The 111,464-nt window shown below is 73.2% G+C and carries 108 protein-coding genes and 1 tRNA gene (1 of these 109 running past the window's edge); 62 read left to right on the top strand and 47 right to left on the bottom strand.

All coding sequences use genetic code 11. The annotated features are described in order from the left end of the window. Positions 1-960, bottom strand: partial view of an LLM class flavin-dependent oxidoreductase gene (locus AB0H71_RS32975; RefSeq protein ID WP_357029167.1) — the 5' portion only. It extends 186 nt beyond the left edge of the window; the window shows 960 of its 1,146 coding nt (coding positions 1-960); the start codon lies at positions 958-960; its stop codon lies off the left edge, out of view. Between the two features lie 150 nt (positions 961-1,110). On the opposite strand from AB0H71_RS32975, the gene AB0H71_RS32970 reads away from it, so the two are divergent. The 6 genes from AB0H71_RS32970 to AB0H71_RS32945 all read left to right on the top strand — a co-directional run bounded on the left by AB0H71_RS32970 (position 1,111) and on the right by AB0H71_RS32945 (position 10,057). Beyond that, positions 1,111-2,604, top strand: coding sequence for an NAD(P)/FAD-dependent oxidoreductase (locus AB0H71_RS32970; protein ID WP_357029164.1), 1,494 nt, complete (start codon positions 1,111-1,113; stop codon positions 2,602-2,604). 63 nt (positions 2,605-2,667) lie between these two features. Then, a complete protein-coding gene (locus tag AB0H71_RS32965) occupies positions 2,668-5,859 on the top strand; it encodes a carboxyl transferase domain-containing protein (RefSeq protein ID WP_357029161.1) in 3,192 nt (1,063 codons plus the stop codon). Positions 5,860-6,055: 196 nt separating this feature from the next. Further along, positions 6,056-6,457 carry a YciI family protein gene (locus AB0H71_RS32960; RefSeq protein WP_357029287.1) on the top strand — a complete coding sequence of 134 codons (402 nt, stop codon included), beginning with the start codon at positions 6,056-6,058 and terminating at the stop codon, positions 6,455-6,457. Continuing rightward, positions 6,457-7,677, top strand: coding sequence for a sigma-70 family RNA polymerase sigma factor (locus tag AB0H71_RS32955; RefSeq protein WP_357029159.1), 1,221 nt, complete (start codon positions 6,457-6,459; stop codon positions 7,675-7,677). Before AB0H71_RS32960 ends, AB0H71_RS32955 begins: the two co-directional genes overlap by 1 nt. A 158-nt stretch (positions 7,678-7,835) precedes the next feature. Beyond that, a complete protein-coding gene (locus AB0H71_RS32950; protein WP_357029156.1) occupies positions 7,836-8,876 on the top strand; it encodes an AraC family transcriptional regulator in 1,041 nt (346 codons plus the stop codon). A gap of 158 nt (positions 8,877-9,034) precedes the next feature. Then, complete coding sequence (locus tag AB0H71_RS32945) at positions 9,035-10,057, top strand: protein phosphatase 2C domain-containing protein (protein WP_357029154.1); 1,023 nt, start codon at positions 9,035-9,037, stop codon at positions 10,055-10,057. Between the two features lie 36 nt (positions 10,058-10,093). Here AB0H71_RS32945 and AB0H71_RS32940 read toward each other — a convergent pair whose 3' ends face one another. Further along, the gene (locus AB0H71_RS32940) at positions 10,094-11,608 is read right to left on the bottom strand and encodes an FAD-dependent oxidoreductase (RefSeq protein ID WP_357029151.1); all 1,515 of its coding nucleotides are present in this window, start codon (positions 11,606-11,608) and stop codon (positions 10,094-10,096) included. A gap of 111 nt (positions 11,609-11,719) precedes the next feature. On the opposite strand from AB0H71_RS32940, the gene AB0H71_RS32935 reads away from it, so the two are divergent. Then, a complete protein-coding gene (locus AB0H71_RS32935; RefSeq protein ID WP_357029148.1) occupies positions 11,720-11,965 on the top strand; it encodes a CsbD family protein in 246 nt (81 codons plus the stop codon). Between the two features lie 163 nt (positions 11,966-12,128). On the opposite strand, the gene AB0H71_RS32930 is transcribed toward AB0H71_RS32935, so the two are convergent. Genes AB0H71_RS32930 through AB0H71_RS32915 form a run of 4 tightly spaced genes read right to left on the bottom strand, consistent with a single transcriptional unit; the run spans position 12,129 to position 15,187 of the window. Next, the gene (locus AB0H71_RS32930; protein WP_357029145.1) at positions 12,129-13,052 is read right to left on the bottom strand and encodes a glycosyltransferase family 9 protein; all 924 of its coding nucleotides are present in this window, start codon (positions 13,050-13,052) and stop codon (positions 12,129-12,131) included. Between the two features lies 1 nt (position 13,053). After that, complete coding sequence (locus AB0H71_RS32925; protein WP_357029142.1) at positions 13,054-14,007, bottom strand: PfkB family carbohydrate kinase; 954 nt, start codon at positions 14,005-14,007, stop codon at positions 13,054-13,056. Then, positions 14,004-14,600 (bottom strand): SIS domain-containing protein, encoded by a 597-nt coding sequence (locus AB0H71_RS32920; RefSeq protein WP_357029139.1) that lies wholly within the window; start codon positions 14,598-14,600, stop codon positions 14,004-14,006. The genes AB0H71_RS32925 and AB0H71_RS32920 overlap by 4 nt, the downstream gene beginning before the upstream one ends. Further along, a complete protein-coding gene (locus AB0H71_RS32915) occupies positions 14,597-15,187 on the bottom strand; it encodes an HAD-IIIA family hydrolase (protein WP_357029136.1) in 591 nt (196 codons plus the stop codon). The genes AB0H71_RS32920 and AB0H71_RS32915 overlap by 4 nt, the downstream gene beginning before the upstream one ends. Before the next feature lie 220 nt (positions 15,188-15,407). On the opposite strand from AB0H71_RS32915, the gene AB0H71_RS32910 reads away from it, so the two are divergent. After that, positions 15,408-17,201, top strand: a complete 1,794-nt coding sequence (locus AB0H71_RS32910) for a thiamine pyrophosphate-requiring protein (RefSeq protein ID WP_357029133.1) — start codon at positions 15,408-15,410, stop codon at positions 17,199-17,201. 99 nt (positions 17,202-17,300) lie between these two features. Here the strand turns inward: AB0H71_RS32910 and AB0H71_RS32905 are convergent, their stop codons facing one another. From AB0H71_RS32905 to AB0H71_RS32870, 8 genes are all read right to left on the bottom strand, one after another. Beyond that, positions 17,301-17,633: a hypothetical protein gene (locus tag AB0H71_RS32905; RefSeq protein WP_357029130.1), complete on the bottom strand. Its 333-nt coding sequence runs from the start codon at positions 17,631-17,633 to the stop codon at positions 17,301-17,303. Between the two features lie 16 nt (positions 17,634-17,649). Beyond that, the gene (locus AB0H71_RS32900) at positions 17,650-18,099 is read right to left on the bottom strand and encodes a hypothetical protein (protein ID WP_357029127.1); all 450 of its coding nucleotides are present in this window, start codon (positions 18,097-18,099) and stop codon (positions 17,650-17,652) included. Between the two features lie 13 nt (positions 18,100-18,112). After that, positions 18,113-18,439 (bottom strand): hypothetical protein, encoded by a 327-nt coding sequence (locus AB0H71_RS32895; protein WP_357029124.1) that lies wholly within the window; start codon positions 18,437-18,439, stop codon positions 18,113-18,115. Beyond that, positions 18,436-19,500: a glycosyltransferase family 9 protein gene (locus AB0H71_RS32890; protein ID WP_357029121.1), complete on the bottom strand. Its 1,065-nt coding sequence runs from the start codon at positions 19,498-19,500 to the stop codon at positions 18,436-18,438. Before AB0H71_RS32890 ends, AB0H71_RS32895 begins: the two co-directional genes overlap by 4 nt. Continuing rightward, positions 19,497-20,438: a glycosyltransferase gene (locus tag AB0H71_RS32885; protein ID WP_357029284.1), complete on the bottom strand. Its 942-nt coding sequence runs from the start codon at positions 20,436-20,438 to the stop codon at positions 19,497-19,499. Before AB0H71_RS32885 ends, AB0H71_RS32890 begins: the two co-directional genes overlap by 4 nt. Before the next feature lie 180 nt (positions 20,439-20,618). Next, entirely contained in the window at positions 20,619-21,386 is a 768-nt protein-coding gene (locus AB0H71_RS32880; protein WP_357029118.1) for a metallophosphoesterase, read from the bottom strand. A gap of 5 nt (positions 21,387-21,391) precedes the next feature. Beyond that, on the bottom strand, positions 21,392-21,655 hold the full coding sequence (locus AB0H71_RS32875) for a BON domain-containing protein (RefSeq protein ID WP_357029116.1): 264 nt from the start codon (positions 21,653-21,655) through the stop codon (positions 21,392-21,394). 1 nt (position 21,656) lies between these two features. Then, positions 21,657-22,220: a hypothetical protein gene (locus AB0H71_RS32870; RefSeq protein WP_357029113.1), complete on the bottom strand. Its 564-nt coding sequence runs from the start codon at positions 22,218-22,220 to the stop codon at positions 21,657-21,659. 79 nt (positions 22,221-22,299) lie between these two features. On the opposite strand from AB0H71_RS32870, the gene AB0H71_RS32865 reads away from it, so the two are divergent. Further along, entirely contained in the window at positions 22,300-22,725 is a 426-nt protein-coding gene (locus AB0H71_RS32865; protein ID WP_357029110.1) for a ChaB family protein, read from the top strand. Between the two features lie 18 nt (positions 22,726-22,743). Here AB0H71_RS32865 and AB0H71_RS32860 read toward each other — a convergent pair whose 3' ends face one another. The 3 genes from AB0H71_RS32860 to AB0H71_RS32850 all read right to left on the bottom strand — a co-directional run bounded on the left by AB0H71_RS32860 (position 22,744) and on the right by AB0H71_RS32850 (position 24,994). Next, positions 22,744-23,451: an SDR family oxidoreductase gene (locus AB0H71_RS32860; RefSeq protein WP_357029107.1), complete on the bottom strand. Its 708-nt coding sequence runs from the start codon at positions 23,449-23,451 to the stop codon at positions 22,744-22,746. Between the two features lie 23 nt (positions 23,452-23,474). Next, a complete protein-coding gene (locus AB0H71_RS32855; protein ID WP_357029104.1) occupies positions 23,475-24,686 on the bottom strand; it encodes a glycosyltransferase in 1,212 nt (403 codons plus the stop codon). A 77-nt stretch (positions 24,687-24,763) separates the two neighbouring features. After that, positions 24,764-24,994, bottom strand: a complete 231-nt coding sequence (locus AB0H71_RS32850) for a DUF6480 family protein (protein ID WP_357029101.1) — start codon at positions 24,992-24,994, stop codon at positions 24,764-24,766. Between the two features lie 324 nt (positions 24,995-25,318). Between AB0H71_RS32850 and AB0H71_RS32845 the strand changes: the two genes are divergently transcribed. The 5 genes from AB0H71_RS32845 (at position 25,319) to AB0H71_RS32825 (ending at position 29,090) form a co-directional block, all read left to right on the top strand. Continuing rightward, on the top strand, positions 25,319-25,627 hold the full coding sequence (locus tag AB0H71_RS32845) for an STAS domain-containing protein (protein WP_357029098.1): 309 nt from the start codon (positions 25,319-25,321) through the stop codon (positions 25,625-25,627). Between the two features lie 270 nt (positions 25,628-25,897). Beyond that, on the top strand, positions 25,898-26,326 hold the full coding sequence (locus AB0H71_RS32840; protein ID WP_357029095.1) for an anti-sigma factor: 429 nt from the start codon (positions 25,898-25,900) through the stop codon (positions 26,324-26,326). Then, positions 26,316-27,116 (top strand): RNA polymerase sigma factor SigF, encoded by an 801-nt coding sequence (locus AB0H71_RS32835; RefSeq protein WP_357029092.1) that lies wholly within the window; start codon positions 26,316-26,318, stop codon positions 27,114-27,116. The genes AB0H71_RS32840 and AB0H71_RS32835 overlap by 11 nt, the downstream gene beginning before the upstream one ends. 490 nt (positions 27,117-27,606) lie before the next feature. Next, entirely contained in the window at positions 27,607-27,996 is a 390-nt protein-coding gene (locus AB0H71_RS32830; protein ID WP_357029089.1) for a hypothetical protein, read from the top strand. Beyond that, entirely contained in the window at positions 27,993-29,090 is a 1,098-nt protein-coding gene (locus AB0H71_RS32825; RefSeq protein ID WP_357029087.1) for a glycosyltransferase family 9 protein, read from the top strand. Before AB0H71_RS32830 ends, AB0H71_RS32825 begins: the two co-directional genes overlap by 4 nt. On the opposite strand, the gene rfaE2 is transcribed toward AB0H71_RS32825, so the two are convergent. After that, complete coding sequence (rfaE2, locus tag AB0H71_RS32820; protein WP_357029084.1) at positions 29,053-30,552, bottom strand: D-glycero-beta-D-manno-heptose 1-phosphate adenylyltransferase; 1,500 nt, start codon at positions 30,550-30,552, stop codon at positions 29,053-29,055. The two genes, AB0H71_RS32825 and rfaE2, sit on opposite strands and share 38 nt — an antisense overlap. Positions 30,553-30,627: 75 nt before the next feature. Next, positions 30,628-35,184, bottom strand: a complete 4,557-nt coding sequence (locus AB0H71_RS32815; RefSeq protein WP_357029081.1) for a cation-translocating P-type ATPase — start codon at positions 35,182-35,184, stop codon at positions 30,628-30,630. 471 nt (positions 35,185-35,655) lie between these two features. Here AB0H71_RS32815 and AB0H71_RS32810 point away from each other — a divergent pair, with 471 nt between their 5' ends. From AB0H71_RS32810 to thpD, 5 genes are all read left to right on the top strand, one after another. Beyond that, positions 35,656-36,366: a response regulator transcription factor gene (locus AB0H71_RS32810; RefSeq protein WP_357029078.1), complete on the top strand. Its 711-nt coding sequence runs from the start codon at positions 35,656-35,658 to the stop codon at positions 36,364-36,366. A gap of 146 nt (positions 36,367-36,512) precedes the next feature. Then, a complete protein-coding gene (gene ectA, locus AB0H71_RS32805; protein ID WP_357029075.1) occupies positions 36,513-37,055 on the top strand; it encodes a diaminobutyrate acetyltransferase in 543 nt (180 codons plus the stop codon). Further along, positions 37,052-38,314: a diaminobutyrate--2-oxoglutarate transaminase gene (ectB, locus tag AB0H71_RS32800; RefSeq protein WP_357029072.1), complete on the top strand. Its 1,263-nt coding sequence runs from the start codon at positions 37,052-37,054 to the stop codon at positions 38,312-38,314. Before ectA ends, ectB begins: the two co-directional genes overlap by 4 nt. 2 nt (positions 38,315-38,316) lie before the next feature. Continuing rightward, a complete protein-coding gene (locus tag AB0H71_RS32795; protein WP_357029069.1) occupies positions 38,317-38,709 on the top strand; it encodes an ectoine synthase in 393 nt (130 codons plus the stop codon). Positions 38,710-38,721: 12 nt separating this feature from the next. Continuing rightward, positions 38,722-39,612, top strand: a complete 891-nt coding sequence (gene thpD, locus AB0H71_RS32790; protein ID WP_357029066.1) for an ectoine hydroxylase — start codon at positions 38,722-38,724, stop codon at positions 39,610-39,612. On the opposite strand, the gene erm is transcribed toward thpD, so the two are convergent. Together erm and AB0H71_RS32780 are read right to left on the bottom strand one after the other, a co-directional pair. After that, positions 39,599-40,384 (bottom strand): 23S ribosomal RNA methyltransferase Erm, encoded by a 786-nt coding sequence (gene erm, locus AB0H71_RS32785; protein WP_357029063.1) that lies wholly within the window; start codon positions 40,382-40,384, stop codon positions 39,599-39,601. The genes thpD and erm overlap by 14 nt on opposite strands. 232 nt (positions 40,385-40,616) lie before the next feature. Beyond that, positions 40,617-45,242: a hypothetical protein gene (locus tag AB0H71_RS32780; protein ID WP_357029060.1), complete on the bottom strand. Its 4,626-nt coding sequence runs from the start codon at positions 45,240-45,242 to the stop codon at positions 40,617-40,619. A gap of 133 nt (positions 45,243-45,375) precedes the next feature. Here AB0H71_RS32780 and AB0H71_RS32775 point away from each other — a divergent pair, with 133 nt between their 5' ends. Further along, positions 45,376-46,749, top strand: a complete 1,374-nt coding sequence (locus tag AB0H71_RS32775) for an FAD-dependent oxidoreductase (protein ID WP_357029058.1) — start codon at positions 45,376-45,378, stop codon at positions 46,747-46,749. 95 nt (positions 46,750-46,844) lie between these two features. On the opposite strand, the gene AB0H71_RS32770 is transcribed toward AB0H71_RS32775, so the two are convergent. Together AB0H71_RS32770 and AB0H71_RS32765 are read right to left on the bottom strand one after the other, a co-directional pair. Beyond that, entirely contained in the window at positions 46,845-47,231 is a 387-nt protein-coding gene (locus tag AB0H71_RS32770) for an ankyrin repeat domain-containing protein (RefSeq protein WP_357029055.1), read from the bottom strand. A 4-nt stretch (positions 47,232-47,235) separates the two neighbouring features. Next, positions 47,236-47,871, bottom strand: coding sequence for a UdgX family uracil-DNA binding protein (locus tag AB0H71_RS32765; RefSeq protein WP_357029052.1), 636 nt, complete (start codon positions 47,869-47,871; stop codon positions 47,236-47,238). A gap of 117 nt (positions 47,872-47,988) precedes the next feature. Here AB0H71_RS32765 and AB0H71_RS32760 point away from each other — a divergent pair, with 117 nt between their 5' ends. After that, positions 47,989-49,014: a DNA topoisomerase IB gene (locus AB0H71_RS32760; RefSeq protein WP_357029049.1), complete on the top strand. Its 1,026-nt coding sequence runs from the start codon at positions 47,989-47,991 to the stop codon at positions 49,012-49,014. A gap of 9 nt (positions 49,015-49,023) precedes the next feature. Here the strand turns inward: AB0H71_RS32760 and AB0H71_RS32755 are convergent, their stop codons facing one another. Beyond that, positions 49,024-51,576 carry a LuxR C-terminal-related transcriptional regulator gene (locus AB0H71_RS32755; protein ID WP_357029046.1) on the bottom strand — a complete coding sequence of 851 codons (2,553 nt, stop codon included), beginning with the start codon at positions 51,574-51,576 and terminating at the stop codon, positions 49,024-49,026. Between the two features lie 175 nt (positions 51,577-51,751). Between AB0H71_RS32755 and AB0H71_RS32750 the strand changes: the two genes are divergently transcribed. The 5 genes from AB0H71_RS32750 (at position 51,752) to AB0H71_RS32730 (ending at position 54,069) form a co-directional block, all read left to right on the top strand. After that, a complete protein-coding gene (locus AB0H71_RS32750; RefSeq protein WP_357029043.1) occupies positions 51,752-52,162 on the top strand; it encodes a hypothetical protein in 411 nt (136 codons plus the stop codon). 140 nt (positions 52,163-52,302) lie between these two features. Next, on the top strand, positions 52,303-53,070 hold the full coding sequence (locus AB0H71_RS32745) for a DUF6328 family protein (protein ID WP_357029040.1): 768 nt from the start codon (positions 52,303-52,305) through the stop codon (positions 53,068-53,070). 29 nt (positions 53,071-53,099) lie between these two features. Next, complete coding sequence (locus AB0H71_RS32740) at positions 53,100-53,591, top strand: anti-sigma factor (protein ID WP_357029037.1); 492 nt, start codon at positions 53,100-53,102, stop codon at positions 53,589-53,591. Positions 53,592-53,677: 86 nt separating this feature from the next. Beyond that, complete coding sequence (locus AB0H71_RS32735; protein WP_357029034.1) at positions 53,678-53,839, top strand: hypothetical protein; 162 nt, start codon at positions 53,678-53,680, stop codon at positions 53,837-53,839. Continuing rightward, on the top strand, positions 53,839-54,069 hold the full coding sequence (locus AB0H71_RS32730; RefSeq protein WP_357029032.1) for a cold shock domain-containing protein: 231 nt from the start codon (positions 53,839-53,841) through the stop codon (positions 54,067-54,069). Before AB0H71_RS32735 ends, AB0H71_RS32730 begins: the two co-directional genes overlap by 1 nt. A gap of 3 nt (positions 54,070-54,072) precedes the next feature. On the opposite strand, the gene AB0H71_RS32725 is transcribed toward AB0H71_RS32730, so the two are convergent. Further along, a complete protein-coding gene (locus AB0H71_RS32725) occupies positions 54,073-55,101 on the bottom strand; it encodes an alpha/beta hydrolase family protein (RefSeq protein WP_357029029.1) in 1,029 nt (342 codons plus the stop codon). A gap of 161 nt (positions 55,102-55,262) precedes the next feature. Here AB0H71_RS32725 and AB0H71_RS32720 point away from each other — a divergent pair, with 161 nt between their 5' ends. Next, entirely contained in the window at positions 55,263-56,258 is a 996-nt protein-coding gene (locus tag AB0H71_RS32720) for a nitronate monooxygenase family protein (RefSeq protein WP_357029026.1), read from the top strand. On the opposite strand, the gene AB0H71_RS32715 is transcribed toward AB0H71_RS32720, so the two are convergent. Then, positions 56,224-57,450, bottom strand: a complete 1,227-nt coding sequence (locus AB0H71_RS32715) for a TMEM143 family protein (protein ID WP_357029023.1) — start codon at positions 57,448-57,450, stop codon at positions 56,224-56,226. The two genes, AB0H71_RS32720 and AB0H71_RS32715, sit on opposite strands and share 35 nt — an antisense overlap. Before the next feature lie 121 nt (positions 57,451-57,571). Between AB0H71_RS32715 and AB0H71_RS32710 the strand changes: the two genes are divergently transcribed. After that, positions 57,572-58,861, top strand: a complete 1,290-nt coding sequence (locus tag AB0H71_RS32710) for a cytosine permease (RefSeq protein WP_357029020.1) — start codon at positions 57,572-57,574, stop codon at positions 58,859-58,861. Beyond that, positions 58,858-59,541 carry an isochorismatase family cysteine hydrolase gene (locus tag AB0H71_RS32705; RefSeq protein ID WP_357029017.1) on the top strand — a complete coding sequence of 228 codons (684 nt, stop codon included), beginning with the start codon at positions 58,858-58,860 and terminating at the stop codon, positions 59,539-59,541. Before AB0H71_RS32710 ends, AB0H71_RS32705 begins: the two co-directional genes overlap by 4 nt. 4 nt (positions 59,542-59,545) lie before the next feature. Here AB0H71_RS32705 and AB0H71_RS32700 read toward each other — a convergent pair whose 3' ends face one another. Further along, positions 59,546-59,956 (bottom strand): Ltp family lipoprotein, encoded by a 411-nt coding sequence (locus AB0H71_RS32700; protein WP_357029014.1) that lies wholly within the window; start codon positions 59,954-59,956, stop codon positions 59,546-59,548. Between the two features lie 199 nt (positions 59,957-60,155). Between AB0H71_RS32700 and AB0H71_RS32695 the strand changes: the two genes are divergently transcribed. The 6 genes from AB0H71_RS32695 to AB0H71_RS32670 all read left to right on the top strand — a co-directional run bounded on the left by AB0H71_RS32695 (position 60,156) and on the right by AB0H71_RS32670 (position 63,485). Then, positions 60,156-60,791: a DUF2510 domain-containing protein gene (locus AB0H71_RS32695; RefSeq protein WP_357029012.1), complete on the top strand. Its 636-nt coding sequence runs from the start codon at positions 60,156-60,158 to the stop codon at positions 60,789-60,791. Further along, positions 60,788-61,285, top strand: coding sequence for a PASTA domain-containing protein (locus AB0H71_RS32690; RefSeq protein ID WP_357029009.1), 498 nt, complete (start codon positions 60,788-60,790; stop codon positions 61,283-61,285). The genes AB0H71_RS32695 and AB0H71_RS32690 overlap by 4 nt, the downstream gene beginning before the upstream one ends. A gap of 247 nt (positions 61,286-61,532) precedes the next feature. After that, the gene (locus AB0H71_RS32685) at positions 61,533-61,928 is read left to right on the top strand and encodes a hypothetical protein (protein WP_357029006.1); all 396 of its coding nucleotides are present in this window, start codon (positions 61,533-61,535) and stop codon (positions 61,926-61,928) included. A 25-nt stretch (positions 61,929-61,953) separates the two neighbouring features. After that, positions 61,954-62,316: a hypothetical protein gene (locus AB0H71_RS32680; protein WP_357029004.1), complete on the top strand. Its 363-nt coding sequence runs from the start codon at positions 61,954-61,956 to the stop codon at positions 62,314-62,316. A gap of 1 nt (position 62,317) precedes the next feature. Continuing rightward, on the top strand, positions 62,318-62,842 hold the full coding sequence (locus AB0H71_RS32675; RefSeq protein ID WP_357029001.1) for a M23 family metallopeptidase: 525 nt from the start codon (positions 62,318-62,320) through the stop codon (positions 62,840-62,842). A 43-nt stretch (positions 62,843-62,885) separates the two neighbouring features. Next, positions 62,886-63,485 (top strand): hypothetical protein, encoded by a 600-nt coding sequence (locus AB0H71_RS32670; RefSeq protein WP_357028998.1) that lies wholly within the window; start codon positions 62,886-62,888, stop codon positions 63,483-63,485. On the opposite strand, the gene AB0H71_RS32665 is transcribed toward AB0H71_RS32670, so the two are convergent. After that, entirely contained in the window at positions 63,454-64,407 is a 954-nt protein-coding gene (locus tag AB0H71_RS32665; RefSeq protein ID WP_357028995.1) for an NAD-dependent epimerase/dehydratase family protein, read from the bottom strand. The genes AB0H71_RS32670 and AB0H71_RS32665 overlap by 32 nt on opposite strands. Before the next feature lie 89 nt (positions 64,408-64,496). Here AB0H71_RS32665 and AB0H71_RS32660 point away from each other — a divergent pair, with 89 nt between their 5' ends. The 5 genes from AB0H71_RS32660 (at position 64,497) to AB0H71_RS32640 (ending at position 70,126) form a co-directional block, all read left to right on the top strand. Further along, on the top strand, positions 64,497-65,072 hold the full coding sequence (locus tag AB0H71_RS32660; protein WP_357028992.1) for a TetR/AcrR family transcriptional regulator: 576 nt from the start codon (positions 64,497-64,499) through the stop codon (positions 65,070-65,072). 95 nt (positions 65,073-65,167) lie between these two features. Beyond that, on the top strand, positions 65,168-66,097 hold the full coding sequence (locus AB0H71_RS32655; RefSeq protein ID WP_357028989.1) for an acetoacetate decarboxylase family protein: 930 nt from the start codon (positions 65,168-65,170) through the stop codon (positions 66,095-66,097). A gap of 6 nt (positions 66,098-66,103) precedes the next feature. Beyond that, positions 66,104-67,414, top strand: a complete 1,311-nt coding sequence (locus AB0H71_RS32650; RefSeq protein WP_357028986.1) for a succinic semialdehyde dehydrogenase — start codon at positions 66,104-66,106, stop codon at positions 67,412-67,414. 26 nt (positions 67,415-67,440) lie between these two features. Next, positions 67,441-68,145: a type 1 glutamine amidotransferase domain-containing protein gene (locus AB0H71_RS32645; protein ID WP_357028983.1), complete on the top strand. Its 705-nt coding sequence runs from the start codon at positions 67,441-67,443 to the stop codon at positions 68,143-68,145. A gap of 310 nt (positions 68,146-68,455) precedes the next feature. Beyond that, a complete protein-coding gene (locus AB0H71_RS32640; protein WP_357028980.1) occupies positions 68,456-70,126 on the top strand; it encodes an SMI1/KNR4 family protein in 1,671 nt (556 codons plus the stop codon). A gap of 838 nt (positions 70,127-70,964) precedes the next feature. Here AB0H71_RS32640 and AB0H71_RS32635 read toward each other — a convergent pair. After that, entirely contained in the window at positions 70,965-71,315 is a 351-nt protein-coding gene (locus AB0H71_RS32635; RefSeq protein ID WP_357028977.1) for a hypothetical protein, read from the bottom strand. 308 nt (positions 71,316-71,623) lie between these two features. Between AB0H71_RS32635 and AB0H71_RS32630 the strand changes: the two genes are divergently transcribed. Beyond that, a complete protein-coding gene (locus AB0H71_RS32630) occupies positions 71,624-72,184 on the top strand; it encodes a helix-turn-helix domain-containing protein (protein WP_357028974.1) in 561 nt (186 codons plus the stop codon). Between the two features lie 27 nt (positions 72,185-72,211). Here AB0H71_RS32630 and AB0H71_RS32625 read toward each other — a convergent pair whose 3' ends face one another. Further along, entirely contained in the window at positions 72,212-73,357 is a 1,146-nt protein-coding gene (locus AB0H71_RS32625) for an alpha/beta fold hydrolase (protein ID WP_357028971.1), read from the bottom strand. Positions 73,358-73,494: 137 nt separating this feature from the next. Here AB0H71_RS32625 and AB0H71_RS32620 point away from each other — a divergent pair, with 137 nt between their 5' ends. From AB0H71_RS32620 to AB0H71_RS32605, 4 genes are all read left to right on the top strand, one after another. Then, the gene (locus AB0H71_RS32620; RefSeq protein WP_357028968.1) at positions 73,495-74,049 is read left to right on the top strand and encodes a hypothetical protein; all 555 of its coding nucleotides are present in this window, start codon (positions 73,495-73,497) and stop codon (positions 74,047-74,049) included. Positions 74,050-74,066: 17 nt separating this feature from the next. Beyond that, positions 74,067-74,864 carry an SDR family oxidoreductase gene (locus AB0H71_RS32615; protein WP_357028965.1) on the top strand — a complete coding sequence of 266 codons (798 nt, stop codon included), beginning with the start codon at positions 74,067-74,069 and terminating at the stop codon, positions 74,862-74,864. 272 nt (positions 74,865-75,136) lie between these two features. Next, on the top strand, positions 75,137-76,354 hold the full coding sequence (locus AB0H71_RS32610) for a helix-turn-helix domain-containing protein (protein WP_357028962.1): 1,218 nt from the start codon (positions 75,137-75,139) through the stop codon (positions 76,352-76,354). 351 nt (positions 76,355-76,705) lie between these two features. Next, on the top strand, positions 76,706-77,455 hold the full coding sequence (locus tag AB0H71_RS32605; protein WP_357028959.1) for a ZIP family zinc transporter: 750 nt from the start codon (positions 76,706-76,708) through the stop codon (positions 77,453-77,455). Between the two features lie 77 nt (positions 77,456-77,532). On the opposite strand, the gene AB0H71_RS32600 is transcribed toward AB0H71_RS32605, so the two are convergent. The 3 genes from AB0H71_RS32600 to AB0H71_RS32590 form a co-directional block, all read right to left on the bottom strand. Beyond that, a complete protein-coding gene (locus AB0H71_RS32600) occupies positions 77,533-77,817 on the bottom strand; it encodes an ANTAR domain-containing protein (RefSeq protein ID WP_357028956.1) in 285 nt (94 codons plus the stop codon). 8 nt (positions 77,818-77,825) lie between these two features. Further along, positions 77,826-78,038: a hypothetical protein gene (locus AB0H71_RS32595; protein ID WP_357028953.1), complete on the bottom strand. Its 213-nt coding sequence runs from the start codon at positions 78,036-78,038 to the stop codon at positions 77,826-77,828. Between the two features lie 123 nt (positions 78,039-78,161). Next, a tRNA-Leu gene (locus tag AB0H71_RS32590) sits at positions 78,162-78,245 on the bottom strand. A 258-nt stretch (positions 78,246-78,503) separates the two neighbouring features. On the opposite strand from AB0H71_RS32590, the gene AB0H71_RS32585 reads away from it, so the two are divergent. From AB0H71_RS32585 to AB0H71_RS32555, 7 genes are all read left to right on the top strand, one after another. Then, on the top strand, positions 78,504-79,751 hold the full coding sequence (locus AB0H71_RS32585) for an ABC transporter substrate-binding protein (protein WP_357028950.1): 1,248 nt from the start codon (positions 78,504-78,506) through the stop codon (positions 79,749-79,751). Then, positions 79,748-80,515, top strand: coding sequence for an ABC transporter ATP-binding protein (locus tag AB0H71_RS32580; protein ID WP_357028947.1), 768 nt, complete (start codon positions 79,748-79,750; stop codon positions 80,513-80,515). Before AB0H71_RS32585 ends, AB0H71_RS32580 begins: the two co-directional genes overlap by 4 nt. Then, the gene (locus AB0H71_RS32575) at positions 80,512-81,219 is read left to right on the top strand and encodes an ABC transporter ATP-binding protein (protein WP_357028944.1); all 708 of its coding nucleotides are present in this window, start codon (positions 80,512-80,514) and stop codon (positions 81,217-81,219) included. The genes AB0H71_RS32580 and AB0H71_RS32575 overlap by 4 nt, the downstream gene beginning before the upstream one ends. 19 nt (positions 81,220-81,238) lie before the next feature. After that, positions 81,239-82,123: a branched-chain amino acid ABC transporter permease gene (locus tag AB0H71_RS32570; RefSeq protein ID WP_357028941.1), complete on the top strand. Its 885-nt coding sequence runs from the start codon at positions 81,239-81,241 to the stop codon at positions 82,121-82,123. Beyond that, positions 82,120-83,172 carry a branched-chain amino acid ABC transporter permease gene (locus AB0H71_RS32565; protein WP_357028938.1) on the top strand — a complete coding sequence of 351 codons (1,053 nt, stop codon included), beginning with the start codon at positions 82,120-82,122 and terminating at the stop codon, positions 83,170-83,172. The genes AB0H71_RS32570 and AB0H71_RS32565 overlap by 4 nt, the downstream gene beginning before the upstream one ends. Before the next feature lie 105 nt (positions 83,173-83,277). Beyond that, positions 83,278-83,982, top strand: a complete 705-nt coding sequence (locus tag AB0H71_RS32560; RefSeq protein WP_357029281.1) for a hypothetical protein — start codon at positions 83,278-83,280, stop codon at positions 83,980-83,982. Positions 83,983-84,190: 208 nt separating this feature from the next. Further along, positions 84,191-84,766, top strand: coding sequence for a TerD family protein (locus tag AB0H71_RS32555; RefSeq protein WP_357028935.1), 576 nt, complete (start codon positions 84,191-84,193; stop codon positions 84,764-84,766). On the opposite strand, the gene AB0H71_RS32550 is transcribed toward AB0H71_RS32555, so the two are convergent. Together AB0H71_RS32550 and AB0H71_RS32545 are read right to left on the bottom strand one after the other, a co-directional pair. Continuing rightward, a complete protein-coding gene (locus AB0H71_RS32550; protein ID WP_357029278.1) occupies positions 84,756-85,967 on the bottom strand; it encodes an APC family permease in 1,212 nt (403 codons plus the stop codon). The genes AB0H71_RS32555 and AB0H71_RS32550 overlap by 11 nt on opposite strands. Before the next feature lies 1 nt (position 85,968). After that, positions 85,969-86,775: an SAM-dependent methyltransferase gene (locus AB0H71_RS32545; RefSeq protein ID WP_357028932.1), complete on the bottom strand. Its 807-nt coding sequence runs from the start codon at positions 86,773-86,775 to the stop codon at positions 85,969-85,971. A gap of 171 nt (positions 86,776-86,946) precedes the next feature. Between AB0H71_RS32545 and AB0H71_RS32540 the strand changes: the two genes are divergently transcribed. Next, positions 86,947-87,582, top strand: coding sequence for a hemerythrin domain-containing protein (locus tag AB0H71_RS32540; protein ID WP_357028929.1), 636 nt, complete (start codon positions 86,947-86,949; stop codon positions 87,580-87,582). Here the strand turns inward: AB0H71_RS32540 and AB0H71_RS32535 are convergent. After that, complete coding sequence (locus AB0H71_RS32535; protein ID WP_357028926.1) at positions 87,521-90,793, bottom strand: BTAD domain-containing putative transcriptional regulator; 3,273 nt, start codon at positions 90,791-90,793, stop codon at positions 87,521-87,523. The genes AB0H71_RS32540 and AB0H71_RS32535 overlap by 62 nt on opposite strands. 171 nt (positions 90,794-90,964) lie before the next feature. Between AB0H71_RS32535 and AB0H71_RS32530 the strand changes: the two genes are divergently transcribed. Continuing rightward, the gene (locus tag AB0H71_RS32530) at positions 90,965-91,570 is read left to right on the top strand and encodes a TetR/AcrR family transcriptional regulator (protein WP_357028923.1); all 606 of its coding nucleotides are present in this window, start codon (positions 90,965-90,967) and stop codon (positions 91,568-91,570) included. 207 nt (positions 91,571-91,777) lie between these two features. Here the strand turns inward: AB0H71_RS32530 and AB0H71_RS32525 are convergent, their stop codons facing one another. Next, complete coding sequence (locus AB0H71_RS32525) at positions 91,778-92,020, bottom strand: hypothetical protein (protein WP_357028920.1); 243 nt, start codon at positions 92,018-92,020, stop codon at positions 91,778-91,780. 312 nt (positions 92,021-92,332) lie between these two features. On the opposite strand from AB0H71_RS32525, the gene AB0H71_RS32520 reads away from it, so the two are divergent. Together AB0H71_RS32520 and AB0H71_RS32515 are read left to right on the top strand one after the other, a co-directional pair. Next, positions 92,333-92,725 carry a hypothetical protein gene (locus AB0H71_RS32520; protein ID WP_357028917.1) on the top strand — a complete coding sequence of 131 codons (393 nt, stop codon included), beginning with the start codon at positions 92,333-92,335 and terminating at the stop codon, positions 92,723-92,725. A gap of 10 nt (positions 92,726-92,735) precedes the next feature. Continuing rightward, a complete protein-coding gene (locus AB0H71_RS32515) occupies positions 92,736-93,188 on the top strand; it encodes a hypothetical protein (protein ID WP_357028914.1) in 453 nt (150 codons plus the stop codon). Positions 93,189-93,223: 35 nt separating this feature from the next. Here AB0H71_RS32515 and AB0H71_RS32510 read toward each other — a convergent pair whose 3' ends face one another. Continuing rightward, positions 93,224-94,435, bottom strand: coding sequence for a Glu/Leu/Phe/Val dehydrogenase dimerization domain-containing protein (locus AB0H71_RS32510; RefSeq protein ID WP_357029275.1), 1,212 nt, complete (start codon positions 94,433-94,435; stop codon positions 93,224-93,226). Between the two features lie 242 nt (positions 94,436-94,677). On the opposite strand from AB0H71_RS32510, the gene AB0H71_RS32505 reads away from it, so the two are divergent. Further along, on the top strand, positions 94,678-95,649 hold the full coding sequence (locus AB0H71_RS32505) for a LysR substrate-binding domain-containing protein (RefSeq protein WP_357028911.1): 972 nt from the start codon (positions 94,678-94,680) through the stop codon (positions 95,647-95,649). Positions 95,650-95,717: 68 nt separating this feature from the next. On the opposite strand, the gene AB0H71_RS32500 is transcribed toward AB0H71_RS32505, so the two are convergent. Beyond that, a complete protein-coding gene (locus AB0H71_RS32500; protein WP_357028908.1) occupies positions 95,718-97,199 on the bottom strand; it encodes an FAD-dependent monooxygenase in 1,482 nt (493 codons plus the stop codon). A 73-nt stretch (positions 97,200-97,272) separates the two neighbouring features. On the opposite strand from AB0H71_RS32500, the gene AB0H71_RS32495 reads away from it, so the two are divergent. Both AB0H71_RS32495 and AB0H71_RS32490 read left to right on the top strand, forming a co-directional pair. Continuing rightward, on the top strand, positions 97,273-97,875 hold the full coding sequence (locus AB0H71_RS32495) for a TetR/AcrR family transcriptional regulator (protein ID WP_357028905.1): 603 nt from the start codon (positions 97,273-97,275) through the stop codon (positions 97,873-97,875). A gap of 185 nt (positions 97,876-98,060) precedes the next feature. Then, positions 98,061-99,647: an ATP-binding cassette domain-containing protein gene (locus AB0H71_RS32490; protein ID WP_357028902.1), complete on the top strand. Its 1,587-nt coding sequence runs from the start codon at positions 98,061-98,063 to the stop codon at positions 99,645-99,647. On the opposite strand, the gene AB0H71_RS32485 is transcribed toward AB0H71_RS32490, so the two are convergent. The 3 genes from AB0H71_RS32485 to AB0H71_RS32475 form a co-directional block, all read right to left on the bottom strand. Next, positions 99,648-102,242 (bottom strand): LuxR C-terminal-related transcriptional regulator, encoded by a 2,595-nt coding sequence (locus tag AB0H71_RS32485; RefSeq protein WP_357028899.1) that lies wholly within the window; start codon positions 102,240-102,242, stop codon positions 99,648-99,650. Positions 102,243-102,343: 101 nt separating this feature from the next. Continuing rightward, positions 102,344-103,456: a catalase family protein gene (locus tag AB0H71_RS32480; RefSeq protein ID WP_357028896.1), complete on the bottom strand. Its 1,113-nt coding sequence runs from the start codon at positions 103,454-103,456 to the stop codon at positions 102,344-102,346. Next, a complete protein-coding gene (locus AB0H71_RS32475; protein ID WP_357028893.1) occupies positions 103,453-105,255 on the bottom strand; it encodes a peroxidase family protein in 1,803 nt (600 codons plus the stop codon). Before AB0H71_RS32475 ends, AB0H71_RS32480 begins: the two co-directional genes overlap by 4 nt. Positions 105,256-105,508: 253 nt before the next feature. Between AB0H71_RS32475 and AB0H71_RS32470 the strand changes: the two genes are divergently transcribed. Further along, positions 105,509-106,258 carry a hypothetical protein gene (locus AB0H71_RS32470; RefSeq protein ID WP_357028890.1) on the top strand — a complete coding sequence of 250 codons (750 nt, stop codon included), beginning with the start codon at positions 105,509-105,511 and terminating at the stop codon, positions 106,256-106,258. 41 nt (positions 106,259-106,299) lie between these two features. Here the strand turns inward: AB0H71_RS32470 and AB0H71_RS32465 are convergent, their stop codons facing one another. Further along, on the bottom strand, positions 106,300-107,424 hold the full coding sequence (locus AB0H71_RS32465; RefSeq protein WP_357028887.1) for an epoxide hydrolase: 1,125 nt from the start codon (positions 107,422-107,424) through the stop codon (positions 106,300-106,302). A gap of 116 nt (positions 107,425-107,540) precedes the next feature. On the opposite strand from AB0H71_RS32465, the gene AB0H71_RS32460 reads away from it, so the two are divergent. Together AB0H71_RS32460 and AB0H71_RS32455 are read left to right on the top strand one after the other, a co-directional pair. Beyond that, on the top strand, positions 107,541-108,461 hold the full coding sequence (locus AB0H71_RS32460; protein ID WP_357028884.1) for a fatty acid desaturase: 921 nt from the start codon (positions 107,541-107,543) through the stop codon (positions 108,459-108,461). A gap of 41 nt (positions 108,462-108,502) precedes the next feature. Next, entirely contained in the window at positions 108,503-109,075 is a 573-nt protein-coding gene (locus AB0H71_RS32455; RefSeq protein ID WP_357028881.1) for a hypothetical protein, read from the top strand. A 7-nt stretch (positions 109,076-109,082) separates the two neighbouring features. Here the strand turns inward: AB0H71_RS32455 and AB0H71_RS32450 are convergent, their stop codons facing one another. The 4 genes from AB0H71_RS32450 to AB0H71_RS32435 are packed head-to-tail and all read right to left on the bottom strand — an operon-like array spanning position 109,083 to position 111,245. Continuing rightward, complete coding sequence (locus tag AB0H71_RS32450) at positions 109,083-109,682, bottom strand: hypothetical protein (RefSeq protein ID WP_357028878.1); 600 nt, start codon at positions 109,680-109,682, stop codon at positions 109,083-109,085. Then, positions 109,679-110,020 carry a PEP-utilizing enzyme gene (locus AB0H71_RS32445; protein WP_357028876.1) on the bottom strand — a complete coding sequence of 114 codons (342 nt, stop codon included), beginning with the start codon at positions 110,018-110,020 and terminating at the stop codon, positions 109,679-109,681. Before AB0H71_RS32445 ends, AB0H71_RS32450 begins: the two co-directional genes overlap by 4 nt. A gap of 31 nt (positions 110,021-110,051) precedes the next feature. Beyond that, positions 110,052-110,612: a DUF1109 domain-containing protein gene (locus AB0H71_RS32440; RefSeq protein ID WP_357028873.1), complete on the bottom strand. Its 561-nt coding sequence runs from the start codon at positions 110,610-110,612 to the stop codon at positions 110,052-110,054. A 48-nt stretch (positions 110,613-110,660) separates the two neighbouring features. Then, entirely contained in the window at positions 110,661-111,245 is a 585-nt protein-coding gene (locus AB0H71_RS32435; protein ID WP_357028870.1) for a TerD family protein, read from the bottom strand. Positions 111,246-111,464 lie beyond the last annotated feature (219 nt).

Below are 111,464 nucleotides of genomic sequence, written 5' to 3'. Positions count from 1 at the left end.
CCGCTCGGCCACCTCCTCGTGCGAGCCGACGAGCGCCGTGCCCGCGCCGCCGCGGACCAGCCCGACCCCGGCCCAGAGGTTAGGTGCGATCTCCAGCCGGTCGCTGTTCCCGCCGTGCAGCTCGAGCATGCGCCGCTGCCCCTCGGACTCGCTGCGGCGCAGGTTCGCCTGGACGCGCTCGATATCGGCGGGGTCGATCCCGGCGAGCAGCCGGGCGGCCTCGGCCCAGGCGGCTTCGGCGGTGTCGCGGCTGATGACGTGAATGCGGAGGCCGAACTCGAGCACGCGGTTCTCGGCGGCGGCCAGCCCGCGGATCCAGTCGAGTTTGGCGCCCACCGCCGCGACCGGCTCACCCCAGGTCAGGTAGGTGTCGGAGTGGCGGGCGGCGATGGGCCCGGCGGGCTGGGAGGAGCCGCCGAAGAAGACCGGCGGTAGCGGATCGGGGCGGTTGGCGAGCAGCGCGTTCTCGACGCGGAGGTGCTCGCCGGTGAAGGTGAACGGGTCGGTGGCGGTCCAGAGCGAGCGCACGATGTGCAGGAACTCGCCGGTGCGGGCGTAGCGCTGCTCCTTGTCCAGGAAGTCGCCGTAGGCGCGCTGCTCGTGCTGCTCCCCACCGGTGACCACATTGAGCAGCAGCCTGCCCGCGGAGTGCCGCTGGAAGGTCGCCGACATCTGCGCGGCCAGCGTCGGGCTCACCAGCCCGGGGCGGAAGGCGACCAGGAATTTCAGCGTGCGGGTGGTCTCCACCAGCATGGCGGTGGTGAGCCAGGCGTCCTCGCACCAGGCGCCGGTGGGGGTGAGCACCGCCTCGAAGCCGTTGTCCTCGGCGGCGGCCCCGATCTGGTTCAGGTAGCGCAGGCTGGCGGGGCGATCACCCGACATGAAGGTGCCGTGGCCGCCGGCGACGAGGCCGCGGGAGTCGCCGTAGGTCGGCAGGAACCAGTGGAAGGACAGGCTCATGGGTGCAGTCTCGCCGGACGCGCGGCGCGGGCGCACCGGTTGTGCTCAGCGGGGTTTTTTCGAGCCGTAGCTAGACGTAACTTGCGGTAGCACGTACCCTCGGTCACCAGCACCCGGCCGAGGGAGTTCGGGGCGGATGGAGCGGAACGCATGACGCGACATGTCGATGTCCTGATCGTCGGCGCCGGGCTCTCCGGCATCGGGATGGCGAGCCACCTGGTGCGCGAGGGCGCCGGCCGCAGCTTCCTGATCCTGGAGCGGCGCGCCGCCATCGGCGGCACCTGGGACCTCTTCCGGTACCCGGGCATCCGCTCGGACTCGGACATGTACACCTTCGGCTACGGCTTCCGCCCCTGGAACGGCACCAAGGTGCTGGCCGACGGCCCGCATATCCGTCGCTACATCGAGGAGACGGCGCGCGAGCACGGCATCACCGAGCACATCCGATTCGGCCGGCGGATGACGGCGGCGCGCTGGTCGAGCGCGGAGGCACGCTGGACGGTCGAGGCGGTGGACGAGGCGACCGGCGCGGTCGAGACCGTCACCGCGAACTTCCTGGCCGGCGCCACCGGCTACTACGACTACGACCGCGGCCACCGCCCGAGCTTCACCGGCGAGGAGCGGTTCGGCGGCCGCTTCGTGCATCCCCAGCACTGGCCGGAGGAGCTCGACGTCGCGGGCAAGCGGGTGGTGGTGATCGGCAGCGGCGCCACCGCCATCACGCTGGTGCCCGCGCTCGCCGCGCTCGGCGCCACGGTGACCATGCTGCAGCGCTCGCCCACCTACATCACCGCGCTGCCCGGCGACGACCCGGTGGCGGTCGCGCTGAAGCGGGCGCGGGTGCCGGACCGGGTCGCCTACCGGGCCGGGCGGGCCCGCAATATCGCGCTGCAGCGGGCCAGCTACCGGCTCTCCCGCCGCAGCCCGGCGCTGGCGAAGAAACTGCTGCTCGCGGCGGTGCGCGCGCAGGTCGGCGGTGACCTGGACATGCGGCACTTCACCCCCAGCTACGACCCGTGGGACCAGCGGCTCTGCGTGGTCCCGAACGGCGACCTCTTCCGGGTGCTGCGCAGCGGCGAAGCGGAGATCGTCACCGACCGGATCGAGACCTTCACCCCGACCGGCATCCGGCTCGGCTCCGGCCGCGAGCTCGACGCCGACATCGTGGTCACCGCGACCGGGCTCACCGTGCAGATGCTCGGCGGCGCCGAGCTCGAGGTGGACGGCGCGCCGGTGGTGGTGCGCGACCGCGTGGTCTACAAGGGCGCCATGCTGGACGGGGTGCCGAACTTCGTCATGGTGCTCGGCTACACCAATGCCTCCTGGACGCTCAAGGCCGACCTGGCCGCCGAGTACTTCTGCCGGGTGCTCGCGCACATGGACGAGCACGGCTACCGGACCGTGGTGCCGGTGGCTCGGGAGGGCGACCGCTCGCCGCACTCCATCATGGGCGCCGCGCTGACCTCCGGGTACATCGCCCGCGGCGACGCGGTGATGCCGCGGCAGGGCACCCGGGGGCCGTGGAAGGTGATCAACGACTACTTCCGGGATCGGGCGTTCCTGCGCACCGGGCCGGTGGACGACGGGGTGCTGGAGTTCAGCCGGGTGCCCGCGGTGCGCCGCGCGAAGGCGCCGGTGAGCTGACCCGGCCCCGCGCCGGCGAGGGGTCGGTGCGGGCGCCGGAGCCTCGCGGGACACACTGTCCCCATGCGCGTGGTGGTGGCGAACAGGGGCGAGGTGGCGGTCCGGATCCTGCGGACCGCGCGGGACCGGGGCTACGAGACCGTGGTGCTGCACACCGCGGCCGAGCGCGGCGGGCTCCCGGTGCGGCTGGCGGACCGCGCCGTCGAGCTGCCGGGGAGCGGGGCCGCGGCTTACCTGGACATCGCGGCGGTGACGAGCGCCGCGGCCACCGCAGGTCCGGGGGCGCTGGTGCATCCCGGCTACGGCTTCCTCAGTGAGAACGCCGAGTTCGCGGCCGCCTGCGCGGCGGCGGGGCTGACCTTCGTCGGCCCGGCGCCGGCCGCGCTGCGCACCTTCGGGGCCAAGCCGGCGGCGCGGGCGGCGGCCGCGGCGGCCGGGGTTCCGGTGCTGCCCGCCACCGCGGCGGGCGCCGATGTGGACGAGGTGGCGCGGTTCCTGGCCGGGCAGCCCGGCGGCGTCATGCTCAAGGCGGTCGCGGGTGGCGGCGGGCGCGGCATGCGGGTGGTGCGCGCCGCGGACGAGATCGCCGACGCCTACGCGCGGTGCGCGGCCGAGGCGGCGGCGGGGTTCGGCGACGGCACGCTGTACGCGGAGGCGCTGCAGGCCGCGGTGCGGCACATCGAGGTGCAGGTGGCCGGGGACGGGACGCGGGCGGTCGCGCTGGGGGAGCGGGACTGCTCGGTGCAGCGGAACCGGCAGAAGCTGGTGGAGCTGGCGCCCGCGGTGCTGCCCGACGAACTGCGTGCGCGGCTGCACGCCGACGCGGTGCGGGTGGCCGGCGGGTGCCGCGGCGTGCTCACCGTGGAGTTCCTGGTGGCGGGGGCGGAGCACTACTTCCTCGAGGTGAATCCGCGGTTGCAGGTGGAGCACACCGTGACCGAGGAGGTGTTCGGGATCGACCTGGTCGGGGTGCAGTTCGACCTGGCGCTCGGGGCGGAGCTGGACGAGCTCGAGCTGCCGGAGCGGGCGCGCGGGTTCGCGGTGCAGGCGCGGGTCAATGCCGAGCGGATCACCGCCGATGGGGCGGTGCTGCCCGGCGCCGGGGTACTCGGCCAGTTCGCGCCGCCGACCGGCGCCGGGGTCCGGGTGGATACCGCCGCCGGGCCGGGGCAGCGGGTGCAGACCGCCTTCGACCCGCTGCTCGCCAAGGTGATCGCGCGCGGGGCCAGCAGGGACGCCGCGCTGCGGCGCTGCGCCGACGCGCTCGGCGAGACGGTGATCGACGGGCCGGACACGAACCTCGCGCTGCTCCGCGCCGTCCTCGCCCGGCTCGCCGGGGAGGAGCCCGTCGACACCGGGTGGTTCGAGCGCAACCTCACCGACCTGCTCGCCGCCGCGGAGCAGCTCGCGGGGCCTGCGGAAGGTGGTGCCGAGACCGAGGACGGTGCACCCGCCGACGGCGCGGCGGAGGCGGCGGCTTCGGCACCCGGCGCCGGAACCCCGACCCTCCGCTCCCCGATGGGCGGCACCCTCGTCTCCCTCCCGGACCCGGGCACGATCCTCGCGCCGGGCGCGGAACTCGCGGTCCTCGAGGCCATGAAGATGCAGCACGTCCTGCGCGCCGAGACCGCCCTGCGGGTCACGGCGGTGCTGACCGCACCGGGTACGGTCGTCGACCCCGGCACCCCGCTCCTCACCTGGACCCCCGAAGCCGACCTCGACCACCACACCGAGACCACCGAACTCGACCTGGACGAGATCCGCCCCGACCTGGCCGAGGTGCACGCGCGCCAGCACCGCACCACCGACGCCGCCCGCCCCGAGGCCGTCGCCAAGCGCCGGAAACTGAACCGCCGCACCGCCCGCGAGAACATCGCCGACCTGGTCGACCCGGAGAGCTTCGTGGAGTACGGCGCCCTCGCCGTCGCCGCCCAGCGCCTCCGCCGCGGCGCCGACGACCTCATCGCCAACACCCCGGCCGACGGCCTGATCGCCGGCCTCGCCACCGTCAACGCCGACCGCTACGGCCCGGACCGCACCGCCGCCGTCGTGCTCTCCTACGACTACACCGTGCTCGCCGGCACCCAGGGCATGCGCAACCACGCCAAGACCGACCGCATGCTGCACCTGGCCGCCGAGCGGAACCTGCCGGTGGTCTTCTTCACCGAGGGCGGCGGCGGCAGACCGGGCGACACCGACCACGGCGGCATCTCCGGCCTCGATGTCACCACCTTCCACGCCATGGGCGCGCTCTCCGGAAAGGTGCCGCTGATCGGCATCGTCTCCGGCCGCTGCTTCGCGGGCAATGCCGCGCTGCTCGGCATGTGCGACGTGGTGATCGCGACCCCGGACGCCAATATCGGCATGGGCGGCCCGGCCATGATCGAGGGCGGCGGGCTCGGCACCGTCACCCCGGAGGAGATCGGCCCGGTCGAGGTGCAGCGCCGCAACGGGGTGGTGCACCTGGTCGCCGCGGACGAGGCCGACGCGGTGCGGCTGGCCCGCCGCTACCTGGCCTACTTCCAGGGCGCCGACGCCGCGTGGGAGGCGCCGGACCCGCGGCTCGCCCGGCACGTGGTGCCGGAGAACCGGCTGCGCGCCTTCGATATCCGCGCGGCGCTGGATTCGATCGCCGATCTCGGCTCGGTGCTGGAGCTGCGCCGGGACTGGGCGCCGGGCGTGCTGACCGCGCTGGCCCGGTTCGACGGCGTCCCCTTCGGCGTGATCGCCAACGACTGCACCCACCTGGGCGGCGCCATCGACGCGCCGGAGGCGGACAAGCTCTCGATGTTCCTGCGGCTGTGCCAGGCGCACCGGCTGCCGATCGTCTCGCTCTGCGACACGCCCGGGTTCATGGTCGGGCCGGAGGCGGAGAAGCAGGCGACGGTCAGCCGGTTCAGCCGGCTGTTCGTGGACGCCGCCGCGCTCACCGTCCCCTTCGGCACCGTGATCGTGCGCAAGGGGTACGGGCTGGGGGCGCAGGCGATGGCGGCGGGGTCGTTCCGCTCGCCGCGGTTCGTCGTCGCCTGGCCGACCGGTGAGATCGGCGGCATGGGGCTGGAGGGGGCGGTGCGGCTCGGCTTCGCCAAGGAGCTGGCCGCGCTCGACGATCCCGAGCAGCGGCGCCAGGCGTACGAGAATCTCGTGGCCGCCGCCTACGAGCACGGGAAGGCGCTCACCGCCGCCACGGTCCTCGAACTGGACGACGTCATCGACCCGGCCGACACCCGCCGCTGGATCCGCACCCTGCGCTGACCGGCCACCGGGCGACCCGCATCCGTGCTGCGGCCCTGGGCGCCGCGCCGGCGGCGCGCCGACACCCCGGCCCGGCTCCGCGCCCGCGGGAAAGAATTCTGCCAGGGTTGTCCGTGCGCGGGGCCCGGCTCCGACGTCCCCGACGAGGCAGCGCCCACCGGGGCGCCGCACGATCGAGGAGAACGCCGTGAAGTACATGATCCTGAGCTACGCCTCGCAGCGCGACTACGACGAGATGGTCGGCAAGACCGACGGCGCCGCGCCGCAGTGGTCACCCGGGGACTTCGCCGACATGGCCGAGTTCATGGGCGCCTTCAACGAGCGGCTGGCCGCCTCCGGCGAGCTGGTCGAGACCCGCGGCCTGCTCGACCCGGCCCGCACCAGGCGGGTGGCGGCCGGGCCGGCCCCGGTGGTCACCGACGGCCCGTACGCGGAGACCGAGGAGGTGCTGGCCGGGTACTGGATCGTCGAGTGCGAGAGCTTCGACCGCGCTACCGCCATCGCCGCCGAGCTGAACGACTGCCCGGCGCCCGCCGCGCGGGCCCGCGCCTACGCCGACGTCAGGCCGATCGCGGAGGACCACGCCGAACTCGGCTGATGTCCGCCCCGGAACCGGTGGGCGACCTGCTGCGCCGGTGCGCGCCGCAGGTCCTCACCGCCCTGGTCCGCCGGTACGGCCACTTCGACGCCGCCGAGGACGCGGTGCAGGAGGCGCTGCTCGCCGCCGTCGTCGCCTGGCCGGAGTCCGGGGTGCCGGACGACCCGCGCGCCTGGCTGGTCGCGGTCGCCGCGCGCCGGCTCATCGACGCGCTGCGCAGCGACTCCGCCCGGGTCCGGCGGGAGGAGCTGCTCGCGCTCCGCACCACCGCCCCCGCCGCCGCGCGCGACACCGACGACACCCTCGAGCTGCTCTTCCGCTGCTGCCACCCGGCGCTCACCCCGCCCGACCGCATCGCGCTCACCCTGCGCGCCGTCGGCGGCCTGAGCACCGCCGAGATCGCCCGCGCCTTCCTGGTCGCCGAGGCCACCATGGGCAAGCGCATCACCAGGGCCAAGCGCCGGATCGCCGGCATCGGGCTCGCCCCGCTCACCCCGGCCGAGCAGCCGGAGCGGCTCGCGGCGGTGCTGCACGTGCTCTACCTGATCTTCACCGAGGGGTACGCCGCCACCGCCGGCCCCGCGCTGCACCGCGCCGAGCTGAGCGCCGAGGCCATCCGGCTGGCCCGGCTGCTGCACCGCCTGCTGCCGGACGAGGCCGAGGTCACCGGGGTGCTCGCGCTCATGCTGCTCACCGACGCCAGGCGCGCCGCGCGCACCGGCGCCGGCGGCGAGCCGGTGCCCATGGCCGAGCAGGACCGCACCCGCTGGGACGCCGCCGCCATCGCCGAGGGCACCGCGCTGATCACCGCCGCGCTGCCGACCGGCATACCCGGCCCCTACCAGCTGCAGGCCGCCATCGCGGCGCTGCACGACGAGGCGCCGAGCGCTGCCGCCACCGACTGGCCGCAGATCGAGCTGCTCTACCGCGAGCTGCGGGCGCGAACGGACAATCCGGTCACCGCGCTGAATCACGCCGTCGCCGTCGCCATGGCGCACGGCCCGGAGCTCGCGCTGCCGCTCGTGCTCGCCTGCGCGGCCGATCCGCGGTTGGCGAGCGATCATCGCCCGGACACGGTATTGGGCCATCTGCACGAGCGGCTCGGCCGCCGCGCGGAGGCCGCCGCGGCCTTCCGCCGGGCCGCCGCGCTGGCCCGCACCCGGCCGCAGCAGCGATACCTGCTGGCCCGGGCCGCGCGGCTGCGGGAATCGGGCGAATAGGGCACGAAGGGCCTAGAAATCCGGGAACCCGTACCTATCGGTCCCCGCTGCGGTTATGGCCTGTCACAGAGATGTCTCCGACGTCTATCGGGGCCCCTCGAGCCGTTGATACATTGCGCCAACCCATCGACCACACGGCATCATCGAGGACGCGACTTATGCTCGAACCGGTTAATTTCCGCGGCACCACCAGCGTGCAGGTGCTCATCCGGTTGGCCGAGGAACGCGGTATGCCCGCGACCGAGACCCTGGAAGGCACCGGCCTGCGCCCGCTCGCGGCGCTGGAGGCCGCGACGCCGGTCTCGGTCGCGCACGAACTGCGGATCGTCGCCAACGTCGTCTCCCGCTTCGGCCGCGAGCCGGGGCTCGGCATCGAGGCCGCGCGGCGGCGCCGGGTGCCGCTCTTCGGGCCGTGGGGGCTCGCCCTGCTCGGCAGCCGCTCGCTGCGCGAGATCGTCGCGGTGACCAGGTACCTGGACCGCACGGTCAGCTCCACCGCGCTCAGCCTGGAGACCGACGAGCGCGAGGCGCGCATCGTCTTCGACCCCTCGATCACCTCGCCCGCGGTGCGCGCCTTCCTGGCCGAGCGCTACCTGGCCGGGGTGCCCGCGGTGAGCCGGGCGCTCTTCGACCACGTCATCCCGGTCCGCCGGGTCACCTTCCGGCACCCGGGCCCGCGCGACACCGTGCGCTACCGCCGCACCTTCGGCGTGGAGCCGGTCTTCGGGGCAGGCGCCGACTCGCTGGTCTTCGACCGCGCGCACCTGGACATGCCGCTGCCGCGCCCGCACGACTGGGCCCGCGGGCTCTGCGAGCAGCTCTGCCGCGAACTGCTGAACCGGCGCCGGGTCCGCACCGGCGTCGCGGGCACCGTGCGCGACCTGCTCATCCGCGACCCCGCGCGGCTGCCGGACCAGACCGCGGTGGCCGGCGCGCTCTTCATGAGCCCGCGCACCCTCTCGCGCCGGCTGAACGAGGAGGGCACCTCCTTCCGCGCCCTGCTCGACGAGGTGCGCGAGGTGGTGGCCGACGAGCTGCTCGCGCACACCCCGATGACCACCGAGCACCTCGCCACCCGGCTCGGCTACTCCGAGGCGGCGTCTTTCATCCGCGCCTTCCGGCGCTGGAAGGGCTGCCCGCCCCAGGAGTTCCGGGCTCGGCTGGAGCGCCCCTCCCCGCGCCTCGCCGCCGCGGGCTGACCGGCCGCCGCCGGAATGGCGGGTCGCCCGCGTGCGGCGGCGGGTTCGCGCGCACGGGCGGACCGGATCGCCTCGGCCGGGAAGTCGCCCTGCGCGGCGTGCGGCGATTCCTGCCGTACTATCGCGGGCAACCGGCCGGGGAGACGAAGGAGGACGGTGTGGACCCTCGTCCACTGCCAGCGGAGGCAGCCGCGGATGGCGCGGGCACACCAGCGGCCCCGCCCGCGCGCCGCAGGGTCGCGCTGCCGCCGGAGAACGCGCCCGCCGATGCGGCGAAAGCGGTGGACGCCGAGGGCAATCCGGTGCGCACCGACTCCGACCGGTTCGCCGCCGATCTCGGCGCCGTCGCGGTGATCACCGACCGCGGCATCACGCACGCCAGGAACGACGACGCGGTCTCCGCCGCGGTGGTGCAGGATCCGGCCACCGGCCGCCCGCTGGCCACCGTGATCGTGGTGAGCGACGGCGTCTCCAGCTCCGACGATCCGCAGGCCGCCTCCGGCGCCGCGGTGCGGGCCGGGCTGGAGGCCACCGTCGCGGTGCTGGAGGCGGGCGGCACCGCCGCCGAGGCCGTGCCCGCCGGGCTGGAGGCCGCCGCGGCCGCGGTGCGCGCGGTCGGCGCCGATGTGGAGAACGCGCCCTCCTGCACCTTCGTCTCGGCGGTGGTGCACGCCGACGGGCCGGAGGGTGTGCTCATCACCGTCGCCAATGTCGGTGACAGCCGGGCGTACTGGCTGCGGGCCGGGGCCGCGCCGAGCAGCGCGGCGGTCGCCACCCAGCCGGAGCTCTCCGTCGTCACCGACGGCGCCGCCGTCGCGGTGCCGTCGCAGCGGCTCACCGTCGACGACTCCTGGGCCCAGGCGCTGGTCGACGCGGGCGCCATGGACGAGCAGGCCGCCATGCGCGATCCGCGCGCGCACACCCTGCTGCGCTGGCTCGGCGCGGACACCTCGCCGAAGCCGTGGTCCGACAACTGCGTTCGCACGCTGCGCACCCGCGGGCCAGGGGTGCTGCTGCTCTGCAGCGACGGGCTCTGGAACTACCTCTCCGATCCGGAGGCGCTGGCCGGCCCCGCCACCGGCGCCGCCCCCGCCGACGCCGCCCGCGAACTGGTCGAGTTCGCGCTGCGCTGCGGGGGGAACGACAACATCACCGTCGCGCTCGCGCCCGTCGCGGGCTGAATCGCGCTGCCGACCGGGTTCGCCGGGCGGGTGCGATCAGGCGTGCTCCGCGGGTTCGCGGTCGGGGGCCGGGTGCGGGGTGAGGTCGCCGGTGGCGGGGCCCTCGATCAGGGTGCCGTCGGCGGCGAAGCGGGAGCCGTGCAGCGGGCAATCCCAGGACTTCTCGGCGTCGTTCCAGCGCACGATGCCGTACAGGTGCGGGCAGACCGCCGAGACCCGGTGCGTCACACCGCCGGTGGTGCAGACCGCGGCCGGCCGCACCCCGCTGTGCCGCACCCGCCCCGCACCCTCGGCGGGCGGCTGCTCCGGCCCGCCGCGCAGCGTGCGCAGCCACCCCGCGGTCATCTGCGCCCCCACCTCGGCATTCGCCTTGGCCGCCGCGGGCAGCGCCTTCACCTCGTCGCGCCGCCAGCTGTCCAGCGCGGGCGCCCACTCCGGCACTCCGCCGGAGATCCGGCCTGCCAGCGCCAGCGCGGCGGCGACCCCGTTGGTCAGCCCCCACTTGGCGTAGCCGGTGCCGGTGAGGATGCGGTGCTCGCCGGGGAGCAGCGGCCCGGCGTAGGGCAGCTCGCCGATCGGCATGTAGTCCTGCGCCGACCAGGTGTGCAGCGGCACCGCGCCCGGGTACCAGCGGCGGGTCCAGTCGATCAGGTCGTCCACCGCGGCCTGCTCCGAGCCGGTCCGCCCGACCGGGTGGCCGTTCCCGCCGACCAGCAGCAGGTCGCCGCGCGCGCTCGGCGTGTACCGCAGTGAGCGGGTCGGCTGGCCCGCGCTCAGGAACATGTCCCGAGTGATCGGGCCGGGCACCTCGAAGGCCGCCAGGTAGGAGCGCTGCGCGGTGAGCCGCGCGAAGAAGCCGCCGCGGTCGAGGATCGGAATGCCGGTGGCCAGCACCACGGTCCCCGCGACCACCGACCCGTGCTCGGTCTCGACCACGGTCTCGCCGTCCGCCCGGTGCACCCCGCGCACCCTGGTGTTCTCGAAGATCGGCGCGGCCGCCGCCTCCACATCCACCGCCAGCGCGGCGAGCAGCTCCATGGGGTCGAGCTGCAGCTGCCCGGCGAGCCGGACGGCGGCGCGCGCCGGGAACGGGACATCGGGGTCGTCGACGAGCTCGGCCGGCAGCCCGGCCTCGCGCGCGATGGCGTGCTCGGCGGTGACCATGTCCAGCTCGGCGGCGGTCGGGGCGTAGGTGTGCGCGTCACGGTGCTCGATGCCGACCCCGGCGCCCGCGCAGTACGCGGTGACCCAGTCCAGCGCCGCGCTATTGGCGGCGACATACTGCCGCACCGTCTCCGGCGAGTGCTTGCGCGCGATCTGCTGCAGCCGGGTGCCCTGCAGCAGGCTCACCTTCCCGGTGGTGCCGCCGGTGGTGCCCGCGCCCACCCGCCCGGCCTCCAGCACCGCCACCTTCGCCCCGGCGCGGGCCAGCACCAGCGCGGTGACCAGGCCGGTGAGCCCGGCGCCGACCACCACCGTGTCGAAGCGCAGCCCCGGGGTGAGCCGGAGCCGGGGCGGCGTACGGGTTTCCTGCAACCACAAGGACGTCATGGACGCGACATAGCCGATGCGGCCCGATCCAATCGTCGTGATTCGGCTCGCGCCTCCCGGGTAGCCGATCGATGTCCGCCGAAGCAGTCGATATGTCGGAGGTTGAGTTCCATGACCGAAAACAAGAGTGGACCCCGCGAGGGAATCGAAGGTGCCGTCGAGGGCGCCAAGGGTGCCGTGAAGGAAGCCGCCGGCTCCGTGACCGGGCACAACGACCTGCGTGACGAGGGCAGGGCGCAGCAGGACAAGGCCGCGTCGCAGCGGGAGGCCGCCGAGAAGGAGGCCGCCGCCGAGAAGAAGCGGGCCGAGGCCGATCTCGACGAGCAGAAGCAGAAGGCGTATCAGCAGGGGCAGTAGGGTCCGCTGAGCGTTGCGAACGGGCGCCGGGTTCGACCTGGCGCCCGTTCGCGTGTGCGGGGCCCGCGATGTCGGCGCACGCAGCCGGGCCGGTGCCCGTGGGGCCGCGGAGCCCGGTCGCGGAGCCCAGCGGCGGAGACGGGGCGCGAAGCCCGGCTGAGGGTCAGTGAGCGGTGGCGGACAGGTGGGCCACGGCGGCGTCCAGGACGTCCTCGACCGTGATCGCGAGGAGCCCCGGAGCGGGGTCCGGCCCGTGCGGGTCACCGATCTCGCCCGCCCAGAGCGCGGTGTGCCGGGGCCGATCCGCGGGCGGACCCCACCAGGCCGGGGGATTGGGCCCGAAGACGAGGACCGAGCGGGTGCCGTAGGCGGTGGCGAGGTGGCCGACCCCGGTGTCGTTGGTCACCACGAGGGCGGCCTCCGCCACCAGCGCGGCGAGGGTCGCGAGGTCGTCGCGGCCAGCGCGGACGGCGACGGGCGGGAGCCCGGCGCCCACCGCCTCGGCGAGGGCGCGTTCGGCGGAGCTGCCGGTGACCACGACCTCCGAGCCGGTCGCGGCGAGCGCGCGGACGACGGCCGCGAAGCGCGCCGCGGGCCAGCGGCGCGCACCGGAGCTGCCGCCCGGGTGCACCACGACGCACCCCGGCGCGGGGGAGGCACCCGGCGCCTCCAACCCGAGTGCGCCGGGGTCGCAGGGGATTCCGGCGCGGTCGAGCAGCAGGCACCAGCGCCGCACCTCGTGCTCACCCGCGTCCCATCCCGGGCCGCCGATTCCGGGCCGAGCCGGATTGCGATGCGTGACAATCCTTTCCGGCGCGAGCGCGAGCAGGTCATCGATGCTCTGCGGCCCGCTCCCGTGCAGGTTCACCGCGAGGCCGAGCGGCTCGGTCCAGCGCAACGAGCCGAGCCCGGAGGTCGGGTGCACCGCGTCCACGCAGCCGGTAAGCGCGGCCAGCGGCCGCGACCAGGCGGGCGCGGCGAGCACCAGCCGGTCACCGGGGTACGCGGCGCGCAACCCGCGCAGCGCGGGAACGGCGGTGAGCAGATCGCCGAGCCCGAGCGCGCGCAGCGCGAGCACGGTCCCCACGTCAGCCCGCCACCCGCCCGGCCACCGGGTCCACGGTGGTCCCGACCGCCGTGGCCGCACCACCGCGGACGAACTCCGCCGCCGCCCGCACCGCGCGGCCCACCGCCGCGACGGGATCGGCCCCCGCGGCGAGCGCGGTGGTCGCGGCCGCCGCGAATCGATCACCGGCCCCACAGGTATCGGCGCCCTCCGCCGCCCGGTCCGGCGCGGCCAGCGGAATCGCCCGCACCCCGCGCGCATCGCCGAGCACCGCCCCCTCCGCCCCGAGCGTCACCGCGACGGCCGCCGCCCCCCACATCCGCAGCAGCTCGGCAACCATTCCCTCGGCCGACGATGCGCCGGTGAGCGCGGCCGCCTCCGCGCGATTGGGGGTCGCCAGCGTGACCCCGGGAATCGGCGCGGGCCCGCGCGGATGCGGATCCCACACCACCGGAACCCGCCCCGCGAGCTCGGTGAGCACCGACCTGATCTCCGGGTGCGCCGCCACCCCGCGCCCGTAATCCGCCACCAGCACCGCCCCCGCCCCGCGCAGCGCGGCGCGCACCTCGGCGGTGAGCGGCGACCCCGGCACCCGCCCGGCACCGTGGTCGAGCCGGGTGATCGGCACCGGCTCCGGGCCGCACCGCCCGGTCCCGTCGGCCCACGGCCCGGTGGCCCGCACCCGCTCCTTGCAGACGGTGCCGCCGCGCAGCGGCAGCGGCAGCACCCGGACCGCGCCCGCGAGCAGCTCCAGCAGCCGGTCGCCGCCGGCGTCGGCGCCGATGCCGCCGAGCAGCAGCACCTCGCCCGCCTCCCCGGCGGCGAGCAGCGCCGCCAGCCCGGCGCCGCCGGGGCGGTAGGTGCGGGAGACGATGTCGACCACCGGGACCGGGGCGTCGGGGCTGCGCCGCTCGGCGCGGCCGTCCACGTCGATATCGAGCAGGATGTCGCCGACCACCACCACCGGGCCGCTCACCCGAGCGCGGCTTCCAATGCGCGGCACAGCGAATGGACGAGCACCAGGTGCATCTCCTGGACCGTCGAGACGGTCTCCGCCTCCACGGTGAGCGCGTCGTCGCAGAGCGCGGCGAGCGGGTTCGGCGGCGGCCCGGTCAGCGCCCAGGTCACCATGCCGACCTCCTTCGCCGCCTTCGCGGCCGCCACCACGTTCGCGCTGGAGCCGCTGGTGGAGAGGACGAGCAGGATGTCACCGGCGCGGCCGTGCGCGCGCACCTGCCTGGCGAACATCTCCTCGATGCCGTAGTCGTTGACGATCGCGGTGACGCTGGAGGTCTCGGCGTGCAGCGCGAGCGCGGAGAGCGGCCTGCGCTCGCCCTCGAACCGGCCGACCAGCTCCGCCGTGAGATGCTGCGCCTCCGCGGCGCTCCCGCCATTGCCGCAGGCCAAGAGCCTGCCATCGCGGTCGTAGAGCGCGGCGAGCTGCTCGCCCCAGCGCCGGAGCCTGCCAGCGGCCTGCCCGCCATTGCGGTGCAGCGCCGCGCCGAGCGCGTCGAAGTGCCGCCGCAGGACGGCGTCGGCGCTGTCGGTGTCCGTGCGGAGTTCGCTCACGGCTCGTCCCTTCCGGATCGTTCGGCGGGCCGCGGGCCGTACAGCGCGACCGCGACGGCTTCGGTGATATCGGTGGCCACGCAGGCGGTCGCGCGCGCCCGCTCGATCTCCTCGGCCCTGGTGACGGCGGTCGGCACGAGCACCGCGCCGGCCCCGGCGGCGAGCGCGGCGTCCACGTCGGCGCCGATATCGCCGATCACGACGCACCGCTCGGGGGCGGTACCGAGCGCCGCCGCGGCGGCCAGGATCAGGCCGGGCCGCGGTTTGCGGCAACCGCAGCCGTCGTCCGGGCCGTGCGGGCAGATCTGCCAGGTGTCGAAGGGGCCGAGCAGCTCCTCCACCCGGGCCAGCACGGCGGCGAGCTGCTCCGGCGAGATGAGCCCGCGCGCCACCCCCGACTGGTTCGAGACCACCCCGACCCGGACACCGGCCGCGCGCAGCAGCGCGAGCTGCGCGGCCGCGCCGGGCACCGGGCGCACCAGCGCGGGGTCGGCGAGGTAGGGAACGTCGACGATGAGCGTGTCGTCGCGGTCGAAGAGCACCGCGTCCGGTGGACGTCGCTGTCCGATCCGGTCGGACGTCGTCATCGCCGCTCCCTCCTGTCGGCCCCCGTGGAACAGCACCCGGTCCCGACCCGGCCGCGGCGTCGTTGCCGCAGCTCCCGGCGGGTGTGGCGGGAGGTGTTCCGACCGCGTTGTGCCCGCGCCTCTCCGCCCGAAACTTCTTCTTCGCCGCGCCCGCCGCGCGTCGTTTGGCCCCGGATCGAGCGGGCAGAGCGCAGGGGACGCCGACCACGAGGAGAGCGATATGGCCGACACCGTCGGAGATCTGATTCTGCGCCGCCTGGGGGAGTGGGGGGTGCGCCAGGTCTTCGCGTATCCGGGCGACGGCATCAACGGCCTGCTCGCCGCCTGGGAGCGGGCCGCCGACCCGCCCGCCTTCGTGCAGACCAGGCACGAGGAGATGGCGGCGTTCGCGGCGGTCGGCTACGCCAAGTTCAGCGACCGGATCGGGGTGTGCGCGGCCACCGGCGGGCCGGGCGCCATCCACCTGCTGAACGGGCTCTACGACGCCAAACTGGACCACGTCCCGGTGGTCGCGCTGGTCGGGCACACCGACCGCACCGCGCTCGGCGGCGCGCACCAGCAGGAGGTGGATCTGCCCGCCGCCTTCGCCGACGTCTGCGCCTACGCCCCGCTCTGCACCGTGCCGGAGCAGCTGCCCGCGCTGCTCGACCGCGCGGTGCGGACCGCGCTCGGGCAGCGCGCGCCGACCGCGGTGATCATCCCCGGCGACGTGTTCGGCGCGGAGTACAGCCCACCCGAGCACGCCCCGAAGCACGTGCCGTCCAGCCTCGGGCTCGGCACCGCCACGCTCGTGCCCGACCCCGCCGACCTGCGCCGCGCCGCCGACATCCTGAACAGCGGCGAGCGCGTGGCGATCCTGGCCGGGCAGGGTGCGCGCGGCTGCGCGGCGGAGCTGACCGAGATCGCCGAGCTGCTCGGCGCCGGGGTGGCGAAGGCGCTGCTCGGCAAGGACGTGCTCGCCGACACCGAGCCGTGGGTCACCGGGTCGCTCGGGCTGCTCGGCACCACCGCGAGCCACCACCTCATGCGCGGCGCCGACACCCTGCTCACCGTCGGCTCCAGCTTCCCGTACGCGGAGTACCTGCCGGAGTTCGGCGCCGCGCGGGCGATCCAGATCGACCGGGACCCCGCCATGATCGGGCTGCGGCACCCCTACGAACTCAATGTCGTCGGCGACGCCGGGGCCGCGCTGCGGGCGCTCATCCCGCTACTGGAGCGCAAGACCGACCGCTCCTGGCGGGAACACATCGAGGGCGAGGTGGCGCACTGGTGGCAGCTGGCCGGCGAGCTCGCCGAGCTGGACGCCGACCCGGTGAACCCCATGCGGATCGTGCACGAGCTCTCGAAGCAGCTGCCGCCGGACGCGGTGGTGACGGCGGACTCCGGGACCGCCACCGACTGGTACGCGCGGCACCTGCGCTTCCACGGGTCGGTGCGCGGGTCGGTCTCCGGCACGCTGGCCAGCATGGGGTGCGCGGTGCCGTACGCCATCGGGGCCAAGTGGGCGTTCCCGGACCGGCCGGTGATCGCCCTCGTCGGGGACGGGGCCATGCAGATGAACGGGCTCGCCGAGCTCATCACCATCGCGCGGTACTTCCCGCGCTGGACCGATCGGCGGATGGTGATCGCGGTGCTGCACAACAACGATCTGGCGCAGGTCACCTGGGAGCTGCGCGGGATGCACGGCTCGCCGCGCTTCCCCGACTCCCAGGAGCTGCCCGACGTCGACTACGCCGCCTTCGCCCGCGGTCTCGGGCTCGGGGGTGTCTCCGTCGACACGCCCGACGCGCTCGCGCCCGCCTGGACCGAGGGGTTGCGCGCCGATCGCCCCGTCCTGCTCGACATCCGCTGCGATCCGAATGTCGCGCCCATCCCGCCCCGGGCCGGCGTGGACCAGATCCGCTCCCTCGCCTCCGCGCTCCTGCGCGGGGACGACGACGCGCGCGCCATCGTCACCCACGGGGTGAAACAGAAGGCACGCCAGTACCTCTCGAAGCTCACGCCGGACGATTGAGCAGGCGAGGCGGTGGGCACTGTCGCCCACCGCCTCGCCGGTTCATGCCGCCCCGCAGGGGCCCGGGTCCGGGTACGGAGTACCCGGGTTCACGAACCTCTACTTGGGAACGAGGATCCCGCTGAGATCCGCGTCGCGGATAGGCGTCGAGGCATTCGCCTGCGCCCGGCACATGAGGTCGATGGCGCCGATGGCGGCATCCACGGTCGTGGCGTCCGGCGTCGAACCCCGGTCGTTCTCCAGGTACTTGGTGACGGTCGTCCGCTTGTCCTCGTCGGACTGCGCGATGTACTCGTTGCAGGGCGTATCCCCACCCCGGTTCACCGCCTCCTCCACCTGGTCGCAGCCGGCCCCGCCGAAGACCGCCGCCGTGACGACGAACGCGATGCCCGCGATCCGGGGCAGCCGATGCCCGATACTGGTGTGCCGCATGATGTCCTCGCGAGGGTCAGTTGCCGAAGCCGACCAGGCCGGATGCCAGGTCGGAGATGCCGAGCGCGGCGAGCGCCCGCTGCCGGACGTCGGGGCAGGTCTTGACGGTGATGGTGTCCACCACCCCGCGGTCCCGCACCACGATGTCGTTGAGCCCGCCGTTGCGGGCCGCCCAGCCCTGCACGGTGGTGTTGTAGGAGAGCTTGGCGCCCGCGCCGCCCTGCGCCCACCCCTCGATCTCGGGGGCGATGCTCTCGCAGAGGTCGCGCTCGGCGCTCGCGGTGATGGTGTCGGTGTCCGGCACCTCCGCGGTGGTGCCGTCGGCGGGCGGGGGGAAGGTCAGCGTGATGGAGCCGCCGCCGGTCGCGGTGGCCGGGACCGGGTCCACGTCGGGGCCGTCGCCGGAGCAGCCGGCGAGCAGCAGGGCACCGGCCACCGCGATGGCGCACAGGTGGAGCGAACGCATGGAGCCCTGCCCGTCAGTGCCCGCCGGGATCGGTCAGGCTGCGCCCCTCCAGGGCCTTCACCCGCCGATGCTCCAGAACCACGAGGGCAGCGCCGACCACCAGGCAGACGCCGCAGGCGATGCCGGCGATGATCGCCCAGCCCTCGAAGCCGTAGCCGGCCGCGACCAGGGTCAGCCCGACCAGCACGATGCCGAGCCCGACCAGGATCATGCCCGGCCAGTTGCGGGTGTCCTCCAGCGCTTCACCGGCGTGCGACCGGGTGGTGCGCGAGTCGTCCGGGAAGCTGTGCCCGGAGACCGGGACTTCCCGCCTCTCGCCGGGTGTGTTCGGGGCGCTCATAGCGAGGTCCTTTCTGCCACGTCGAACGGGGGCTCTCCGGTCATACCCGGCACCACCGCGGTCAATCGTGCGAGCCGCGCGACCGCCGCCACCACGGCGCTGCCGGCGATCCCGTCGAGGCAGGGGTGGCCGGGGACCGGGCACTCGCGCGCCCTGGTGTCGCGGCAGGCCGCGTACTGGTCGCCGAGCAGCACCGTCGGCACCCCGTGCGGCGCCCAGCGCCGGGCCGGGACCACCGGTGCGAAGAGCGAGACCACCGGCGTGCCGACCGCCGCCGCCAGGTGCGCGGGCCCGGTGTTCGGCGCGACCACCACCGCGGCATCGCGCAGCACCGCGGCCAGCCCGCGCAGGTCGGTGGCGCCGCCGAGGTCGGTTCCGCCGCCCGCGGCCGCCGCCGCGGTGAGCCCGCGCTCCCCGGGCCCGCCGGTGACCAGCACCCGGTGCCCGGCCGCGGCGAGCGCCGCGACGATCGCGGCGCCGCGCTCCGGCGACGGCCGCCGGGCCGGGACCGCGGCGCCGGGGTGGTACACGACGTAGCCGGGGCCACCGGTCAGGCCGGTCACGTCGGGCAGGTCGGCGCGCACCCGCAGCCGGTCGTCCGCCGCCGGGAACCCGGCCGCGGCCGCCAGCGAGAGCGCGCGCAGCGGCTCGGGGAGGTCCGGCCGCACCCGGTGCCGCAGATCGAGCAGCGAGCCCGGGTAGTCGTCGCTGATCGCGCTGATCCGCGGCACCCCCGCCAGCCGGAGCAGCAGCGCCAGCGGCAGCGGCGACTGGTGGAACGAGGTGAAGATCAGCGCCTCGTCGACCCGCGCGGCGCGCACCCGCTCGATCAGCTCGTACACCTCGGGCGCGGCGAGCGGCGGCGGGTCGAAGTCGACCCAGACCGCGCGGAAGCGCAGCAGGTGGTCGACGCTGGGCAGCAGCTCGGCCGCCGCCACGCCGTTCGGCCCGGCCAGGAAGGTCACCGCGCGCGCCGCGCGCGCCACCGCGCGGACCGCGGGCCCGGTCAGCAGCACATCGCCCGCGCTGTCCAGCCGGGCGACCAGGACGTGTCCGGTCACCGGGCGACCTGCGCGAGGAGCGCTGCCCAGCGCCGGACGAAGGCGTCGATGCCGAAGTTGACCTCCGCCCAGTGCCGCGCGGCCTTCCCGGCGAGCGCCGCGAAGATCGGCTCCGCGACGAACTGCCGGATGCCGTCGGCCAGGATCTCCGGATCGGTGGAGACCACGCCCGCCTCCGGCGGGATGGCGGCGGCGGCCTCGGTGGTGCCGACCGCGACCACCGGCATACCGAGGTACATGGCCTCCAGCACGGAGAGGCCGAGCGAGGTCCAGCGCGGGGTGTGCAGGTAGACCCGGTGCTCGGCGAGCTCCGCGTGCAGCCGCTCGGTGCGGTGGTCGCCGCGGCCGCGCACCCGCTCCGGCGGGCAGCCGAGCGCGGTGTGCAGGTCGTCGGTGCCCATGCCGAAGACGTCGATCGGCGCCCCGGCCGAGAGCGGGGCCAGCAGGTCGGTGCCGGTGATCCGGCCGCGCCGCACCGGCTCGTTGATGCAGGTGGCGGCGCGCGGGACGGTGCCGGTGTAGCGCGGGCCCGGGTCCGGGATGCCGTGCGGCACAACGGCGGTGGGGGCGCGGCCGCAGTCCCACATGAGCCGGTTGAAGTCGGTGACGTGCACCACCGGGATATCCGAGCGCTCGGCGAGCGGGTGCCTGCTGGTGGCGGCGTGCTCGCGCGGGGTGTTGTGCTCGACGTAGAGCGCGGGCAGGTCGCGGCCGGGTGTGCGGCCGGTCCACTCGGCGGCCAGCCCGAGCTCCTCCGGACGTTGCAGCACCACCACGTCGATCGGGTGGTCGCGCAGGTCGGCGGGGGCGATCTCGACCGCGCGGTCCGGCCACGGCCGCGCGCAGCGGCCGAGTGCCCAGTGCCCGAGCGCAGGGTCGGTGGGGAGCAGCGAGGTGTGCGGGCCCTGGACGAACGAGGTCGTCCACGACCCGTGCACGTGCCAGACGAGAACGTTCAGCGGGGCGGCGGTACCGCGCCGGTCCGGCGCTCCGCCGGGGTGATCCGTTGTCGCAGCGTCCATGGCGCCGTGGTGCCCGGCGCCGCGCGGTCGAAACCGGCACTCACCCGGCCCGCCGCCGGGGTCCATCGGGCGCCTGCCCGGCCCGGCACCCGCGGGCTAACCGGCGCTCGCCCGGCCAACCACCGCGGCCGGAACCGCGGTGCCCGCGGCGGCGGGTTCGCGCAGGTCGTAGATGGCGTAGGCGGTGCGGATGACGGGCTGCGCGACATTGCGCACCCGGATGCCGCCCGGGGTGGTGCCGCGCTCGGTGCCCGCGTGCGCGTGGCCGTGCAGCGCCAGCGCCACCCCGGCCTCGTCGATCACCTCGCCGAGCAGGTACGAGCCGAGGAAGGGGTAGATCTCCCTCGGCTCGCCGTGCAGGGTGTCGCTGATCGGGGAGTAGTGCGTGAGCGCGACCGTGGTGTCGGCCTCCAGCCCGGCCAGCGCGGTGCGCAGCGTCTCAGCCAGGTGCGCGGAGTGCCCGGCGAAGTCGCGCATCTCGCGCTCGCCGAAGGCGCTGGCGCACTTGCCCGCGAAGCCGCCGCCGAAGCCCTTGGTCCCCGCCACGCCCAGCGTGCGGCCCGCCACCTCGACGGTGGTCGCGCTGCCCTCCAGCACGGTGATGCCGTGATCGGTGAGCGCCGCGGTGATCTCGTGCTCCTGGTCGCTGTGGTGGTCGTGGTTGCCGAGCACCGCGATCACCGGCAGCCCGAGGCCGGCGAACTCGGCGGCCACCACCCGGCCCTCGTCCAGCGTGCCGTGCCGGGTGAGGTCGCCGGCGAGCAGCAGCACATCGGCGCGGCCCGCCAGCCCGGCCAGCACCGGACGCAGGGTGCCGCCGGACTCGACCCCGAGGTGCACATCTCCCACCGCCGCTATCCGCACCGTGCTCAACCCCTCTCGGCCGGTTCGAGGGTTTCGGCGCCCTCCGGCGCCACCGGCAGCACCACCCTGATGTCGTTGTGCACGGTCGCGCCGGGCAGCTGCTCGCGGACCACCGTCTCGATCTGCTCGCGGCACTCCGCGCTGCTCACCTCGCCGCCGAGCACCACCACCTCGCCGCGGATCGTCACCCCGATGCCGAGCTCCGCGGTGCGCGGATCCTCGGCGAGGGCCTGGCGCAGATGCGCCACCGTGTACTGCGGTCGTTCCATGTCAGCTCACCTTCCTGGTCGCGGTGATCCCGAGATCGTCGATCAGCCCGAGGAAGGCCCTGGCGTAGGGCGAGTGCTCGGTCTGCTCCCGCACCGACCCCCAGTCCACCTGCTCGCGCAGGTCGCGGGCGATGTGCAGGAGCGGGCTCAGGTCGAGCCGGTGCGCGTCGAAGACCAGCAGCTTGTCCACCATGAGGTCGGTGCCGCCGACCACCGGCGCCAGCGTGGGGCCGATCCGCATCGGGGTGGCGCGGTCGAGCAGCTCGTCGGTGACCTCGCGGCAGTTCGGGCGGAAGATCAGGTCGATCAGGGTGTCGCCGTCGTAGACCTTCATCAGCCAGTCCTCGGCCGGGTCGCAGGCGCGCAGCCCGGCGCCCACCAGCGTGGTCACCGCGCGGCCGACGTCCTCCGGCTTGAGGAAGAGGTCGACATCGTGGTCCGAGGCCGGGCCGCCGCGCGCGTAGACCGCGCAGCCGCCGGCCACCGCGAACCGGATGTCGGTGACCGAGAGGGCGCTCACCGCGCGGGTGAGCGCGTGCAGCAGCTGTTCGATCGTCGGGGCCATGTCGCCGAACTACCCGGGCCCGCACCGGTTAACCGCGCGGGCAACCCGGGTACCCGACCGGCAGCGGAAGGAGGCCACCGTGCCGAAGACCAATGCCAGGGGCGAGGTGAAGAAGTCGGAGCTGCCGAGCACCGTGCGGCGCTCCCCGGCGAAGGCGCAGCGCACCTTCGCCGAGGCGCACGACTCCGCGCTGGAGAGCTACGACGGCGACGAATCGCGCGCCTACCGGGTCGGGTACAGCGCGCTCAAGCACAGCTACGAGAAGGTGGGCGACCACTGGGAGGCCAAGGAGCAGCGCGGCCCCTCGGACGAGCACGCCGAGCGGCGCGGGCTGCACACCGGCGGCGAGACCGCCGAGGGCGTGAACGCCAATGCCACCAAGAAGCACCTGCTCGAGCTGGCGGGCCGGCTGCAGATCACCGGCCGCTGGCGGATGCGCAAGGACGAACTGGTGGCGGCGATCCAGCGGGCGAACCGCAGGGCGACCGCCGCGGCGCGGAAGTAGGCGCCGCGGCGGCCCCGGTCACGGCCAGGAGGTCTCGGTCGAGGCGCAGACCACGAGTTCGCGCAGCTCACAGCCGTCCGGCCGGGTCATGGCGTAGAGGATGCTGTCCGCGACATGCGCCGGGTCGTTGAGCTTCGCGTCCGGGCCCGGCTTGTACTGCTCCGGGCGGTCGTCGAAGAACGCCGTCCGCATGCCGCCCGGGATCAGCAGCGTCACCCCGATCTCGCCCGCCGTCTCGGCGGCGAGCGCGCGGGTGAAGCCGACCACGCCGAACTTGGAGGCGCAGTAGGCGGTGGCGTCGGAGAGCGCGCGCAGCCCCAGCGTGGAGGCGACCGTCACCACCCGGCCGCGCGCGGCGCGCAGCGCGGGCAGCGCCGCCCGCACCACCGCGGCGGTGCCGAGCAGGTTCACCCTGACCACCCGCTCCCAGGTCTCGGTGTCCAGCTCGGCCAGGGTGCCGCAGGCGTCGGTGCCTGCCGCGGTGACCACGCCGTCCAGCCGCCCGCCCGCCCTGCGCACCAGCGCCGCGACGGCGCTCGCCGCGTCGCCGCTGTCGGCGAGGTCGGCGTACTCCCAGGCCAGCTCGGTGTCGTCCGGCTTGTCCCGGTCGATGATCAGCGGGGTGCCGCCGGCGGCGAGCACGGCCCGCGCGGTGGCGGCGCCGAGCCCGGAGGCGCCGCCGGTGATCAGGACGGTGCCCGGCGAACGCAGGGTGGGGTCGGTCATGAGAGCTCCTCTCGAGGGGTGGATCATCCGGCGGGGGAGGCGATATCGGCGGTGTCGGCGGCGGGCACGGCGGTGCGGTAGGCGGCGGCGGTGCGGTCGGCGACCCGGTCCCAGGAGTAGCCAGCGCGGGCCCGGCGCAGCCCGGCCGCGCCGAGCCGCCCGGCCAGCGCCGGATCGGCGAGCAGCGCGCGCAGCGCGCCGGCCAGGGCGAGCGGGTCGCGCGGCGGCACCAGCCGCCCGGTCACCCCGTCCACCACGGTGTCGAGCAGCCCGCCCACCGCGCTCGCCACCACCGGCCTGCCGCAGGCCATGGCCTCCACCGGGACGATGCCGAACGGCTCGTACCAGGGTGTGCAGAGCACCGCGTCGGCGGAGCGCAGCAGCGCGGGCATGGCGGCGCGGTCGACGGTGCCGGCGAAGCGCACCCGGTCGGCGACGCCGTAATCGGCGGCGACCGCGCGCAGCCGGGCGAGTTCGGCCTCGCCCGCGTCGCCGGGGGCGCCGCCCGCGATCACCAGCTCGGTGCCGGGCAGCTCCTGCAGCGCCATGATCGCGGTGTCGAAGCCCTTGCGCCGGACCATCCGGCCCACCGCGACCAGCCGGTGCGGCGCGCCGCGCTCCGCGACCGGGCCGTCCGGGCCGAAGGCAGCGAGGTCGACCCCGCACGGCACCACCGAGGTGCGGAACCGCGGCACCCCCATCCTGGCCAGCTCGGTCACCTCGTCGCTGCAGGTGGCGATGATCCGGGTGGCCCTGGCCGCGACCCGGCGCTCCAGCCGGATCCGGGTGCGCGGGCTGGTGTCGGCGAGCCCCTGGTAGCGGCGCTTGACGGTGCCGAGCGCGTGGAAGGTGAGCAGCACCGGGAGGTCGAGCGGCCGGGCGGCGGAGTCCGCGGCGATCCCCGACATCCAGAAGTGCGCGTGCACCAGCTCGGGGCGCTCGTCCGCCCAGCGCTCCGCCAGGAACCGGGCGAACCCGCCCAGGTGCGGCAGGATGTCGTCCTTGGGGATGCGCTCCGCCGGGCCCGCCGGCACCTGCACCACCCGGTACCCCGCGGCCGCGAGCACGCACTCCGGCAGCTCCGGATCGTCGCGGCGGGTGTAGACGGTCACCTCGTGCCCCTGCCGGGTCAACGCCGCCGACAGCTCCGCGACGTGCACGTTCTGACCGCCCGCGTCCACCCCGCCGAGCGCGGCGAGCGGGCTCGCGTGTTCGGAAACCATCGCGATCTTCATGCGCTGCTCCGTATCTGCTCGGGACGTGCCAGGCCGTTTCCGGCGCCGTACTGCCCGGGCTTCGCGGAGCGAAACTGCTAGAACTGCAGGACCACCGTGGTCACCGCGGCGATCAGGAAGATCACCACCAGCAGCACCGCCGCGACGATGGCGACGATGCCGATCACCGGGAAGCGATGCCTGGTCGCGGGCTCCGGCGCGGAGAGCCCGGAGGTCTGCGGGGTGTCCGGCGGGGTGTCGCCGGGCCGCACCCCGCCGCCGGGCTCCAGGTCGGGCACGCGGGCCGGATCGGGATCCATCGAGGCCATGACTGCTCCTATTCGGGGTTGCCGGTATTGCGCGGGGTGCCGGGGCGCTGGCCGCGGCGCTTGCGGAGCAGCAGCACCGCGCCGACGACCAGCACGATCGCGAGAATCACCAGGAGTTCCATGCGACGCGGCTACCCGGGAGCCGAGCGCCGAATCCGCCGGGTAACGAGCGGCTACGTTCCCCGGACAGGGGCGCGGAGCACGTGCCAGACTGGCCGCAGGTTGAGATCACAGCCGTGACCACCGCTCCCCACCGGGAGGTCGCTCATGTCCGCAGTAGGTGTTCCGCCCCGTCGCCGCCGCTGGGAGCCTCGGGTACATCGGATGGCCGACTGCGTGGTGGTGCGGGTCGAGGGCGAGCTGGATGCCGCCGGATATCCCGAGTTCAGCTCGGTGCTGGAGCGCGCGGTGCGCACCGGCGGGCGCTGCGTCGTCGTCGACCTGCGGCCGACCCGGTTCCTCAGCATCCGCGCCGCGACCATGCTCGGCTCGGTCAAGCAGCGCACCGCGGGCAGCGGCTCGGAGCTGCGGCTGGTGGCGGGCCGGGCGGACGTGGAGCGGGCGCTCGAGGTCACCGGGGTGCGGCCGCTCTTCCGCTCCTACAGCTCCATGCGGGACGCGCTGGCGGGCTGAACCCGAACCGCGCCGGTCGCGCGCGGCGGCTCCATCACCCGCCGCGCACCGCGCACGTGCGCGCCGAGCCGGAGTGACCACCGGTTTCACCGGGGTGGCACCGGGTAAGCGGTCGGTGATCACCGGGTGGCGGGGTGCGGGCGGCTGCGGCCCGCACCGCCACCCGATGTCCCTCAGACGTGTACGTGGACCGAGGCCGGAGCGGGATGCCGGGCGCGGTCGGGTAGCGTGGCCGCTCGGTCGGCCTCGAGAACAAGGTGGTGGTGGGCAATGGGGGAAAAGACTCCCCGATCCTCGACGGATACGACGACGATCGGGGTGCGGGTCCCGGCATCGCTGGAGCAGCTGACCATGCTGCGCGCGCTCGCCGAGACCGTGGCCCTCATCGCTGATTTCGCCATCGACGAGGTCACCGACATCCGGCTCGCGCTGGACGAGGTGGCCACCTCGCTGATCATGGACGCGGTCCCCGGCTCCGAGCTGGACTGCGAGTTCAGCTACGAGGCCGGGCGGATGTTCGTCCGGGTGCGGGCCACCGCGGCCTCCGAGGGCGGCATCGGCGAGTCCGGCTTCGGCTGGCACATCGTGCGCACCCTCACCGAATCCATCTCGTCGGCGCAGGCGCCGTTCGACAGCGCGCTATCCGGCTACCCGACCGAGGTCGACTTCACCTGGGTCCGCAGCGCCGATGGCGGCTGAGCCGGGCTCCGGCCGGAGCTCCGGCGCCGGTTACGAGAACACCGAGCCGCTCTTCGAAGAACTCGCCGCGCTCGGCCCCGGGGCGGAGCCGCGCCGCCGGGCGCTGCGCGCGCAGCTCATCGCCACCTGCCTGCCGCTCGCCGAGCACATCGCGCGCAAGTTCTCCGGCCGCGGCGAGAACTTCGACGACCTGCTGCAGGTGGCGCGGCTCGGGCTGGTGCAGGCGGTGGACCGGTACGACGTGAGCCGCGGCTCCTCGTTCCTCTCCTTCGCGGTGCCGACCATCATGGGCGAGGTGCGCAGGCACTTCCGGGACAACACCTGGTCGGTGCGGGTGCCGCGGCGCACCAAGGAGATCCAGCTGACCATCGGCGGCACCGTCGAGCGGCTCTCGCACAAGCTCGGGCGGATGCCGCGGGCGCGGGAGATCGCCGACGAGCTCGGGGTCGACGTCGTCGAGGTGACGCAGGCGCTGATCGCCGGCAACGCCTACCAGTCGTCGTCGCTGGATGCCGTTGCGGCCGAAGGTGACTCGGACAACGCGCCGCTGCCGCTGCTGGCCAAGCTCGGGGCCGAGGAGGCCTCGTACCACCTCATCGAGGACTTCATGGCGGTGCGGCCGCTGATCGAGAAGCTGCCGGAGCGCGAGCGCAAGGTGCTGGTCATGCGGTTCTTCGAGAACCGGACGCAGTCGCAGATCGCCGAGGAGCTCGGGGTCTCGCAGATGCATGTCTCGCGGATTCTCGCCAAGACGCTGGCCGGGTTGCGGGACGAGGCATTGAAGGACTGAGCCCGGGGCTCGTCGGCACGGTCAGCTCGGGTTCGGCGGCGCCGGGGACGGCGCGGGGCCGGGGACCGGCGGGAGCGGGCTCGGGATGGGGGCGGGGCCCGGCGGTGCGGGCGCCGGAATCGGGTCGGGCGAGGGGACCGGGTCCGGCGCGGGGATCGGCGGGACCGGGGCGGGGTCGGGGACCGGGTCCGGTGCGGGGACGGGTGGGACGGGATCCCGCCCCGGACCGGGCGGCGCGGGATCGGGCGACGGCGCCGGCGGCACCGGATCGGTATCGACGGGGACCTGCGGGAACGAACTCACGGCGACGTCCTCCTCACTGCCGGGGCACCCGGCCCCGGCTCGATGCACCCGGGTTGGCTACCCGGTCCGGACCGGCCGAATCGGCCCGCGGCGGCGCATCGCCGGTTTGCTCCGGCGGCGGCTCGGGTACCGGGACTGCATGGGCTCGGTTCCGCCCGCCGGGCGCGCACACAGCGAGGAGGCCGCCATGGACGACCGACGACTGCCGGGAATCCGCACCGCCGCCCCGGTCCGGAGCCCGGCCGACCGCCCGCAGCAGATCACCTCCCCCGAGCAGCGCCCGGAGCGCCCCGGCCGCACCATGGTCACCACCGACCACCGGGTGATCCGCTCCTGGGCCGAGCGGCGCGGCGCCCGCCCCGCCACCATGCCGGGCAGCGTGCTCGACGGCGCGCTCGGCGTGCTGCGCTTCGACTTCCCCGGGTACGGCGGCGCGGTGCTGCAGTGCGTCGGCTGGGAGGAGTGGTTCGCCACCTTCGACGCCCGCAGACTGCACTTCCTGTTCCAGGAGCAGCGCCCGGACGGCAGCACGAGCAACTTCAACCGGCTCGAGCACCCGGTCCCCGGCCTGCGGTGACCCCGCCGCGCGGGCTCGGCCCGGTGCTTCCCGCCTTCGACGGGGTCCGGCGGATCGCGGTGCTGCGCGGCGGCGGCATCGGCGACCTGCTGTTCGCGGTGCCCGCCCTGCACGCGCTGCGCGCGGCCTACCCGGCGGCCCGGATCACGCTGCTCGGCACCCCGCTGCACGCCGCGCTGCTGCGCGACCGGCCGGGGCCGGTGGCCGAGGTGGTCACGCTGCCCCCGCACCCGGAGAACCGCCCCGACCCCACCCCGGAGTTCCTGGCCCGCGCCTGCCCGGAGCCGATCGACCTCGGCGTCCAGCTGCACGGCGGCGGCGCCTGGTCCAACCCCTTCGTGCTGGCGCTGCGCCCCCGCTACGCCGTCGGCCCGCGCACCCCCGACGCGGCGGCGCTCACCCGCGAGCTGCCCTTCCGCTACCACCAGCACGAGGTGCTGCGCGCGCTCGAGGTGGCCGGGCTGGCCGGGGCGCCGCCGGTGCTGCTGCAACCGGAGATCGCCGTCACCGACGCCGACCGGGCAGCCGCCGACGCGGTGCTCGGCACACCGGACGGGCCGGTGCTCGCCATCCACCCCGGCGCCACCGACCCGCGCCGGTGCTGGCCCGCCGAGCGGTTCGCCGAGGTCGCGGTGCGGTTCCGCGCGGGCGGCGCGACCGTCGTCCTGCTCGGCGCCGAGAGCGAGCGGGCGCTGCTCACCGGGATCGAGCGCGCGATCGGGCCCGGCCCGCGGCTGCGCACCCTCGTGGGGCAGCCGTTCCGCACGGTCGTCGGGGTGCTGGCGCGCAGCGCGGTGCTGCTCGGCAACGACAGCGGGCTGCGGCACCTGGCGCAGGCGGTGGGGACGCCGACCGTCGGCATCTACTGGATGGTCAATGTCATCAATGCCGGGCCGCTCGGGCGCTACACCGACCGCATCCTCATCTCCTTCGCCACGCGCTGCCCGGTCTGCGGCGCCGACTGCACCGACGAGACGCTGCCGCGCTGCCCGCACGACGACTCCCTGGTCGCCGGCATCGGCGTGGACGCCGTCCGCGCCGAGGTCGAGAGCCTGCTCACGATGTCCCGGCATTCGAGCGGATGCGCTCGATGAGCGCGGTGGTCGAGCGGTCGGCCAGGTAGCCGAGCACCCGGACCTCGCCGCCGTAGGCCCGCACCACCGGCGTCTCCGGCAGCATGTCCGGGCGGTAGTCGCCGCCCTTGACGTAGAGGTCGGGGCGGAGGTCGGCGATGAGCGCGGCCGGCGTCTCCTCCTCGAAGACCACGACGTGGTCGACGCAGGAGAGCGCGGCGAGCACGGCGGCGCGGTCGGCGGCGGTGTTCACCGGGCGCTCGGGGCCCTTGAGCGCGCGCACGCTGTCGTCCGAGTTCAGCGCGACGATCAGCACGTCGCCGCGGCGCTTGGCCTCGTTCAGGTAGGAGACGTGCCCGGCGTGCAGCACGTCGAAGCAGCCGTTGGTGAAGACGATCCGGCGCCCGGCACCGCGGTGCGCCCGCACCGCGGCCGCCAGCTCCGCCCGCCCGAGCACCGCGGAGCCGGTGCGGCCGAGCCGGTCGCGCAGCTGCGCGGTGGAGCAGACGGCGGTGCCGGTGCGGTGCACCACCACGTCCGCGGCGGCCTGCGCCACCTCCGCCGCCGCGGGCAGCGGGAGGCCGTCGACCAGCGCGAGGGTGAGCGCGGCGACGAAGGTGTCACCGGCACCCGCCGACTGGCTCTCCGCGACCGGCTCGGCCCAGGTGCGGTGCGCGGGCCTGGTGCCGTCCAGCAGCACCGCGCCGTCCCGGTCCAGGGTGACGACGGCGGCGCCGGCACCGGTGATGGCGAAGAGCCGGTCCCGGTGCTCGGTGAAGACCTCGACCCGGTCGGCGCCGTCCGGCGGGGTGACCCCGAGCGCCTCGGCGGCCTCGCCGGCGTTCGGGGTCACCACGTCCGGGCGCAGCTCGCGCCAGCGGGCCGGGTGGTGGGTGTCGACCACCAGCAGCGGCAGGGTGGCGCGGAGCGCGGCGAGCTCGGAACGCAGCCGGTCGGCCACGGCGCCGTCGTAGTCGCAGACCAGCACCGCGTCGGCGGCGGCGAGCAGCGCGGGCAGCGGGCGCACCAGCTCGGCGAGCTCGGCGGCGGTGGCGGGCGTGCGGTCGCCGTCGTCGTAGCGCACCAGGATCTGCTCACCGGAGACCACCCGGCACTTGGTCGGGGTGGTGCGGCCGGGGCTCGCCAGCAGGTGCTCGGTGCCGACCCCGGCCGCGGTCAGCGCCGCGCGCAGCGTCGCCCCCCGGTCGTCGGCGCCGGTGAGGCCGATCAGGTCGACGGTGGCGCCGAGCGCGGCCAGGTTGGCGGCGGTATTGGCGGCGCCGCCCGGCACCGGGGTGCTGCGGTCGATGTCGACCACCGGCACCGGCGCCTCCCGGCAGAGCCGCTCGGAGCGGCCCCAGAGCCAGAGGTCGAGCACGGAGTCGCCGAGTACCAGCACGCGGGCCTCGGTGCCCGCGAGCCGGTCGGCCACCTCCGGGGTGAGGTGGCCTGCCATCGCGTCGTCGCCGGAATTCGAGCTCACGGGCACTTCCCTTCACTCGTCCTACGTCCTGGCCGCGCGGTTCCACCGGGACGACGATCGAAACCGGAAGAGCCGCTACGCGGCCGAGGGGAGGAGCCGGGGGAGGACGGCGGCACCGGCGGTGGCGGCGACGGCGGAGCCGGTGGCGACGGTCCAGCCGATCGGCCCGAGCGGGCTGCAGCCGAAGTAGTGGCAGAGCCCCGGAGTCATGACGATGGCGCCGAGCACGGCCCCGCTGGCGGCGGTGGTCACCCAGACCATCGGGCTGCGCCGCCCGGAGATCAGCGTCTGCCCCAGCTGGGTGCCGATCAGCGCGACCAGCCCGATGGTCGCCGCGCGCCGCTCACTGGCGAGCACCCGCCCCGTGGTCCAGGCCACGGCCGCCCCGGTGGCGGTGACCGCGCCGCGCAGCGCGAGCGTGCGCAGCAGGTCGTCGCCGAGGTCGGCGGGCGGGATCTCGGCCAGCTGCGCGGCCCGCTTCGCCACCACCGCGGCCCCGTCGGCGCCCTCCTCCGGCCCGGCCTCCGCGCTGCTCGGCGAGAGCGCGAGCGCCAGCGCCGGGAACATGTCGGTGAGCATATTGACCAGCAGGAACTGCCTGGTCCCGAGCGGCGCCCGCCCGTTCACGGCGGTGCCGTAGGCGGTGAACGCCACCTCGCCCGCGTTCCCGCCGACCAGCACCCCGACCGCGTCGGTGACCCGCTGCCACATCCCGCGCCCCTCGACCAGCGCGTGCAGCAGCGCGGTCGGATCCGGATCGGTGAGCACCAGGTCGGCGGCGTTGCGCGCGGCCGCCGAGCCGTGCGCGGCCAGCCCGATCCCGACATCCGCGGTGCGGATGGCGGCGGCGTCGTTGGCCCCGTCGCCGGTCATCCCGACCACGTGCCCCGCCTTCCGCAGCGCGGCCACGATCCGCACCTTCTGCTCCGGATTCACCCGCGCGAAGACCGTGCTCCGCTCGATCAGCGCGTGCTGCTCCCGCTCGGCCAGCCGATCCAGCTCGGCCCCGGTGGCCACCTCGTGCACCGCGATCCCGAGCTGCTCGGCCACCGCGACCGCCGTCACCGGGTGGTCGCCGGTGATCATCCGGACGCTGATCCCATTGTCCTGCAGCGCTTTCACCAGCGGGACGGTCTGCGGCCGCGGGGTGTCCGCGAGCCCGACGAAGCCGAGCAGGGTGAGCTCGCCGATCGCCCCCTCCACGTCATCCGGCCGGTCCGCGAGGTCGCGCCTGGCCACCACCAGCACCCGCAGCCCCCGCTCGGCCAGCTCGTGCACCGCGCGCTGCGCCCGCTCGCGCACCGCCTCGGTGAGCTCGCCGGCGCCGTCGGCGGTGCGCACCCTGGCGCAGCGCGGCAGCACCACCTCGGGCGCGCCCTTCACCACCAGCCGCAGCCGCTTGGTGGTCTTGCCGAGCGCGGCGGCGTAGCCGCGGTTGGATTCGAACGGGATCTCGTCGATGGGGTCCCAGCGGTCGGGTTCGTCGCCGAGCACCTCGGCGGCGGCGTCGAGAACCGCGCGGTCGGTGGCGTGCAGCACCGGACCGTCCTCCGGGTCGGGGCAGGCGCGGGCCGCGGCGCGCAGCAGCCGCCGCGCGTCGTCGGAATCGGCGTCCGGATCCCACCGCCCGTCCAGATCGGCCAGCATGACCAGCCGAAGCCGGCCCTCGGTGAGGGTGCCGGTCTTGTCGAAGCAGAGCGTGTCCACCCGGCCCAGCGCCTCCACCGTCCGGCTGGCCCGCACCAGCACGCCGTAGCGGGAGAGCCGCCGCGCCGCCGCCAGCTGCGCCACCGTCGCGACCAGCGGCAGCCCCTCCGGCACCGCCGAGACCGCCACCGCGACCCCGTCCGAGACCGCCGCGCGCAGCGCATTGCCGCGCACCCCGCCGAGCAGCGCGACCAGCCCGCCACCGGCCAGCGTGAAGGGCAGCGCCCGGTCGGTGAGCTTGCGCAGCTGGGTCTGCACCCCGGCCTTGTCCGGCGGCACCGCGCCCGCGGTGGCCCGCCCGGCCTGGGTGTCGTCGCCGACCGCGACCACCACGGCCAGCGCGGAGCCGTTCACCACGGTGGTGCCCTCGAAGACCATGCAGGAGCGGTCGGCGGGCGCCGCGCCCGGCGTCGGCGCCACCCGCTTCTCCACCGTGACCGACTCGCCGGTCAGCCCGGACTCGTCCAGCTCCAGGTCGTCGGCCCGGAGCAGCCTGGCGTCGGCGGGCACCACCTCGCCCGCGCGCACCAGGATCAGGTCGCCGACGGTGAGCAGCTCCGCGCTCACCTCCGTGGTCGCCGGGTCGCGCTCCGCACGCTCCGACCGCGCCACCAGGCGGCCGGTGAGCTGCTGATTCTCCATGAGGTGGTGCAGCGCGCGCTCGGCCCGCTGCCGCTGCCGCGCGGAGATCACCGCGTTCACCGCGAGCACCGAGGAGAGCAGCACCGCGTCGCCGGGCGAGCCGAGAATGGCGGTGGCGACGGCGCCGACGCCGAGGATCGGGGTCAGCGGGTCGTCCAGTTCGCGGCGCAGGTGCCCGGCGAAGGCCAGCGCGGGCGCGAGCCGGGTGCGCAGCGGGCCGTCGGCGGGGGTCAGCGCCTCCCGGTCGGCGAGCTCGGGCGGCTCGGGGAGGCGGCGCAGCGCCTCGTCGGGCTGCAGCGCGTGCCAGGGCAGCAGCGGCGCCGGGGCGCTGCGCGGCTCGACCCGCACCGCCCGCCAGCCGGTGACCGCGCCGTTCAGCAGCCCGGCGCAGTGCGCGGCCAGCATCGGGGTGCCGTGCGCGCCGCGGCCGGGGGAGACGGCGAGCACCAGCCCGCCGAGCGTGGCCGCGGCGAGCGCCAGCGCCCGGCCGCGCTCGCTCACCTCGCGCGCCGGCGCCACCGTGGCCAGCACCCGCTGCACCTGGTCCAGGTCGCGGCAGACCGCGTCCGCGCCCCACGGCACCTGCGGCGTGCCGACATCCGCGCCGAGCAGCCCGATGCCGATATCGGCCCAGGCCAGCGCCTTGTGCGCGCGCGGGCTGAGCACCGCGACGGTGCGGCCGTCGGCCTGCAGGTCGTGCACCAGCGAGCTGAAGGAGACCGTGCCGGGCACGAACTCGTCCACCAGCGAGCGCAGCTCGGCGGCGTCCTGCCCGGCGGCGAGCACCACACGCAGCCCGGCCGCGCGGGCCGCGGTGAGCACACCGTGCGCCCGCCGGTCGATCTCCCGCCCGACGAGCACCCGGCCGAGCACCCGCTCGCCGTCGCGCAGCTCGCGCCGGACCGGGCGCATGGTCGGGCCGCGGTCGGCGGTGCCGGTGTCCGGGTGCACCAGCCGCACCCGGTCCTTCGCGGCTTTGCGCCCGTGCCCGGCGGGGGAGTCCCAGAGCAGCCGCTGCGCCGCGCTCCACACCCGCTCGGCCGAGTCCTCCTCGCCCGCCTCGGCCTCCAGCACCACGCGGCGGTCGGTGAGCAGCGCCTCGCCGTCGATCAGCAGGGTGTCGAGCCGGTCCAGCCTGCGCAGCGCCCCCGGATGCAGGGTGAGCACTCCGGCCCTGGCCAGCAGGGTGGAGACGGTGGTGCTGAAGGCCTCGCGGCTGGCCCGCGCGGCCTTGGGCGCGCCGAGCGCCAGCGCGTCGGCGGTGTCGCCGAGCCTGCCGCCGACCGCGAGCGCCGCCGCACCGGCCAGCGAGCCGCCCGCCGTCTCGTCGGCCACCCGCTCGACCGGCCCGCGCGGCAGCGGCACCGGCCGGTCGTGGCCGGGCAGCGGATCGGTGACGCCGTCGGACTCGTGGTGCAGCTCGGCCTCCCAGACCCGCCAGCGCTGGTGCCGCGCCACCGCCTCGGTCAGCACGAGTGCCCGCTGCGCCGTGTCGATCAGCAGATTCGGCACGCCGTCGGTGCCGCTCTCGCCGAGCGCGGTGCCGACGGCATTGGCCAGCGTGAGCAGCAGGTCGGCGCGCGGCCTGCCCAGCCGCTCCTCCAGCACCCGGCGCACCCGGGGCTGGGTGTCGGCCAGCGCCGCCAGCGAGCGCGCCGCGCGCACCGGCGCCTGCAGCGGCAGCAGCGCCGTGGTGCCGGAGGCGGCCAGCGCGGCCAGATCGCCGAGCACGCCGATGGCGGCGGCGAGCAGCGGCTCCCGGTCGCCGGGGTGCTCGTCGCTTCGGCTCCAATCCAGCTCGGCGACCTCGGTGAACTCCTCCACCCGCTCGATCGCCGCGATCAGCTCGGGCAGATCGCCCGCGCCCTCGGCGAGCGCCACCACCACCCGCCCGGTCACCGCGTTCACCCGGTACCAGTCGACCCCCTCCACCCGGCCCAGCTGCTTCTCCAGCGCGCGCAGCACCGCGGGGTGCTTCCCGCTGCCCAGCCCGCGCACCTCCACCGTCGCGCGGTCCCCGGTCACCGCGACCCGGCGCTGGTGCCGGTCCGGGCGCGGGTCGACCAGCGCCGCGAGGTCGGTGCGCAGGGCGTGCTCCGGCCCGCCGTCCAGCAGCTCCCCGGCGGCCCGCGCGCCGCTCTCCAGCGCCGTCATCGGCGCCTCCGCGATCTTGGCGCTCGCCGCCGCGGCGACCAGCACCCCGGTCCGCGCTACTCCCACCAGCACCGAGGCCGGAGCCTCCACCCACCACGACGACAGCACTCCGCGCACAGACAAACCCATGGGAGGCGGCTACCCGAGGCGATTTGTCCGAAACGGCGCGGAAGCGGCCCCGGACCGGGTGGTCTCCGTCACGAAATCGCAGTGGCGCCGGTCACACTTCTGTGTCGGCGGCGGCTCCGGTGTCACTCGCCGCGGGCGCGCCGCGGCCGGGCCGCGCGCGTTGCCGCCGGGTCCGGCGTTACCCCAGTGCGTCGGGGGTTTTCGAGGGGCCGGGGCCGGGTCTCGAGCGGGCTCCGTCAGCCCCCTGAACGCCGGTGCCCGGCCCGCCTATCTACTACCGCGCTCAGTAGATGTGCGCCCGTCCCAGTGTTACGAACTGTTTACTGTCGAAGGGGGCCGGGTAACCGAACTACAGCCGGGCGGACCGATGCTCCAGCCCCGGCGGTCATGCTCGAAGCGCGGTGACGTGCCGGGGCGGGGATGCGATTCTCCCCGTCGCGGCAGCTCCGCGCCTGTCGGCAAGGAATGGTAGTGAGCGCGAATCTGATGATCGTCGAAGACGACACCCGGGTGCGGGACGCACTGCGCCTGGCCATGGAGGACGAGGGATACGCCGTCGCCGAGGCCGGGGAAGTGGGGCACGCGCTCGACCAACTGCGTACCAACGGCGTACCAGATGTGATGATCGTCGACCTCATGGTGGACGAGACCAACGGCTTCGACTGTATCCGCGAGATCCGCAGGGACCACGACGTCCCGATCATCGTGGTCAGCGCGCGCGACGACACCCACGACGTGGTGGCCGCGCTGGAGGCCGGTGCGGACGACTTCCTGGCCAAGCCGTTCGAGATCAAGGAGATGACGGCCCGCATGCGGGCGCTGCGCCGCCGGGCCGGCTTCGCCGCCGAGCGCGCGAGCGACCGCGAGCAGGTGCTGGAGGCCGACCCCGAGCAGCCGCTGGTGCTCGCCCCCGCCGCGGGCGCGGTGCGCAGGGGCGACGAGGAGCTGCACCTGACGCTCACCGAGTTCCGGCTGCTCTGCGAACTCGCCGAGACCCCGGGCCGGGTGCTGAGCAGGCAGACGCTGCTGGAGAACGTCTGGGAGCGCGGGTTCTTCGGCGACGAGCGGATCGTCGACGTCCACATGCGCAGACTCCGGACCAAGATCGAGCGCGACCCCTCCGATCCCCGAATCGTGGTGACCGTGCGCGGTCTCGGCTACCGCCTCGATCTGCGGCACTGAAAAACGAAGTTTTCTATTTTCCACCGAGAAGAGACGCGTGTCACGCCCTCCCCGGCATCGTCACGCGACCGTAACCAACTCGACCGGTTCAGCTCAAAGTTCCTTCGCAAGCCTGGACGAGTACACGAACCCGACGAGGGAGATGTATGTCAACGCCAACCCTGTCCCCGCCCACCGCGCGTGCGACCGACCGCGGCAGAACCGTGCTGCGCGCGCCGCGCGTGGGCGACGCCGCGCAGATCTGGCGGATCGCCAAGGACTCCCAGGTGCTCGACGCCAACTCGAGCTACGCCTACCTGCTGTGGTGCCGTGACTTCCCGGCCACCTCGGTGGTCGCCGAGGTCGACGGCGAGGTCGTCGGGTTCGTGATCGGCTTCGTCCGCCCCAAGGCGCCGGACACCGTCTTCGTCTGGCAGGTGGCGGTCGACCCCTCGCAGCGCGGCAAGGGCACCGGCACCGCGCTGCTGCACAAACTGCTGGACGACACGGCCGCCGCCGGTGTCTCGATCCTGGAGACCACCGTCTCCCCGGACAACGAGGCGTCGATCGCGATGTTCGGCTCGGTCGCCCGCAAGCGCGGCGCCGACATGATCAAGCGCCCCCTGTTCGATCCCTCGGCCTTCCCCGACAGCCACGAGGCCGAAGACCTCTACACCATCGCCCCTATCACCCCGGAGGAGCACCGATGATCACCGCCGAGACCACCATTTTCGAGAGCCTCGAGTCCGATGTCCGGGGCTACTGCCGCTCCTGGCCGACCGTCTTCACCACCGCCAAAGGCGCCTGGCTGAAGGACGAGGAGGGCAAGGACTTCCTCGACTTCTTCGCGGGCGCGGGCGCGCTGAACTACGGCCACAACAACGACGTGCTCAAGAAGCCGCTGCTCGATTACATCGCGAGCGACGGAATCACCCACGGCCTCGACATGTCCACCGTGGCCAAGCGGGACCTGCTCCTCACCATCCGCGACACCCTGCTCGCCCCGCGCGGGCTGGACTACAAGGTGCAGTTCCCCGGCCCGACCGGCGCCAATGCCGTCGAGGCGGCGCTCAAGCTGGCCCGCAAGATCACCGGCCGCAAGACCATCCTGAGCTTCACCAACGCCTTCCACGGCATGACGCTGGGCGCGCTCTCGGTCACCGGCAACGCCGCCAAGCGCGCGGGCGCCGGTGTGCCGCTGGTGCACGCCACCCCGATGCCGTACGACGGCTACTTCGACAACACCGTCGCCGACTTCCAGTGGATGGAGCGGGTGCTGGACGACACCTCGTCCGGCTTCGACCGCCCGGCCGCGGTGATCGTCGAGACCGTGCAGGGCGAGGGCGGCGTGAACCTGGCCCGCCCGGAGTGGCTGCGGCACCTGGCCGAGCTGTGCTCCGCGCGCGGCATCCTGCTGATCGTCGACGACGTGCAGATGGGCTGCGGCCGCACCGGCCCGTTCTTCTCCTTCGAGGCCGCCGGCATCACGCCGGACATCGTGACGCTCTCCAAGTCGATCGGCGGCTACGGCCTGCCGATGGCGCTGGTGCTCTTCAAGCCGGAGCACGACCAGTGGAACCCGGGCGAGCACAACGGCACCTTCCGCGGCAACAACCCGGCCTTCGTCACCGCCTCGGCCGCGCTGAAGCACTACTGGAGCGACGACACGCTGGAGCGGGCCACGCTCGCCAACGGCGAGCAGGTCGCCACCGAGCTCGGCAAGCTCGCGGAGAACTTCCCCGGGCTCTCCACCCGCGGCCGCGGTATGGTGCACGGCCTGGTCTTCGATGATCCGGGCCAGGCGGGCAAGGTCGGCCAGGCGGCGTTCGAGCGCGGGCTGCTGGTGGAGACCTCGGGCTCCATGGACGAGGTCGTCAAGCTGCTGCCGCCGCTGACCCTGACCGCCGACGAACTCACCGAGGGCCTCGCCCGGCTCGGCGCGGCCGTCGACAACGTGATGGGAGGATGAGAATGATCGTCAGAACCACCCAGGAGATCACCGGCACCGAGCGTGACGTGGCCGGCGCGGGCTGGCGCAGCAAGCGCATCGTGCTCGGCGGCGACGGTGTCGGCTTCAGTTTCCACGAGACCACCATCGAGGCCGGCTCGACCCACGTCTTCCACTACCTCAACCACATCGAGGCCGTCTGGCTGGTGGAGGGCGAGGGGACGCTGCACGACCTCGACAACGACGTCACCTACGACCTCGGCCCCGGCTCGATGTACCTGCTCAACGGGCACGAGAAGCACCGGGTGGAGGCGCGCACCCAGCTGCGCATGCTGTGCGTGTTCAACCCGCCGGTCACCGGTCAGGAGGTCCACGACGAGAACGGCGTCTACCCGCTCGTCGAGGTAACCAGCTGAGAGGACGCCCTCGTGCACGACGGGATCGAAACCGGCACCGACCGCACCGACCGCTACCGCACCCGGCTGCCCACCAGGGCGGCGCACGTGGAGCGCCCGGATCCGACGGTATGGGGAAAGGTCGAGACCGCGGAGCTGGAGCGCTTCTCCGACGACGGCTTCGCCGTCTTCGACGCGCTGCTCGCGCCCACCGAGGTCGCCGAGTTCGCGGCCGAGATCGATCGGCTCGCCGCGGACCCGGCGCTCGCCGGCGACGACCGCCTCGTGGTGGAGAAGTCGTCGCGCGAGGTGCGCTCGCTCTTCGAGGTGCACAGGTCGAGCGCCGCCTTCGCCGAGCTGGCGCGGCGGCCCCGGATCGTCGACCTGGCCCGCCAGGTCCTCGGCTCCGACGTCTACCTGCACCAGACCCGGATCAACCTGATGCCCGGGTTCCGCGGCAACGGCTTCTACTGGCACTCGGATTTCGAGACCTGGCACGCCGAGGACGGCATGCCGGCGCCGCGGTCGGTGAGCCTCTCCATCGCGCTCACCGACAACTACCCGATCAACGGCAGCCTCATGGTCATGCCCGGCTCGCACCGCACCTTCGTGCCCTGCCTGGGCAGCACCCCCGCCGAGCACTACCGGGAATCGCTGCGCGAGCAGGAGATCGGGGTGCCGACGCAGGACGACATCACCGCCCTGGCCGCCCGGTACGGGATCACCCAGTTCACCGGGGCGGCGGGGTCGGCGCTGCTCTTCGACTCGAATCTCATGCACGGGTCGGGGAACAACATCACCCCGTTCCCGCGGTCGAATATCTTCCTGGTGTTCAACAGCGTGGAGAACGCGCTGCGGGAGCCGTACGCGGCGCCCGCGGCGCGGCCCGGTTATATCGCGGCCCGGGATTTCACTCCGGTGTGAGGGTTCGGTGGACGGTGAGCCACTGGTCGGGGGTGACCAGCCCCACCGGTGTGTCCGATACCAATTCGGCTGCGCGACAAGCAATGTGAACTCGCTTGCGGGAGTACTCGCGGGCGAGTGAGGCGGCGAACGAGCCGCCCCTGCCCACGAAGCCCAGCTCCACCAGGCGGCGGTAGCCGTCGAGCGCTTCCTTCCGAAGCAGCGGCTCGGTTCGGCGGTTCACGAGCAGGACCGCGGCGTCCACGGCCGGGACCGGGTGGAAGCTGTGCCTGCCCACCCGCGGCCCGAGCACGAATTCGGTGTGCGGCCACTGCTGGATCGCCAGCCGCGACCAGCGGCCGTAATCGCCGCTGTGCTTGCGCGCGAACTCGCGCTGGGTGAGCAGGGTGGCCGAGGTCAGCGCCGGTGCCTCCAGACACCATCGCAGAATGTCGGTGCTCGCCGCGAACGGGATATTGGCGACGACCGCGAACGGCTCCCTCGGTGGCCGCACCGTGCGAAAGTCGCGATGCTCCACGGTGATTCGCGGATGGCGGTGGTAGCGGGCGCCGAGGCGCCGTGCGTGGTGCTCGTCCAGCTCGTAGGCGCGCACCCGGCCCGCCGCGCGTACCAGCGCCCGGGTGAGCGCCCCCGCGCCGGGGCCGGGTTCGAGCACGAGATCGGAGGGTCGCAGCGCCGCCGCGCGCACGATCGCGCGCACCGCCGCCGGGTCGACGAGGAAATTCTGGGACAGCCGGGCGCGCACGCGCGCCGGCCGGGAATGGCGAGGCATGGGATCCTTCGGCAGAAGGCGAATCGGGAACCGGTGAAGGCGCCTGACCCATGCCGGGCACGGCTGTACTACGACCTGCACCGCAGGCCGGGAAGGTTCGGTGCGCCGGCGGGCCTAGGCGGCGGCGCGGCGCAAGCGGGCGGACGGCATCGACCGCGCGCTCACGACCGCGCGGAACTCACCGGGGCTACCTCCCATGCCCGGGACGGTAGCGCACCTCACTTCTCGAACGCTACGGGTTTTCGCCCGCGCGCAGTTCCCTCAGGCTCGCCGCCGCCCGCGGCTCACCGTGCGCCGCCGCGGCGCGCCACCACGCCTCCGCGCCGGTGCTATCGCCCTCGTCGCGCAGCAGTGATCCCAGGTCGTAGGCGGCGGCCACGTGCCCCGCCTCCGCGGCCTGGGTCAGCAGGCCGCGCGCGGACCCGGTGTCGCCGCGGCGGTACATGGCGAGGCCGAGGTCGTACAGGGCGCCCCGGTAACCGGGGTCGCCGACGATGCCGCCCTGGCCGCGGGGGACCGGCGGGGGGCCGTAGACGCTGCGGCGCGGGGGGAGGGTGTCGGGGTTGTGCTGGAGGGTTGCGGCGCTCCAGCCGCCGAAGCCGGGTGGTTGTTCCCCGGGTTGTCCGGGGGCTGGTGAAGTCTGGTCCGGCACGCTTTCTTCGGTTGACTGAGGCGCGTTCTGGCCAGCTCTTGCTTCCCGATCCTCCCGCTGCGGCACATTCGTGATGTCCCGCTGTGCGGCGGGCCGGTCGGGCTGCTGCACAGCGCTCCCGCCAGTTCGGTTCGCACCACCCGCTTGCGGTGCCACCCGGTGCGGCGTATCCCGGTCGACCCGCTGTGCCGCGTCCTCGCCCGGAGCGGTCCGGTCGGCCCGGCGAGTGCCGCTCCCGTCGGCTCCTCGCGGCACGTCCCGCTCGCCTCGCGGTACCGCGTTCATGTCCGCTGTCCGCCGACCGCTCTCCGCCTCACGTGCCTCCGAGCCGGTCCGCGGATCGGGCACCGTCTGCCCTCCGGCGCGCGGCGTTGCCTCGCTCGCCCGCACACTCCCTCGCGGTGCGATCGCATCGCCCCCGGACGCGATTTCGTGAGGCCGCTGCTCCGCGCGCTGCGAGTTCGCTCCTGCCTCAGGCGTAACTCTCCGCGGCAGTTGCCCGGACTGTGGTGAGGAGGTCGCCTCGGGCGCGACTCTGCGCGGCAACTTCTGGGCGCGCTGGGAGGCCGTCCCCCCATCGGGCGCGGCTCCGCGCGGCAACCCTTCGGCGCGCTGGGTGCCCGTCCCCGCGTCGGGCGCGGCTCTGTGCGGCAACTCCCCAGCCCGCTGGGAGACTGGCCCTCCCTCGGAAGCAACTTCCTTGGACTGCCGCGAGGCATGCGGGAGAGCTCCGCCTTCAGCCACAACCTGCCCGTCGACGCGCAGTATCGGCGCCCCCGCCTCGGACGCGGCTCGGTTCGAGTGCGGTTCACCGCCCGGCGCAACCACACCTGCCGCGGGCGCCGCCGGGTTCGGTGACCGTCCGTCCCGCGGCGCACCTGCCGCGCGCGGCCGCACACCGACCTGTGGCGTGCCCGCCCCGCCCCCGTGCCGCGGATCCTCGGCACGGGAGGCGCCACCGCCGCCCTCGCGCGCGGACTGCTCCGCCTGCCCTTCGAGGCGCGGCGCATCCGCATTGAAAACGGCGCGGTCCGGAGCTATTCCCTCCCCCGACGCGATCCCGCCGCTCCCGGCCCCGTCCCTTGGCTGCCGCCCCTCGTTGTGCGGCGCCGAGGCACCGCTCTCACGCACGGTCGTCGGCTGCCCGCCCCCGCCGCCTGGCGGGATCGTGTCGCTCCCGGGCGCGGGCGTTTGCTGCCGCCCCTCGGCGCGTCGCGCGGTATGGCCCCTCTCCGACGCGGCTTCCGGCTGCCGTCCCTCGGCTCGCGGTGCGGAGCCGCCATTCGCAGGCACGGTTTCCGGTTGCCTGCCTTCGGCCTGCGGCACGGAGGCACCCCGTTCAGGCGTGGCTGCCGGTTGCCTGCCCTCCGCCCGCCGCGCGGAGCCGCCACCATCAGGCGCGGTCGCCAACCGCCGTCCCTCGGCTCTCGGTGCGGCGCCGCCTCTTTCAGGCGTGGTCGCCGACTGCCGTCCCTCGGCTCGTGGTGCGGCGCCGCCACTTTCAGGTGCGGTTGCCGACTGCCGTCCCTCGGCTCGCGGTGCGGCGCCGCCACTCTCAGGCGCGGTGGGCGACTGCCCGCCTCCGCCGTGTGGCGTAATCGTGCCGCTCTCGTGCGTCGTGGTTTGCCGCCGGTCCTCGGCACGTGGCGCGGTGGGGCCACCGTCGGGGCCGGTTGGGAGCTGCCTGCCTCCGGCACGTGCCGGGGCCGTATCGCTCCCGGGTGCGGGTGTCTGCCGCCGCCCGTCGGTGCGTGGCGTGGCGGGGCCATTGACAGACTCGGTTGCTGGCTGCCTGTCTCCAGCACGAGGCGCCGTCGTGCCACTCGCACGCGCGGGCATCTGCGGCGGACCCTCGGTGCGTGCTGTGGAGGGCCCACTCTCGAGTTCGGTCGCCGGCTGCCTGTCTCCGGCGCGTGGTGTGGTCGCACTGCTTCCGGCCGCGGGCGATGGCCGCCCCTCGGAGTCAGGTCCGGAGGTGCTCCCTCCGGTGCTCTGCTGTCGCCCCTCGGCACGAGGACCGTATGTTCGCTGCTCGCCCGCGGCACGCGGTGTAGTCGTGCTGCTTCCGGTCGCGGTCGTCTGCTGCCGCCCATCGACGCCTGACGCAGTCGTACCGGTCGCGGGCGGGGTCTGCTCTGGATGTCGCCCGAATCCCGAGGTGGCCGACGTCGGGCGCTCGCCGCCGCGCGGCGTGGGCACGGCTGCGGTGTGGCCGGCACCGAGAGGCGCCACTGCGCTGTTGGCGACCGGCTCGCTCGCACCCTGCGGCGCGGTTCGGCCGGTCTCTTCCGGGCGCCCGCCGCGAGCTGCGGCTGTGCCTGCACGTCGCGGGACCACCCCGCGCCGACCCTCGTCCGGGGGCGGGCTTTCGAGCGGATTCTGCCGATCGTCGGCGATCCGCTTCGGAACGGGCCGACGCGAGCCCGGCTCGCCGGCATCTGCAGGGGTGCCTCCATCGCGAGGGGGCAAGCTCCCCGGGCTGGCGGATCGATCCCCATCCCCGGGACGGGCATCGTCGACCTGCTCAGGTGCCTGATGCCGATGCGGCTGAGCCAGCACCGCCCGCTCCCCGCGCAGCGCTTGCAGGCGCGCAGCGAAACTCTCCCGGCGCTGGTCCGACTCGTCACCACGCATCCCGTGCAACCCGGCCGCCAGATTCGCGCCCGGCTGGGCGGCGGTGGCCGGAGGCCGGCCCTGCCCGTGCCTGCCGGTCAGCTTCTCGGCCGGCGCGGTCGGCCGCTGTCCGTACCGCGATTCGCGGATGTCGGGTCGCCGCCCGGCGCGGGTCGGCAACGCGTGCTGGCCGCCGGTGCGGGCGGCCGACCGCTCCTCGTTGCGGCCCGGCGCCGCGGCCGCCGAATCGGGCGGGCCGCCCTTCGGCTCCACCGCCGCGGGCCGACCCGGCCCGCTCTGCTCCCGAGCGCCGCGCTGCCCGGCGGTATCCCGCCGCTGCTCGACCCGCCCGTCCGCTCCCGCGGCCGGCTCCACCGGCCCCCGGCCGAACCCGGCCACCTCGGAAGAAGCCCGCCCGCCGACCGGCACCGAAGCCACCCACTCCCCGGTCCCTGACCCGGCACTGCCCGAATCGTTCCCCGGCGCCTGTCGCCCGAACCCGGCCGCACCTGCCACCGGCCGCGCACCGCCGCCCGATGCACCCGGCTGCCCCGACCCGTCGGCAACACCCCGCCGCACCTGCCCGGATTCACCCGGCCCCCCGGATCCGGACCCGCCCGGCTGCTTCAACCCGGATTCGCCCGGCTGCTTCGCCCCCGACCCGCCCAGCTGCCTCGCCCCGGACTCGCCCGACTGCTTCGAACCAGCCCCCACCCCCTGCCCAACCCCCTCCACCCCGACCCCGGGCCCGAACGGCGACTCCTCCCCGAGCCCCTCCGGCACCGGCGGCAACTCCCCGCTCGGCCGCCGAACCGAAGCCTCCTCCGGCGCCTGCCGATCCCACCGCCCGGCCGACCCGTCCGCGGGCGGCGCGTAATCCCGCCTGCTCACCCACCCGCCCCCGCGCCGCGCGACCTTGGCCTCGGGCGCGTCGGGAACCTCGGGCACTTCGGGCACCTCGGCGGTGTCGACGAGCACGACCCGCCCCCCGTCCGGCCGCTCCGCCCGGTACCGAATCGGCAGCGTGACGTACTGATCGTCGAGCAGCTGCGCCTCGTTCTCCTGCGGCGCGGCGGGCTCGTCGTCGAGCGCGCCGGTGCTGATCTCCACCACGAGGTTGGCGAAGTTCGGCGGCCCCTCGCCGACGCTGCACCAGAGCGTGATGCGCCCGTCGGGCAGGTGCTCGACGAGGATGCCGTAGTTCCCCTCCCACGACTTCTGCACCCCGCGGTCGTCCACCCAGACGGGGGTGAGGGTGAAGAGCGCCTCGGGGGAGTTGCCCGCCAGCTCGATGCTGAGCCCGGTGGCGAGCGCGTCGCCCCAGACGTCGATGCCGCCGAGCTTCCTGCCGTCGAAGCGCAGGTGGCCGTCGAGCACCGAGAGCCCGATGCCCCAGCCGCGGAGCCCGGCGGGCGGAGCGGCGGAAAGTGCTGTCATCGCGAGCCGCGCGCCGGGGGTCCCGAACTCCTCGGAGTACATGGGGTAGACCAGGCTGCCGTTGTAGCGGATCGGGTCGGCGCTGGTGTACTGCGCGGCCAGGATCTTCCCGGGCGGCGAATGGCGTTCGTACCACTGTGCATACGACTCGGTCATCTCGCCACCCTTTCCTGCTCTCGCGCCGGGCCCCGATCACGCGCGGTGGCCCGCTCCACCGTACTAGGCGCGGGGCCGGTGGTCGCGGCATCGCGGACCGGTCCGGACACCGCCCGGCGGTAGCGTGGCGCCCATGAGCGAGCGACTGGTGGTGATCGGCGGGGACGCGACCGGAATGGCCGCGGCGTCGCAGGCGCGGCGGCTGCGGGACCCGGGCGAGCTGGAGATCGTGGTCTTCGAGCGCGGGCATTTCGCCTCTTACTCGGCCTGCGGCATCCCGTACTGGGTGGGCGGGGCGGTGGACGACCGGGACGACCTGATCGCCCGCACCCCCGAGGAGCACCGGGAGCGCGCGATCGACCTGCGCTTCGGCCACGAGGCGCTGGAGCTGGACCCCGCGGGCCGCCGGGTCCTGGTCCGCGACGACACCGGCGCGGAATCCTGGACCGGATACGACAAACTCGTCCTCGCCACCGGCGCCGAGCCGATCCGCCCGCCGCTTCCCGGCATCGACGCCCCCGGCGTGCACGGCGTGCAGACCCTGGACGACGGGCAGGCGCTGATCGATACCCTGACCGGCCAGGACTCCGGCGACGCGGTGGTCATCGGCGCCGGGTACATCGGCGTCGAGATGGCGGAGGCGCTCATCCAGCGCGGCTACCGGGTGACCATGCTGCACCGCGGCGCCGAGCCCATGTCCACCCTGGACCCGGATATGGGCGCGCTGGTCCGCAAGGCCATGGACGGCATGGGGATCACCGTGGTCAACGAGGCGCGGGTGACCGCCATCGGCACCGGCCCGGACGGCCGGGTGCGCGCGGTCGAGACCGCCGACGGCTCGTACCCGGCCGACGTGGTGGTGCTCGGCCTCGGCGTGCGCCCGGCGACCGATCTGGCGGCCGCGGCGGGGCTGCCGCTGGGGGAGTCGGGCGGGCTCCGCACCGACCTGGCCATGCGGGTGCGCGGCCACGCCGACATCTGGGCCGGGGGCGACTGCGTCGAGGTGCTCGACCTGGTCTCCGGGCGGGAGCGGCACATCGCGCTCGGCACGCACGCCAACAAGCACGGGCAGATCATCGGCACCGGGGTCGGCGGCGGGTACGCGACCTTCCCCGGCGTGGTCGGCACCGCGGTGAGCAAGGTGTGCGCGCTCGAGGTGGCCAGGACCGGGCTGCGCGAGGCGGACGCGACCGCGGCGGGGTTGCAGTTCGTGAGCGTGACGATCGAGTCGACCAGCCGGGCCGGGTACTACCCGGACGCCAGCCCCATGACGGTGAAGATGCTGGCCGAGCGGCGCACCGGCCGGTTGCTCGGCACCCAAATCGTGGGGCAGGAGGGTGCGGGCAAGCGGGTCGACATCGCCGCCGTCGCGCTCACCGCCCGGATGACGGTCGAGCAGATGACCACGCTCGACCTCGGCTACGCGCCGCCGTACTCGCCGGTCTGGGATCCGGTGCTGGTCGCCGCGCGCAAGGCGGTGGCGGCGGTTCGCGCCGCGGGGTGGTGAGGGTGGGTCGCGGCAGCTGAGTCGGAGACTCGGCTCGGCCGCGCGCGGCCGCCGGGCTGTACTGCGGCGCGAGGTCGGCGTGCGGTACGGGCCCCTCAGCCGAAGAGCGCGAGGAGTTCGGTCTTGCCGAACATCGCCGCGGCGTCGCGTGCGGACGGACTCCCGGCATCCGGGTCCGCCCCGCCCGCGACGAGCACCCGCACCACCTCGGCCTCCCCCTTGAAAACGGCCCCCGCCAGCGGCGTCTGCCCGCGATCATTGGCCCGATCCGGATCGGCCCCACGCTCCAGCAGCACCCGGACCGCCTCCGCGTGCCCGTGGTAGGCGGCCAGCATGACGAGCGTGTCCCCGCGTGAATTGGTGAGATCCACCGGCACCCCGGCGTCCAGGTACCCGGCGAGCGCCGCCGCCGCACCGCCCCTGGCCAGGTCGAAGAGGCGACCGGCCAGCTCCAGCACCTCGGGGTCGGGTGTCTCGCTCACCGGCTCATCGTGGCAGAGCTTCCAGTGCGGCCCGCGCCCGGCCGAGGTCGGCGGCGAACTCGCGGTACGCCTCCTCCCGGTCCGGGGCACGCAGCACCGCCGACGGATGCACCGTGGCGAGCACCGCATGCCCGGGCAGCTCGACCAGCTCACCGCGCCGCTCGCTCACCCGGAACCCGGTGCCGAGCACCGCCTGCGCCGCGATGGCACCGAGGCAGAGCACCAGCCGCGGCCGCACCGCGCGCAGCTCGGCGGCGAGCCAGGGCGCGCAGGCCACGATCTCGGTGCGCCCCGGCTGCCGGTGGATCCGCCGCTTGCCGCGCTCGGTGAAGCGGAAGTGTTTGACCGCGTTGGTGAGGTAGCAGGCGCCGCGGTCGATGCCCGCCTCGTCCAGCGCCCGGTCGAGTAGCCCGCCCGCGGGGCCGACGAACGGGTGCCCGCGCCGGTCCTCCTGATCCCCGGGCTGCTCGCCGACCAGCAACAGGGCGGCATGCGCGGGCCCCTCGCCGAACACCGTCTGCGTGGCGTCCCGGTGCAGGTCGCAGCCGCGGCACCCGGCGGCGGCCGCGCGCAACTCGGCGATCCCGGCGCCCTCCGGCACGAATTCCCCCGCACCCGGCACATTTCCGCGAGCGGCCATGCCGGCCCTCCTCTCCGTCGAGTGCGGCGGGTGTACCCGGCGCCACCCGGCGGAAACCGGGGTGCTCACCACCGGAAAAGCAGGAATGAGCGGGCCGGGGGAAGGTACCCGCAGGGTATGCGGTTACGGCGGAGCGACCCCGGTGGACCCGGCCTGCGACGGGTGCGTCGCGGCAAGGGCTTCTCGTACCACACCGCCGACGGCGGCCCGGCGGACCCGGAGGACATCGAGCGCATCCGCGCGCTGGTGATCCCGCCCGCCTGGAAGGACGTGTGGATCAGCGCGCACCCGAACGGCCACATCCAGGCCGTCGGCACCGACGCGGCCGGGCGCAAGCAGTACCTCTACCACGAGCGCTGGCGCTCGGCCAGGGGCGAGGAGAAGTTCGACCGGGTGCTCACGCTCGCCGCCAAGCTGCCCGCGGTGCGCGAGCGGGTGCACGCCGACCTCGGGCTGAGCGGGCTGCCGCGCCGCCGGGTGGAGGCGGTCGCGGTCGACCTGCTCGACCGCGGCGTCTTCCGGGTCGGCGGCGAGGAGTACGCGGAGGAGAACGGCACCCGCGGCGTCGCCACCCTGCTGCGCGAGCAGGTCACGGTGAGCGGCGACGCCATGCTGTTCGACTACACCGCCAAGAGCGGGCTGCGCCGCCGGGTCCGGGTCACCGACGCCAGGCTGGCGCGGGCGGTGCGCTCGCTGCGCCGCGGCCGCTCCGGCTCCGATCGCCTGCTCGTCTACCGGCAGGGCGACGCCTACCGCGAGCTGCACTCCGACGACGTCAATGCCCGCTTCAAGGAGCTCGCCGACTGCGAGTGCAGCGCCAAGGACCTGCGCACCTGGCAGGGCACGGTGCTGGCCGCGGTCACCTTCGCCACGCTCGGCCGCCCGGATTCCGAGCGCGGCCGCAAGCGGGTGCGCAAGGAGGTCATGGAGACCGTCGCCGAGGCGCTCGGCAATACCCCGACCGTCGCCCGCGAGTCCTATGTCGACCCGCGGGTGGTGCGCGCCTGGGAGAACGGCGAGACCATCGCGAGCGCGCTGCCGCGGGCGGGGAAGCAGGAGGACGAGGATGCTCGCCGCGACATCCTCGAACGCGCGGTCATCCGCCTGCTGCGCGACCGCAACCGCGCCCGCCGAGCCGCCTGACCCCGCTCCTCACAGCAACCCCAGGTGCCGCGCCCGATCCAGCGCCCCGGTGCGCGAGTGCGCGTGCAACTTGGTGTAGATGCCGCGCAGGTGCGTCTTCACCGTGTTCACCGAGATACCGAGGTCGACGGCGATCTCACCGGCCGTGCGCCCCGACGGCAGCCGCGCGAGCACCTGCATCTCGGTCTCGGTCAAGCCGTGCCCAGCCCGCCCGCGCCCGGCCGCCGCGTGCCCGCGCACCGCGGCGACGAAGGCGTCGCGGTGCCCGAAGGACCCCGCCGTCTCGTCCAGCAGGCCGATCACCCCCGGCACCTCCAGGAACGGCCGCACCAGGTGCTCCGGCTCGGCCAGCTCGACCGCCGACTCCAGGCACCCGCGGGCGCGCGCGGGCACGCCGGTGGCCCGGTGCGCGGCGGCGAGCAGCAGCAGCGCCGTCACCCCGGTCACCTTCGGCACGGCGGTCCCGGCGATCGGCTCCAGCAGCGACCGCACCGCCTTGGGCCGCCCGGCCGCGTGCGCCAGCGCGGCCGCCCCCGCCACCACGTCCGGCAGCTCGCCGAGCCGTTCCCTGGCGCGGTCGAGCAGGCTGCGCGCCGCCACCGGCTCCTGCACCGCGAGCAGCTCCCACACGGTGTGCCGGATCAGCCCGCCCACCACCGCGGGGCGCGGGTGCCGGTCGAGCAGCCCGAGCAGCTGCTCGCGCAGCTCGGTGACGGCCGCGTACCGGTCGGTGGCCTGCCCGCAGCGCACCAGCAACCCCACCACCAGCGCGTGCCTGCCCGCCACCGGATCCGCGATCCCGGCCGCGTCCGGCCGCACCGCGCAGACACCGTCCAGCGCCGCCCCGCCCTGCTCCTCCCCGCGCAGGTAGCCGGAGAAGACCAGCATGGCGCGGGCCTGCGCGACATCGGTCACCTCCCGCACCCCGTGCCGCTCCGCGCAGTCCAGCGCGTACTCGGCCCGCCGCCGCATGCCGCCGAGGTCGTCGGCGAGCCCGGCGGCCATGGCGAGCCGGGTGGCCGCGCGCACCATCAGCCGCGGCTGCCCGGTGCTCTCGGCCAAGGTGAGCGCGCGGCGCAGCAGCTCCTCGCCGCGCTCCCGGCCGCCGTCGAGCACCGCGAGCGTGGCCCACTGCACCGCCGCGTAGCCGTCGATATCGGGGTGCGCGGTGCTCGGCGGCTCCGCCTCCGGCGCCCGCGTGCCCGCGGTGACCAGCGCCGCCTCCAGCCCGGCCGCGGCCGCCAGCGCGGCCACCCAGCCGGGCGGCGCGAACGACGGGGTTCCGCTCCTGGTGGCGAGCACGTCGAGGTAGGCGACGGCGTTCTCGTTCTCGCCGCGCACCAGCGCGTCCACCGCGCGCAGCGCCCAGACGAAGGGGTCGTCGGCGAGCAGCGGCCGCTCCCGGGTGAGCGCGGTGAGCAGGCCGGGGCCGTCCCCGGCGAGCACCACCGCGGGGCCGCTGGTGCGCAGGTAGCCGCGGACCGGCTCGTCGTCCGGCTGGGCCAGCAGGTGCGGCAGCGCCGCCGAGCCGAGCCCGGCCGCCTGCAGCCACTGCGCGGTCACCAGGTGCAGCCGGGCCGCGCGCTCCGGGCCGAGCCGGTTCACCTCGGCCAGCAGGAAGGCGCGGAGCAGCGGGTGGTAGCGGTACCAGAGTGTGCCCCCCGCGCCGGTGCGGGTGAGCGGGAAGCCGAGCCGCTCCAGCCGGTCCAGCCGGTCGCCGGTCTCCGGCCCGGCCAGCAGCGCGGCCAGCGGCTCGGTGAACTGCTCCGGCACGCTGGTCAGCACCAGGAAGTCGCGGAGCTCGGCGGGGAGCGAGTCGAGCAGCTCGCCGATCAGGAAGTCGGAGACCGCCGCCGCCGGCCTGGCCAGCACCGCGAGCGCGGCGCTGCGGTCGCCGGGGTAGGCGGCCAGGTAGAGCGCGGCGATCCGGACCAGCGCGGGCCAGCCCGCGGTGAGCCGCATGATCGCGTCCAGCTCGGCGGGCTCCGGCGGGCAGCCCTGCGCCGCGCAGACCAGCGCCGCCTCGGCCTCGGTGAAGGCGAGCCGATCCGCGCCGAGACGCCGCATCCGCTGGTCCGGCATGGTGTGCCAGCGCAGCGGCGGGTCGAAGCGCCCGGAGAGCACGGTGACCAGGGTGGGCGGCGCCAGCCGGAGGAACTGCTCCAGCCCGGCCAGCACCAGCGGGTCGTCGATCAGGTGCACATCGTCCAGGATCAGCACGGTGTGCGGGGCGTCCGGGGGACGGCCCGCGAGCAGCGCGGTGAGCGCGCTCGCCGGGGTGCGGTGCCCGGCGGAGGGGTGGGGCAGGCCGAGCCGCGCGGCGAGCACCCCCGCGAAGGCGCTCGCCGTCGCGCGTTCCGGGGTGACGGTGAGCAGCGCGGCCGCGAACCGGCTCTGCTCGGCCCACGCGGTGAGCAGCGAGGTGCGGCCGCTGCCCGCGGGCGCGCTCAGTACCAGCACCCGCGCTGCCCCGGGCCGGACCGCCTCTTCGATCGCCGCGACCAGCTCGGGCCGGGCGATGGTGCGGAAACCCGCCGTGCCGATCACCGTCGACAGCGCCACGCCGCCTCCTCGGATGGTCGATCGAGCTACTTCTGAGCAAATCGGTCCTGGAAATGTGAAGATACTCCGTTTCCGCTGGTAGCAATAGAACTCACCCGAATCGGGTGATGCGTGCGGCGAGTCGGGGGAGGAGATTCGGCGACACCGAAAACCCACCCGACGAGAGGGGTCTCCCATGACACACGCAGGCGAAACCGGGCACCCCGTGCGCCAGGGCTTCGCGGCGGCCACATCGATCGCCGCCGCGGTACTGCTGCTCGCTGTCGCCGTGCTCTCGGTGCTGCAGGGCATCTCGGCGGTCGCCGAAGACGCGCTGTTCGTGGTCGGCCCGGAGTACGTGTACTCGTTCGACACCACCACCTGGGGCTGGATCCACATCGTGCTCGGCGTGCTGCTCGGCATCGCCGCGGTCGGGCTGATGACCGGTGCGACCTGGGCCCGGGTCACCGCCATCGGGCTGGCGGCGCTCTCCATCATCAGCAATTTCCTCTGGCTGCCCTACTACCCGGCGTGGTCGCTGCTGATCATCGCGCTGGACGTGGTGGTCATCTGGGCGGTCGCGACCTGGCGCCCCGAAGCGCGCTGACCCGGGGACGCGGCAACGGCGGGCATCGGAGCCTCGGCTCCGGTGCCCGCCGCTCGTGTGAGTTGCGGGTGCGGCCCGAATGAACAGCGGGGAACCGGGTAGCACCGCTTACGAGAACACGGGCAGGAGCAGCGATCGTCATGACCGGAAACCACGGTGGTCCGCAGCCACGCGGCGACCGGACCGAGGACCCGCAGGGCGACGCCTGGAACTGGCAGGCCCGCGGCGAGACCGCGACCGAGCGGCTCGACCGCAACTTCGGCCAGCTGCTCCAGGAGCTGCGGGTGCTGCAGACCGGTGTGCAGCTGCTCACCGGCCTGCTGCTGATCCTGCCCTTCCAGGACGGCTTCGAGGATTTGGGCGGCGCCGAGCGCGGCATCTACCTGGCCGCGGTCACCTTCGCCATGGCGGCCACCGTCGTGCTGGTGGCCCCGGTCTCCTGGCACCGCGTGCTCTTCCGGCGCAGGCGCCTGGAGGAGGTCGTGACGGCGGCGCACCGCTGCGCGCTGACCGGGCTGCTGCTGCTCGGGCTCGCGCTCACCGCGGTGGTGGTGCTGATCGTCGCGGCCGTGATCGGCATGGTGGCGGCGGCGCTGGCGGGCGCCGTCACCGGGCTGCTCTTTCTCACCGTGTGGCTGCTGGTGCCGCTGCGCTACCGGCGCCCGCCGCTCGACCAGGACCGGCGGGAGCCGGCCCACGGCCACACCGCCCGCCCCGACCCGCGCCCCGGCGACGACGCCGCGCGCCCGGGCCCCACCGTCGACGCCACCCTGTCCGACACCGCTTCGACCAGCAGGATCTCCCGCGCCAGGCGCCGTTCGGGGCTGCTGCCCCGGCCCACCCGGCGCCCGGGCGGCCGGGCCCGCCGCACCGCCGACGGAAACGGCGGCGCCCCGAACCCGGCCTGACCCCGCGCGAGGTCCGGAACAGGCATCCCATGTCCATGCGCCCGCACTTCCCCCGCGGCCACCGGGGCACCCGCCCCGCTGCCCGGCCGCGCCCGCGCTCCCGGCCGACGGCCACCCCGGCCCGGGTCGAGCTCCGGGTCGCGCCCGACCTCTCCCAGCTCATGACGTTGCGCGCGCTCGCCGAGGCGACCGGGCTGCAGGCCGGGCTGAACACCGCCGAGATCGTCGACCTCGGCCTCGCCATCGACGAGGCCGCGACCGCGCTCATGGCCGACCCGGCGCCCGGCTCCGCGGTGCGCTGCGAGATCGCCGTCGACGCCAGGCGGGTCACGGTGCGGATCAGCGGCGTCAGCCGCGCGGAGGCACCGCTGCACCCGGACCACTTCGGCTGGCACATCCTGTGCTCGCTCACCGACCGGGCCGCCACCGACCAGGAGCCCTTCGACCCGCGGCGCGGCGGCTACCCCACGGTCGTCGACTTCAGCCACCCGCGGCAACGGCTGCTCCGCGCGGTGCGATAGCCGAGGTTTCATTTCGGGACCCCCGGGAATAACGCGAACACCACCGGCTGCCCCGGTGGTGGATCGCAGCAGAGGAGAACGCCGTCATGACACGTCAGTCCGGCACGAATCGACGCGGCTCGGAGCGCACCGATATCCCCGAGGACTCCGCCCCCGCGGTCGAGTGGCCGGACCCGAGCCCGCTCTCCTCCTGGTGGCAGCAGGTGATGCGCGGGTCGGGTGCCGACGCCGCGGCGGCGGGCGCCTGATGGAGTGGCGCACCGGCACCGTCGCCTGGTTCGACGCCGCCAAGGGCTTCGGCTTCATCCGCGCCGACGACGACACCGAGGTCTTCGTCGAGTTCGGCAGCATCGACCAGCCGGGTTACCGCACCCTCGCCGAGGGGCAGCAGGTCAGCTTCACCAGCGCCGAGGGCCGCACCGGCGCGGAGGCCGTCCTGGTCCGCCCGCGCGCCGCGGAGCACGAGCTCGCCGCCTAGCACTCAGTACAACCCCGCCGAGAGCGCGGGCCAGGACCGCTTCAGATCGTCCTGCCAGTACCCCCAGGAGTGCGAGCCGTCCGGCGCGATCTCCACCGTCGCCGGGATGTCCAGCTCCGCGAGGCGGTTCGCCAGGTTGCGGGTGCAGTACGCGGTGCCCGCCTCGATGACCCCGCCGATCACGATCTGGTTCGCCAGCTGCTCCGGATTGTTCGGGTCGCCCATCATGAACGGGTCGCCGAGCCGGTCGTAGCGGCCGGGCAGCCCGCCGCCGCTGGAGAGGTAGAGCGTGGTGCCGCGCAGCTTCTCGGCCTGCACCAGCGGGTCGTTCGCCGCCCAGCCGGGTGCCTCCGGCGGCCCCCAGAGGTTCTCCACGGTACCGCCGCCCCAGGTCTCCACCGACATCTGCACCAGCCGGTGCCCCACCGGATCGCTGGTCTGCGCGCAGCCGCTGTAGGCCCCGACGCTGCGGTAGAGCCCCGGCTTGGTGATCGCGAGCAGCAGCACCGAGGTGCCCGCCATGGAGATCCCCGCGATCGAGTTGTTGCCGTTGGTGTGCAGCGCCGCGTCGATGATCGGCGGCAGCTCCTCGGTGAAGAAGGTCTGCCACTTGTTCACGCCGAGTACGGGATCCGGCCGCTCCCAGTCCGCGTAGTAGCTCCAGCGGCCGCCGATGGCGGTCACCACATTGACCTCCTTGTCGGCGAGGAAGCCGAGCGCGTCGGTCTTCCCGGCCCAGGTGGCGACGCCGTCCTCGCCGCCACCGCCGCCGTTCAGCAGGTAGAGCACCGGGCGCGGCACCGAGGTGTCGGCGGGGCGCTGCACCTCCACCGGCACCGTCTTGCCCATGGCGGCGGAGTGGATGTGCAGCACGATATTTCGCGCGTCCACCGTCTCCACCTTCTCGATCCGCGACCCGTTCGGCGCCGTCGCGCCCGCCGCGACGGCGGCCGGCTGCGCCGATGCCGTCGGCCCCGCCCCGGCCGCCGCGATCAGCACCAGCGCCAGCGCCGCCACAACCCTGCCCCGCATGTGTTCCGCTCCTCCCGGCCCGTCCGATGACGTGCCCCCGCGCACATTCGACGCCGCGCGGTCCCGCCGGGCCAGCCCCAAAAGGCTGGTCTGAAGAAAATGGGGGCACCGTGGTGATCACGCTCTCACTGGATGAGAACAGCATTTCCCTCAGTGCTGCGATGTGGTCTCATCGAACGGTGTTGAAGACCAGGTTCACCGAGGAATTCGGGATCGAGCACCCCGTCGTCTGCGGCGGCATGACCGCCGTCGGCACCGCCGAGCTCATCGCCGCGGTGGCCGAGGCCGGCGCGCTCGGCTTCCTCACCGCGCTCACCCAGCCCACGCCGGAGGCGCTGGTCGCCGAGATCGCCCGGGTGCGGGAGCGCACCGACAAACCCTTCGGCGTCAACCTCACCATCCTGCCCACCCGCAACCCGGTGCCCTACGACGAGTACCGGGACGCCATCGTGGCCGGTGGCGTGAAGATCGTCGAGACCGCGGGCGCCAACCCCGAGCCGCACCTGCCGACCTTCAAGGCCAACGGGGTGAAGGTGGTGCACAAGGCGGTCGCCGTGCGGCACGCGCTCAAGGCCGAGCGGCTCGGCGTCGACGCCATCAGCATCGACGGCTTCGAGTGCGCCGGCCACCCCGGCGAGGACGACGTCCCCGGCCTGGTGCTCATCAATGCCGCGGCCCGCAAACTGAGCATCCCGATCATCGCCTCCGGCGGCATCGCCGACGGCGCCGGGCTGGTCGCCGCGCTCGCGCTCGGCGCCGACGCGGTGAACATGGGCACCCGCTTCGTCGCGACCCTGGAGGCCCCGATCCACGAGAACGTCAAGCGGCAGATCGTCGCCAACGACGAGCGCGCCACCCAGGTGATCTTCCGCGAGTTCCGCAATACCGCGCGGGTCGCCCGCAATGCCGTCTCCGAGGAGATCGCCGAGCTCTCCCGGCGCCCCGGCGCCACCTTCGCCGACATCGCGCACCTGGCCTCCGGCGAGCGCGGCAGGCGCGAGGTGCTCGGCGCCGGCGATATGGACGGCGGGCTGTGGTGGGCCGGTCAGTCGCAGGGGCTGATCGACGAGGTGCTCTCGTGCAAGGAGGTCGTCGCGGGGATCGTCGGCGACGCCGAGCGCATCATTGCCGGGCGACTGGCGGGAATGCGGGGATAGTCCGCCGGAACAGCCGGTCCCAGCGCCGATCCAGCCGGGCCCGCGCCGCGGCCAGCGGCAGCACGCCGAGCCCGCCCCGCTCGTCCGCGGTGAGCAGGTCGAGTTCGCGCAGCCGCCGCAGCCCATCCCGGATCCGGAAGTCGAAGGTTGCCGCCCACTGCTCGCGGAACCACTCCTCGACCCGGGCGTCCAGCTCCGCCCCGGTGAGCGGCGTCTCCGCCGTGAGCAGGAAGTAGTAGGCCAGCACCGCCTCCTTCACCTCGGATTCCTCCGCCGCCCCGAGCAGGTGCTGGAGGACGCCCTGGTCGTTGTCCAGGTTGCGGAAGTAGAGGTGCTCGGAGAGCGTCTTCATGAGCTGCAGCTTGCGGTTCTTGAACTTGGAGAACTGCCGCACCAGGTACCCGCCGAACGCCGCCAGCCCCGCTCCGAGCGTGATCAGCGCGGCCTGGTCCAGCCGCACCGGGTCGTCGCGCAGCCCCGCCCAGAACGCCAGCAGCAGCACCACCGGCCCCAGCGAGGCGATCAGCTTGGTGGCAACGACGACGATTCCCGACACCGCCGCGGGCACCCCGATGAGCAGCTTGTCCAGCGGCCGCATCCGCACCCGGACCGTCGGGTAGAGCATCTCCAGATCGTTCTTCGGCACGTTCTGGAAGAGCTTGAGCAGCACCCCGCCCTCCGGCTCCGCGAACGCGATGTAGACGAGAACCTTGGCGTAGCTGGTGAATTCGAGATCGCGGTGGCGCAGCCCGAAGAGCCACGGCACCCGCTCGGTGCGCTGCGAGACCCCGCGCCGGAAGAAGAGCGCCGTCTCGAACTCGCTCTCGTCCACCTCCAGCCGCACCTTCACCAGCGCGTGCTCGGTGAACGCCCGCCGCATCTCGTCGGCCGGGATCCGGGTGTAGTCGGCCGCCTCCGCCAGCGCCACCAGCTCCCGCTCCACCGTCGCGCGGGCCGCCGCCCGCTGCTCCGCCGTCGCGGGGGTGAGCACCCGCTCGTCTTCCGAGGGATCCACCACCTGGTAGGCGTCGAGCGCGGCCTCCCCGCGCTCGTGGAACTCGTGGTGCACCAGCGCGGCCAGCAGCCGGGCGAAGTCGGTGAACGGCCCGCGCTCGGCGTCGGGCAGCGCCGCCGCGCAGAGCGCGATCACGGTGTTCTTACGGAAGGGCAGGAAGTGTTCGGCGGGCTCCACGGCGAAAAGCCTAGGGCCGAGAGGATTCGGCCACATCTCCGTAACCGGGGGCCGATCCGGACACAGACCCGTAACAGCGCGCGCCCGCCGGGGAAACATGAGGTCGCGAACGTATACAGCCATGAGTACAGAGCTGAATACGGCACCGGTCGCGGCGCCCGCTCCGAGCGACGAGTACGAGAGCGTCCCGGTGCCCGCGTCGGCGCGGCGCAGCCTCGCCTCCGTGTCGGCCGTCTGGCTCGGCTTCCCGATGATCCTCACCTGTGCCGTCTTCGGCGGGCTCATCGTGTACTCGCTCGGGTTCTGGCGGGGGATGCTGGCGATCCTGCTCGGCAACCTCGTGCTCATGGCCTACGTCGGGGCGCTGAGCTACCTCGCCGGGAAGACGGGGAAGAGTTTCGCGCTCATCGCCGTCGGCACCTTCGGGCGCCGCGGCTACCGCGTGGTCTCCGGCTTCCTGGCGACCGTGGTGATCGGCTGGTTCGCCTTCCAGACCGGGCTCACCGGCTCGATCCTCGCGACCAGCCTCGGCTGGGACGAACGGCTGACCTCGCTCGGCGCCGGAATCGGCTACGTCCTGGTGACCCTGCTCGGCATCCGCGCGCTCTCCGCCATCGGCGTCATCGCCGCGCCGCTCTACCTGGCGCTCGGCAGCACCGCCGTGGTGCTCGCGCTCGGCGAGGGGAGCTGGGGTTCGGCGCTCGGCTACGCCGGCGCGGGCTCCGCCCTGAGCCTCGGCGCCGCCGTCACCCTGGTGATCGCCTGCTTCATCGACTCCGGCACCATGACCGCCGATTTCACCCGCTGGTCGAAGAACGGTCGTGAGGGCTTCCTCGCCGCGTTCTCCGCGTTCCCCGTCGGCAATACCGTGGCCCTGGTGATCGGCGGCCTCATCGTCGCGCTCGGCGCCGCGGCGAACCCCGGCACCGACGGCGGCAACTTCCTCTCGATCCTCATCGACCGGGGCGGCTGGCTGGTGCCGGTGGCGGTGATCTTCGTCTTCGTGAACCTGGGCTCCGTCTGCGCGCACTGCCTGTACAACGGCGCCGTCGGCTGGAGCCAGCTCACCGGGCAGCGCATGCGCGCCCTGAGCGTCGTGCTCGGGGCGATCGGCGTGCTGCTCGCGGTGGCAGGCGTCTGGTCGCACTTCGAGACCTGGCTCAACCTGCTCGGCGTCATCGTCCCGCCCATCGGCATCGTCCTGATCCTGGACCAGCTGGTCCTGCGCCGCGCGACCCGCGAAACCGCCTGGCGCTGGGAAGCTTTCGCCGCCTGGTTCCTCGGCGCCGCCGCCGCGCTCGCCGCCCACGAATGGGCCCCCGGCCTCTCCGACGCCCTCGTCGGCATGGTCGTCGGCGCCGCCGTCTTCTCCGCCCTTTCCCTTCGCCATCGAGAGGCTGTCAGCGCATGACCAAGCAAGTGCAGGCCCGCCCCTACGCCTGGCCCTACGACGGGCCGATCGACCCGGCCGTCACCGCGGTCATCTGCATCGACTGGCAGGTCGATTTCTGCGGGCCCGGCGGTTACGTCGACGCCATGGGCTACGACCTCGCCCTCACCCGCGCCGGCCTCGCCCCCACCGCCGGGTTGCTGTCCGTCGCCCGCGCCGCCGGGCTGACCGTGATCCACACCCGCGAGGGCCACCGGCCCGATCTGGCCGACCTGCCCGCCAACAAGCGGTGGCGCTCGGCGCAGATCGGGGCCGAGATCGGGAGTGCCGGTCCGCAGGGGCGGATTCTGGTACAGGGGGAGCCGGGGTGGGAGATCGTTCCCGAGGTCGCTCCGCTGCCCGGGGAGCCGATCATCGACAAGCCGGGCAAGGGGGCGTTCTACGCCACCGACCTGGATCTCGTACTGCGGACCAGGGGAATTCGGAACATCGTGCTGACCGGGATCACCACCGATGTGTGCGTGCACACGACCATGCGCGAGGCGAACGATCGCGGGTACGAGTGCCTGATCCTCTCCGACTGCACCGGCGCCACCGACCCCGGGAACCACGAGGCGGCGCTGCACATGGTCACCATGCAGGGCGGCGTTTTCGGCGCGGTCGCGGATTCCGCGGCGGTGATCGCGGCGCTGGAGGCGTGACCCCTCAATAGGCGGCGTTCGCCCCGTACTCCGCCTGGGCTCGCGTGAAGCCCTCGTACACCAGCTGATCGATCAGCCCGGACCGCGAGAACGACGTGAGCTCCAGATACTGCTTCGCGCTCCGCGCCGCCTGCTCGTTCCAATCCACAGCCAAGCTGTCCACCGCGAATGTCGCGTCCGCGGTGGAGAATCCCTCGTACTCGAGCTGATCGATCAGCCCCTTGCGCGAGAAACCCGAGATCTCGAGGTACTGCTCCGCGGACCGGATGGCGTTCCGCTGTCCGGAGGTCACCTGATCCTGCACTGCGGAGAAGCTGTCCCCCGCGGGGGCGGCGGAGGCCGTGGGGGCGGCGAAGGCGAGGGCCAGGGCGGTGGCGCCGACCACCAGCGGCCAGCTCTTCGAGGCGGGGGTCATGTCGTGCTCCTGGGGAGAAGAGGCGTCGCACCCGCGTGCGCGGGGGCCGCAGAGCATAGGACAACGCATCCAACGGCGGTGTCTGTCGACCGTTCGATCGACTGCCCGGCACCGCACGGCACTGTGTACGTTTTGCCGGGCTCTCGGCGGCGCGCCCGTTCGGGGAGCTTCCCGTGCCGGACGTTCGAGGGGGCTCTGCGTGACCTACCCATCTCCACCACCCACGCGTTCTCCCGATCTGCCGCGCCCTCCGCAGAAGTCGAACGGCACCCTCTGGATTCTGCTCGGCGTTCTCGCCGGATTCCTGGTGCTGTGCGGAGGGTGCCTCGCGGTATTCAGCAGCAGCGAGGATATGTCTGAACCCTCGACGGCACCTGTCAGCCGCCCGCCCGCCGCTGACCGTCCCACGTCGACGGACAGGTCACCCACCACCACCCGGACACCGGTTTTCGGGCCGTCGGACAGCCGGTGCGCCGATGCTTCGGCGGAAGTGGTCGAACTCGTGCAGAGGGGGATCACGCCCGCCGGATGGAAACTCATCAACGGCATCGTCATCGACTGGCGCGGGAAAACCTTCATCGGCGGAACGATCGTGGACGGAAGCGGAAAGGCGAAGGAACGCGCTGACGTATGGATCATCGCCGACGCGACGGTCTACGCCGCGACCGGTGGTGCCCGGAATCATACGACCTTCCCCAAGGCATCATCAGCACCGCTTCATATCGGGCCTGACGATCCACAAGTGCAGGCTGTCGACACCTGTGTAGTCAACCGCACTCTCGGCCGATGGATCTTCTTTCAGCACAACACATTCGCAGGGGAGAAACGAATTTGAACCACCAGCAGCCGCCATTTCCGAACCAGCCGTACCCGCAGCCGCCTTATGGTCAGCAATATCCTCCCGTTCCGCCGAAGAAGAAGACGAACGCGTGGGTATGGGTCGTCGTCGGCGTGGTGGCACTGTGCGGAATCGGCATGGTCGGCGCCGCGATCGACGGCGGTGATTCGAAGGACGCCGCGGAGAGCACGCGGCGCACCCCGGCGGCTGTCGTCGCGCCCACCCAGGCGGTCGCCGCGCCGACGGCGTCTGCGCAGCCGGTGGTGCGGGATGTCGCGATTCCGGATGTCATCGGGAAGAACGGCGCCATCGCCGCCGACGAGCTGAAGAAGGCCGGATTCACCAATGTCACCCACGGCTCGGCGACGCCGGGCGTGGATCTCGTCGTCCTGCTGTCCAACTGGACCGTGGTCTCGATCGAACCCGGGCCCGGCGCCGTTCATCCGACGGACGCGGCAATCGTCCTCACCTTGACCAAGAACAACCGGTAGCTCGGCTCGTACCCGTACTCGCGATTGCCGGCGGCGGGGAAAACGAGTAGCCCTGTACCCGCGTTTATGCCGGGATGCGGTCATATTCTCGATGGTGTCGTCGGGAATCGCAATTCGAACCCCTGGTGCGCCGGGAGAAGAACACCGACAGGCGCGAGAATTCTGATATCCGACATCGTCCTGCCGTCCGACGCCTTGCGATGTTTTCTCGCCGACTTCCTGCGAACCAAGGAAGGACATCTCGACAATGACCGATATCTTCTTCGGCGATCCGGACAACCCGATCGCGCCGAGCAAGGCGATCATCCACGACAACGACACCTTCGAGGTGCAGTGGTCCGCCCGCAACGGCAGCGCCGCCGACGTCGACACCTTCATCGACCGGCTCGTGATCACGAGCATCCCCGAGGGGTGCCCCGGCAGCGACGACGCCGACCACCCCGTCGTCTACGACAGCGGTACCGACGGTGATCCGGACGACTTCACCGAGCCCGCGCTCGCCCCCGGCGAGGCCGGACCGCTGCTGCACCCGACCGTCGGCCCGTTCACCGCCGGCTCCTACCGACTGACCGTGACCCTGGCCGACGACCTGGGAACCGGGGACGCGACCTTCAACTGCGTCACCATCGTCGCCGCGCCGTGAAGTAGCGCAATTACAAGGACTTGTCATGGCTTTCGATTTCAATGTCGACGTCAGATTGACCGACGCCAACGACCCCACCAGCGTCCAGTTCATCAATATGACCATCGGCTCGGCCCCGCCGGGTGCGGATCGGCTCTCGGGCGACTGGCGCGGCGCCTCCGTTCTCATCCCCGCGGATTCCGGCGAATTCGACTGGGACGACCGGCCCGGAATGGGCACCGCCTTCGTCTTCGACGGCCCCTCGGCCGACGCCAGGCTGGTGCTCGGACTCCTCGATTTCCGCGCACCCGGCGGCGGCCTGCCACCGCGCGGCGCCAGCGGGGCGGGATCGGTGACCGACCCCGACGACCCGCAGTTCCTCGGCGACGTCACGTGGAAGGTCACCTGACATGCCCGCCTTCGATCTCCGGATGACGAATCCGTTTCCCACCGGTGCGAACGGCCTGTTCCACGGTGGCCCCGGCGACGGCGGGCACGGCGGGCCGCACTGGTTCGACGAGTTCGGCATGGACCTCGGCGCGCCCGTGACGACCCAGGTTCACGCCGTCTTCGACGGCAAGGTGACCGACGTCAAACACCCCGTTCCGCACGGTGGCGAATACGGCGACCAAGTCTGGGTCCGCGCCGCGAACGCGGACCTCGACCCGAATGCCAGCGGTGGTGTCGGCATCTTCTACACCCACCTGAGTTCACCGCTCTCGATCGGCGATGTCGTCTCCCGCGGCGACGTGATCGGCACCGTCGTCCAGTTCGGTGAGATTCCGGCGCACCTGCACGTCGCCCTGGCCGAGCGCCGGGGTGGTACGAACTTCGGCGTCAACCTCTATTCGACGTTCAAGGCCACCGTCAATTCGTCGACGGTCATGGTCGTGAATTTCAAACAGAACGGAAGCCCGCCTACCGTGACGGTATGAGGAGCCCTCGTATCGACCGGTTCCCGCCGCGTAGGGATAACGCATGACCACTGAATCGTCATCGAGAACGGACCCGGCCGCACGAGCCGTCCGGTATGCGCCGGTGGCGGCCGTCATGGCCGCCGTGATCGCCAGCTTCCTCTCCGCGGGCACGGCGATCTATGTCAGCGTCAACCAGGCCAACCGGGCTGATCAGCACGCCAGCTCACAGGCGATTCGCACCGATCGCCAGGAGGCATACACCGAGTTCCTGGCGGCCATGTTCGGCACCTTGAACGAACTCGGGGGCCTCCAGGGTGCGCTGCAAACCCACAAACCGGCAGGAGCCATCGGAGACCAGATTCAGGGTTACCGCCGGCAAGCGGTCGAATTCTTCGCCCGAGCGGGCATTCTGTCGATGGTCGGCAGTGACGACGTGGTCAACGCGGTGAATGACATCATCGCGCCGTACGAGGACTTCGCCCCCGAGCTCCTGGCCTTCATCACTCGCTACCTCGCCATCGAGGCCCCGGGCGCCTCGGATGCCGCGGGCTGGGAGCGAGATTCGACCGCGATGGCCGGAAGAATCGCCGACCTGTTGAAAGCGCAGGAGGCGTCGTACACCGTGTTGATCACCGAAGGCCGCGAAGATCTCGCCCGGTAGCGCGCGAAGTAGTGATGCGCTTCACCCCTTCCCGATAGGGGGTGATCCGGAAGTCGGGAAAGCGGGCCGTGAATTTCGTGCTGTCGAAGATGTTGTCGTCGCGGTAGCGGTCGAGCAGCTCGTACATCTCCTCGAGCGGCTCGGCGAAGTGGCGACCGAGGCGGAAGGCGGGCATCGGCAGCACCGTGTAGCCGATCCTGCGGCCGGTGATCTCGCCGGCGATCCGGATGAGCTGGGCGTAGGACTTCCGGTCCGGGTCGACGGGGAGGTGCCAGGTCTGGCCGTAGGCATCGGGGGTGTTGCCGAGCAGGGCGAGCGCACGGCTCGCGTCGGGGGTCCAGATCGGGGAGCGTTCGGTGTGGGCATCGATCGGGACGAGGGGCCGCTTGCCCGCTCTGATCCGGTCGAATACCAGCGAATTGGTGTAGCTCTTGGTCGAGCCGGGGCCGTAGAACTCGGGGGCGCGGCCGATGAGGCCCCGGACCCGGCCGGCCCGTATCGCCTCGAGCAGCATGGTGGCGAGCTCGCCGCGGACCTGTCCCTTGCGGCCGCCGGGTGCGAATGCCGTCGACTCGGTCTGGGGGGCAGATGTGCCGGGATACATGTAGGTGTTGTCGAAGAAGACGAGCGCGGTCCCGTGTTCGGCGCAGGCGTCGATGACGTTGCCCATGATGACGGGGAATCGGCGCTCCCACAGCTGCGAGTCCAGGGGGAGGCCGACGGTGAGGTAGGCGATCCGGCTGCCGGCGACAGCACGGCGGGTGGCCGCGGCGTCGGTGAGGTCGGCGGCCACGAGTTCATCGGTGTCGTTGATCTGCGACGGCTTGCGGCTGACGAGGCGGATGTCGGTGGTGTAGTTGCGGTGGAGTTCGTTGACGAGCTCGTCGGCGATGGGGCCGCCGGCGCCGAGGACGGTCTGCATGTGGTTCTCCTCGAGGTGGCGTGGTGCCACTCCTCCGGACATACGTTATGTTTACAGTGCTAACAGAGCGTAGGAGGACGAAGTAAGCGATGTCAACATCGGAGAAGAGTGGCTACCATCACGGCGATCTGCGCGCAGCGCTGCTCTCGGCCGCGATGGCGATGCTCGAGGCCGGCGAGCCCTTCTCGCTCCGCGCGATCGCGCGCCGGGCCGGTGTGTCGCCGACGGCGCCGTACCGCCACTTCAAGGATCGCGACGCACTGGAGTCCGCGCTGGCCGTCGAGGGCTTCCGTGACCTGCTGGCGGACCTGGGGGAGGGGCGCGACCTTCCTGCCTCGCTTCCGGAGCTGGCGGAGTTCGCGGTCGTCTACGTGGCCTTCGCCCTGCGGCGCCCGGCGCTGTTCCGCGTGATGTTCGGCAAGCCGTGCGACGACGCCGACGACGAGCGGGTCAAGGCCGCCGACGCCCTGCACGAGTTGCTGGCCGACGCGCTCGACCAGGTCTTCCCCGAGGCGGATGCCTCGGATCTGGCGTCGGCCGGCTGGGGGCTCGCGCACGGTCTGGCCTGCCTGTACCTCGACGGCAAGCTGCGGGCCGTTTCGGGTGAAGAGGTCGCCGAGCGGGTGCGCAGCGCCTTCCTGGCGATTGCCTCGGTCGGCTCCTGAGGGGCGTGCGCCGGGCACGCTTCGTTGTTGACAGTGCTTACATCCCGTGCGAGGATCGCTGGTGTTAACGCTGCTTACATCGGAGGAGAGAGTCGATGGCATCGACGGCCGAGCCGACCGACCGGACCGTGGAGGTCGACCTCGGAGGGCGCCTCGTCACCGTCCCCGCGGGCGGGCTCTACGACCGCTTCCGGATGGACACCGACCTCGACGAGGTCGCGCGGGACCCGAGGGTCGGTAGCGTCGACTTCTTCCGCCGGCTGCCGAAAACCCGCGTGGACTCTCGCATCGGCCCCACGCTCACCCCGAACTTCTACTACCGCGTCGCCACGACCCGGCTCACGATGCTCGCGCCGGCGAAGGCGATCCGGGCCCGGCTGCCGAAGGAGCTGGATCCGCTCGAGATCGCGCCCGGTCTCGGAATCGTGTCGGTGATGACCTTCCGGTACGACGTGTGCGACATCGACTTCTACACCGAGGCCGCCGTCGGCATCGCCGTCAGACCGGCCCGGCACGGCGGCGGGCGCGGCCTGCTCGACCTGGTCACCGGTCTCAGGAACGACGCCCTGCACTCCTACGTGCTCGCGCTGCCGGTCAGCACCGAGATCGCGCAGGTGCGCGGCCACGACGGCTACGGCTTCCCGAAGTGGGTCACCCGGCTCGAGGTCGACATCGACACCGAGCGCACCAGCGCCAGGATCGCCGATGACCAGGGCGGCCTCGACCTCGCGCTCTCGGCGCCGACGCCGACGCAGACCGCCCGGCCCACCGGCGCGCACGTCTCGACCCTGACCTCCTACACCACGATCGACGGTGCCTGGCACTCCACGACCAGCCAGATCAACACGCTCTCCACGGGCACCACGCGGTTCCCCCGCGGCCTCGACCTCCGGCTCGGTGCGGGCCGGATGAGCGAAAGCCTGCGCTCGCTGAAACCGATCGGGACGATCCAGCTCGACGTCACCACCGAGGGCCAGCTGGCACTGCACATGCCCGTGCCCACCTCGGTCCGGGTTCGGAGCTGAGGATCGATGACCACCACTTATTCCGGCCCCGTCCTCCCGGCCTCGCTGACCCCGGCCCGGGTCGAGCGCCTGGCCACGCTGGTCGCCGCCGGTACCGGCGCCCAGCGAGTCACCACCGCCTGCCCGTACACCGGCGAACCGCTCGCGGAGCTGCCCGTCTGCACCCCCGACGACGTCGAGGCGGCCTTCGCCAGGGCCCGCGCCGCCCAGGCCGCGTGGGCGGCCGTCCCGGTGGCCGAGCGCTCGCGCATCATGCTGCGCTTCCACGACCTCGTCCTGCGGCGGCAGGAGCAGGCACTGGACCTGATGCAGGCCGAGAGCGGCAAGACCCGCCGCGACGCCTTCCTCGAGGTGAGCGACATCGCGATCACCGCCCGCTACTACGCGCGCAGCGCACGGCGGCTGCTCGCACCGAAGCGCCGCAGGGGCGCGATCCCGGTGCTGACCCACACCACCGAACTGCACCACCCCAGGGGCGTGGTCACCGTCATCTCGCCGTGGAACTACCCGCTCAGCATGGCCGCGGGCGACGCCATCCCGGCGCTGATGGCAGGCAACGCCGTCGTGCAGAAGCCCGACACCCAGACCGCGCTGACCGCGCTGTGGGCCCTGGAGCTGATGCGCGAGGCCGGCCTGCCGGCCGATCTCTGGCAGATGGTGGTCGGCCGCGGCAGCTCCATCGGAGCCGTGCTCATGGACGGCGCGGACCACGTGATGTTCACCGGCTCCACCGCCAGCGGTCGCCGGATCGCCCGCGACGCGGGGGAGCGGCTCGTCGGCGCCTCGCTCGAGCTCGGCGGCAAGAACGCCATGGTGGTGCTCCCCGACGCCGACATCGAGAAGGCCGCCGCCGGCGCGGTCGCCGCCTGCTTCCCCTCGGCCGGGCAGCTGTGCGTGTCCATCGAGCGGCTCTACGTCGCCGAGGAGATCCACGACGCGTTCGTGGCCGCGTTCGTCGAGCGCACCCGAGCCATGCGCCTCGGTGCCGCCTACGACTTCTCGGTCGACATGGGCTCGCTGACCACCCCCGCGCAACTCGAGACGGTCGGCTCGCACGTCGACGACGCGGTCTCGAAAGGCGCGACGGTGCTGGCCGGCGGCGCCTGGGGCAGCGTCGACGCCCCCATGGGCGGCATGGGCGACTCGGGGCTCGGCCGCCGCCACGGCGCGGACGGGCTGCTCGAATACACCGAAGCGCAGACCATCGCCCACCAGCGACTCCGGGGCTTCACCCCGCCCCGCGGGGTCGAGCACGAGCAGTGGGCGCGAATCCTGACCCGCGCGTTCAGGACACTGCGGGCCCTCGGCGTCCGATGATCCCCGGCAGGAAGGAAGATCAGCCCATGACCAAGCGTGTCCTGCACGTCGTCACCAACGTCGGCCACTACGACGACCCGTCCCACCCGACCGGGCTGTGGCTCTCCGAACTCACGCACGCCTGGCACGTCTTCGACGCGGCCGGCTTCCGGCCGACCCTGGTCAGCCCCGCGGGCGGCCCCACTCCGCTCGAGCCGCGGTCGCTGAAGTTCCCCAGCTACGACAGAACCGCCAAGGCCTGGCGCGCCGACCCCGCGAAGATGGACCTCCTCGCCACCACCAACAGCCCCGAGGAGATCGACTCCGCCGACTTCGACGCCATCTACTTCACCGGCGGCCACGCCGTCATGTACGACTTCCCCGGTTCCGCGGGGCTGCAACGCATCACCCGCGAGATCTACGAGCGCGGCGGCGTCGTGTCCTCGGTCTGCCACGGCTACTGTGGGCTGCTCGACACCCGGCTCTCCGACGGCTCCTACCTCATCGACGGCAAGCACATGACCGGCTTCGCCTGGCAGGAGGAGGTACTCGCCCGCGTCGCCGAGCTGGTGCCCTACAACGCCGAAGCGCGTGCCAAGCAGCGCGGCGCGCTCTACGAGAAGGCGAGGCTTCCGTTCGTGTCCTACACCGTCGTCGATGGCAACCTCGTCACCGGCCAGAATCCGGGGTCGGCCAAGGCGACGGCGCGAAAGGTCGTCGAGGTACTCGCGGGCAATGCCTCGCAGGCTTGATCCTGAGACGCGTACGTAGAGCATCGCGGTCGAGACCGGTGCCGGTCGAGCGGTTCGGCGACGGGCACTGGCCGGCTCCCTCCGCAGTCGCGTGTCCCCAACTCTGCGCGCCAACGGAATTCGCGGCATGGCAGTCGGTACTGGCGTCTCCCGGGAACTCCGTGGGAAGGACTCGTCAGGGCGAACCATCGCATCCCCGATGCCCACACTGTCTTCGGCAAACCCCCAACCCGCGTCTCTCGCGAAAGTGTCAGCCCGCCGGAACATTTCGGGGCAGGCGCCGGTATCCCGCACAGACCACAATCGGACGATGCCCGCTTCCCCCATCGAGCATTCCTGGCGCCGGATCGACTCGTGGCTCGCCGCCAACGCTCCGCGGACCTTCGCCTCCCTGCGCCCGCCCGCCGACCGGGCGGCCATCGACGCCGCGGCGGCCGAGCTCGCCGTCGAGCTCCCCGCCGACCTGGTCGCGTACCTCCGCCGCCACGACGGAGTCGCGGCCGGAGAGGGCGCGTTCGGCTTCCCCGGCTTCCAGCCCTACGGCCTCGCCGAGATCGTCCGCGCCACGAGGATGATGCGGGAGATATCGGCGCGCTTCGACGACGATCTGTTCGAGGGTTTCTGGCACCACGAGTTCGTTTCGATCGCCCGCAACGTCAGCGCGGACGGGCTGGTCGTCGACTGTCGTGGTGGCGCGGTGGGCGAGCAGGTGGAGGCCGAGGGCACGAGGTTCGGGACGTGGGGGAGTCTCGCGGCGTTCCTGGAACAGATCGCCGACTGCCTGGAGAGCGGGGCCGCCATGACGCTCGGGCTCCCGTACCTGCCCGTCGCCGACGACGGCGTACTGCTCTGGGTGCCCGCCCCCGAGCCGCCACCCCACCCGCGATCCCTGCTCGATACCGCGCCCGCCGTCGCCGGACCGCGCGCCAGGATTCCCTACCGCGGGCCTGGTAAGAAGTGGCCGGACGTGCGCAAGAGTTTCTGCCTGACCTTCGCGCAGCGGCTGGACGAGGCCGAATTCCTGCATCGGTTCGGCGCGCTGCCCGAGCTCGGGCAGCCGCTGCCGGATGGTCCGGGCCGGTGGGCGGACGGGCCGCTGCTGCCGGAGGTGCGCGCCGGGGTGACCGGCGAGTGGGCGTTCGGCATCGAGGAGGCTCGCTTCCGCGCGGAGGGGGAGCGCGACGAGGTGCTGCGCCGGGTTTCCCGCGGCACCAGGGCGGTGTCGCTGCGGTTCTCGAGTTCGAACGGTGCGATCAGGGTGTCGATGTTCGACGACGGGAAGCTGGTGACGAGCTACGACACGCACCGGGCTGTGCTGCCCGACGGCACCCGCGACCCGTTCGACGTCTTCCCCGGCCTGCCGCCCCACGACGCGGGCGCGGCGCGCCGGAACCCGGACAGCAGGCACATCGTGAGCGTCCGGCCCGATCGGGAACTCGCCCCCGAGCAGCGTCGGGAACGATTGCTCGCGGTGTGCGCGGCCGTTGTCCGCCGCTGCGGAGTGCCGCTGCCACCGCCCGGCCTCGACCGGGGACTCGCGAGCGCGGTGATCCTGCCCGTGCTCCCGGACGACGACCGGACGGTACCCGTACCAGCCACCTTCGCCGCCCTGATCGACGCCGCGCCGCCCGAGCGGCTGCGCCGCGTCCTCGCCCGGCAGATGTCGTCCCTGGCCGCCGAGACCGGACTCGACAGCTACGGCGAGGTCACCGCGGCGCTCGCGCTGCTGAGCGCGCCGGACCGTCCGGGCGTCACCGACGACTCCGCGCTCGGTGTGCGCTTGCGGCGGGTGCATGCCGAGGCCCGCGCGATCTACGTCCCCCAGGACGACCGGTTCGCCTGGCAGGATCGCGCCATGGCCGCCCGTGCGCTGACCGGCGCGCTGCGCGAGCCGGTCCGGGACGCGCTCGGGCTGGTCGTGGCGTTGCGCCGGGATCCGCAGTGGCGGCGGGAGTTCCGCGGTCAGCTCTCCGGCGATTGATACCGGTACCGGCCACGCGCAGGAATCGGCTGCGGACTCCGGTCCGGCTCGCGAAGATCCGCCGGCGCATCGAGCACGACCGTCACGCCGCTGCTGGTCGGCATCGAGGCCGGGGTGAGACCGACCGGGCCGCGATCGTGGACACGATGCAGGTGATTCTGGTCGCGCACCCGCAGGCGGTCATGGACCTGACCACTAACCGCCGAAGGCATCGCCCTGCGCGCCGACCTTGAAGAGATAACGGGAGTTCTGGTGGGGCGATGCTCCAGGGATTTGCATTGTGTCCGGAGGGAGTATCGACCACTGTGCCAAGCTGCTGCAACATCGAAACTGTTGATGGTTGGTTAATTTCACGGCGAAGGCTCACCGTCGTCGTGCGTAACGGTGGGCCCAGCCGATTTTATGTCAGCGGGATAGGGCCGGGGGCCGATGGTCATTCGACGAGCAGCTGCCGGAGGTCGGTGCCGGGCGGCAGCACCGCGGCGGCCGACGGCGCCAGAAGGGTGGCCGCGGCTTGCCGTTCGGGCTGGACGCCGCGCAGCGATGCCCTGCGCCTACCGTGTTGACCTGGGACGGGAGTTGCGTGGCGTCGGTGGTGCGGCCGCGGTCGCGTGCTCGGTCGAGCAGGAACCCGTGCAGCCTGCCGGAGAGTTCGTCCGCGAGTTCGATGCCCTCGTCGATCAGGGCGTCCATGTCGGTGCGGAGCGCGTGGAGCCCCTTGCTCGATCGGTCGATCGGCTGGTGGTTGTGTTCAAGGTCGAGCTGGTCCCGCGGTCTCGCGCGATCGCGTGGATCACCGCGTTGCGTTGCTCGGCAGCGGAATCCAGCTGCTGGGCTGTCAGTCGGTGCGGTCGAAGCGCTGGCGTCGCCTGGTTCCGTAGGCGGCGGTTCGCACTGCTTCGTCGTCTTCCATGCCCGATCCGAACGCGCCGCCGAGGCCGGGGATGGAGATCACGGCGAACCGGTCGGGCACGCTGACGTCGGCCAGGACCGGGGTGGTGCCTTGGCGTAGGGGAAGGTCGGTGAGGTAGATGACGACGTCTTCGGTCTCGCTGTGCGGGCCGATGGTGTCGAGGACCTCAGCGAATTCGGTGTGCTCGTCGACGGGGTGGGCGTGGCAGCGCACCGACACCTCCCACCCCAGGGACGCGGACCCGCTGGTCGGCGCATCCGACAGCGAATCGGACAAGCGCTCGGCGATCGCTGCCGGAGCGCCGGGGTCGGCGAGCAGCAGAATGGACGACTGTTCCCCCTGACATTGGCCTCGCCTACCTCACCGCGCACGCCCAAACGCCCGGATCCCGCAGCGACTCGGCGCCGGGGGAGCGCCATCGCCGCGCCCCCTACCGGCTCCCCGCGTCGACGGGATGGACCTGGCCACCTGCCTCGCAACTCCACGGACCGGTGCCTCCTAGCCGGTCGTCCTGGGTGAGCGTGTTCTTGGGGATTGTTCAAGATATGGTTGGGTCATCGCCCGATGATGAATCAGGACTGCATATGCCTCGGAACAGACGGCCACGTGATCGCGAAGAGAAGCGTGCGGAGATCGTGGTCGCCGCACGGCGGTTGTTCGTCGAGGAGGGCTACGACGCGGTGTCGATGGCGCGGATCGCCAAGGAGTCCGGGGTGGTGTCGAACACCGTGTACTGGTACTTCCAGGACAAGGACGCGGTGCTGATCGCGGTGCTGGACGCGGTGCTGGAGGATTCGCTGGCCGCGTATGGTTCGCTGCTCGGTACAGGGGTGGCGGAGCGGGTGTCGTGGCTGGTCGGGCGGTTGGAGCAGCTGGGCCGGTTGGTGAGCACGGTGCATGCGCGCGCGAAGGAGTCCGCCGCGGTCGATGAGTGGCACCAGCGGTTCCACGGGCTGGCGGAGGGGTTGTTCCGGGTCGACCTGGTCGAGCTGGGGGTGCCTGCCGAGCAGGTGGATCCCCTGGTCACGATCGGGGTGTTCGTGGTCGAGGGGCTGCTGACCCATCCGATGCCCGAACCGGGCAAGCGGGCGGTGATCGAGGCGTTGCTGCACAGCGCCAGGGACAGCGCCGCGGCTGCCCGCTGACACCGCCGCGGCGTGCGGGGTTCGTCGCTAGCGGACGGGAGTGACCGCGAATCGGGTTGTCAGGAAACGGATCTGGTCGCTGACGGCCTGCTCGAAGGGGTCGTCCAGATAGATGTCGAAGTGGTCGCACGGGTAGTTCCGGACCTGCACATGCGCCAAGCCCCGCGCGTGCCGCTTCGTGGCCTTCGCGGGCGCGGCCGCGTCGTCGTCGCAGACGCACAGCAGCGTCGGGGTGCTGGAGCGGGCCAGCGCGCGACCGGGCCGATCGAGCGGAAGGCGCAGCACCAGCCGTGCGGCCAGGGCGTTGGCGGCGGTGAACGCACCGTCCGGCCCGCGCAGGACACCCCAGATACTGTCGCGGCCGACGCCGGTCTCGGGTTCTTTCCCGCCGTCGGCCGCGGTGAGCTCGATGTTCTTCGACACGTGCGCCCGCACCGATGGCATTCGTCGTAGGACCGCGCTCGTGCGCCGCGAGAGCCGGGTTCCGGCGGGCAGGAGTGCGGAGGCCCCGGCGAGGGCATCGGGTGAGGCCACGAACGCGGGCATCCAGGAGGTTCCCGCCATCGGCAGGAGGATCGGCTTCGCGCCGAACCAGGAGCCGATCGTGTCGAGGATGCCGGCCACGGTCAGCGCGACGGCGCTCAGCGGACTGAGCCGGAGGCGTGCGCGGAACGACGCCGGTCCGTCGGTGAACGGGCACTGAGCGACGACCGCGGCGATCCGGCTGTCCTCGGAGGCGACCTGGAGGACATGTCCGCCACCGAAGGAGCTGCCCCAGAGGGCGATTCGATCGGTGTCGACCTCGGGCAGAGAGCGAGCGAACGTCAGTGCGGCGTGCCAGTCGGCGCGTTGCTTGCCGATATCGAGGAGTTGGCGCGGGTATCCGCCGCTCGCGCCGAGGTGGCGGTAGTCGAACACCAGCACCGCCCAGCCCGCCGCGGCGAACCGCTCGGCATAGGCATCCAGGCGCATCTCGCGCACCGCCCCCAGTCCGTGCCCCATGATCACCACCGGCCACGGTCCCTGCGCACCGGCCGGGCTGTAGAGCCATGCGGCGCACGTGTCCGTCCCGGACGCGAAGGCCACCTCACGTCGCTGTACCGCCGTTTCCTCGTGCTGATCCGGCTCGCTGCTCGCCATGCCCTTGACCTCTTCCGCCTCGCCGCAGTTCATCTTGGGCGTTGTCCAAGAATGTTGTGGGATCACGGTAGAGGCATCTTGAACGTCAGTCAAGAAGCCGTTACCCTTTCGATGTCCAGTCGAGAAATCTCGAGGTGAGGCAGGTCCGGATGGGTTCCGACAACGACGACGTGATCGCTGAGCTGCGCCGGCTCGATACCGGCGGCCTGCTCGCCCGGTTCCGGAACCTGCAAGCCCCGGCGATCAGCGAGATCGACGGCGAGTACAGCGCCGGCCTGCTGGCCCAGCCGAATCTGTTCGCGGTGGTGAGCGGGAGGGCGGCCGTGGCCAATCCGCTCGGGCCGTGGCTGTGCAAGGGGTTCCGGCCTGTGGACGAGGACAGCGGGCGCGGCTACAACACTTTCGACGAGTTCGGACGGATTCGGCAGCGCTATCCGATGCGCACGCAACTGGCCCCGTCCCGCTACGACGGTGCCCCGGCCTACACGCTCATCTATCGCGCCTACAGCTCGATGTGCGGGGCGATCCACATGGTGGACGAGGTGCGGCGGGCCGCGCCCGGGGTCTACCTGGGCATCGGCACCTGGGGATTCACCGACGCCCAGCGCCGCGTTCCGCGCCCGTTCCTGCTGACCGGCCCGGTGGGCGCCTACCGCGGCGACATCGGCACGTCCCGGCCCGCCTTCACTCCCGGCCCCCGCGAGCTACCCGGCCCGCCCCACTGACACTGATCGAAGGAACTATGACCACATCCCCGCGCACTGCCCTGATCACCGGCGCTTCGGCCGGAATCGGCGCCACATTCGCCGGCCACCTCGCCGCGCACGGCTACCAGCTGCTCCTGGTCGCCCGCCGCGGGGACCGGCTTCGGGAACTCGCCGCGCAGCTGACCGAGCGTCACGACGTGCGGTGCGAGGTCCTCACCGCCGACCTCGCCGACCCCGCTGCACCCACCGCGATCATCGACCACGCCGAGCGGCTCGGCCTCGACATCGATGTCCTGATCAACAATGCAGGGCTGTCGAGCAAGACCCCGTTTGCCGACACCCCCTGGAGCACCCTGGCCGGGGAGATCCAGCTGATGGTGACCGCCCAGACCGAACTCATCCACCTGGTTGTGCCCGGCATGAAGAAGCGTCGCTGGGGCCGCATCGTCAACCTCTCCTCGGTCGCCGCGTTCGCCCCGCCCGCGGCCAGTCTGCTCTACACCGGCATCAAGTCGTTCACCCTCAACACCTCGCAAGCCCTCGACATGGAACTCAAACCGCACGGCATCCACGTCACCGCCCTGTGCCCCGGCTTCACCCGCACCGAATTCCACGACGTCATGGGCACCCGCGACGCCGCGGACCACCTGCCCCGGATCCTCTGGCAGCAGCCCGAAGCGGTCGTCACCGAAGGCTGGGCCGCGGTGATGAAGGGCAAACCCGTCTGCGTGCCCGGCACCGTCAACAAGATCTCCGCCGCCGCCATGAAACCCCTGCCCACCCGCCTTGGCTACTTCGCCGGAAAGACCCTCAACCCCTTCAAGAACAGGTGAACCCCACCGCACGACGGCACACTCGCCGCCGTCGTCCAGTACTCGATTCAGCCGCTGCTCACCCGTCCGGCCGATCCTGCCGACGCTCGGGCGCAACTTATGCGGTCGCCCTCGATCCGCAGGTAGGCGAGTGAGATCGCCTCGGTGGCAGGGACGTCAGGAGCCATGATCAATCACAGTTATAGGTGAGAGAGTTGAATCACCCTACGTCGGAGGCGAATCCGATGCGGACGAGCGACCTGTGTGCGAGCCGGGAACTCAGGATCGCCGGAATGCCGGCCGTCGGCTACCTACGCCGCGACCCCCGCCTTTCGCACCGGTTACTCGGCTACCTCTCCGGCAGCCCCGAGCCGCGCGGCGCGACGATGCCGTGTGGCGCCTCCCGGCGTGAGGCCGCCGAGGTGATCAGGGGCTGCCTGGAGCTGGTGGCGGTGGCGCTGCAGGGCGGGCCGACGGTGGAGGTGCCGGAGCGGCTGCGTTCCCGGATCGGTGACTGGGCCGCCGAGGGTGTGGATCTGGAGGCGGTGCAGCACGCCACGCACCTGGGGTTCCGTTTCGTGCTGGATCTGCTCGGCAGGCGCGCGACCGGTGCGGACAGCAGGGCCATGGTGGTGGCCGGGCAGCGGCTGGCCGAGGTGCTGGACCGCCTCGTGACCGCCTTCACCGGCAGCTACCTGCGGGAGGTGCGGGCGCAGGGCACCGCGCGGGACGACGCGGGCGGGCAGCTGGCGAGCGCGCTGATCGCCGGGGACGCGGGCCCCGCGCTGCTCCGCGGCAGCGGCTTCCCGCCCGCCGACGCCTACGCAGTGCTCGCGATCGGCGTCGCCAGCGAGAGCAGGGACGATCGCGCGGTGCGCGACGAGCACGCGGTGCGGCGCAGGCTGCATCGGATGCGGCTGGAGCTGGCCGGGCATCACGATGGCCCGCCGCCCGCGCTGCTCGGCCCCGATGGCGGCACCGTGCTACTCGCCGAGGACGGGCCGACAGATGCCCCCGCCGCCGAGCTGCTCGACGGATTGCAGCGGGCGGCGGGGGTGCCGCTGCTCGGCACCGTCGTGCACGCGCTCACCGGCGAGGTGCCCGCCGCGACCAGGGACGCGCACGAACTGCTCGGCCTCGCCCAGCGGCTGCACCGCCCCGCCGGGCTCTACCGGATGGCGGATCTGGCGGTGGAATACCAGATCACCCGCCCCGGCCCGGGCAGACGCAGGCTGGCCGCCGCGCTGGACCCACTGCACACCCAGCCGGAACTGCTGGAAACCCTGATTGTGCACTTGCGCAACGACCGCCACCGGCAGCGCACCTCGCGCATGCTGCACGTCCACGCCAACACCATCGACCACCGGATGCGCCGGATCGCCCAGTGCACCGGGCTCGACCCGATGAATCTGAACGGGCTGTGGCACCTGCAAGCGGCGATCGTCGCGCACACCTACGAGAGCGGCTCCGGCGTGCCCGAGGCCGTCGAACTGCCGATCGCCACCCCGTGATCCGCGGCCGAGGAGAACCAAAGGCGCTCAGCGAAATCGAGACACCGAACCCCGCGCACTATGGGTGCCGCCAGACGCAGGCTCTTGCCGCGCTATAGAAGCGGCATGACTGATCGCGGAGACATCGCTCAGTCCTGTGCTCACCGGATGGGAGATCTGAGTCGGAACAAGCCTGCTGAGCTGCAGACACAGGGTCGGGGGTTTCGTGGGTTCTTATTCGATCCGATGCCCACGGACCGCCGGTGCGGCTTGGTGCATGGTCCGGCCCAACGGCGCCGAGTTTCGGGGTTGCGGTGTGTGCTCCCGGGTTATCCCGGGCAGGGATGCGGGTGCGAGGTGAGGAGAGTCGCGGTGGCGGGTGTGTTCGAAGCGGGCGGGTGGGGGCTGTTGGCGGGTTCGGCGCTGGTGCTCGGTGCCGCGATCGGGTTCCTGGGGCGGATCCCGACCCGGGTGGTGGCCGCGATCATGGCCTTCGGCAGCGGGGTGCTGCTCTCGGCGGTCTCGTTCGAGCTCATCGCCGAAGCCCACGAGCAGGCCGGGATTCTGCCCACCGCGATCGGCGCGATCACCGGCGCGCTCGTCTACACCGGCGCCAACCTCGCCCTGGCCGCACGCGGAGCCCGGCATCGCAAACGCTCCGGCGACCAGCAGCCCAGTGAGACCGAGCAGTCGGGTTCGGGCACCGCGATCGCGCTCGGCGCGCTGCTCGACGGGATCCCGGAGTCGATCGTTATCGGGGTCAGCCTGCTCGGCGGTGGCAGCGTCAGCACGGTTACCGTGGCCGCGGTGTTCATCAGCAACGTTCCCGAGGGGCTGTCCAGCGCCTCGGGAATGCGCGCCGCCGGGCGCAGCCGGGCATATGTGTTCGGGCTGTGGGGCGGGATCGCGCTCATCAGCGCGGTCTCGGCGATGGCGGGCTACGGGCTGCTCGGCGGCGCGCCCGCCGGGCTGCTGGCCGCGATCACCGCACTCGCCGGCGGGGCGATCCTGACGATGATCGCCGACACCATGATCCCCGAGGCGTTCGACAATGCCCAGCTGTGGATCGGCCCGATCACCGTGGCCGGGTTCCTCACCGCCTTCGCGCTCTCGCACCTGTAGCCGGAGGTTCGGTCTCTGCGGTCACGGGCCAGGAGCGTCGAGCCTTAAGCACAGGCCGGATATTGCGCCACCGGGAGTCATCCGGGCGGGCCTGGGCCGAGCAGCCGGTCGAGGCGCTCGCGCAGAGTGGCCGAGCCCCCGAGGCCAGGCAGGGCTGCCACAAGCGCGGTGGCTAGGTCCAGGGTGTCGAGATCGTCGCGGCGGGCGCGAGCGTGCAGGACCTCGATGGCTTCGGTGGCGCTGATGCCGTAAACCAGCATCAGCGCTACCTGGGCCTGTTCCACCGGCGCGGCGGCGTCGGCGAGTTCGGGCAGCAGTTCGGCCAGCGGGTCGGGGCGAGTCTCCGGGTGATCGTCGCTCATAGACAGTTTCATTGCCGAAACCTTCGGCGGCTGTGCAGGATTCGCTGTGGCTCGGCGTTGTGGTCGCTGTGCAGCAGCATCAGCATGCCGACGGCCTGCTCGCTTGTGGTTCCTCCGGTTTCACGGAAACGACGTTGTCCTCGATCCGGAACCTTTGTCACTGGGATTGAGCGCAGATGATCGACTGGGCGGGTGTTGCGGTATTCCAGGCTGCCGAGCATTCAGTTTCTCAGGAAGCTGCCGGCTGAACCCGTATTGGAACCCCGCAGGCATCTGCCTGGGGATAGAGATCGTATCGATTCATACGTAGACCAAGTAATCGCAGGTCTAGACGCTTTGCGTTGTGTCCGGAGGGGGACTTGAACCCCCACGCCCTATACGGGCACTAGCACCTCAAGCTAGCGCGTCTGCCATTCCGCCACCCGGACCGGTGTGCCCAGCAAGATTATCGGATGTGCGGTCGGGGACCAAATCGCCCTTCGACCTGGGATGATCGACCGACGCCGCCCTCGGCGCCCCGATCGACTTCGGGACTCGGCGGATCTTCCCGCACGATTCGCGCCGCGCTGGACGACAAGTCGGCCACAGCAAATAAACCCGACCGGTTGACATCCTTCGTGTCCCCGGTCACACTCCTTCAAGTTGACATGACTGTCACGTCAAAGACGATGTGCCGAGGAGGCAGCATGACCGCATCCGTATCCGTGACCGCCAAACGCACGCTCGCCATGGCGGTGACCGCGCTCTGCGCGACCGCCGTGCTCACCGCGTGCGCCGGCCGCGATACCGCGACGGCCTCCGGCGATTGCGACCCGGGCATCACCGACACCGGGATCACCTTCGGCACCAGCCTCATGCAGTCGGTGGCGGGGCCGCAGGCCGCGGCGGCGACGGCGCTGTTCGACGAGATCAATGCGGCCGGCGGCGTCGAGATGGGCGACGGGAAGTCGCGGAAGATCAGCTACATCGCCAAGGACGACGGGTACGACCCGGCGCGGACGGTGGGCAATGTGCGGTCGCTGGTGGAGCAGGACCAGGTCTTCGCCATCCAGAACCTGGTGGGCACGGCGTCGACGCTGGCGGTGGTCGACTACCTGACGCAGCGGGAGGTGCCGCTGGTCTTCCCGATGACCGGCACCGATGAGCTGCTCGCCACGCTGGACAAGCGCCCGGTGGTGGCGGGGGCGGTGAATCCGCAGACGACGTGGGAGGTGGAGAAGCGGGCGGAGCAGATCCGCCGGGACCACCCGCAGGGGAAGGTGGCGGTGCTGTACCCGAACGACAGCCTGGGGAACGGGAGCCTGGCGGCGCTGAAGGCGAGCGGGGTGCAGGTGGTCGCGGAGCAGTCGTACGAGCAGACGACGCCGTCGGTGGACTCGCAGATCGTCAATCTGGCCGCTTCGGGCGCGGATGTGTTCGTCAACTTCGCGACGGCGAGCTTCGTGACGCAGTCGCTGAAGAAGGCGAACGAGCTGAGCTGGAAGCCGGACACCTACATCTACTCGGGCGCCACCGACACCAACTTCGTGCTCGCCCCGGCCGGGCCGGGCGCGGCCGAGGGGGTCCACTCCTTCTACTGGATCTACGACGTGAGCAGCAGTGAGCACGACGGGCAGCCCGGCGTCCAGAAGTGGCGGGCTTTCGCGGAGCGGAACAAGAACACGATCAAGAGCACCGACACCATCGCCTCGACCGGGTACAACACGGCGCAGCTGCTGGTGGCGGCGCTGCGGAAGATGCAGGGCTGCACGCGGGCCGACCTGCTGGACGCGGTTCGCAACCTGAACGGCGTGACCACGGATCTCGCCATCGAGGGCGTCACCTTCGGCGGCTCGCCGGAGTACCCGTACGTCATCACCTCGATGGCCCCGATGACCTTCCGCGGCGGCAGCTGGCACTACGACGCGGTGGTCCGCCGCGGCGCCGAAGGATGACGGCGGCGCTGCGCGTCGAGGAGGTGCGGCTCCGCTTCGGCGGGGTCGTCGCGCTCGACGGCCCGTCGTTCACCATCGAACCCGGCCACATCGTGGGGCTGATCGGGCCGAACGGGGCGGGCAAGACGACGCTCTTCAACTGCATAAGCCGCCTCTACCAGCCGGATTCGGGGCGGATCAGCTTCGGCGGCACCGACCTGCTGGCGCTGCCCGCGGCCGGGATCGCGGCGGCGGGGATCGCGCGGACCTTCCAGAACATCGGGCTCTTCCCGACCATGACGGTGCTGGAGAACGTGCTCACGGGGGCCTACTCGCGGACCCGCGCCGGGTTCCTGCGCACCGCGCTCGGGCTGCCGCCGGCCCGCGGCGAGGAGCGGCGGGAACGGGAGGAGGCCTGGGCGCTGCTGGATTCCATGCGGCTCGCGCACCTCGGCGCGGAGCCCGCCGGGAACCTGCCGTACGGCACGCTCAAGCGGGTCGAGCTGGCCAGGGCGCTCATGCAGCGGCCCGCGCTGCTCATGCTGGACGAACCGGCCAACGGGCTCATCCACGAGGAGGTGCTCGAGCTGGCCGAGACGGTCCGGGCGCTGCGCGACGAGCGCGGCTTCTCGGTGCTGCTGGTCGAGCACCACATGGCCATGGTCATGGCGATCTCGGACCGGGTGGTGGTGCTGAACTTCGGCCGCAAGGTCACCGAGGGGGAGCCCGCCGCGGTGGCGGCGCACCCGGAAGTGGTCGAGGCGTACCTGGGCGGTGCGGCGTGAACCTGCTCAGCGTCGCGGGGCTGCACGCCCGCTACGGCAGCGCGGAGGTGCTGCACGGCATCGACTTCGAGGTCGAGGCCGGTGCGGTGACGGTGGTGCTCGGGGCGAACGGCGCCGGGAAGACCACCATCCTGCGCTCGATCTGCGCCATGGTGCACACCACCGGGCGGATCGTCTTCGACGGCCGCGATATCGCCGGGCTGCGGACCGACCGGATCGCCCGGCTCGGCATCGCGCACGTGCCGCAGGGGCGCGGCACCTTCGGTGACCTGACGGTCGAGGAGAACCTGCGGATCGGCGGCTTCACCACCTCGGCGGCGGCCACCGCACGCGCCATCGAGCAGTGGTACGAGTTCTTCCCGCGGCTGCGGGAGCGGCGCGGGCAGCAGGCGGCGGGGCTGAGCGGCGGCGAGCAGCAGATGCTCGCCATCGCCCGCGCGCTGGTGGCGGGGCCGCGGCTGCTGCTGCTGGACGAGCCGTCGCTGGGGCTGGCGCCGCGCATCACGCAGGAGGTCTTTCAGGCGCTGGCCAGGATCAATGCCGATACCGGCACCACGATCCTGGTCGTCGAGCAGAACGCGCACCTCGCGCTGGCCATCGGATCGTCCGCGGTGCTGGTCGACGCGGGCCGGGTCGTCGCGCAGCGCGCCGCGGCCGGGCTCGCCGACGACGAGTCGGTGCGCCGCGCCTACCTCGGCTACTGAGCACAGGAGTTTTCGCATCATGCAGGTGTTTCTGCAACAAGTGGTGGACGGGCTGACCTGGGGCGCGCTCTACGCGGCCTTCGCGCTCAGCATCGTCCTGGTCTATCGGGCCTCCGGGATCGTGAACTTCGCGCAGGGCGAGATGGCGATGTTCTCGGCGTTCTTCGCGTGGCAGTTCCACCAGTGGGGCGCGCCGCTGCACCTCGCGATCCTCGGGGCGATGGCGGTGGCGTTCCTGGCGGGCGCGGCCACCGAGCGGGTGCTGATCCGGCCGCTCGCCGGGGCGCCGAGCCACATGCCGCTGGTCATCATCACGCTCGGGCTCATGCTGCTGCTGAACAGCGCCGCGGGGTGGATCTGGGGCGTGCAGAGCCGGGAGTTCCCGGCGCTGGCCTCGGGGCCGGTGCTCGAGCTCGGGCCGGTGGTCATGTCCAGGCAGTCGGTGGTGATCGTCGGGGCGGTCGTGCTGGTCGCGGCGGCGATGTTCGTGCTGTTCCAGCGCACCCGGGTCGGGCTGGCCATGCGGGCGGCGGCGGGGAACCCGGACTCGGCGCAGCTCATCGGGGTGCCGGTGGGGCGGATGCTGATGATCGGGTGGGGGCTGGCGGCCGCGATCGGGGCGCTGGCCGCCTCGCTGGCGGCGCCGCAGCTCTTCCTGCAGCCGAACATGCTGGTGGCCTCGCTCATCTACGCCTTCGCGGCGGCGGTGCTCGGCGGGCTGGACAGCCCGGTCGGCGCGATCGTCGGCGGGCTCTGCGTGGGGGTGGCGGAGAACCTGGCGGGCACCTATATCTCCTGGATCGGGCACGACTTCAAGCAGGCGGTCGCGCTGGCCCTCATCCTCGGGGTGCTGCTGCTGAAACCCGAGGGGCTGCTCGGCGCGAAGAAGGTGGCGCGGGTATGAGACTGCTGCACCTGCTCCGCAGGCCGCGCGCCGAACTCGATGCGCCGATCTGGCTCTCCCGCAGCACGCTCCTGGTGGTGCTGCTGCTCGCCGCGCTGGCGCCGCTGGTCTCCGCGCCGTACGTGAACTTCGACCGCTCGATGGTGCTCGTCTACATCGTGGTCGGGCTCGGGCTGAACCTGCTCACCGGCAATACCGGGCAGATCTCGCTCGGCCACGGCTTCTTCTTCGCGCTCGGCGCCTACCTGAGCGCGGTCCTCATGGAGCACCACGGCGTGCCGTACCCGCTGCTGCCGCCGCTCGCCTTCGTGCTCTGCTACCTGGCCGGGTACCTCTTCGGGCTGCCCGCGCTGCGGCTGCACGGACTGCAGCTGGCGCTCGCCACCCTGGGGCTGGCGCTGGTGACGCCCGCGGTGATCAAGCGGTTCGAGCACGTCACCGACGGGCAGGCCGGGATCAATGTCTTCGGCGCCGAGGCGCCCGCGGGCACCGGGCTCGCGCGCGACCAGTGGGTCTACTACCTGTGCCTGGCGGTGGCGCTGGTCGCGTACCTGGTGGTGCGGCGGCTGGCGGCGGGCCGGGTCGGGCGCTCGCTGCTCGCGATCCGCGACTACGAGGCGGTCGCCACCACCCTCGGTATCCCCGCGACCAGGACGAAGACCGCGGTCTTCGCCTTCAGCGCGGCGCTCGCCGGGGTCGGCGGCGTGCTCTACAGCTGGGTGGTGCAGTACGTGGGGCCGGAGGCGTTCGGGCTGCCGCTCGCCATCGCCTTCATCACCATGATCGTGGTGGGCGGGCTCGGCACCGTGCCGGGCGTGCTCTTCGGCGCCTGCTTCGTGGTGTACGTGCCGCAGTGGACCGCCGACATCGACCAGTCCGCCGCCGGGATCACCTACGGCGCCGCGCTCATCCTGTTCATCTTCGTGCTGCCGTACGGGGTGCTCAGCCTGGTGCGGCTGGGGCTGGCGCCGGTGCTGGCGCGCATACCCGGGCGGCGGCGCGGGCGTCCGGCGCCGCGCGAAGCCGCCCGCGTTCCCGTAGCTCCCTAGACCCGCACCCGATCCGCGCCGAAACACTTCGGCGACAGGCGGATTCGTGGTGCGCCGAAACCTCCCGCGCTCCGATCGGGGTAGCCGGGTGAACCGAGAGGACATATCAGGATGAGGAAGATCGTCGCGGTGGCCGCGGGGCTGGTCGCCGCCTGCGGGATCGCCACCGGCAGCGCCGGTGCGGCCCCGGCCGGGGACAACACGGTGGATTTCACCGCCTACGCCACCGATACCCAGAGCGTCATCAGCATCGATGCGGGGTCGCTCGTCGTCGAGGACGCCGCGCTGAAGATCAAGGCGGCGGACGGGACGGTGGTGGCGGGGGCACCGCTCACCTTCCGGATCGATGAGTTCGAGTTCCCGATCGCCGCGCAGATCACGGATCGGACCGCCACGCTGACCCCGCAGATCGATGCGGCGCTCGCGGTGTACAAGCCGGTGGCGCTGCCGTACGAGGACAAGGCGCCGTGGAAGAACGAGTTCGACCGTGAGCAGGCGGCGTGGTCGCGGCTGACCAGCACCATCACCGTGGGCGCGACCGTCGGCACGCTGGTCGGCGGGCTCATCGGCGGCGCGGCGGGCTGTGTGCTCGGCGGGATCGCGGGGGCGACCGTGGCCTCGGCGACCATCGTCGGGCTCTTCGGGCCGTTCGTCCCGGCGGCGGCCATCGGCTGCATCGGCGGGATCCTGGCGATCGGCGCGCTCGGCACACTGGCCGGGCAGATCCTGATCACCGCGCCGGTGGCGATCGGCGCCGCGATCCAGTACTTCAGCACGATCAACGCTCCCGCACCGGCCCCGGCCAAGTAGGAGCGAACAGCGCCCGGCGGAGCGGCCGGGGGACAGGCGGCCCCATCCGGGCGGAACCGGATGGGGCCGTTCCGCGCTGCGTGACCCGGGCGCCGGCCGGATGATCCGGGCAGAGCGGACCGGTTCGCGCCGGAACCGGTGCGCCCGCCACGGCCCCGCTACTGTCGACGGGGAGACGGCTTTTCCGGCGATGCGAGAGGGTTCACGAATGAGTGTCAGCTTGGCCAAGGGCGGCAATGTGTCGTTGTCGAAGCAGGCGCCGAATCTGACCGCGGTCGCGGTCGGGCTCGGCTGGGACGTCCGGTCGACCACCGGCGTCGACTTCGACCTCGACGCGAGCGCGCTCGCGACCGGCTCCGACCAGAAGGTGCTCTCCGACCAGCACTTCATCTTCTACAACAACCTGCGGTCGCCGGAGGGGAGCATCGAGCACACCGGCGACAACCTCACCGGTGAGGGCGAGGGCGACGACGAGACCATCAACGTCGACCTGGCGGGCACCCCGCCGACCATCACCAATATCTTCTTCCCGGTCTCCATCCACGACGCCGACGCCAGGCAGCAGTCCTTCGGCCAGGTGCGCAATGCCTTCATCCGCGTCGTCGACCGCGCCACCGGCGCCGAACTGGCCCGCTACGACCTCTCCGAGGACGCCTCCACCGAGACCGCCATGGTCTTCGGCGAGCTCTACCGCAGCGGCGCCGAGTGGAAGTTCCGCGCCATCGGGCAGGGGTACGCCTCCGGGCTGGCCGGGATCGCCCGCGACTACGGGGTCAATATCTGACCCGGATGGCGTAGATCAGCGCCCCGAGCGCGAGCACGCCCGCGCCCGCCGCGATCGCGGCGGGCGGAAGGGCGACGGCCAGCACGGCGCAGCCGGCCAGGCCGAGGGCGGGGACGAGGCCGGGGCGCAGGGTCCAGGCCGCGGCATTGGCGATGGCGTAGTAGGCGAGCACGGCGAAGGACGAGAAGCCGATGGCGCCGCGCAGGTCGGTGCAGGCGGCGAGCACCGCGACCACGGCGGCGACGGCGAGCTCGGCGCGGTGCGGAACCCGGTGGCGCGGGTGGATCGCGGCCAGGGCGGGCGGCAGGTGCCGGTCGCCGGCCATGGCGTAGGCGGTGCGGGAGACGCCGAGCAGCAGCGCGAGCAGGGAGCCGAGCGCGGCCAGGGCCGCGGTCGCCCGGATCACCGGGGTTGCCCCGGGGAGTCCGGCGGCGCTCGCCAGCTCGGCGAGCGGGGCCGTGGCGGCGGCGAGCCGGTCCGGGCCGAGGACGGTGAGCGCGGCCACCGCGACGGCGGTGTAGACGAGCAGCGCGATGCCGAGCGCGAGCGGGACCGCGCGCGGGATGGTGCGCGCGGGATCGCGGACCTCCGCGCCGAGCGTGGCGATCCTGGCGTACCCGGCGAAGGCGAAGAACAGCAGCCCGGCGGCCTGCAGCACGCCGTAGGGGGTGGTGCCGGAGAACGGTGCGAGCCGGTCGAATTCGGCGGACGGCACGGCGACGGCGACGAGCGCGGTGAGCACGGCCAGCACGATGCCGACGATGACCCGGGTCACCAGCGCGGACTTCTGGATTCCCCGATAGTTCACCGCGGCGACCGCGAGCACCGCCACGACCGCGACGGCGTGCGCCCGCTCCGGCCAGAGGTACGTGCCCGCGGTGAGCGCCATGGCCGCGCAGGAGGCGGTCTTGCCGACCACGAAACCCCAGCCCGCCAGGTACCCCCAGAACGGGCCGAGCCGCTCCCGGCCGTAGACGTAGGTGCCGCCGGACTCCGGGTAGCGCGCGGCCAGCCGCGCCGACGAGGTCGCGTTGCAGTAGGCGACCACCGCCGCCAGCGCCAGCCCGAGCAGCAGCCCGGAGCCGGCGGCCGCGGCGGCGGGGGCGAGCGCGGCGAAGATGCCCGCTCCGACCATCGCGCCGAGGCCGATCACGACCGCGTCGAACACTCCGAGCCTGCGCCGCAACTCCACGGCGCCGATGTTAGGGCTTGCGGCCGACCGCCCCGTACAGCGAGACCGCCTTGTCGTGGCTCTTCGGGTGCGCGATCCCCTCGTTGCGCCAGCGGTGGATCACCTCGACGCCGGGCTCGACCAGCTCGAGACCGTCGAAGAACCGCGCGACCTCGTCCCGGCTCCGCGGCCGCACCGTGATGCCGCGGTCCTTGTAGACCTGGAGCAGCCGGGCCATGCCCTTGGGGTCGTCCGGGCCGTCGTCGAAATCGGTGGTCACGTAGGACATGGCGAGGTAGGAGCCGGAGGCGAGCGGCTCCAGGTAGGCGCGCACGTGCTCGTAGACGTCGCCGGGCACGAAGTGCAGCGTCGCCATGAGCGAGACCGCCACCGGCTGGCTGAGGTCGAGGGTGTCGCCCAGCTTGTCCAGGATGGACCGCGGCTCGGAGGCGTCGGCCTGGATGTAGGCGGTGCGGCCCTCGGGGGTGCCGACCAGCAGCGCCCTGGCGTGCGCGAGCACGATCGGGTCGTTGTCCACGTACACCACCCGCGACTCCGGGGCCAGCTCCTGCGCCACCTGGTGCAGGTTGGGCTCGGTCGGGATGCCGGTGCCGATGTCCAGGTACTGCCGGATACCCTGCCCGGCGAGGTAGCGCGTTGCGTGCCGCATGAATTCGCGGTTGGTGCGGGCGGTGAGCCGCACCGCGGGGAACTCCCGCAGCGCCTTCTCGGCGGCTTCGCGGTCCGCGTCGTAGGAGTCCTTGCCACCGAGGAAATAGTCGTACATGCGCGCCGGATGTGCCACGTTGATACCCAGGTCGGGCTGGCCGTCGGACACCTGAATTCTCCCTGTGCGTCGAAAAAGGTGGGCCATCGAGGTATACCGCAGACGGGCAAGCGGCCCAACGGGATCCAGCATATGGGTAGTGCACACGGACTTTCCGGCGACCCTGGCACTCGTTAAGTGCGGATTAGGTGCGCCGCAGGTGGGCGGGCGCACGGTGTGGTCATGCACAACGAACCGAACGGCCTGCTCCTCGCCCACCGCGCCATGCTGCGCGATCTCGACCGCTGCGCCGCGCTCGCCGCCCAGCTCACCGGCGCCCCGCTGGAGCGCAGGCGCGCCGCCGCGGTCGCCGCCTACCTCACCGATTTCTGCGACAGCATCCACCACCACCACAGCGCCGAGGACGAGGTGCTCTGGCCGGTGCTGGAGCGCGCCGCCGGGGCGCACGTCGACCTCACCGAGCTCAGCGACGACCACGCCGAGCTCGACCCCAGGCTGGACCGCGTCCGGGCGGGCGCGGCCGCGCTGCGCGACACCCGCACGGTGGCCCCCGAGCTCGCCGCCGACCTGGCCGACCTGCGCGACACCGTGCGCGAGCACGTCACCGACGAGGAGCGCACCATCGTCCCGCTGATCAAGCGGTACGTCTCGGACGAGGAGTGGAACCGGGTCGAGGCCACCATCCGCAAGCGCGGCGGCAAGATGAGCTTCGAGGTTCCGCGGATCCTCGCGGTCAGCACCGGCGCCGAGCTGGACGAGGCGCGCCGGGAGGGCGGCATCCCGGTCGCGCTCATGATCAAGCTGCTCCCGGTGCCGTTCCGCCGCCGGGAGGCGCTGGTGTTCGGAGCCGCGCGGTGAGCTCGGCGGCCGAGCGGGCGTAGGCGGGGTCGCCGGAGAGCGCGTGCAGCGCCGCGTCCACCGGCCCGGCGTAGAGCGTGCCGGAGTCCAGCCCGGCGATCCGGCCCGCGAAGGGGAGCAGCTCGGCGAAGATCTCCGCGCCGGTCGCGGTGTCGCCGAGCCGGGCGGCGGCGTGGCCGCGCAGCGTGGTGAAGCCGAGCCAGTAGTAGTTGCGGTCGATCGGCCGGCGGTGCGCCCAGACCCGGCGGGCCTCGGCCTCGTCCCCGGCGTCGAGCAGCGCCAGTACCAGTGCGTCGGTGATCATTCCGGGCAGCGCGGCGTCCACCGCGGTGAGTTCGTCGCGCAGGTGTGCCAGGTCGCCGCGGGCGACGGCGGCGCCGATCCGGCCGACGGTGGCCATGGCGGCGCCGCTCGGCGCGCCGTGCTCGGCCAGCGCCCTGCTCACCTCGGCGTACCTGGCCAGCGCCGCGTCCACGTGCCCGGCGAGCAGCTCCAGCAGCGCGGAGAAGATGGCGACCACCGCGAGCAGGATGCCGAGCTGGCCGGTGGTGGACCTGGCTACCGCGAGCTCCATCTCGGCGCGCGCCCCGGCCAGGTCGGTGTGCGCGGCGGAGTCCAGGAAGAGCAGCCAGTGCGCCACCGCCTCGTGGTCGATCTGGCCCGCCTCGATGGCCACCGCGAGGTACTCCTCGGCCACCGCGCGGCGCTCGGCGCGCAGGTCGGGGCCGAGCGCGGCGTACGCCCTGACGTTCAGCGCGGCGCAGCGCAGCCTGGCATCCGGCACGGTGCGGGCCAGCGCCAGCGCCTCGGCGCTCACCCGCTGGCTCTCGGCCTCGGCGTACCCCTCGAGCTCGCGGAAGAGCGCGAGCAGCAGCCGGACCCTGGTCGCGTCCGGCAGCTCGCCCGCGAGCCGGGCGCGGAGCGCGGCGACGGCGGTGTGCGCGGGGTCGCGGCCGTCCCGCGTGGTCCAGATGAGCGGGGCGTCCCACGCCGCGAGCACGGCGATCTCCGGGTGCGCGGCGATGGCGTCCAGGTAGATGGTGCGGGCGCGCACCGCGTCGCCCGCGCGGGCGTGCGCCCGGACCGCCGCCGCAAGCAGCTCGGCGGGGGAGCCGGCGGCCCGGCTGCCCGCGAGCTCGCGCAGCCGCAGCGCGTCCCGCCACTGGGCGGCGGCCTCGCGCCAGGACCCGGCCCGCTCGGCGGCGCGGGCCGCGGCCACCGGGTAGCGGATGGCGTCCTGCGCGGTGGCCGGGCCCGCGGCGGCCGAGGCGTGCCTGGCGAGCACGGCGGCGTCGGCGTCAGCGCCGAGCACCTCGAGCGCCCTGGTGTGCAGCCGGGCGCGGCGCAGCAGCGGGGTGTCGTCGTAGAGGGTGTCGCGGACCAGGGCGTGCGTGAACCGGACCCGGCCGGGGGCGGGCTCGTCCAGCAGCCCGGCGAGCACCGCCGCCTCCAGGGCGTCGAGCAGGTCGTCCGGGTCGCGCCCGGCGACCTCGGCGAGCACGTCCAGGTCGGCCTCGCGGCCGAGCACCGCGACCTGGCGCAGCGTGGTCGCGACCGGGTCGGGCAGCCGGGCGACCCGGCGGCGCAGCACCTCCCTGACCCCCGCCGGTACCGCGGTGCCCGCCGCGCGCGCACCCTCGGCGGCGATGAGGCGGGCCAGCTCCCGGACGAAGAGCGGGTTGCCGCCGGTGCGCTCGGCGACCATGGCCAGCAGCTCCGGCCCGGCCTCGTCGAGGCCGTGCCGCGCGGCGAGCGCCGCGACCGCCGCCGGGTCCAGGCCGCGCAGCGTCAGGTGCGCGGCGGTGCTGCCGAGCAGCGCGCCGATGGTGGCGTCGAGTTCGTCGTCGCGCTCGCCGGGGCGGTAGGTGACCAGCACCAGCACCGGCTGCTCGGCGAGCAGCGCGACCACCTGGCGCAGCAGCTGGAGCGTCAGGTCGTCGGCGCGGTGCACGTCGTCCAGCAGGATCGCGGTGCGGCCGGTGCCGAGCGCCGCCGCGATGGTGCGGCCGAGCTCGAACGGGTTGGGCGCGGCGCCGCCGGGCAGCGCATCCGAGCCGAGCGCCTCGGCCCAGGCCCAGCCGGGTGGTGCGCCCGCGACTTCGGGGCAGCGGCCGCGCCTGCCCCGCCAGCCGTCGGCGGTGAGTGCGCGCACCGCCGCCTCGGCCAGTGCGGTCTTGCCCGCCCCGGCATCGCCGCCGATCAGCACGATCCGGGCGCCGTGCGCGGCGGCGTCGCTCGCCGCCGCGGCAATGACGCCGAGCTCGGCATCGCGGCCGAGGGGGGCCGGTGCGGTGCGCCCGGTCGTCGGCCGCGGGGCGGGTGGCGGCAGCGGCCGCGCGGCCGTGGACAGCGGTTGTCCGGTGGGCGGGGCGAGCGGCTGTGTGGCCGTGGGCGAGGACAGCGGTTGTCCACCGGGCGGCTGTGTGGCTGGGGGTGGCGGCTGCGTGGGCACGGGCGGGTCGAGCGCGGGGGCCTGCGCGAGGATGTCGGCCTCCATGGCGCGCAGCGCCGGGCCGGGGTCGACGCCGAGCTCGTCGGCGAGGTGCTCGCGGGTGCGGCGCAGCGCGGCGAGCGCGTCGCCCTGCCGGCCGCAGCGGTAGAGCGCGAGCGCGAGCAGCCGCACCGCGCCCTCCCGGCCCGGGTTCTCGTGCAGGTGCCGCTCCAGCTCGGCCACCACCACGGCCGGGCGGCCGAGCGCCAGCTGCGCCTCGGCACGAAGCTCCACGGCCTGCAGCCGCAGCTCGGTCAGCCGGGCCACCTCGGGCACCGCCCACGGCTCGTCGGCCACCTCGGCGTAGGCGCCGCCCCGCCAGCGATCCAGCGCCGCGTCCAGCAACCGCAGCTGCTCGGCCGGCTCGGCCCCGGCCGCGCGGTGCACGAGGTCGTCGAAGTGCCAGGCGTCGACGGCCTCCCGCGGCAGCCGCAGCGCGTACCCGGGCGCGGCGCTGACCAGCACCGCGGCCGGGGTGCGGCGCGGCCGCTCCGGCTCAAGCGCGCGGCGCAGGTGCGAGATGTGCACCTGCAGCGTGGCCAGCGCCCTGGCGGGCACATCGGCGCCGCCCCAGACATCGTCGATGATCCGGTCGGTGGAGACCACCTCGCCGCCCGCGATCGCGAGCCGGGCCAGGACCGCGCGCTGGCGCGGTCCGCCGAGATCGGCGGCGGTGCCGGCGATGGTGGCGCGCAGTGGCCCGAGAACGGAGAGCAACACGATCGCTATTGTGCCGTCGCGCCCGGCGGAGGTGATCGGCGAGCGCAGCTTCACACCCGGGGCGGCTGGATTCCGAACGATCGTTCGTCTGCGGCTCGTAGGTCTGGCCGCGTTCGTTGTGAAGAACCGACTACGCTGTTGCGGTCACGACGAGGTCGAACGGGAGGCGCGATGCGCGTGGCCGAGGGCGCTGCGGCGCCACGGGGCTCGAACGGGCGGGACGCCATCCTGGATTCCGCGATCCGGCTGTTCAACGAGCGCGGCTATCACGGGACGTCGATGCGGGATATCGCGGCGGGCGCCGAGATCACCGTCGCCTCGATCTACCACCACTTCAAGTCCAAGCAGGAGATCCTGCAGAGCATCATGGTGCGCGCGCTGCAGGCGGCGCTCTCGCTCACCCGCACCGCGGTGGTCAGGGCCGACGGCTCACCCGCCGGGCAGCTGCGGGCGGTGGTGCGGGCCTGGGTGGTCTTCCACACCACGCACCGGCTGGACGCCGTCGTCGCCGCCACCGAGCTGCGCAGCCTGGAGCCACCCGGCCGGGACCTGGTGATCGCGCTCCGCGACGAGCAGGAGGCGCTCTTCCGCGACGTCGTGACGCGCGGCGTCGAGGAGGGCGCCTTCGGCACCGGCTACCCGCTGGACGCCACCCGCGGCATCATCAGCATGGGCCAGTCCATCTGCATGTGGTGGCGCGGCGACGGCCCCATGACGGCGGAGCAGCTCGCCGCCAGGTACGAGGCGCTCGCGCTCGCCATCGTCGAGGCCGCCTAGCGATCGTTTCCCCCTGTTGTCGGGGGAATCCGCACCACACCGGTGGTCGATGAGCGATCGTTCGGTCGTGGGGTTCCGTCGACAGGAAGAGGCGCATCCGGTGAACGTTCCCGTGGGACTGTGTACTACTCCCGCGGGATCACGCCGGACCTCACGGCGCCGGTCGCCACCCTGACCTTCGCCGAGGTCGACGCCGCCGCGCCAAGGTCAATGTCGGCCGCTGCGGGCCGCCGCGTACGCCGGGAATCGTTCCCGCAGTGTCCGGTCGAAGGCCGTGGCCCGCTCGTGGGTGTCCACCGGGGAGAGCTCGCTCCTGGACAGGTACCGCCGCGCGAGATCTGCCGCGGCCTCGACCTGACCGGTGGCCGCGCAGAACGCCACCGTGGCGCGCAGCCGGGCCGGGAGCACGATCTCCGCGCCCGTACGGGTGATGCTGATCGTCCCCGCCATGGACACGAGACCGGCGACCTCGGATCGCTCGGCGAACCATGCCGTCGCCGGTCCGTCCAGGTGTTCGCGGACCCATCGCACAGCATCGCCGACGTCGCTCGGCTCAGCCAGATGACGCGATTCACCCCATATCGCCGTGCTGTCCTGGCCGAATCAGCGGGAGTCGATTCCGCCGAACTCCGCCGCCCGGGTCGACAGGGGTACCGGAGTGCTCCGACATCGACGATGTGACCGAATCCGTTCTCGCACAGCCGTGTTAGGGTCCTCCGTTCCGATCACGCGGTTGTTTCGCGTCCGAGCGAGGGGTTCACGGTGACACCGTTCGTCGTTCTCACGGTGATCAGCGGTCTGGTGCTGGTCGCACTGGCCGTAGCTATCCGGGAGTTGCCCCCGGCGCGGCGCATTCGGGACGGGGTGGTCGGGGTCGTGTTCCTCGCCTCCGCGGCTGGCATCGGGTTCGGCGGGTTCCACCCGTCGGGGTTCTTCTGGCCGGTTCTCGTGCTGCCGATCTACCTCGTCGTCGACTCGGTGCGGTACATCGACCTCGACGACGTCTCCGAGGAATCGACACCCGCGCACCGGCGTCCGCGCCCGGCGCCGGAACCCGCCGCGCCCCGGCGATCCGCGGGGAGCCGGGAGCGGCGGGCCGCGCGGGCGGCCGAGCGCCGGGAGGCGCTGCGGGTCAAGCACGGCGAGGCGCGGTAGTCTGCCGCCCGTGTGGGGTGGGAGAACGAGAATTCTGGCCGTCGCGGTGCTCGCGGCCGCGGCGCTGTCCGGGTGCGGGCGGAGCGTGCCGGGGACGCCGGTCGCCGCCCCCGGCACCGGACCGGTGGTACCGGAGCTGCGCGGGGTTCCCGGTGAGTGGGTGGGCTCGTACACCTGCGCGCAGGGCGAGACCGGGCTGACGCTGACCGTCGAGCCGGACGGCCGCACCGAGTTCGCCTTCTACCCGCTGGTCACCAATGGCGCTGCCCGGCCGGGCCGGTTCGAGATGCGCGCCACCGTAGACGGGGAGCGGGTCACCTTCACCCGTGTCCGCTGGCTGGAGCACCCGAGCGGCTACGAGATGGTCGACCTGGTCGCCACCGAGCGAACGCAGCAGCTGATGCGCGGCACCGTGAACGGCAGCGGGTGCAGCAGCTTCCGGGTGGACCGCATCCTGAGCTGAGCCCGTGGTGCGGGGTCCGCACCACGGGCCGAAGGTCAAGGGATGACGACCGCGGTGACCGCGGTGCCGGGCTCGTCGGCCCAGCGGTGCCCGGTGTCGCGCGGCGTGACCCCCTGGTCCGCCCAGGCGGCGAGCAGCAGCGCGACCTTGCTGTGCATGATCGTGCGCAGCCGGTCGAACGAGTTCTCCGGGTTGTCGTCGACCAGCCCGAGCAGCAGCCACCAGGCCCACGCCACCGCGCCCGCATTGGCCACGAAGTCGGGCAGCACCGGGATGCCGCGGGCGGCGAGCATGGCCTCGGCCTCCGGGGTGGTGGCGGCGTTCGCGGCCTCGACCACGACCTTCGCGCGCACGTCGAAGGAGTTGTCCGGGGTGATGGCGTAGGAGATGGCGGCCGGGACCAGGATGTCGACCTCGGTGCCGAGCACCGCGGCGCGCGGCAGCTGCTCGACGCCGGCGGGCAGCCGGGAGCGGTCGATCTCGCCGTAGCCGTCGCGCAGGGCGAGCAGCGCGGGCACGTCGAGGCCGTCGGCGCAGTGCAGGGTGCCCGCGGCGTCGGCGAGGGCGATTACCCGCATGCCCGCCTCGTGCAGGTAGTGCGCGGCGGCGCCGCCCATGGTGCCGATGCCCTGGATGGCGACGGTGGTGTCGGCGGGGGAGCGGCCCCAGGAGACGGCGGCGGCGAGACAGGCGTGCGCGACGCCGTAGCCGCCGATCACGTCGCCGAGCAGGAAGCCGCCGTCGACCGCGGCGTTCAGCCCGGCGCGGACCCGGGCCAGGGTGGCGGCCGGGTCGGCGGCGCGCCGGATGGCGGCGTGGTAGCTCTGGCCCAGCCCGAGCTTCTCGAAGACCTCGTCGATCAGGTGCTGCGGCACACCGAGATCCTCGGCGGTGACCCAGTGCGCGTCGATCCACGGCCGCATGGCCTCGCAGAACCGCTCCAGCACGCCGAGCGCGCGCGGATCCTTGGGGTCGAAGTCGATGCCGCCCTTGGCGCCGCCGATCGGCAGGTCGAAGGTGGCGGTCTTGTTCGCCATGCCGCGGGCCAGATCCTCGACCTCGGTGAGCGTGCAGCCCGCGCGCATGCGGGTGCCGCCGGTGGCGAGCCCCGCGCGCAGCGTGTGGACGACGAGGTAGCCGACCGCGCCGGTGACCGAATCGGTCCAGTGCAGCCGCATGTACGGCTGCGGGCGCAGCGCCGCGGGGGCGAGCGGCCGCGCCGCCGGCGCCGTGGCGGTGCTGGTCATCTCCGGGGTGCCCCCGGCCGGGTTCTGCATCGTGGTCACGGAGAACCACCTCCTCATCGCGCGTTTAACTCGGTCGCCACGGGGAAATCCCAGCCTGTCGTTGTACCCCGCCCGGACGTCGTCGTCGCTGTCGATGGCGCGTGCCCGGTACCCCCAGCGTGCGGCCGATGCGGGCCGCGCGTCTATTAACGGTTCATTCACGGCAGTGTTCACGGTTCCTGCACAAGACCTAGGCTCGGTTCATGGACCTGTCGCTGGCGCGTCTGCGCATGCTGCGCGAGCTGCATCGGCGCGGCACCATCACCGCCGCCGCGAGCGCGCTGCACTACACCGCGTCGGCGGTATCGCAGCAGCTCGCGCAGCTGGAACGGGACGTCGGGGCGCGGCTGCTGGAGCGGCGGGGGCGGCGGGTGCAGCTCACCGACCTCGGGCTGCTGCTCGCCGAGCACGCCGTGGAGATCCTGGCCTCGGTGGAGCGTGCCACCCAGGCGCTGGAGGATGCCGGTGAGTCGGTGACGGCGAAACTCACCGCGGGCGTGTGGGCATCGGTGGCCTCCGGGCTGCTCCCGGACGCGCTGGAGACGCTGGCCCGCACGCACCCCGGCATCCTGGTGCGCACCAGGGAGCTGCCGCCGGAGGCCACCGCCGCCGCCGTCCGGGACGGTGCGCTCGACCTCTCCTTCGTCCTCGACTACTCCAACTCCCCGGTCACCTGGGACCGCGGGCTGGAGCGGGCGGTGATCGCGGTCGAGCGGCTCTACGGCTGCGTGCCCGCGGGCATGGTAAGCGCCGCCACAGTGACCCTCGCCGAGCTCGCCGAGCACCCGTGGATCCTGGCGCCCGCGCGCTCACACTTCGGGCACGCGGTGCGGCTGGCCTTCCAGTCCGCCGGGGTGCAGCCGCGGATCGACCACGAGGTGGAGGAGCAGGCGACCGCCATGGCGATGGTCGCGGCCGGGCTCGGGGTCACGCTCGTCTCCGACCTCGGGCTGGCGCTGCGCCCGCCCGGGGTCGACATCGTGGCGCTGGCCGATGTCTTCACCCGCACGGTGTCGCTGGCCTACCGCACCAATACCGCCCGGCGCGCCGCGCTGTTGATCGTGGTGGACGCGATTCGCACGGCGGCGGTGGAGAAGGGGCTCGGGGCCGACATGTCCTCGCAGGACGTAGTGCCCGCGGCCAATGGGGCCGAGGGGCGTGGGTCCTGGCGGTGACGCGGAGCCCGTCCCGGCGCTGAGCCGGAATCGGCGTTTTCCGGAGTCGAGACCGGGGCGCTGCGGGTTCAGGTCCGCTCTCCCGCGCGGATGGTGGCGGACACCCCCTCGGGCGCGGCCGTGGTGCGCCCGCCCAGGTAGCCGTCGGGGCGGATGAGGATCTGCTCGCCGTCGATTGCGTCGTATGCCGCGAAGGCGTGCCCTTCCGCGTCTACGACGTGCGCACCAGCCCGTGATACCCCCGCTCGCAGCACCGCGTGCGCCCGCGTCCCCGGCAGCTCGGGCAGTGCGCCGGTGGCGCCGAAGCAGAGGAGTGTGGCGTGCGGGCCGCGGAACAGGTCGAAGAGCCGGAGCGCGCGCCCGTCGGCGTCGCGCAGCGGCGCGTCCGGTGCCCGATCGCCGACCGCGAGGCGGGCGGGGTCCGCCGGGGAGCGGTAGCTGATATCCAGCTGCCTGGTGTTCTCCCCGCGCTCCAGTGCCTCCTCGCGCCCATCGCGCAGGCTCGTGAGGAGCTCGGTGCTCAATCCGAGCACCGAGGCCGCCACCGCGCGCCGCTCGGATTCGTAGGTATCCAGCGGACTGGAGTCCCCGTCGAGCGCCGCCGCGAGCTTCCAGCCCAGGTTGTAGGCATCCTGGATGCCGGTGTTCATCCCCTGCCCGCCGGTCGGCGGATGGGTGTGCGCGGCATCGCCGGCCAGGAACACCCGCCCCTCCCGGAAGCGCCGGGCCAGCCGGATATTGGGCCGCCAGGCGGTGACCCAGTCCAGCTCGCTCAGCTCGACCTCGACCCCGCCGCGATGCCGATCGAGAACGGCCTGCAACGCCGCGAGACCGGGCTCGACCTCGGCGCCGAGCGGCGCGGCGATCTGGAAGTGCCGCCCCCCGGGCAGCGGGGTGAGCGCGAGGCCGTCCATCGGGCGCTCCGGATCGGCGGCGAACCAGTGGCCGAAGGTGTGGTCGAGCGCATCCGCCCTGGCATCGCCGAGCAGCATGCGGAAGCTCTCGTCGGTGCTGCCGTCGAACGGGATGCCGAGCGCCTTGCGCACCGTGCTCCGCCCGCCGTCCGCGCCGACCAGGTAGGCGGCGCGCACCGTCTCGTGCTCGAGTTCGGCGGTGACGCCCGTCGCGTCCTGGGTGAAGCTGATCAGCGCGGTCCCGGTCTCCACCCAGACCCCGAACTCCGCCAGCCGGGCGCGCAGGATCGCCTCGGTGCGGTCCTGGGCGAGGAACCGGGCATTGGGGTGCGGAATCGCCGGGGTCGGCGGCACCGGCTCGGCCATCCGGTGCTCGCCCGCGAAGTGCCCGCCGATGTAGGCGCGCAGCACCGGCCCCGGCGCGCCCTCGGCGAGCACCGCCGCCAGCACCCCCAGGTCGTCGAAGACCTCCAGCGTGCGGGGCTGGATGCCGTCCCCGCGCGACCCGACCGGAAACGCGGGATTCCGGTCGATCACCCGCACAGGGATACCCCGGCGAGCCAGATCGACAGCGAGCGTGAGGCCGGTGGGACCGCCTCCGGCGATCAGAACGACAGGCTGCACGGCGAACTCCATCCGATGAATCAATATTCAGTGAATCTGAGTTCAGTATGGTGATTGGTAGCTTGTGCCGTCAAGGAGGTGTGCGATGACGGGCAGCCGCAGGGAGCGCGCGGCCGAGACCGAGCAGGCGCTGAAGACCGCCGCACGCGAACTCTTCGCCGAACGCGGCTACCTGAACACCAAGATCACCGACATCACCGCCGCCGCGGGCCGCGCCGCCGGCTCCTTCTACAACCACTTCGCGAGCAAGGAGGAGCTGCTCTCCGCCCTGCTCGCCGACCTCGCGGCCCAGGGCGACCGAGCGGCCGAGAGCGCCGGCCACACCCCGGACTTCGCCGACCCCGACGCGGTGCGCTACCACGTCGAGAGCTACTGGCGCTTCGCCCGCGCGCACGCCCCGGTACTGCGCGCCGTGAACCAGGCGGCGCTGGTGGACGCGGGCTTCGCCCGGCGGGTGGCGGAGTTCGCCCGGGCGCAGCGCGCGGATATCGCCGACCACGTCGCCGGGTTCGAGGCCGCCGGGCTCCGGCTCCCGAGTACCACCGACGCTAGCCTCGCCATGATGTTCCTGCTGGTCCAGGCGCTCCTGGACGCGGTAGAGGAGGGCACGGTCGAACTCGGCGACGCCGAGGCCGTAGACGCCCTCACCCGCTTCGTCTACCGGGGACTCACCGGCCGCGACTACTGAGCCGGTGGTACCGTTCCACCGTGCTCATCGAGGTCGACAGACTCGGGCCGCCCGCTCCCGGCGGGCGGCGGATCCGGTCCGTATAGGCCACCCGTAGCGGGTGGTCCGATCCGCCGTCGCCGTCGAGCTCTCGCGAATCTTCCGATCGTCGACCGCCCGTCCCCGGGCGCGAGGAGAGCACACCCATGTCTGGAATCACCCTGCGCGATCTGGCCTTCGACTGGCCGGACGGCACCGTCGCGCTGCGTCCGCTGACCGCCGTCCTCCCGGCCGGGCACACCGGCCTGGTCGGGCGCAACGGCGCAGGCAAATCCACCCTGCTGCGGCTGATCGCCGGGCTGCTGACCCCCACCGCCGGGCGGGTCGAGGCCGCGCGACCCGTCGGCTACCTGCCGCAGACCCTGACCCTCGGCACCGGCGCGACCGTGGCCGAGCTGCTCGGCATCGCGGAGACGCTGGCCGCGCTGCGCGCCATCGAGTCCGGCGACGCCGCCGAGCGGCACTTCGAGATCGTCGGCGACGACTGGGATCTGGAGGCCCGCGCCGCGCAGGCGCTGCACGAGATCGGGCTCGGTGCGGCCGGGCTGGATCGCACCGTCGGCACACTCTCCGGCGGCGAGGCGGTGCTGGTCGCGGTGACCGGGCTCCGGCTGCGCCGCACCCCGGTGACGCTGCTCGACGAGCCCACCAACAACCTGGACGGCGACACCCGCGCCGAACTGGCCCGGCTGGTCGGGGGCTGGCCCGGCACCCTGGTGGTGGTGAGCCACGACCGCGCCCTGCTGGAGCGCATGGAGTACACCGCCGAGCTGCACGACGGCAGCCTCGACGTCTTCGGCGGGCCGTACAGCGCGTGGCGGCAGCACGTCGAGCAGCGGCAGGCCGCGGCCGCCCAGGCCGCGAAGAGCGCCGCGCAGACGCTGGAGGTGGAGAAGCGGCAGCGGATCGAGGCGGAGACCAAGCTGGCCCGCCGGGAGCGCACCGGCCGCGCCACCCAGCAGCGCGGCGGCATTCCGCGCATCCTCGCCGGGAACCGCGCGAGCAAGGCGCAGAACGCGGCGTCCGCGCTGCGCGGCACCGCGGACGCCAAGGTGCGCGCCGCCGAGCAGGCGCTGGACGCCGCCGCGGCCCTGGTCCGCCGGGACGAGCACATCCACCTCGACCTGCCCGACCCCGACGTCCCCGCCGGGCGCCGCATCGCCGAGCTGCGGGACGGCGGCACCACCGTGGTGCTGCAGGGCCCGGAGCGGGTCGCGCTGGTCGGCCGGAACGGTGCGGGCAAGACCACCCTGCTCGAGCAGCTCCTCGGAATATCCAGCACTGCACAGGGTTCCGTCGAGGGCGTGCTGCACACCGATCGGGTCGGCTACCTCCCGCAGCGGCTGGACGGCCTGGACGACACCGCCAGCGCGCTCGCCACCGTGCAGGCCGTCGCCACCGGGGCGAGCACCGCCACCGTCCGCAACCGGCTGGCCCGGCTGCTGCTGCGCGGCGACAGCGTCGACCGCCCGGTGGGCACGCTCTCCGGCGGCGAGCGCTTCCGGGTCGCGCTGGCCCGGCTGCTGCTCGCCGAGCCACCCGCCCAGCTGCTCATCCTGGACGAGCCGACCAACAACCTCGATATCGCCAGCGTCGAGCAGCTGGTGGCGGCGCTCTCGGCCTATCGGGGCGCGGTGCTCGTGGTCAGCCACGACGCGGAGTTCCTCGCCGCGCTCGGCGTGCACACCGTCGTCGAGCTCACCCCGGACGGGCTGCGGGTGGAGCGCGGCTGATCAGCGCCGCACGCCGGGCCAGACCACGTCGGCGAGGTGCTCCCGGTCGGCCACGTCGAGCTTGATCGAGGCCCGGTAGATGTGCCCCTCGACGGTGCGCACCGAGACCACGAGCCGCTCGGCGATCTCCTTGTTGGAGAGCCCCTGCGCGATGTGCGCGGCGATCTCGCGCTCGCGCGGGGTGATCGGCAGCGGGCGGCTCGCGGCGGTGATGGCGGGGGTGGTGGCGCCGTCGCAGCGGGAGGAGAGCTCGGCGGCGCGGGCGGTGCAGCGCGCGCTCGGGCCGCGCCGCCCGGCCCGGTCGTGGATCGGCACCGCCTGCGCGGCGGCGTCGGCGGCCGAGAGCAGCAGCCCGGCGGCTTCGAAATCGGCGCTCACGGCGTCGAGGTCGGCGGCCCGGTTGGCGGCGACGGCCTCGGCGTGCCTGGCGTAGAGCGCGACGACCGCGCCCTGGACCTTCGGCGCCAGCTCGGCGAGGCGGGCCGCGCCGGAGCCGTCGCCGAAGCGGGCGGCGTGGTGCAGCGCCTCGGCCTCCAGCGCGAACTGCCCGGCGCCGCGGGCGATGCGGGCGGCCCTGCGGGCGAGTTCGGCGGCGGTGGCGCTGTTCTGCGGGGCGGCGGCCCAGGCGCGGGCGAGCATGCGCTGCGGTTCGTGCAGCGCCAGGTGCGCTCCGGCGTGCTCGGCGGCGTCGTCCAGGGTCTTCTCGACCTTCTCGGTGTCGCCGAGCGCGGCGTAGGCGCGGACCAGCAGCAGCCGGGCGGGGAGCTGCCAGGGCAGCGAGGTCTCGGCATTGAGCGCGGCCAGCGCCTGCTCGAAGGCGGTGATGGCCTCGCGGAAGCGGCCGCGCGCGGTGGCGACGACGCCGACCGCGATCTTGGCGATGGCCCAGCCGAGGAACTGCCCGGCGGAGAAGAACTCGTTGTACTCGGCGGCGCGGCGCTCGGCCTGGTCCAGCTCGCCGACGGTGGTCAGCGCGAGCACGTCGCAGTAGCGGACCATGACCCGGATCATGCCGTCGGTGGGTTTCTGCTCGGCCCGGCTGCGCGCCGCGATCGGCCCGAAGTCCAGACCGCGCCCGGCCACCGGCATGGCGAGCCCGGCGGCGAAGGCGGCGAAATCCACCGCCTGGCGCGGGGCGTCGGGGGACTCCAGCACCGCTTCGGCGGCGGCGATCCCCTCGGCGATCCGGTTCTCGTGCACCGCCATCGCCGCCCCGGCCGCTTCCACGATGAGCCGCAGCGCGGGGTGCTCGGCCTTGGCGCCCATGACATCGATGAGCCCGCGGCCGCCCTCCACATCGCCGAGCGACCAGAAGCGCAGGCTCGCCCGCGGCACCCCCCACTGCACGATCTGCAGCTGGTCGAGCTGCTCGGGGTCGTAGCCGGCCAGGATCTCGTCGGCGGCCTGCGGGCGGCCCTGCCAGAGCAGCGCACGCGACAGCAGCTCGGCGGCGCGCAGCTCGCCGCCGCGCTCGTGCGCGGCCCGGGCCAGCCGCTCGCCGAGCGGCAGGTTGGCCAGCGCCACCGCGTCCTTGGCGGCGGTGATGAGCAGGTCGGGGTCGATGGGGCGGTCGCTGTCCACGCAGAGCCGGGCCAGCCGGATGCGGCTGGCGGCGGTGTCGAGCGGGCGGTCGCGCAGGGCGTCCACGATGCGGCCGCAGCGGGCCCGCGCGGTGGCGGTGCCGATCTGCTGCCGCACCACCTCGCCGAGCAGCGGGTGGCTGAACCGCGCGGTGGGCGGGCTGTCGGTGCTGATCCGGATGAGTCCGGCCAGCTCGGCGGCGTCCACCGCGGCCGGGTCGGCGAGCGCGGTGAGGATATCCAGGTCCAGCGGCTCGTAGAGCGCCAGCGTCTGCAGCGCGTCCACCACCGCCGCGCCCGCCCGCTGTAGTCGCTCGTGCAGCAGCTCGACCAGCCCCGACGGCACCGCCGTCGGGCCGCGCAGCTGCCAGACCCCCTCGACCTCGGTGAGGTTGCCCGCCTCCACCGCGCCCTCGACCATGTTCCGCAGGAAGAGCGGGTTGCCACCGGAGGACTCCCAGATGACGTCGGCGCTGAGCCCCTCCAGCGTGCCCGCCAGCACCGACTCCACCAGCCGCACGCACTGGCCCTTGATCATCGGCGGCAACTCCAGCCGCTCCAGGTAGTCGTCCTTCCACAGCGAGAGCACCGCGCCGGGCACCTGCTCACCATTGCGCACGGTGGCGACGATGCGGGCGCTGCGCTCCGCGGCGATCTGGTGCAGCAGGGTGGCGGAGAGCTGGTCGAGCAGGTGCGCGTCGTCCACCCCGATCACCGGATCGTCCCCGGCGATCAGGTTCTTGCGCGCCTCGGTGAGCAGCGCCAGCGGGTCACGGGAGGCGGAGCCGTCGATCCAGGGCGCGAAGGCCCCCAGCGGAATCGCCTGCGACGACTCGGTACACACCGCCCAGCGAACCGGGACATCCAGCTCCGCGGTGACCATCCGGGCCAGCGTGGTCTTGCCGACGCCGGCATTGCCGACGAGGACGATGCCACCGGCATCGTCGCCCGTCAGCGCCGCGCGCACGATCCGGGATTCGTCGGGGCGATCGAGCAGTTGCCAGCGCTCCAGCATGGTGCTCGAGTGTAGATCCTGTTCTGCTGCACCGCGATGCGTTCGTTGCTGTGAAAACCCGGTGTGCACGTTTCACTCTGCCGCTATTCTCGGGCTACCGTTCAGCGCGGCAGCTCGGAGACGTCGCCCGGCTCCACCCGCGGCGCGTTGTTCACCTGGTGCCGGAAGTTGCTCGAGGCCTCGTAGACCCGCTGCTTGAGCCGGTTGATCGAGCCGAGCGGGCGGTGCGCGTCGAGCCCGCGCCAGGAGTTGAAGGAGAGCACGTCGTCGCCGTAGGCGCGGCGCTCCGGGGTGTACGGGTCCTGCGGCGCGAAGTGGACGGTGGCGACGGTCCGGTGCGGGGACTGCTCTTCGGGCCACGGAACGGTGGCGTCTTCGATCGGCATCCGCGCCGGGTCGGTGCAGAGCTGGGCGCGGAGTTCGTAGGTGGCGCCGTGCTGGGCGAAGAAGTCGACGATCGCGTCCTGGTGCGCGTTCACCCCCGCCTTCGGATCGATCGTGGTGCCCCGCAGCGCGGCGGCCTCCGGCGAGACCGGGACGTACTCCAGCTTCGCCACGTAGTCGCCCCAGCGCAGCGGGGCCGAGGAGTAGAAGGGCTCGCCCAGGATGTGCGTGTTCGGCGCGACGAAGACGGCCAGGTTCTGCGGCAGGTGCCTGCCGAAGCGGCCGAGCACGTGCTGGTCCACCGCGGCGAGCAGCGTGCTGCCGCGGCGCAGCAGCGGGTCCGGGATGCGGGCCAGCGCCATAGCGGTCGGCATGCCGACGGTGAGGTAGGCGTGCGCGTCGGCGAAGAGGAACTCCCGGTGCGTCACCATGATGAAGTCCTGGGTGGTGGCGGTGTCGCCGGGCAGCGCCCGCGGGCCGTGCACGCCGAGCACCTTGATGCCGAGGCCGCGGACGCCGCGCAGCTGGTCGCTGCGGATCACGCCGGAGGTGCTGGAGAGCCGGGCGATCACCGGGTAGGTGCCCGGCGTGGCGAACAACCCCTGCGCGAGCTCCGGCGCCAGGTCGGCGGGGACGGTCAGCTCGCCGCGCAGGATGCCGTGGCTCTTGGCGTGCGCGTCGCGCAGCCCGCGCTTGTAGGTGCGGTACGCGCGCTCGTTGTTGCCGCGCAGCGCCGCGATGATCCGGTCGATGATCTGCTCCTCGTCGGCGCGCGGAGTCTCCAGATCGGGGGAGTAGCGGACGTAGGTGCGCTCGGCCACGTCGGTCATCGGTCGGTGTTCCTCTCCTGGCTGTCCGCGGTGCTGCGCCACGGGGCGAAGGGGTTGGCGACACCGTCGAGAGCCGGTGCCAGCGTGGGGAAGTGGCGCAGCAGCACGCTGCGCATGTCGTTCTCGCGGATCCAGGCCATGCCGGCCTCGGTGTAGACCTCCGGGCGGAAGTCGGTGGTGAAGAAGCGGTCCGCGGCGAGCCGCCGGGAGGCCATGAGCACGAAGATCCGGAAGGCGGTGTCGCTGAAGCCGAACCCCTCCGGCTTGGTCTCGGCGTACAGCCCGACCATGAGGTCGACGTTCTCCACCTCGCCGTACACCTCGCGCAGCTCCCGCGCCCAGGCCGGGTCGTCGGTGAGCTCCTCGAAGGAGGTGGCCGGGGCGAGCCGCAGCTGCCTGCGGAACTCGTTGTACCGCGGCACGCCGCGCTCCCGCACCCGCAGGATGTCGACGGTCGCCAGGTCGAGCGGCGGGTAGCCGGGACGTCGCAGGTCCTGCAGGTGCCTGGGGTAGTTGTGCAGGGTGAGCGCGCCGGGGTTGGCGCGGCCGAAGGAGTAGAGGAGGTCGGCCATCGGGGTCTCGGTCAGCCGCTCCCGCACGTGCGCCACGCCGAGCTCGGGGAAGTCGAGCTCGCGCCCCGCGCGGTCGTCGGCGAGCGCGCGGAGGGTGAGCGTGTCCGGGATGAGCGGGTGCATGCGGTAGACCGCGACGAACTCCTCGGTGAGCGAGTACGGCACCCCGCTGTCGTCGATCGGCGCGCCGGGGATGCCGCTGAGGATCTCGCTGTCGCCGATCCGGCCGAACCGGTTCCGGAACTCCTCGCCGAGGACGCCGAACCAGTTGGCGCGCATGGCCGCGACGGTCGTCGGGTGCGCGATGAGCGCGGGCGTCCAGTCGACGGTGTGGATCTTGGCGATCAGCGCCGCGTTCACCAGCCGCGCGGTGTCGTAGAGCTGCTGGTCGGTGAGGTCGGGGTAGCGCCGGGAGAGCCGCAGGCAGATGGCATTGTGCTCGCGGGTGAAGAGCGAGTGCAGCAGCGCCAGCCCGACCCAGAAGTTGGCGGCGGTGTCGTCGCGCAGCGCCAGCTGCTCGATATCGACCGGGGGCAGCCCGTGCTCGTCCACCGCGATCATGCCGCGGTCCTTGCTGCGGATGGAGTCGGCGAACTCCGCTGTGCTGCCGTAGATCTGCGAGGCGTCCCACCAGTGCGACTGCTCGGTGGTGTAGGTGGGCGGCTCGCCGGGGAGCGCGCCGGTGCGCGGGATCGTCATGGGGTTCGCCGGCCACGGGTCGTTCGCGTCGAGCGGTACCTCGTGCGGCCGCTCGTCGTCGGCGGCGTGGCTGAGCCAGTCGTGCACCTCGAACTGGATCCAGGCCGCGGCCAGCAGGTTCAGCGTGCTCGCCGGGCGGAAGGTGTCCCTGGTCAGCAGGGTGCGGCTGACGGTGCGCGGATTGGGGTCGAGCAGCCGCTCCGCGCTCTCCGGGAAGGTGTACGCGGGCGGGAAGTTCCGGCCGAAGCGGCAGCCGACGGCGCCCGCGCCGGGATCGGCGAGGTCGTTCCAGGAGCCGTCGATCGTGCGGACGTGCGGGTTCTCCGGCTCGGGCGGGAGCTCGCCCGGGTGCGGCCCGGAACCGTAGAGGTTCTCGGCGCGGAGCCGCTCCCGCGACCCGGCCAGCACGGCAAGGCCGAGCAGCGTCGGCCGGAGCCGGGACCAGCCGACCCGGCGGTCGATCCGCTCCGCGATCCGGCCGAGCACGCGGGAGACCGCTCGTGCTCTCGTCGGCTGTGCATCGACCATCAGCGAACCTCCACACGCGGGCGCGCGCCACGCGCCGATCTCGGATTGGAAGCCCAGTCTCCGAGGGAAGAGCATCCCCGGTCATGAGTAGTGGACTACTCGAAGCCTAACGGCCGGTTTCGCGGCCGTCGCCGGAATTACCCCGGTCGAGTAGTGCGGTACTCGTGCCCGCACCGTGTCCGCCGGGTGACGCTTGGCCGCAATGGCGCCGCCGTCCCGCGGCGCCCGGAGTGCGGCAGTGAGAGGCGGCGCGGTGATCCCCCCGGTCGAGATCAAGATAAACCTCGGTACGGATGTCGACGGTGCGCTGAGCGGGCTCGGGTGCGTGGAGAGCCGGGCGGCGCGGCGGACGGTCTGGTTCGCCGAGTCCCGCGCCGACGGCCCGGACGGTGCGCTCGCGCTGCTCGGCAGCGGCATCGTGATCCGGCTGCGCAGCGGCGATCTCGACGATCTCACGGTCAAGCTGCGGCCCTGCCGCCGCTCCCAGCTCATGGGCCGCTGGGGCAGGCCGTTCACCGACACCGAGGTCGAGTACCGGGTCGAGGACGACTGGTGCGGGCAGCGCCGCGCGCTCACCGCCTCGGTGCTCGGGGTGCGCCCGCCCGGGTCGCTGGCCGAGGTGGCCCGCTCCGGCGCCGATGTGACCGGCGCGCTGAACTCCGCCCAGCGGCAGTTCCTGGTCACCTGTACCCGCCCCGGTGTCGCGCTCGACCACCTCGAGCCGGTCGGCCCGATCGCCGCCACCCGCTGGACCGGCGTCCGCCTCGGCGCGCTCGACCTCGATGTCGAGCGCTGGACCGCGGGCGGGCTCGACCTGCTCGAGCTGGCCCTGCGCATCGCCCCGATCGAGGGCGAGACGCCGCTGGAGCTGATCACCCGCGCCGCGCACGCCCAGCGCGGCTTCGAGGCCGAGGTGCGGCGGGCCGGGTTCCCGGTGCTGCGCGGGCGGACCAAGACTCAGCGCGTGCTCGCCGCCCTGGTGCGGCGGCCGATCGAGCGCTGAGACGCCGCCGGCGAGCTTCGGAGGGGGTCGCTCGCCGGCGGTCAGCGCACGGTGCCGAAGAAGGCGCGCAGGTCGCCGACGAAGAGCTCCGGCTGTTCGAAGGCGGCGAAGTGGCCGCCGCGCGGCATGTCGGTCCAGTGCGTAATGGCGTAGTTCGGCTCGCACCAGGCGCGCGGGGCGCGGCCGATCTCCTTCGGGAAGGAGGCGACCCCGGTCGGCAGCTCGACCCTGGCACCCGGGCGGAAGGCGCCGCGGGTCTCCCAGTAGAGCCGCGCCGAGGAGGCAGCGGTGCCGGTGACCCAGTACAGCGTGACGGTGCCGAGCATCTCGTCGCGGGTGAGCGCGTTCTCCGGGTGGCCGTCGCAGTCGGTCCAGGACCAGAACTTCTCCACGATCCAGGCCAGCAGCGCGACCGGGGAGTCGAGCAGGCCGTAGCCGAGCGTCTGCGGGCGGGTGGACTGCTGCTTGGCGTAGCCGGAGTCCCAGCGCCGGTAGTACGCCAGGGCTTCGAGGGCGGCGCGGTCGGCCTCCGGGTCGAGCTGGTCCGGCGGGGTCGCGATCGGCATATTCGTGTGGATGGCGGCGCAGTGCCCGGCATTGCGGCCCATCTCGGTGGTGACGGCGGCGCCCCAGTCGCCGCCCTGCGCGCCGTAGCGGTCGTAGCCGAGCCGGGTCATGAGCGTCTCCCAGGCGGCGGCGATCCGGGCGACGTTCCAGCCGGTCGCCGCCGGCTTGCCGGAGAAGCCGTAGCCCGGCAGCGAGGGGCAGACCACGTGGAAGGCGTCCGCGGCCCGGCCGCCGTGCGCGGTGGGGTCGGTGAGCGGCTCGATCACCTTCGCGAACTCCAGCACCGAGCCCGGCCAGCCGTGCGTGATGATGAGCGGGAAGGCCTCCGGGTGCGGGGAGCGGGCGTGCAGGAAGTGGATGGGCAGGCCGTCGATCTCGGTGGTGAACTGCTCGAAGCGGTTGAGCGTCGCCTCGGTGGCCCGCCAGTCGTAGCCGTCGGCCCAGTGCGCCGCGAGCTCGCGGGTGTAGCCGAGCGGGACGCCCTGGCTCCAGTCCGGGACCGTCTCCGCTTCCGGCCAGCGGGTGTCGATGATCCGGCGGCGCAGGTCGGTGAGGACGGCGTCCGGGACGTCGATCCGGAACGGGCGGAGTTCGGTCATGCCGCCATTGTCCCGGCACCGATCCGTCGCGCGCCGGTAAGCGGGGCGACGACCGTCGTAGGGGTGCTCGCCGCCCGCGCCGGGCAGGATCGGCGCGCATCGATCGGAGGCAGCAGATGGGCACGCTTCTCCCGGCCCGCGCGACGCTCGGAACCCGGCTCGGCGCGGCCGCGCTCACGCTCGGGCTCTTCCAGCTCCTCGTTCTCCCGCCGCTGCTCACCGCCACCCCGCTGTGGGGCTGGGCGCTGCTCCCGCTCGCGCTGCTCACCACCCCCTTCTGGTCGCTCATCCACGAGGCGGTGCACGGCGGGCTGCATCCGCGCCGCGACCGCAACGACCGGCTCGGCCGGGCGCTCGCCATGTGCTACGGCTCGCCGTTCGCGCTGCTCAAAGCCGGGCACCTGCTGCACCACCGGTACAGCAGGAGCCGGGAGCGGGCGGAGGTCTACGACCCGGCCCGCGCCCGCTTGGCAGCCGTCGCCACCGGCTACTACGTGCGGCTCTTCGGCGGGCTGTACCTGCTGGAGATCGGGGCGCTCCTGCTCGCGCTGCTCCCCGCCGCGGCGATCCGCGCGCTCGGCCGGGCGCTGGACGAGCCCGACAGCGTCTCCGGCCCGCTCCTCGAACGGGTCGCGCAGCCGAAGGTGCTGCGCGAGTTCCGGATCGACGCCGCCGCCGTCGTCGCCCTGCACGCCGTCGCCTTCGCCGCCTACGGCCCGCACTGGTGGATGCTCGCCCTCGCGCTCGGCGGCCGTGCGCTCATCATCTCGCTCTCCGACAACGCCTACCACTACGGCACCGACCTGGACGAGCCACTCGAGGCGCTGAACCTGCGCCTCCCGCCCCCGCTCGAACTGCTCGCGCTCGGCTTCAACCTGCACGGGCTGCACCACCGCCGCCCCGGGCTGCACTGGTACGAACTGCGCCCCGCCTTCGACGCCGAGGGCGGGGAGTGCGACACCGGCTGGTTCCGCGCGGTCGCGCGGCAGGTGCGGGGGCCGATCGCGGTGCCCGAACGATCCCCGTCGCACGAATAGCCGACTGTTCGCGGGGGTTTCGCGGGCCTAGCCTCGGAGTTATGGTCAAGCGGGTCGCGCGGGTGCTCGTGGTCGTGCTGGTGGTGTTGCTCGGCGGCAGCGTGGTCTCCGCGTGCGGGTCGTCGTCGAATACGGCGTCGAGCAGCGCGATCACCGATGTGGCCTGCGATCTGACCGGGCCGCTGGTCAAGCTGATCGCCATGGCGCTGAAGATCGCGCCGAAGAAGGCCATCGGCGATCTGCTCCTGGATCTGGCCATGATCCCGGTCTCGGCCGGGTGCAAGCACTGGATCGAGGCGCAGGATGAGCCGACCACGGCGGAGGAGTTCCTGACCGTCAGCGCGCAGGTGCCGGTGGGCTCCCGGATTCCGGCGAGCGCCGGGGTCTGCCGCCCCGGGTACGGGGAGTTCGATTCGGCGGCGGTCGATTTCGCCACCACGAGCTGCCCCTTCGGGCTCACTGTGCACAATGCCTTCCTCGCGGCGGGGGCCTCGGCGCCGGTCACGGTGCTGGCCTGGAGCCCGGTCACCGGCGGGTACTACGAGATGTCCTGTGCCGGTGACTACCCCGTGGTGTGCCGGGGTGGTCGCGAGGCCGTCGTCTACATCTACTGAGCGCCGGTCAGCGCTCGATGCCGAGGGTGGCGATGAGATCCTCGTGCAGCTCGAACCAGACCCGGTGCGCGGAGTCGCGGTCGGTGCCGGTGATCCAGGCCGGGTTGGTGGCCGCGGCGGCGAGCGCGGTGCCGAAGCGGCGGTGGTAGCCGGAGAAGCGGGCCAGGTGGGCGGTGAGGCGCTGCTCCAGCTCGCCGAGCAGGCGGGCCGGTTCGTGCAGGGCGGCGACGATGGCGTCGGCGTCGGCGGGCACCTCGCCGATGCCGAGCTCGGTGAGCTGCCAGGCGGTGCAGGTGGCGCCGACGATCTCGTTGGCGGGCAGGAAGTCCCGGTAGATGCGCTCGAAATCTGCGCGCGCGTCGGCGGCGTCCAGTTCGGCGGCGAGCTGCTCCTCCCCGTGCGCCTTGCCCGCCTCGGTGAGCGTCCAGCCGCGGTCGCCGGCGAAGGCGGCCTCGGTGACCCAGCCGCGGGCGCGGGCGTCCTCCAGGTGCTCCTCGACCACGGTCGCGGGCAGGCCGAGCAGGTCGGCCAGGCGCATCGTGGCGGCGTAGCCGGTGGTCCGCACGGCGTGCAGGACCAGCAGGTCGGGTGGGGTCTCGTGGGTCAAGGGGTGTCCTGAGCGTCGCTGACGGTTCCGGTTCCGCCGTCCACTACTACCCGATGCCCGTCGGCGAGCCGCACGGTGGCCTCCCGCGCGGCGGTGACGGCCGGGATGCCGAACTCGCGCGCCACGATCGCCGCGTGCGCCAGGATGCCGCCGGTCTCGGTGACGACCGCGGCGGCGCGGGCGAGCAGCGGGGTCCAGGCGGGCGAGGTGGCGCGGCAGACCAGGACGTCGCCCGGGTGGAAGCGGGCGAAGTCATCGAGGTCGCGGATCACCCGCACCGGCCCGGTGGCGATGCCGGGTCCGGCCGCGGTGCCGGTGAGCAGGATCGCGTCGGTCACGGTGCGATCCCAGCGCGTCGGCGGCCGGTTGTCAACCTGACGTTGACGCGTCGAAGGAGAGGACGTACCAGGAGTCGCCGGCAGCGGTGGCCGAGTACGTGAAGCCGCCCGGGGGCGGGCCGTCCGGCGCGTACGCCCAGCCGTGCGGCGGACCGTCGGCGTTCACGAAGTAGACGACGCCCTGCCGCTCCCGCGCGCTGTCGATGTCGATCGGCCCGATCTCCAGCTCGGCGCGCTCGGTCTCCGGACCGTCGAGCAGCTCGATCGCCACCCGCTCGAATTCGGAACGCAGGGCGTCGAATCCGGGCGGCGGCAGGATCACGGCAAGCACGCTCGCCGCGACCACCACCGCCGGGATCGGCGCTACCCACCACGACCAGCGCCGATCCCGCCCGACCACGTACAGCGCCCGGATCGCCCACTGCAGCAGCACCCCGGCCAGCAACACCAGCGCGATGCCCGCGCAGAGCAGCGGATCCGGGCGCGGGAACGTTCCGTACCGGGACGGCCACCAGTCGTAGCGCACGCACAGCAGCACGGTGACCGCAGCGACGGCGGCCGTGAGCAGCCGCGGGCCGGGCGGGGGGCTCACGGGGTGCACGGTGACCGGAACAGGTGCGGCCGTCCCACCGCCGGACGCTCAGCCCTGCATGGCGAAGCGGAGCAGCCCCTGCCGGTCGCCCTGCTTGATCTTGCCCTTGCGGTCGAGCACCTCGAGCTGCCAGATCGGGCCGTTGCGGAAGGCGCGGGCGATGGCGTTGGCATTGTCGGCGCCGAGCAGCGAGGGCCAGATCTCGGCGACCTGCTGGCTGCTGCCGCCGGTGGCGTCGTAGATCTTGAAGGCGACATTGTTGGCCTTCTCGAACGAACTGCCCTTCTTGAAGGCGGCGGCCACGAAGATGATGGCGTCGATGGCCGGGGGCACCTGGCCGAGCGCGACGTTCACCGTCTCGTCGTCGCCGGCGGCGGCGCCGGTCTGCTCGTCGCCGGTGTGCACGACGGAGCCGTTGCCGAGCGGGTCGAGCGAGTCCAGCCCCGCGAAGCGGACCGGCTCCGGGCCCTGCATGAGGATGGCGATGAGGTCGAGATCGACACCCTTCTTGCGGCGCGCGATCCCGAGCAGGCCGCCGGTGGCGCCCGCGCTCGGGTCCCACGACACCGCGACCCGGAGATCGGTGATTCCTGCCAGATCGGCTGCGCCGTCCTCTTTGCGAAGGGTGATCATGGGACCCACCTTAGAGGGGTTCGGGGCGGAGCGTATGTCCGATTCATCGGACGGCGAGGTCGGTCGCTTTCGCCGCGTCGAGGAGGGTTTCCTTGGTGGTGAGTTTGACGCGGGGGCGGCCCGCGGTTTTGCCCGCGGTCTTCTCCGCGGTGTCGATCGCTTTCCAGCCCGCTCGGTCGACCAGGTCGGGTTGGCGGGACTCGACCAGTTCCCGCAACG

Origin of the sequence: Nocardia sp. NPDC050697 (genome assembly GCF_040654395.1) — a bacterium.
In the GTDB taxonomy this organism is placed as follows: Bacteria; Actinomycetota; Actinomycetes; order Mycobacteriales; family Mycobacteriaceae; genus Nocardia.
Note: the sequence above shows the minus strand (reverse complement) of the source record. Positions and strands in the feature narration are given on the sequence as shown.

Bases quoted from the DNA above. Each gene is read 5' to 3' on its own strand.
- AB0H71_RS32835 (WP_357029092.1), top strand. From the start codon at position 26,316: ATGGCGGCTGAGCCGGGCTCCGGCCGGAGCTCCGGCGCCGGTTACGAG.
- AB0H71_RS32610 (WP_357028962.1), top strand. From the start codon at position 75,137: ATGCCGGCCGTCGGCTACCTACGCCGCGACCCCCGCCTTTCGCACCGG.
- AB0H71_RS32915 (WP_357029136.1), bottom strand. From the start codon at position 15,187: ATGACGACGTCCGACCGGATCGGACAGCGACGTCCACCGGACGCGGTG.
- AB0H71_RS32500 (WP_357028908.1), bottom strand. From the start codon at position 97,199: ATGGAGTTCGCCGTGCAGCCTGTCGTTCTGATCGCCGGAGGCGGTCCC.
- AB0H71_RS32745 (WP_357029040.1), top strand. From the start codon at position 52,303: ATGACCGGAAACCACGGTGGTCCGCAGCCACGCGGCGACCGGACCGAG.
- ectB (WP_357029072.1), top strand. From the start codon at position 37,052: ATGATCACCGCCGAGACCACCATTTTCGAGAGCCTCGAGTCCGATGTC.
- AB0H71_RS32640 (WP_357028980.1), top strand. From the start codon at position 68,456: ATGCCCGCTTCCCCCATCGAGCATTCCTGGCGCCGGATCGACTCGTGG.
- AB0H71_RS32455 (WP_357028881.1), top strand. From the start codon at position 108,503: ATGGTCAAGCGGGTCGCGCGGGTGCTCGTGGTCGTGCTGGTGGTGTTG.
- AB0H71_RS32490 (WP_357028902.1), top strand. From the start codon at position 98,061: ATGTCTGGAATCACCCTGCGCGATCTGGCCTTCGACTGGCCGGACGGC.
- AB0H71_RS32850 (WP_357029101.1), bottom strand. From the start codon at position 24,994: ATGGCCTCGATGGATCCCGATCCGGCCCGCGTGCCCGACCTGGAGCCC.
- AB0H71_RS32760 (WP_357029049.1), top strand. From the start codon at position 47,989: ATGCGGTTACGGCGGAGCGACCCCGGTGGACCCGGCCTGCGACGGGTG.
- AB0H71_RS32730 (WP_357029032.1), top strand. From the start codon at position 53,839: ATGGAGTGGCGCACCGGCACCGTCGCCTGGTTCGACGCCGCCAAGGGC.
- AB0H71_RS32910 (WP_357029133.1), top strand. From the start codon at position 15,408: ATGGCCGACACCGTCGGAGATCTGATTCTGCGCCGCCTGGGGGAGTGG.
- AB0H71_RS32565 (WP_357028938.1), top strand. From the start codon at position 82,120: ATGAGACTGCTGCACCTGCTCCGCAGGCCGCGCGCCGAACTCGATGCG.
- AB0H71_RS32970 (WP_357029164.1), top strand. From the start codon at position 1,111: ATGACGCGACATGTCGATGTCCTGATCGTCGGCGCCGGGCTCTCCGGC.
- AB0H71_RS32600 (WP_357028956.1), bottom strand. From the start codon at position 77,817: ATGAGCGACGATCACCCGGAGACTCGCCCCGACCCGCTGGCCGAACTG.
- AB0H71_RS32660 (WP_357028992.1), top strand. From the start codon at position 64,497: ATGTCAACATCGGAGAAGAGTGGCTACCATCACGGCGATCTGCGCGCA.
- AB0H71_RS32735 (WP_357029034.1), top strand. From the start codon at position 53,678: ATGACACGTCAGTCCGGCACGAATCGACGCGGCTCGGAGCGCACCGAT.
- AB0H71_RS32460 (WP_357028884.1), top strand. From the start codon at position 107,541: ATGGGCACGCTTCTCCCGGCCCGCGCGACGCTCGGAACCCGGCTCGGC.
- AB0H71_RS32630 (WP_357028974.1), top strand. From the start codon at position 71,624: ATGCCTCGGAACAGACGGCCACGTGATCGCGAAGAGAAGCGTGCGGAG.
- erm (WP_357029063.1), bottom strand. From the start codon at position 40,384: ATGCCTCGCCATTCCCGGCCGGCGCGCGTGCGCGCCCGGCTGTCCCAG.
- AB0H71_RS32960 (WP_357029287.1), top strand. From the start codon at position 6,056: ATGATCCTGAGCTACGCCTCGCAGCGCGACTACGACGAGATGGTCGGC.
- AB0H71_RS32895 (WP_357029124.1), bottom strand. From the start codon at position 18,439: ATGAGCGCCCCGAACACACCCGGCGAGAGGCGGGAAGTCCCGGTCTCC.
- AB0H71_RS32645 (WP_357028983.1), top strand. From the start codon at position 67,441: ATGACCAAGCGTGTCCTGCACGTCGTCACCAACGTCGGCCACTACGAC.
- AB0H71_RS32860 (WP_357029107.1), bottom strand. From the start codon at position 23,451: ATGACCGACCCCACCCTGCGTTCGCCGGGCACCGTCCTGATCACCGGC.
- AB0H71_RS32855 (WP_357029104.1), bottom strand. From the start codon at position 24,686: ATGAAGATCGCGATGGTTTCCGAACACGCGAGCCCGCTCGCCGCGCTC.
- AB0H71_RS32815 (WP_357029081.1), bottom strand. From the start codon at position 35,184: ATGGGTTTGTCTGTGCGCGGAGTGCTGTCGTCGTGGTGGGTGGAGGCT.
- AB0H71_RS32525 (WP_357028920.1), bottom strand. From the start codon at position 92,020: ATGGCGGGGACGATCAGCATCACCCGTACGGGCGCGGAGATCGTGCTC.
- AB0H71_RS32540 (WP_357028929.1), top strand. From the start codon at position 86,947: ATGCACAACGAACCGAACGGCCTGCTCCTCGCCCACCGCGCCATGCTG.
- AB0H71_RS32750 (WP_357029043.1), top strand. From the start codon at position 51,752: ATGACACACGCAGGCGAAACCGGGCACCCCGTGCGCCAGGGCTTCGCG.
- AB0H71_RS32900 (WP_357029127.1), bottom strand. From the start codon at position 18,099: ATGCGTTCGCTCCACCTGTGCGCCATCGCGGTGGCCGGTGCCCTGCTG.
- AB0H71_RS32700 (WP_357029014.1), bottom strand. From the start codon at position 59,956: ATGACCCCCGCCTCGAAGAGCTGGCCGCTGGTGGTCGGCGCCACCGCC.
- AB0H71_RS32845 (WP_357029098.1), top strand. From the start codon at position 25,319: ATGGCCGACTGCGTGGTGGTGCGGGTCGAGGGCGAGCTGGATGCCGCC.
- AB0H71_RS32435 (WP_357028870.1), bottom strand. From the start codon at position 111,245: ATGATCACCCTTCGCAAAGAGGACGGCGCAGCCGATCTGGCAGGAATC.
- AB0H71_RS32775 (WP_357029058.1), top strand. From the start codon at position 45,376: ATGAGCGAGCGACTGGTGGTGATCGGCGGGGACGCGACCGGAATGGCC.
- AB0H71_RS32625 (WP_357028971.1), bottom strand. From the start codon at position 73,357: ATGAACTGCGGCGAGGCGGAAGAGGTCAAGGGCATGGCGAGCAGCGAG.
- AB0H71_RS32905 (WP_357029130.1), bottom strand. From the start codon at position 17,633: ATGCGGCACACCAGTATCGGGCATCGGCTGCCCCGGATCGCGGGCATC.
- AB0H71_RS32475 (WP_357028893.1), bottom strand. From the start codon at position 105,255: ATGGTCGATGCACAGCCGACGAGAGCACGAGCGGTCTCCCGCGTGCTC.
- AB0H71_RS32650 (WP_357028986.1), top strand. From the start codon at position 66,104: ATGACCACCACTTATTCCGGCCCCGTCCTCCCGGCCTCGCTGACCCCG.
- AB0H71_RS32680 (WP_357029004.1), top strand. From the start codon at position 61,954: ATGGCTTTCGATTTCAATGTCGACGTCAGATTGACCGACGCCAACGAC.
- AB0H71_RS32555 (WP_357028935.1), top strand. From the start codon at position 84,191: ATGAGTGTCAGCTTGGCCAAGGGCGGCAATGTGTCGTTGTCGAAGCAG.
- AB0H71_RS32830 (WP_357029089.1), top strand. From the start codon at position 27,607: ATGGACGACCGACGACTGCCGGGAATCCGCACCGCCGCCCCGGTCCGG.
- AB0H71_RS32950 (WP_357029156.1), top strand. From the start codon at position 7,836: ATGCTCGAACCGGTTAATTTCCGCGGCACCACCAGCGTGCAGGTGCTC.
- AB0H71_RS32465 (WP_357028887.1), bottom strand. From the start codon at position 107,424: ATGACCGAACTCCGCCCGTTCCGGATCGACGTCCCGGACGCCGTCCTC.
- AB0H71_RS32780 (WP_357029060.1), bottom strand. From the start codon at position 45,242: ATGACCGAGTCGTATGCACAGTGGTACGAACGCCATTCGCCGCCCGGG.
- AB0H71_RS32510 (WP_357029275.1), bottom strand. From the start codon at position 94,435: ATGACCAGCACCGCCACGGCGCCGGCGGCGCGGCCGCTCGCCCCCGCG.
- AB0H71_RS32685 (WP_357029006.1), top strand. From the start codon at position 61,533: ATGACCGATATCTTCTTCGGCGATCCGGACAACCCGATCGCGCCGAGC.
- AB0H71_RS32665 (WP_357028995.1), bottom strand. From the start codon at position 64,407: ATGCAGACCGTCCTCGGCGCCGGCGGCCCCATCGCCGACGAGCTCGTC.
- AB0H71_RS32875 (WP_357029116.1), bottom strand. From the start codon at position 21,655: ATGGAACGACCGCAGTACACGGTGGCGCATCTGCGCCAGGCCCTCGCC.
- AB0H71_RS32965 (WP_357029161.1), top strand. From the start codon at position 2,668: ATGCGCGTGGTGGTGGCGAACAGGGGCGAGGTGGCGGTCCGGATCCTG.
- AB0H71_RS32595 (WP_357028953.1), bottom strand. From the start codon at position 78,038: ATGCTCGGCAGCCTGGAATACCGCAACACCCGCCCAGTCGATCATCTG.
- AB0H71_RS32655 (WP_357028989.1), top strand. From the start codon at position 65,168: ATGGCATCGACGGCCGAGCCGACCGACCGGACCGTGGAGGTCGACCTC.
- AB0H71_RS32710 (WP_357029020.1), top strand. From the start codon at position 57,572: ATGAGTACAGAGCTGAATACGGCACCGGTCGCGGCGCCCGCTCCGAGC.
- AB0H71_RS32530 (WP_357028923.1), top strand. From the start codon at position 90,965: ATGCGCGTGGCCGAGGGCGCTGCGGCGCCACGGGGCTCGAACGGGCGG.
- AB0H71_RS32840 (WP_357029095.1), top strand. From the start codon at position 25,898: ATGGGGGAAAAGACTCCCCGATCCTCGACGGATACGACGACGATCGGG.
- AB0H71_RS32870 (WP_357029113.1), bottom strand. From the start codon at position 22,220: ATGGCCCCGACGATCGAACAGCTGCTGCACGCGCTCACCCGCGCGGTG.
- ectA (WP_357029075.1), top strand. From the start codon at position 36,513: ATGTCAACGCCAACCCTGTCCCCGCCCACCGCGCGTGCGACCGACCGC.
- AB0H71_RS32570 (WP_357028941.1), top strand. From the start codon at position 81,239: ATGCAGGTGTTTCTGCAACAAGTGGTGGACGGGCTGACCTGGGGCGCG.
- AB0H71_RS32505 (WP_357028911.1), top strand. From the start codon at position 94,678: ATGGACCTGTCGCTGGCGCGTCTGCGCATGCTGCGCGAGCTGCATCGG.
- AB0H71_RS32940 (WP_357029151.1), bottom strand. From the start codon at position 11,608: ATGACGTCCTTGTGGTTGCAGGAAACCCGTACGCCGCCCCGGCTCCGG.
- AB0H71_RS32705 (WP_357029017.1), top strand. From the start codon at position 58,858: ATGACCAAGCAAGTGCAGGCCCGCCCCTACGCCTGGCCCTACGACGGG.
- AB0H71_RS32725 (WP_357029029.1), bottom strand. From the start codon at position 55,101: ATGCGGGGCAGGGTTGTGGCGGCGCTGGCGCTGGTGCTGATCGCGGCG.
- AB0H71_RS32495 (WP_357028905.1), top strand. From the start codon at position 97,273: ATGACGGGCAGCCGCAGGGAGCGCGCGGCCGAGACCGAGCAGGCGCTG.
- AB0H71_RS32615 (WP_357028965.1), top strand. From the start codon at position 74,067: ATGACCACATCCCCGCGCACTGCCCTGATCACCGGCGCTTCGGCCGGA.
- AB0H71_RS32580 (WP_357028947.1), top strand. From the start codon at position 79,748: ATGACGGCGGCGCTGCGCGTCGAGGAGGTGCGGCTCCGCTTCGGCGGG.
- AB0H71_RS32740 (WP_357029037.1), top strand. From the start codon at position 53,100: ATGTCCATGCGCCCGCACTTCCCCCGCGGCCACCGGGGCACCCGCCCC.
- AB0H71_RS32955 (WP_357029159.1), top strand. From the start codon at position 6,457: ATGTCCGCCCCGGAACCGGTGGGCGACCTGCTGCGCCGGTGCGCGCCG.
- AB0H71_RS32765 (WP_357029052.1), bottom strand. From the start codon at position 47,871: ATGGCCGCTCGCGGAAATGTGCCGGGTGCGGGGGAATTCGTGCCGGAG.
- AB0H71_RS32935 (WP_357029148.1), top strand. From the start codon at position 11,720: ATGACCGAAAACAAGAGTGGACCCCGCGAGGGAATCGAAGGTGCCGTC.
- AB0H71_RS32480 (WP_357028896.1), bottom strand. From the start codon at position 103,456: ATGACCGACGTGGCCGAGCGCACCTACGTCCGCTACTCCCCCGATCTG.
- AB0H71_RS32670 (WP_357028998.1), top strand. From the start codon at position 62,886: ATGACCACTGAATCGTCATCGAGAACGGACCCGGCCGCACGAGCCGTC.
- AB0H71_RS32485 (WP_357028899.1), bottom strand. From the start codon at position 102,242: ATGCTGGAGCGCTGGCAACTGCTCGATCGCCCCGACGAATCCCGGATC.
- AB0H71_RS32720 (WP_357029026.1), top strand. From the start codon at position 55,263: ATGTGGTCTCATCGAACGGTGTTGAAGACCAGGTTCACCGAGGAATTC.
- AB0H71_RS32795 (WP_357029069.1), top strand. From the start codon at position 38,317: ATGATCGTCAGAACCACCCAGGAGATCACCGGCACCGAGCGTGACGTG.
- AB0H71_RS32585 (WP_357028950.1), top strand. From the start codon at position 78,504: ATGACCGCATCCGTATCCGTGACCGCCAAACGCACGCTCGCCATGGCG.
- AB0H71_RS32675 (WP_357029001.1), top strand. From the start codon at position 62,318: ATGCCCGCCTTCGATCTCCGGATGACGAATCCGTTTCCCACCGGTGCG.